Here is a 96,587-nt window from a genome sequence, read left to right as displayed (position 1 = left end):
GGAGCGTGGCTTCTTGCCAGTGGGGCAGATCAAGCTGGGCATGCACGTCTTGCGGGCCAATGGCACCTATGGGGTCGTGACGGGGTGGAAGAGTGTGCCGGGGGTCAGGGTGATGTATAATCTGGAGGTGGCCCAGGATCACACCTTCACGGTGGGGATGGGGCAGTGGGTGGTCCATAATACTTGTGGAGGTAATGATCCTTCATCTCCTGGCGGACAGCCAAATCCGCCTGAACATCCAGCAGGCATGACTCGGAATCAGTTTGGCAAGGATGTTATGAAGTGGGGTACTGGGAATGATGCGGCCAGGGCGAGAATTGGGCAAATAACAGAAGATGAAATGCGACAAGCTGGAGTTACACCAGAGATGGCACAAGATTGGGCCGATTTCTATCGCGAAGTAATGCAGGCCAATCCTTCAAACCCGAGTGCTGCTGGTCGAGCTGACCTGATGCAATGGGTCGCTGACCTCCTGAGAGGAAAGTGAGAGCGTATGCAAGAGTACGAAGTTTCAGTGACGGTTTCCAACTCACGAGAGAGAACAATTACGTTCGTACTGGAGCCATGGGGAGAAATCTATGCCATGGGACCCCATACAAATTTTACACTGCTCTTACACAGTCCCATGCAAGGAGTTGTCGAGATCGATGATTCGGAGACAAGCATTACCGTCTATGCCTGGGAGGGCTGCACCGCTTCTCTTTTCCACAACGGCAAAGAAGTGAATGTTGGGGTGAGACCGCGGGTTCCTAAAACGCCGAAATACAGAACCTGACAGAGATAAACGTATGGATCAGCAACAGAGGCATCTGAATTGATCAACCTTGATATTGGATTTGTTCGTAGGGATTGATGGCTCACTCAAATGAAGTGAATGGCTATGAACTACCAGGGCATTTCCCAGGAGAGTATACACCATGAGAGAGAGAAGGAGTTTCAGTAAGTAGATAAGATTGCCTCCACCATTTAGTATCCCCACCGTTACTCAGCAATAGCAAAACAAGTTTCAAGCAAGTAGAGGATGAATCACTTCCGATTTCCGGCTAACTCATATCCGCGACCTGTTTCTGGCAATATCTTTCGCGCCATTCACGCATAACAATATATTTTCGGAATAGTAGAAGAGGAGGACAACAAGAGCTATGCATTGCAGGCGAATACCGGTGCAGTTCGATGGCATTATCAGACCACGGTAACGAACCTCTCACTAACGGAAAGTAATCGGATTATCTATGCCGCCGGTTCGAACCTGACTTCAGGTTCAGGTATCGTTTACGCGCTGAAGGCAAGTGATGGCTCTGTACTCTGGCATACGGATACCGAAAGTGCCGGTCTTGCTGAGCCTGTTGTGAGTAATGGGATCGTGTATGTTGTAAGTACGCTGACCGGTTCCATTTACACACTAGGAGCAAATAATGGTTCCAAGATGTGGAAGTTGGATATCAACAACGCGAAAGTAGGAGTGCCCAACTTGCAGGTTGTTAATGATACACTCTATGCAGCTGGCATTGATGATCACGTCGTCTACGCCTTGAGCGCCACTCAAGGGACACCGCGATGGATGTACTATGCGAGCCAGCCTGTTTTGACTTCATTGCATGTATATGGCGATAGTGTGTATGTGGTCGGATCGAGCGTCGATGGCTCTGAGAGTACGCTCTACGCTTTGAACGCGATTACCGGCCGTATACGCTGGCGCTATTCTCCAGGTAAGAATAGGCTGTCCGCACCGACTTTTGTCGATGGAAATCTCTACATGAGTGCTTCCAATGGAAGCATTTACTCTTTGCGAGCCAGTGATGGGTCTGTCGCCTGGCATACCAGTATTGGAAGTTCAGGAATCATTGGAGCGCCTGTCGTTGACGGAGATAATCTATATATAGCGAACGCTGACACCGGAACCGTCTACGCGCTGGCAGGTCGCGATGGAACACAGACCTGGCATGCTTCCAGCGGAGAAATCGATCCATACGTAGCCACAGTAGCAAACAATACAGTGTATATAGTAGCTCTGGCGTCCGGTAAAATCGAGGCATTACAGGCAAGCGACGGCTCTAAGCGCTGGCAGGCCGATGTCAGTGGTGGCAGTATCGGGAGCCAGGCGTCCTCACCCCTGGTTGCCGGTGGAATGGTCTATGTAGAGGACAATGGCGCTGTCTATGCTCTGCAGGACAGCAACGGCGCGCAACGTTGGCACTATACGACCAACGCCTCCAACCCTGGGATCAATTTTCCAATGATTGTGGGTTAGCACCTTCAGGCGGGCGGCATCTCTAACACGCATCCTGCCGCCCGGATTTCATTCCTCAAATTGCGGATGCGGCGGCGATAGGCATCTTCCGGTTGGATATAGCCCAGCTTGGGTTTATCGCCCATGTGGACATGCCACTTGCGGAAAGCCAGCCCTATTTCCGTTTGGTAGAGGGCCTTCACGCGCATCCATTGCCGCATGCCACACTTCCACATCACGCGGCGCTCCTCTTTTGTGCGATTGAAAGAGTTCTGGAGCAGGGCATATTCGCCTACAGTTACTACGCCATCGCTCACTTCAGAGGCCAGAAACTCACGGATAATCGCCGCCTCATGCGCCAGCGACTTGATCAAGATGTAGAGTAGCCCCAGCTGCGCCAGGAAGGGGGGGATGTAATTGCCGATGATGGCGATCAGCGCATAGGTCACGACCGTGCTATCATATGGCGCGGAGCGAATGGCAGCGCTGGCCTGAAAATCCACAAAATCGAAAAAGCTGTGCAACCCCACAGCTACCAGAAAGCCAAGCAGTGGGATCAATATCTGCTTCCAGCGCACTCTCGTATGGCGGACATAGCCAAGCGCGGCACCGAAGCAGGCAATAAAGGTTGAATGTCCCAGCCAGCCAAGGATAATCCTTCCGACTATAAGAAATACCAGGAAGTTTTTCGAGTTGAGGGCAAAATAGCTGAAGTTTTCGACCATGGCAAAACCCGCGCCAATTAACGCCCCATAGACGATGCCATCGGTGACATTGTCAAATTCGTCGCGCAGGATGATGAAGAGCAGTAGCAGGCCTAATCCTTTGATCGTCTCCTCTGTTACTCCGACATTCAATTCCTGCAAGGCTGTATGCAGCACCTCGCTTGAACTCACCTGATTGAGGAGATTTTGTAGCAGCGGGTCCACCTTCTGTTCAATGAAAAAGGCCGGGGGAATGGCAATAATGGCTCCCCATAAGAACGCGGCCAGTCGCAGGAACCAGGGTTCGCGTTCGTAACGGTCCATGAAGTTGACCAGCAAGAAGATACCGATTGCCGGTATGATTGGAATGGTGAGCGCGGCTATGATGCTTGCCACCCCATTTTGTTCGAGGGCTGACAGGCCGATCACACTATTGAGTATGACGGTGATCATGGCACTGGTGAGGAGAATTGCCAGGCCGATTCCGGCGATCAGCCAGCGTGTTCGTATGCCCATACGCTGCGGTAAGGCAAATTGCATGGTAATGCCGGCTCCCAATATACTCTCGGCCTCCTCATCTTCCCACACCTGTTGTTCGGCCTGAGCATCAGATCGTTCGGGCACGGTCGAGAGATTGGGCGGTGTAAAAGCCCTGGCGTGATTTTCGTCAAGGCTCCTGGCTCGATCTCGCGTGTCGAAAGGCGCAGGGTCCTGTCTCCAGGCGGTTGCCGGCTCCTGTTGCAAAGGCATCGACGATGTAAGGAGCGGTCGTTCCTTTTCGAGGGTCATGCTGCCGGACGGCGCCGGGTACGATAGCTGTGGCCGGGGCAGTATATCAGTTTTACTGTCCAGGTAGGAATCCGCACCGGCGCCAGAAACCGCGAGCCGGGATGTAGAGGGAGCGATCAACTGGAGCATCGTGTTGCCCAGGACGATAATATCCTGTGTCTGCACGCGCAGGCTACGGCCTCCCGGAACCGGTCTCCCATTGACACGCACCACGTTCTGCTCTGTCAGATTGACAATATGCCAGCCGGATTGGTCGAGTATTAATCTCGCATGTTCGCGCGAGACGGTCGGGTCCATCAAGATCACGTCGTTGTGTAATGCACGCCCAATAGCGGTAGTGCGGCGCGTAAGTACATGGACCAGCCCCTCTTCCGGCAACCAGCCCGTGGGATGTTTCGCCTGGGAATGCTGGGCATCCGGCATCCCGCTAGAAGAGCGAGCAGACATCACACGCACGACGCGTAGCACACCATAGTTCTGATTCATGCAGCATTCCTGGCACTCAAAAATTGACCGCGCTGTGTCCGCATCACTTCCCTGAAATACGGATCAGGCCACAAATGTCAGCCTTTCTCATATCTAGTAATATACCAGTTTGTTTTGTTCACTGCTAGTGCCATAACCAGAAAGGATTAGTTTTGCATTTCTTGCGTCGTAATTGCTGCATCCAGGGCTAACTCTCCATGATATTCCTCTACCAGGCGTGCCACCTGCTCCCAATGCATCATAATTGAAGCATAACGCTCCCAATAATCCGGGCCTTCCTCCTCAACCTGCCGCCAATTTGTATACGCTTCGTAATTAGTAAACCTCGTGGTTAAAATATAACGCCCGTCAAATGCATCTCCCAGGCGTACCAGCGAAACATGTTTCACTCCCGGTATCCAGCGCTGCATCTCCAGCAGGCCCGACGCGGCCAACGCCTCCAGCTCTCCGGCAGTACTTCCTGGTTTGAGTTGCCAGATGCGAATTGAACAGTAATCAGGCATATATACTCCTAACTTTTGTCTCATTTCAATGCTGAACGCATAACATATATTGCGTTCAGTAAAAGGATAATTTGTAGCATAAAAAAGCAAGGACCTACTCTCCAAGTCCTTGCTCGAAGACTTTGATGCCTGATTAATCTATTTCATCTAGCAACCCCAACCGCTCAAGTTTTTTTGCAAGTGCATATACATCGGCCTTATCCCCTTCTTTGCGCATGCCCACAGTTACTACCAATACCACAACCTGCTCTGCCTCTAACTTATACAAGATTCGATAACGCTGGCCCACAGCTCGTATACTCCGGTAACCTGTAAGCTCATCCTTCAAGGGTTTGCCTTGCTTTTCTGGATCATTTTCCAATGCGTCTATGCGTCTACCAATGCTCTCTCTCACACGTATATCTTTGATCGCTTCTAGCTGCCTTAGAGCAGGTTGTGTCAATTTAATGCGCCATTTCACGATAATCCTAACTCCCGCTTAGCATCTTCCCAATCCACGGTCTCTCCCCCTTGCAGCGCCCTGACACTTTCGCGAAATGCCGCCATTAGTTCTTCGTCCTGCAAGATTTCGAGGGTCTCAATCAACGAATCAATTGTTTCAAGTAACGACTTGTACGTTTTGAATGGGAGAATTGCCATGACAGGCTTGCCATAGCGAGTTACCGTCACAGCTTCTAATTCTTCTTCAAACTGATCCGGTATACGTGTAAGTTCTTTTTGAGCCTCCGAAATGGATAATGTCTGCTCCTTCACGAGCTACCTCCTTTATGTAAGAAAACTCTATACAGGTTATATAACAACTTAAGTAATTTGTCAATAAAAGCCTTGCTGTTTAAAGTCACAAACCCATAATTTGCAACCGTACCCTCTTCACCAGCCCCTCATAATCCACGGTCGCGAAATCCGTCGTATCAAGCTCGATCACCGTACCGCCGAGGTTCATCACTTCGTCCCTGCCGCGCAACAGCACCGGTTTGAACTCTTCGAGATTCGCGGTTTCTACGTGTCCGGGGTGGCGCTCGCTTGAGGCGGCCCGATCTTTGAAGCGCTGGAAAAGTACTTCACCGCTGGCTACACAGTGTATTTGCAAGGGTTCAAAATCGTACTTTGCCTTCAGGTTCAGAAATCTTTCCGTGTCAAAGTCGGCGTGGAAGTTGCTCTCCACGATGCATGAGCGACCGGCGCTTAGCTGCGTCTCGAGAAAATAGAAGAGCAGGGCATAGGTGGCCATCCCTAATTTCTTTGACCACGCGCGATCGCTCCAGCCGAGCTTGTCGAAGAGAAGCTCTTTAATGCCATCTTTGTGGATGAATGGAAGACTCAGCTCTTTCGCCAGGCGTTTCCCCAGCGTTGTTTTGCCGGTGCCGGGCGGTCCCGAAATAATGATAAGTGGTGTTTCAGGCATGTTTAAATCATCGACGCACTAATTGTAACAGTAATTCGGCAATCAGCAGGAAAAGCAGGTCTAATACGAGCAGCACACCCAACGCCAGGTCGATATGCAGCGCTATTGCCGAGACCTGCTGGAGAAGTGCATTGTTAAAGACAAGATATTTCAGTAGATAGAGGAACGCCACCGCCGCAAGTAGCAGACTTGCCAGGCCCATCAGGAACCAGCGCGCTCCTCGCCAATCCTGGTGGCTGGGCCAGAATTCAGACGTGACGGTCAGGATGAGATAAGGGGCGAAGACCAGCGTCCACCATGGCCAGCCGGGGCGAAGCAATTGGAAGTGCTGGATACTCAGGTCCCAGAGGCTATAGCCCGTCGCCACCCAGTAGAGCAGGAGCAGCATTCCGATGCCGCCAAACAGGGGTGCAATCGCGCTCATGCCATCGCCAACGTAGCTCATGAAGCGCCCGGACGGTCGAATATATTGTACTTCGCCCAGTTGCAACGATTGCCGCCTGCCGCTTTTGACTACGCGACCACCAGGCCCTCTTTGTTGCTGCGGTTGAATGTGAAAGAACGAGATGCTGGTGATGCGAAAACCAAAAGGGCGGAAAAGCAAAACGACAAGCGCGTGACTCAGTTCGTGAACGATGACCCCTGGCGCGTTCAACCAGAACCAGAACAGCAGGCCGCGCTCGCCACGCAGCCGGTAGCCTATTTCATCAATACGCCGTCGTAAAGCTTTGCGCGTGAAGCGCAATAGAATAAAGCAAACGAAGACGCCGGCAATGATGAACCATGGCTCATATATTTTCAACTGCGCTGCTGAAGTCGGATCCATCTCTCTTCTCTCACTGTAGGAACAGCGGCCTGTCCCTGTCCTCATGGGGTCACAGAACAGGCACCAGGCGCTGTCCCTACAGTCGAATCTTGTCAGGTTCGCGCTGCTCCCCTGGCACCTCTATCATCTCATCTTCTTTTCTGGAACGACGCGGTTTATGCTCGTAGTACCGGCCCCAGAGTCCGAAGCCGGCAATCAACGCGCTTATAAGATAAATTACTTTGGCGAGTCCGAACAGGTCGGCAATTGCTCCGATAAACAGGATTACAGGAATTGAACAGGCATTGTAAAACATCAACTGCAAGGCAAGGACGCGGCCCTTGATCCAATCAGGAGTCAGTTCCTGGATGGCAGTTTGCGCCGGTACGTTGATGAGATCGATAGCAAAGCCGGCGGTGAACATGACAAGCGCCACAAATATGAGCAGAAGAGGATTGGTGTTCCAGCCGTGGGGTTCTAAGAACCGCGCGACAAAGGTAGAGAACGGCAAAAAGAGAATGTCCACAGCCAGGATGATTGTGCCGGTGAAGACCGCGCGCGTTTTACCCAATCGACGCGTAATTTCAGGCATCAAGACTGAACCGACTACGAGACCGATCCCGGCAGGCGCAAAAATAAATGCCATGGCGCTGGGCGGCAGTTCGAACAATTTGGTGACTAGCGGTGTGGCAAGCTCACCAATGACGAGCAACAATACACCGGCAAACGACAACTGGATCACCGCCAGGAAAAGCAGGTGGTTTCTCCGAATGAAGTGCCATCCCTGCTTCGTTTCGCTCCATACATTGCCGATCACGCTTAACGAACGCGTACCCAGATTTTCTTTATCCTCAACACGAGCCGGCGCGAAAAGCCCGGACGGAATGAGCGCAACCAGTAGCGCGCAAACGCCGTAGAGTACTCCCATGATTGCGTAGAGCGTCACTACCGGACCAATGGCGATGCCGAGCAGCGTAAAGGTCGGCAAAAAGCTCAAGACGAGGGGAGCTAGCAGGATGAAACCAAGGGCCTGCGCAAGCATGAAAGTGATGTTGAAAAGGGATAGCGCGGGCAAAAGCTCTTCCTCGTTGACGAGCATCGGAATAGTGGAACCTTCAGCGGGCGTGAAGAACTGGCCAATGCCCGATATCAGGAAAGTCAGCAGGTAGATAGTAACGAGTTCGTGACGGTTGAGTAGCAATGAGACGACGAATCCAAACGTGGCAATGGCACGCAGGCAATTGCTGCTCCAGAGCACGCGGCGTTTATTCAGGTGATCAACGAATACGCCCGCCGGAGCGCCAAAAAGGACGGCAGGCAGGCTGAAGCTGATGATAGCCAGACCGACCAGCGTGGTTGAGCCGGTAATTTCCTCAATCAGGACGAGTATCGCATAGTTGGACGCGTTGAGGACCGTCATGGAGATGAGCTGCGCCATCCAAAGCAGCACAAAATTCCTCTTCCTGAGGAGAGTGCGAAACCCGCTTTGTGGCGCGGCCACAGCCATAACATATGCTCCTTACCAGGGCGACCAGCAGGTGCCAGATAATGGAGTTGAACAAAATAGTGTTGCAAAAGGCCGATAAATCGGCGGTGCCCACGATAAATCGGGGCCTACGGCTTCGCCGTGGCCATGGAATGCATATCCTACCGCTTCACCGCGGCAATTGAATACATCCCCCACGACGAAGCCATGGCATGGAATGCATTCCCCTCGGCGAAGCCGTAGGGGCCGATTGATCGCGCCCAGCGCCGATTTATCGGCCCCTCGGGGATTACCACAGTATTTTGTTCAAGTCTATTATCGTGCTCTAGTACGTCCTTACATATCGCCGTCGATTAGTGTACCGGCATCGGCGGCGCGAGAAAGAATCTGCTTTGTACGCCGCTCAACCTCGGCGCGAGGCAACAAGACACGACGACCGCACTTCTCACAGCGCAGGCCAATATCGGCCCCCAGCCGCACTACTTGCCAATCGTAGCTTCCGCAGGGATGCGGCTTACGCAAACGCAGCCGATCCCCTACGTTAAGTTGCATCGGTGCCATGCGCTCTCTCCGTGTGCGGGTGACCGTCGTGATCATCCTGGCGATTTAGCTCTCTGTTCTTACAATACAATCCATGCTGCATGATGTACTGTTCGACAGCTTCCGGCACTTGATACTTGATGGGACGGCCATCCGCAACACGCTGTCGCAACTCTGTGGCCGAGATTTCCAACTGCGGCGCCGGTAAGGTAATTAAACGCTGTTTTATTCCCGGTAAACGCTCTTCTAACCGGTTGATGTAATCCTCGCCATCTTTGTAGCCAGGCCGGTGAACCGCAACCAGATAATCCAACTGCTCAAGTATACCTGCCGGGTCGTACCAATGCAACAAATCCTCCAGGCTATCCCAACCGATCACGAAATAGATGGCCGTTTGCTCTCCCCATTGCTCGCGCAGCAGCCGCAGTGTCTCAACTGTATACGACGGCCCCGGACGGTCCAGGTCAACCCTGGAGATGGTGAAATGCGGGTTCGACGCAATGGCCAGCTCCAGCATCGCCAGGCGCTGCTCTGGCGGCGTTATCCCGCGATCCGGCTTATGCGGCGGCTGACCGGCAGGCACGAATACCATTTCAGCAAGATGCAGTGTCGCAAACACTTCCTCGGCTATGACAAGATGACCAAAGTGGATCGGATCAAAGGTTCCGCCGACGACACCGATACGCCGCTCCTTTGTCATTGGCCAGATCTCTTTCCTGTTGTTGGAATCTCTACCCTGATAAGGATTGGTTTACCTGTATACTGCAACGTTTAACCCCTTCGAAAAGAAACAACCGGTACTAAGGAGACCCCTATACATCCCCGGCCGATTCACGCACAACGAGATCGGCATTCGGCAAGGCATCGCGCAGGCGACATATTACCTCGGTCACCGTCGTAAGCTGCCCGCTTGCGATCCAGAAACGCACCGTGAGCGACACAACCTTTCCTGTGTAGCCACTCGCCGAGCCTGTATAGCCGCTCACCATGCCGGTCATACTGCTCACAGTCACGCGCGGCTCCGGTTTGGCCATGACGTCAGCGATTTCCTTGAGCGTCTTCAAAATCAATGCCGGCGTCTCGTCCTGCACGAACTCTTCCTGTGCGAGCGTCACACTGATCGTGGCTCGCCTTTCATCGTAGAATGTGTTATTGATAACGACGCCACCAAAGACCAGTGAATTGGGGATCGTCACCTCTTCTCCGCTCACTATACGCAATTTGGTTGCTCGTAGTTGCACATCTTCGACTCTGCCTGTGTAATTGGCCGTGCTGATCTGGTCGCCGATGCGGAAAGGGTGTTCGATGAGGATGTAAAAGCCGGCCACCAGGTCTTTGACGATATCCTGGATGGCTATCGAAATGGCAACCGTAATGATACCAACGACGGTAACGGGCACGGTTAACGCGGGCTCCCATAGTGAGAGGATCCAGAAAAAGGCCAGAATCAGTACGAGAATGGCGCTGATGCGGCCCAACAGGATGCGCATATTAATATCGAGGCGGCTCTCGGCAAGCCTGCGCACGATGATGCGCATGAACGTGCGGGCAAGTCCAAGGGCCAGCAGGACGATCAGTAGCGTCCAGAAGAGATTGAGGGCGAAGTTCTTGATATCTTGCGAGGTAGCTCCGGGGAAGACCTTCTGCAAGACGTTGGTGAGTTGATTGATATCCCAGGTGATAATGATGGGCGAGGCGAGAGCGGCTACGAGCAGCAACGGCAGGATAACCAGCGCACCCAGCGTCTGGATGAGCCAGTCATCCAGCTCGCTATCTTTGAGCCTGTGTACAACGGCGCGGCGCAGCAGCAAGCCAATGCCCAGGGCAACAACTATGGTTAAAACGGTCAGGCCAATACGGGCCACGATATTCAGCATGTAGTAATTCTCAAGCTTCTGTATGAAAGGAGCGGGATGCTCTTGAACCCTGAGATTCTTCGCTGCGCTCAGAATGACACGCCCCAAGGCATGTCATTCTGAGCGCAGCGAAGAATCTCAGGACTTTTGAACTGCATTAACTTCGAGCGCATTATATCATATCCTTTTTCCTTATAGCGATTCAACAGTTCAGCCGCGCTGATCTGCTCGCCCTCCTCTAGCAGCCCACACGAGGCGGCGAGCGCTCCCACGACCTGCGCCGGTGATGCGCCTGCCGCGCGTAACGGCTCCAGACCGGCGCTCTGCTCACGCTTAGACAGGCGCTTGCCCTGTTCGTCAAGCACAAGTGGGACATGGGCGAAGGTTGGCACAGGAAACCCCAGCGCTTCATATAGAAGAATCTGGCGAGCCGTCGACGCCAGTAGATCGGCTCCCCGCAGCACCTGGTTGATACCCATCAGAGCATCGTCCACCACGACGGCAAATTGATAGGCGAAGATGCCGTCGGAGCGGCAGATAATGAAATCTCCCACGGCCTGTTGTACATGTTGTTCTACCTGACCCGCCAGCAGATCAGCAAAGGAGACGATGCGTTCATCATCGACTCGAAAACGCAGCGAGGGACGGCGATTATTCGCTTCATACTGGCTTCGTTGTTGCGGGGTCAGATTCCGGCAGGCGCCGGGATAGCGCGGGCCTTCTTCGCCATGTGGCGCGCTGGCGATGCGGGCAATCTCCGCCCGCGTGCAATAGCATTGATAAACCAGGCCGCGATCAATTAGACGTTGCAGGTAGAAGGCGTAGATATCTTGCCGCTCGCTCTGTATATATGGCGCATAAGGGCCGCCGGTATCCGGCCCTTCGTCCCAGTCCAATCCCAGCCAGCGCAGGTCGTCAAGCATACGCTGCGTTGCGCCCGGTCGCACACGAGGGCGATCCAGGTCCTCTATGCGCATCACAAATTGGCCACCGGCGCAGCGAGCAAAAAGCCAGGCCAGCAGGGCAGTGCGCAGGTTGCCCAGGTGTAGATCACCCGTCGGGCTGGGCGCGTATCGACCGCGTATGCGTTCGAATTTCGTTAGAAGCGGCATTTTTCAGACCAGGGACAACCCGCCGCCGGTGGCAGCGGCACAACAGGATAGACGTTGAATTCGGCGAGCAGGTCGACCAGCACGCAGAGCGGCAATCCAACGACGTTCAAATAACAGCCATTAATGCTGCCGGTGGGCGAAAATGATGGGTGTTGGATGCCATACGCGCCGGCTTTGTCCATGGGGTCGCCGGTGGCAATATAAGCGGCAATTTCGACTTCGCTGTACGCGCGCATGCGTACCGGTGTGATGCAACTGGCGCTACGCATGGCAAAGCTGCCGTTCATGGTCCCGCTAACGGCGACACCGGTAACGACATGGTGCTGGCGATTGCGCAAGGTGAGCAGCAATTCGCGGGCATGGGCGACATCGCGCGGCTTGCCAAGAATTGTGTCGTTAAGCAGGACGGTCGTATCGGCGGTAATTACGAGCCGCCCCTCGGCTTCTGGCAATGTGAGCGCGGCAGAAGCCTTATGCTTGGCCAGCCATTCCGCCAGGCCCTCGAGCGGCCCTCGATAGCGTGCCTGGGCTGCGTCTTCGTCCACGGGCGCAACGCCTGTGATAAAGGGCAGACCCAGCAGGCTCAGAATTTGCCTGCGCCGGGGTGAGGCAGAGGCGAGAAACAATGGTTCAATCATGTTTATAGACACTCCAGGACGGCTACACATTCAATATGCGCCGTCTGCGGAAACATATCCAACGGTTGCACCGAGCGCAAGCGGTACGCGGGATGCGTATGACAGAGGATGCCCAGATCACGAGCCAGGGTCGCCGGATCGCATGAGACGTAGACCATCCTGGCGACGGGATGCCGGATGAGCGCTTCTAATACAACCGGCTGGCAACCGGCGCGCGGTGGATCAATCACCAGTCCCTGAACCTGGGAAGCTAAGTCTGGCAGCAAATCCTCTACCTTGCCCTTGCGAATCTCCACGTTATGCACGTCGCGCAAGTTTTCCCTGGCATCCTTAATGGCGCTGGCCGATTCCTCTATCGCGATCACCTGATCAAAGTGCTTCGCCAGCAAAAGGGCAAATGTGCCGACGCCACAATAGGCATCGATGACGGTTATTGCATGGTCGATTAATCCATCCAGCACCATCTGTACCATCTTTTCCGCCTGCCGCGTGTTGGTCTGGAAAAATGAACTGGGGCGAATGCGAAATGTCTCGCCGGCCAGCACCTCCTCCATGGTCTCGGTGCGCACTTCGAGACCGGCTTCACGCAGGCGCTGCGCGATTTCTGGGGTCGGAGCGGGTTGCAAAAGCACTTGATTTGTCGCAGTCCCACAACGAATCAAGACCTGCGGGCGCGGATTGGGCTGCGTACACAATACTTCCAGGGCACGATTGATATACTGGTGCGCGATAGGACAGGCGCTGAGCGGCAAGACACGATGCGTACCGCGTGCGGTGAGCCCAGCCTGCCCCTGGCGATTGACGGAGAAACGCATATGATTGCGGTAATGCCAGGGATCGTCACAGGGCACAGGCTCCAGCACCGGCGGATCGTCAAAGCCCCCAATATCGCGCAGCAGATCGCATACAATAGAACGTTTCCACTCCAACTGAGCGCTATACCGCATGTGTTGCAGTTGGCAGCCTCCACAGGTGCCAAACACGGGACAGGGAGCGGAAACGCGCAAGGGAGAAGTTTCATGAATTTCGCTGATCCAGACGCGCGGTGGGCACGGCTTCCAGCGCCGTTTGCGTTTTCCTGCAGGCGGCGGGGCCAGCTCCTCTACAGCGATGGTGACACGCTCACCCGGCAGGCCGGCGGGTACTTGTAGCGTGCGCGTTCCCGGCGTAGATGATGCGATATCGTCATCGATGATTTCGGCCAGGGTATTGCCCTCGCGAGTCATTGCGCCGAGGGTGACGGTATGATAGCTGATGATGCGCTCTTCCTGTGTCATTTTTTCTTGCGTTTGCGGGCTTTCTTTCTAGAGAATTTTGTTGGGGGCTTAATGCCGCTTAGTGGGCGGGCAACCACAGAAGGTGCCCCTACGGGCGTGATTGTGCTTTCGGCGGGAGCTTGCTCGTCCGGTTTAACGGCGGGCAATTTTCTTGTTTTAAAGGCGTTGAGCATCATATCAATCATGAAGGCCATCTCGGATTGTGGATCAATTTTCTGCGCTTCCTCCAACAGCTTTTGCGCGCGCCGAAATTCGCCTTGCTCGGCCAGGGTCATGGCGAGATAATAACGACAGCCGGCAGAGTCAGGATTGGCACGTAATGCCTCTTCCCACAGCTCGCGAGACCGGTCCATCTCGTCGTTTGCTATGTAGATTGTGCTCAGGTCAACATAGAGGTTGATATCATCCGGTTTCAGTTCAATAGCATGCTTATAGTTCGCTTCCGCCTCATCAAATTGCTCCATCGCATTGAAGGCATCCCCAATATCCGCCCAGGCCCTGGAATTATCTGGATGAATTTCAGCGACCCGCCGGTAATGCTCAAGCGCCTGTTCATAGTCCTCGCGCATCATGGCAAGCTGACCCAATTCATGCTCGGCCATAGCCACTATGCCCTCGTCCTGGGCTAATGCCCTGGCCTGTTGCAGTTGCTCTTCCACTTCATCCAGGCGTTCATCGTCTTCCTGCAACAATTGGGCCAGAAACAAATGGCCCAAAGAGTCATCTTTCAAGGATATCGACTCGCGCAGATTAGCCTCCGCAAGTTCGCGCATACGGCCAATAAACTCTTCCTCATAATCGAAGATATCCAAATCACCTTGCAGGTACTGCATGTAGCGCATCTGCATGCCACTCAGCACTAATAAGGTGTCGCTGCGCCTCTCAGGAAAACGGTCCAACATGAGATCAAAGTAGACCAGGCAGCGTTCAATTTCATTTAGTGCCAGCGCGCGGGCGGCTGCAAGTTCATAGTGTCGCAGTTCTTGCGGCTCCTGCTCGATCAGCGCGTCTAAATAAGCGAGAACATGGCCGGTACGCGCGCGCGCTTCTTGCAGGGCCTCGATTTCAGCAGGATCATCCGAATCCTCTTCCAGGTCAGATAGAGTGTGCTGCTTTGAAAATTCCTCCATATATGGAATATGCTGTGAAATTCGTTCCTGCAATTCCGCACTTGACAGGTTTCGCGCCCCGGCTACCTCATCGATCATGCTCTGCACGCGCCAGTTGCCGCGCTCTTTTACCAGCGTATAGAGCGCCCAGAACCAGCGCCGCCCCGTTACCTGATTGATCGCGGTTGGCTGTGAGAGTTCGCAGATGGAAGCATTAAGCGGCGTATCATTTATACCCATTGACCAGCCAATCTCTATTTTCGCAAGATTGGCCTCATCCTCTTCGTTCGATGGGGTTGGAAGATCAGTATCGGTATACTCGGGTTTCAGTATTCGACCAAAATCCATCCTGTACCCTCTCGGATTGGCCTGTTCCTCCCAGGTTTTGTGCAGTTCTATCCATTCGTCTTTTGTAAGACCGCCGCGCAATCTGCTATCGCTTGCAAGCAAATCATAGGAGAGTGCATACGCTCCGACTGTCAGATTTTCGAGAAAGGTTATAAGAACTTCCTGCTTTTGCTCTTTTTTTCGTGCCATCATGAACCTACCAATCCTGTAGGGACAGCGGCTGTCCCTACCTTTTCTTCTTCTCATCAAGCACCTGGCGCATCGCCTGGACAATTGGCAGGTCGGGGTTTATGCGTTCCGCCTCTTCCAGGGTGATGCGGGCGCGCCGGTGCTGGCCCATCTCATCCAGGATTCCGGCCAGCAGGGCCTTCAGATGCGCGGATGAGGGGTTGGCCTGTATTCCCTGTTCCACGATGTGATAAGCATCGGAGAGGCGGCGCGTGTCCAGGTAGATAGAACCAAGCTCAGAATAGGGCCGTATATCATCAGGTTGCTGCGCAATGGCCCGCCTGAAGTAGGTTTCTGCCTCGGCATAGTTTTTCTGCAGGCGATAAACATGACCGATATTGAACCAGATACCAGCGTAATCAGGGTTAATTTCCGCGACCCGCTGCATATGAGCTGCTGCCTCGCTATAGCGCTCGAGTTCAATTTGACAGCTGGCGATATCAAATTCAAGTTGAGCTTCCTCGTCTCGATTTTGCACCAGGGGCCGGGCAAGCTCGAACTCGGCCAGCGCGTCTTCGTATTCATTTTGTTGCATATGCAGTTCGCCCAACAGCAAATGTCCCATCGAGCTATCTTCGACCTCGAGTGAGTCGCGCATCGTTTTTTCGGCTATAGTAAAGAACTCATCGGCGCGCTCATCCATGCCAAATTGCACAAACTGATCCGCGAGCGCTACCTGCAGCGCACCCAATCGCCTCAAATCTTCTCCATGCTTTGAGGTTGCGACAAAGCGGCGCACCAGTTCTCCGGCATAGACGAGCGCGCGCTCCACCATGCGTATACCCATAGCACGGCTTAAAGCATCTTCATAGATTGCCCGGTCAAATGGCAGCTTCACCAGCAGAGCATCATCAAGGTGCATTGTCACTACCATGCGCCAGACGATCTCTTCATAATATTGTCCAGCATTCGGGTCGGTCGGGGCATGCTCCTTCAGAATCGCCTGCATACGGTCCTCATGGTCTTTCACCTGCTGTTGCAAATCCGCAATCGGCAACCCCTGTGCCCTTGCTCCCTCGTCTGTCATACGAGAAATGCGCCATTGGTCATTTTCCTGGGTAAGGACATACGAAGTCCAGAACCAGTGCCGGTGCGTCTCTTTATAAACAGCTGTTCCCATAGGCATCTCCGGCAGCGTGCCGCTAAGAGGCGTATTCAACAGTTCAAGCGACCAGCCCATCTCGACCTCGCGCCGCGCCGATGCGCGGCTGCTAATGACCGAACCGGGCAACCAGAGCGATTGCTGGTTTTGCTCGCGCTCGCGTATAAATGACGGTGACATACGGGCAGGATGCGCTTCATTCGCCCATTTGCGGCGTAAATCCACCCATTCTTCGCGCGAACGTCCCTCAAGCAGGTCGCTCGTACTGGCCAGCAGATCATAGCACAATCCGTAATCACCTAACGACCACGCTCCTACGAAATTGCCCACAACATCATCAGGAAGCAGATCTGGCCGAATAAAGGTGCGGCCGCTATCCTCGCCCGCATTTTTCGCGTTCAGCACCAACTGCTGTACGGTCGGCAGGTAGTGACGGTAATCTTTGTGCTGTGTCGAGCCACGCCAGTTATTCACGTCGAGGGCGTCCAGGATCAGGCGGCGTCCTTCGGCCAGCGTGCATTCAACAACCTCAACCTCTCCATCTTCTGAGGTTGCGAACAGGTTTTTCATCTCCTGCACGCGCGATTCGATGCGCCGCCTGCTGCTATTTTCGTTAAAAAAGTCCTTGATGCCGTAGCGCCAGTAATCGAGCAAGAAGCCCATCATACGGGCCTGACTATATTCAAAACCCTGTTCCCAGCACAAAATGAGCTGTACCTGGCCCGTCTCACGTGAAAGCGTTGCATAGCCTCTCCAGAAGCGCGGTGGATGCTCAACCGGCCCGGGTGTTACCTCTTCCGGCGCGGGCGTCCAGCTGGGATAGACCTTCGCGCCCGCCAGTTGTATCAATGCCCGGCGCGACTCCTTGCGCACTGCCTTGTTCGTCGTCAATTCGTTGATTGCCAGCAAGACATCCGCCGCATCAGTATCGCCTTGCTTGACCAGGGCTTTAAGCAAAGCCATCTGAGTCGCCTCATCCGCGCTGCTTATTTCCGCCAGTGCATGTTCCGCCTGTTGCCTGCTGCTGCTATGATGCAATTCTTCCGCGATCTGGTGGCGAAGTTCAAGTAGTTGCTGTACCTGCGGGGTATCTCCTTGTGGAGCAAGAGCATCCGTATTCTTTTTTGATGCCATAACCTATCTATCTTCTCTCTTTAGTTTTATGAATGCGTTGCGTACCATGCACACAATGCCCCAATATGGGTAGGTATTTTACTTCTCTTGATTGTATCATGAAAGGGGTAATATCATGAAAAAAACCGTTGCCAATTGCTATCATAGCACACTTGCAGGCCCACTACAAGCCAATGTCTGCTTGCACTGCATGCTTGCTTGCACTGCTGAAGAGTCCATGTTAAACTCTGTTTTGCAGGCTCTATCATAATTCACCCGTTCATCTCAGATAGGAGAACCTTTTTGCCAGCATATCATCATACCGGAGATCGATTTGCAGGACGCCGCGTCGTTACCATAGGCGGCGGCTCAGGAACCTTCTCTTTTCTCTCGCATCTGAAAAAATACCCTTTCAATATCACTGCCATTGTCACCATGTCCGACAGCGGTGGCAGTTCCCGCAGGTTGATGGACGAATTTCGTCGCCAGTTGCCCCTCGGTGATTTGCGCATGTCACTGGTCGCGCTGGCCCGTAATGGAGCCTTATGGCGCGAAGTATTTATGCACCGCTTCCAGCAATCAGAAGATAACGATGAACACGAAACCGTTCGTGGTGTAGCCGGTCACAGCCTCGGCAACCTTATCCTCAAGGGGCTACAGGACATCAACAACGGCGATCTCCTGCTAGCCATCGAAGACGCCCAGGAACTGCTCAATACAGCCGGGCGCGTGCTGCCGGTTACCCTCTCACAAACCAGCATTTGCGCGGAACTCGCGGATGGCACAACCATCTGCGGCGAGACGGATATTGATACCAGGGGGAAGAAGAATCTTGGCCCGCTCTCACCCATTGCGTGCCTGCGTTTGCAACCCGAAGACGCTCCCGGCTGCGCCCAGGCTATACGGGCCATCAAGCGAGCGGATACAATTATTATCGGCCCCGGCGATCTCTATACCAGCCTGCTACCCAATCTGCTCGTAAAAGATATCGCCTGTGCCGTGCGCGAATCCGATGCTGAGAAAGTCTATGTCTGCAATCTAATGACCAAACATGGCGAAACGGATGGCTTCAAGGCCTCCGATTTTGTCAAGGAGCTTCATAAATACCTGGGCGGGCATGTAGATCGCGTTCTTGTCAATAATGGCCCATTTCCACCCGATGTGCTGACAACCTATGCCCAGGAAGTCAGTGAACCGGTCATAGCCGACCGCGCACAATTATTACGCCTTGTGCCTCATGTCGTGATCGAACCCCTGAATCTGGAGAACGACCGGCTTGCGCGTCATGATCCTGAACGCCTCGTTCGCGCCATCTTTCCCAACGATGAATAGTGACGACTTCGCCGTAGGGACCAATTGATCGCGCCCACCGCCGATTCATCGGCCTCCTACTAATGCACGCCTCGCGCGATTTCCTCGAATTCTTCACGTGGAAATGCGCGCATGGTCTGGGTGCGCACACTGCCCTGTGCAATAGTACCAAGGATCAGGCGAGCAGCCGTCTGGTCATCGGGAACCTCGGTGATGATCACATAATCAAACGAACCCATTACCAGGTAGAAACCGACCAGCCGCCCCCCGGCCTCTTTTACCGCTGCATCTAACGACTGCAACCGCTGTGGCGCATTCTTGATATCTTTGAAGCCCTGCTCGGTGAGATTGACCAGGCTAATGTAGGTTGGCATAGCTGTTCCTCCATATGCTGACAAGAACCCTGAATAGCATCCACGATACATTCAACTCTACTGCTGATTGTACCTATTATAATGATTATATACAAGCTCATCATTATGGGGCATTCCGTAGGGACAGTGCCTATCCCTACGGAATCGCGGCACGGGCACTGTCCCTACGGGGCGGATATTTTTCGAAAGTACACCCATCCCTCACAAAACCCGGCCAGCGCGCCTACCAGCGCATTCAATGCGTAATGCTGTCCGGCATTGCCACCAATCACAACAAGACCACTATTGAGCAAGAGATACGCCAGGGCCGCCAGTATCAGGCCGATATACGGGCGCGCGAACCATGTCATCACCACGAACCCCGGCAGGCCAACCGCAGTCTGCTTTCTCAGCGTAAGAATCCCGCTCACACATGCTCCCAATAAACCATACACCAGCACATACCAGGGCACACCGAGTACCGCAAAGCTGACGGCGAACATAGTATTCCCATATCCAATTGCCTGCAAGCACGCCAGCGTAAGCGTCGCCAGCAACAACACAACCAGGTAAAGCGCAAAAGCCGTTAACCAGCGAACCGGATAGCGTGCCAGCAGAGCGTCCTGCCCATGCTCATTCGACTTCTCTTTCATGCTATCGGCATCGGCTGCGCCTTTTACTATGGGCAATGGCTCGGTATTGCGCTCAACCGGCCCGGCAGCAGTTCTCTTCCGCGTCTCAATTCCTGCTGCGAATCGTTTCAACTCCATCAGATAATCACCGGGCAATTGCTGCCGCGTGGCGCATGCAAGCAGTTGCTGAGCATATGCTAACCGCGTTTCCTCATGTACGGATGGCGGCCAGAGCGACTGTCGCTGGCGCGTAACGGGGGCAATATAGGTCAGGCAACGTACTTCGCGGTTGCGATAGATCTCATGCACGGTAACTTCTAACGGTGCGAATACGGTCGCTCCGTGAATCTTATCAAGGAGAGAAAGCTCTTCACCATTTCGCTCGGCCAGGCGGCGCGGCACACGATACAATATGCCCCATACTCCGGCATCCGCTTGCTGCGCAGGGACGATAGTAGCCGCTACCTGGCCCGAACCCATCTCGACGCCATCCGGCACAATGCGGTACCCCCTCAATATGGCCGCTCCATACGTCAGAGCCAGGCCATTCAGTCGCTCAGGGCTGTTCAAATAAGCCGCATCCATCGCCAGGCCATATTCAAAAAGCCACATGAACTCCCATTGTTCCTGGCCAGAAGATTCTTGTTTGCTCCTTGACTGTGAAGGAGCCTTTGAAGCAGCAGCTTCCCCATCGTCGTAATCTTCTGGCAATGGGGGAGCCTCTGGAGCCGCCGCTGGAAATTCCGCCATAGCATTCTGTGATGCTTGCCCGGATAAACGCAACTGATCTGCTCTGGCAGCCCTTAGCCCGGGTGTACGCGGGGGTGGCGTGTTGCCGCGCACAATCGTCACACCTGGCACGACGAAATGCTCTGTGGTCGCTGTTTCTAGCCCGTTCGGCCCTTCAACCAGGCCTTCCGGTTGATTGTTCTGTTCATTGCTGGTACCCATGAAAATCCCTTTCCCTTCCCACTTTGCGATCAGATACTTGCTATCCCTACCACCAGGATACCGCTTTGCTCGCCTTTCACCAAATCGATAGGACTCTTGTGACCTTTTAAACCACGCCCTTTAATGAGGTTGCAATCTCAGCGATCTTCTGCTTGCTCAATATCCCTTGTTCGCTAAAGATCGCCGTAACAAGATGCGCCGGAGTCCGATCAAAATAGAAATTGCGTACCGTCACACCGGGAATAGGTTCAGCCAGCACTTCCGACGCCTCTTTCTCCTCTAATTGCGCCAGGTCACCAGACCAACCACGTGGGGAAACCTTCAACGTCTCGCACAGCACATAAAAGGGAATAGAATGACCCTGGGCCGCCCATCCCAGCAACGCCGTTCCCGCTTTATTCAGCACATCCCCGTTCGCCAGCACCGAATCTGCTCCCACCACCACCGCCTGGCATTGCGGCAGAAAAATATCCGCCTGCGCATCCGTAATCAACGTCACCGCCATATGATGCTGGCTCAATGCCTTCGCCATATCGCGTCCTTCGTAGCGTGGGCGGCCCTCCAGCACAATAACGCCTCGAATCTGCTCGCGGCAGGAGACCAGCACATCCAGCACCGTGCCTGAGATACTATCCGTCATTAACGTGCCATGCAAGAAAGGACGAGCATAGCGCGCAATATGCTCTGTAGCCGTATCGTATTCTTTCAGCAGGCGCTCTGCCTCGCGCGCCATGCCCTCTACTCCATCCGGCGCGGAGAGAATGCGCCCCACTGCTCCGGCCAGTGCCGCCATAGCCGGGCGGGCATGCGCCAGTTCCGACCCGGCCTGCTGCAATTGCTGCAACCGTTCGTCAGCGGAACTATTCGCCTGGATTGCTATGTCGTGCAAGATCGAGATCGTCTCACGTACCAGCCAGCGCGAGCCATGCTCGCGATCATTGCGCACCTGGTCAATGCGCTGCTCGAAATTACTCATTTCACACCTCTCATTGTATGGGAATATGAATTATTCGCCGTGAACCATCTACTCGCAACACCACTATCTTTAATACTATAATGCACAAAGGCCCTGTCATTCTGAGTGCAACGAAGAATCCTTGTCCGGGGCCTGTCATTCTGAGTGCAACGAAGAACCCTTGTCCCCACTTATAGGTAATCACCGATCTATCTTCATACCTTTATCCAGAATTGGCCCACTTCTTATGAGCCAATTGGCCTTGTAATTGGCCGAAAAGATACGTTACACTACTATTGGTAGGTACCAATCAGGAGAAAACCATGCGACAGCACTCAAATCAGTACTCGCCAAGACCATTATTTACAGCACCGATCCATACGCTCATCCAGCTTGAACGCAACAGTGGTTTGCCGTTATACCGGCAGATTTGCCAGAAACTGCGCGAAGCCATCCTCTCAGGTGAGCTGGCCGAGGGCACGCGCCTGCCTACCGAGCGTATGCTGGCGAGCGAACTGGGCGTCAATCGAACCACCGTCATGAACGCCTATAACGAACTCGCCAGCGAAGGTCTGATTGAGGGGCATGTCGGACGCGGCACACTGGTAAAACGCAATCATTTCCTGCATGATAGCGATGGATTCGAGGACGAGGCCGCCTCCTGGCTCTTAGGCTTGCCCGCCGGCGAACGCGAAATTCTTGGCCCGGATGCTGGAATGCTGAGCGAACTCGCCTCAGCAGGTGAGCGGCGAGAAATCCTCTCCCTTGCGCCCGGTTCGCCTGCTCCCAACCTGCTGCCCGCACAGATGCTGCGCTCAGTCTTCACCGATGGTCTCCTCGCCGCCAGCCAATCCGCGCTGGGCTACTGCCCGGTTGAGGGACTGCACAGCCTGCGCAAGGGCATCGCGGCACGTATGCGCCGGCGCGGCGTCAGCGTCGACGCGCAGCATATCCTCATCCTCTCCGGCTCAACCCAGGGCGTTGGACTGATCGGACGCTTTCTGCTCAATCCAGGCGATGAAGTCGTCGTCGAAGTCCCTACCTACCTGGGGGCGATCCAGGCTTTCCGCTCTCTGAATGCGCGCGTTATCGGTGTGCCCATGGATAGCGATGGGATTCGTGTCGATTTGCTGGAATCCATCCTGGCGCGTCGTCGCCCGCGCTTTATCTATATCCAGCCCGTCTTTCAAAATCCAACGGGTGTCGTGATGTCGCAGGAACGCCGGCGCCGCCTGCTAGTTCTGGCGAAGCGCTATCAAACCCCGATACTTGAAGATGATCCTTATGGAGAAATTTACTTTGATGGTAAAGCGCCGCAGCCATTGAAGGCGCTGGATACGAATGGGCAGGTGCTTTACCTGAGCACCTTTTCCAAAATACTGGCCCCCGGCCTGCGCGTGGCCTGGATGGCGGCGCCGGAACTGATCATTGAGCGTCTGGCATTGCATAAGCAAATCTTTGATCTGACCACAAACTCTCTGGGACAATGGGTCGTTTCAGAAGTGATACGCCGCAATATGCTGGACGACCACCTGGCGATGCTGCGCGAACAGTACCGGCACAAGCGCGACCTGATGTTGCAGGCAATCGGCAGGTACTGGCCAGCCGAGGTGCGTGTCAATTCGCCCAACGGCGGCTTTCATCTCTGGTGTCGCCTGCCCGGAGATTTGCGCGCCCGCACCCTGCTGCGCGAAGCCGCCAACGAGCAGGTTGCTTTCCTGATCGGCGAGCCATTCCACGTCGATGGAGGTGGTCAACAGCACTTTCGCCTGAGCTACGCCTTCCCCGTTGAAGAAGACATCGAGGAGGGTGTCAAGCGCATAGGCAAGGCCATCAAACGCCTGCTTGAACGTCGCTCCTCGCGCGAGGAGCAGAGGCAGGTTGAACATATACCGATGGTGTAGCTCATTGCCCCTGCTCGCTCTTTATGGATCGACCGGCGCCAGGAAAAAGGTAGAGCAGGCTCATCTTCTTTTCCTCTTATATGCTGCCATGTCTACATCTATCTCTCGCGCAATATTGCCTCTGGCGGCTCCAAGCGAAGCCTGCAACAGGTGGCGCTCCTTCTCATCATCCGGCCATTCATAGCCCGTATCCAGGCCATGCGCTTCACAGGCGTTCAAAAATTGATCCAGGTCATCCACCCGATCCCTGACCGTACAAAACGCAACATGCCTCTGCCGGGCATGGAGCTGTGCTATAGCCCTGGTTATGTTTGATAAAAGCTCCGCTTCCGCCTCGTTTTGCTCCACAATATGTTCTGGTGAGTCCAGTTCTTCGCAGAACGTCTCCAGCATGAAGTCAGCAGAAAGTTCCCCATCTATGTCCGTCCGCAAAGAGATATGCTCCCTCAATTGACGCAGTATATTCACGACCTCGTTATGGACAATCCTTCGAAGATACGCCCTGGGATTATCGATATCTTTCTTTTGCAGCGCCTGCCAGAGCTTGATGCGAGACACCTGCGCCAGATCATCTATGTCGAAATCCACGTGCGTGAACATACTGCTGCTAACAGGCAGTGCTTTCCGGGCCAGAAGCTGAATATACCAATCGATCTCTTCTAATACACGCTCAATATCAGGATCAGCATCGGAAATGGATGGACCAGGTAAACCAATTGTACCCATGATGACCTCCTCCTGGCTTGCCGCTCTGAATATTTACGTAATTATTATATACGATATTCTTACGATAATTACAATATGTAAAAATTAGAAACATAAGTGCTGAGTTATGCAAAATAAGCTACTGTAGGGGCTGCGGTTTGTCCCTGTCCTGATATGAGCAAGGAAAATGCCTTAAAACCCGATTAAAGCCGGTATAAATAGCCTATATTTCAGGTCAAAAACATATCGAAAATATACATATTATTACTTCTTATAACTATTATAGAACGTTAGGAAATTACATTTTGGCCTTGACAAACCTGCTATGCTAGGGATATGCTGGAGATTGGGTAGTGTGATTAGTAAAAAAGAGTTATCATTCCTTTACGGATAGGGAGAGAATAATTATGGTTCTATTACATTCACACTCTGACCTTACAGTCTGGAAACCGGAGCCAACTGTCCTACCTGAAAAGTGGGTAGAGTTAGCAAATAAGTTGGCGGCTCAGGGCAAGGGCTCGCTGCATCGCTACGTCCTGAATGTACGCTACGATTCGCAAGCAGTGGGTGATACGCTGCGCTGCTGGGGTTTACCCTGGCCTGTTGTCATGGCCGGTTATCTCTGGGAATATGACAAAGAACAAATCCGCTCCAGCAACCTGGATGATACAGACGACATCCTTAGCCTGATAGATGAAGCGAACTTCTACGCCAGCAATATCGAAGATGACAACCTGCTCGTCCTGCTCAAGCCTCCTTACCGTGACCTGGGAGCATTGCTCATAGCGGTTGCTATTTATTACCACGCCTTGAAGGCGCACCAGGAACTCAGTAATGAACATCCATTGACAAGTTTAATGCAGCCACGCATCGAGCGTATTGGGGAGACATTGCTCAATATTTCGACGATTCTTGGTATGTGGCACTTCAAACACCAGATCGAGGACTTGAACGAACAGCTGTATGATTCACAGAAATTTGTAGAGGATGCGCAAGAGTTAGCGCGTATTGTGGCAGAAGACGAAGCAAAACTGCGTAATGTATGCGAGCTTTTCGCGGATTTTTACCTGCAAACCACGCGGCGGACTATCCACACCTTCTACTCGATATGTAACATACGGGGAATGAGGCGCCGCTACCAGGATGCCCATACCACCATTACATCGCTAAAAAGACAGCTCACCGGTTTTGACCTGGCTACTTTCGAGATTCTTGCGCCTACTATTCAAGAATGTTATGCCATCCTCGGAGTTTTAAGCCAGCTCGGTCAAATTCAGGATCGTGTTACCGATTTGATCGCCACGCCTAAGCTGAATGGTCTTAGTCATCTCGCGTTCGGACTCATCCTTAAACTTCCGGATACGTATGAAAACCTGCTAGCAGCAGATCAGCAGCCTCCCATCTGCCAGATACAAATCTCAACGCCCATTATGCACGCGGTCGCCTGGTACGGGTGCCTTTTCCCTCGTTGCTATCAGATGTACATACGGAAAACACACCAGGATGAGGACATCCAGCTCTTACCTGAGGAGCTATGGAACAGCGCGGAAGGCAAAATTTTTTCTGCTATCAAGCAAAATCTCACCTCTGTGCAGATACAGAATAGCGATGCTCCCCTGATTGTCTATGACAAGAATAACAGGCCAATCGGGCTGAAAAAAGGAGCGACGGCGCTCGATTTTGCCTATGAACTCGATAACGCCATCGGCGAACACGCGGTCGATGCCATCGTAAATAACCGCAAAACGGTCCTCTATCAGAGGCTGAATGCCGCTGATATCGTTGAGATAAGGACATCGGAAGAGATTCAGGTACGGGACTACTGGGCGCACTTTACCACAACAGCGGAAACGCAAAGGAAAATTACTGAGACACTGAACCGCCGGTCTTCTGATCGTAGAGATAGGGGATATAGTTTGCTTTACCAGGAGTTAGCCCGGCATCATTTTTTCCTCTCGCAAGAAATCTTGCACGAAGAATTAAACCTGCTGGTAGAACAGAATAATCTTGGGACGCCGCAGGCATACCTGGAACAACTCGACGATCAAGCAGAACAGCGCTTTACCCCGAAATGGGCCGCCTCCGAAATCATGCAGCAGATCATGGAACACAACACTGTTCACCTTACAGGAAGGCATCACTGGATTCCCGCTCCTGATAGACAGGCAATCGCGAATAAGAAGCTTTCTCATCAACACCTGTGTAATTTCTGCCAGCCAACGTACCCTCGTGATATGAAAATTATGGGCCGCCTGCACAAACACAGCGGTAAACTCGTTGTGCATAGAGATAGTTGCCCCTATTTGATCGATCGCACAGGTCATACTGCTTCGATGCTTATACCTATGATCTGGGAACTTCAACCACCAGCATTCCAGGTTGCGTTCTTTCTCCTCGCCCAGGACCGTAGAGGACTGATTCTCGACATCGCCAGGCAAATACGTAAATATCAATGCGATTTGATCTCTATTCATGCGCAAGGGGAAATTGACCAATCCAATCAAGCAACGGTTCGCTTCACCATAGAAACGCATAACAACAAAGAAGTAGTAGATCTCTGGCAGAGGCTTCGCAAAATCGACCAGGTTTTGCTCGTCGAAATCGATCTCGCTGAAACCCCGATTCAAGTATATGATCGGTTGCAGAAACAATACAAACAACAGGTTTCGACATCAGACCAGGCAGCAGCGAAAAGTTCCTGGCCGGAGCCAGCCCCAGCCATCCCGATTCAAGAACAACGCAGTATCATCCTACACAATCCTTTTGACATTTCCCGACCTGCCACCGCCACAATGTTTTTCGGCCGCACTCACGAAACGGAAACGATGCGGCGCGAGCTATGCGATAGCAAAAATGGCAAGGCGCTTATCCTCTATGGGCCTTTAAGGTCCGGCAAATCATCTATTTGCCGGAACTTTCTTGATCTCTACATACAACCACCCTCCTGGGGCGTACTCTTTTCGTTACAAAACGCCACCGGGCAAACAGAAGAAACAATCCTGCAACAATTAGCAGGAAAAATAAGCGAAGAATTTAGCAAACAGTTATGGCAGCCGGGACCCGACTGGCAAGACTATCATGATACTGATCCCGAAATACGCTTCCGCCATCTGCTGGAAAACTGCTTCTCACGGGCACCCGATGCTCGCCTGGTGCTGGTATTAGATGAATTCGGTGGCGTTCTCGAATCTTATCAGAAGGACATTCCCGAGTACCGCTTCTTTACCTACTGGAAAGAATTGATAGCCGAGTTCCCACAACTCAGCCTGGTGATTGTCTTACCGATGAGTTCGCATAGGCTTTTAACCTCGAAAAAATTCGTCAATGTGTTTAGCTTTACGCAGCAATTGCCGATTTCATTTCTCGACAACGAGAGCGCGCAACAACTGCTGGTCGATCCCCTACGCGATCAAGCGATAGAGATTCATGCCAGCACACTTACCCTGGCACTCAAACTGACCGGAGGTAATCCCTATTACATGACCCTGATTGGCCAGCAGTTGATCCATTACTTGAATCGAGAAATTCACCAGCAAGAGGTGACGGATGCAGACCTGCGCGTGATTGTCGATCAACTGATCGAGGTAGGTTCAAGCCAGAACTTCGATTTTCTGGCCAGGGAACTGCAAAACCGGGAAGAATTCCTGCTGCTAGAAAAGATCGTTGATCTAACAGAGCATACGAAACAGGCGAAAGTGCAGTTGAGACGAATTGCGGAAGGTCTGCAATTGCCGCTCTCTTCAGTGCGCAGGCACCTTGATCGCCTGCGTATCGGGCTTATTCTCGACGAAAATGGACCGCAGGTTAACCCATATTACTCATTCAAAATTGACCTGGTGCGCAGCTGGCTCACACGCAATCGCTGGCTCTTTGCCAATCACCTATAAAACCATCTATTGAGGAGTACTTGTATGTTGTACTGGTCAGCGCTACCCAATCCTTTCAGCAGGCTTGCAACACAAAGCCTGCTGGAATCTCCCACTGAGAAAACCACCGATACCTCTGAAATCATTACCGGGCATGTTTCTGGCCGAAGGAGTGATATCATAGATATTGTAACAGGCGTGCAGAGCGCCATTCTCATGACGGGAGCATCGCAAATCGGCAAATCCACCCTGCTGCGCTATTTAGCGCGTCCACCTCAAAGTGAATGGTCCTGGCGCGATGAATTGGCAGACCTGCGTGACCAATGGAAGTTTGACGATTTCCATTTCATCCCTGTTGAACTGTCACCTCTCGAAGAGATCGAGCGCAAAGATGACCTGCTTCTGGCTTTTGCCAGGCAGTGTGCCATTGGACTACTAGCGGTCAATGCTCCATGTGAAGCGGATGGCAAAAAGTTTTCCGAGCTTTTGCGGGGTATCAATCAGTTTTTACGCGACAAACGCCAGGAGACCCCTTTCGCACGTTTCTTCCTCGTAATCGATACCCTCGAATATGTGGGCAAACACGATCTGGAACTATCTGGAGAGGGTGTGCGAGCGCACCAGAACCGCGGGCTGACCCTACTTGATCAGTGCGGGGCGCTGCGCATGCTCGTTGACCTGATCGATGAATTCAACAATTTTGGCGTGCTTCTCTCAACCCAGAGCCTTCCACGTCCAAGTCTGGAAGATCAATTCAAACAAGTATCAGCGGACCTGGCCCGTTTTGCCACCACCACCTTACAAATTTTTACCTGGGAAGATGCGCAAAAGCTGGTCGCACAACATCCGGAGTCTTTTGGAACGAACTGGGCAAAAACGTTTCGCGCGGCAGGTGAAAGCTGCATTTTCACAGATGCGGAGCAACAATGGATACTTGAACAGGCCGGGACGCATCCGTATCTCCTTCACCAGTATTGCTTGCGTACATTTCGTTACAAACAACAATATGCCTCCCAATATGGCAAATGGACAGAGTTGAAAAGCAGGGATCAGGACACAATTAACGAATACACCCGGGAGCGGTTGAGCATCTTTCTTGCTCACTTCTGGCAAAGGCTGCAGGAGGCATTAGACAAAAGCACCCCGGAAACACGACGCGACTTTTATGACTTTATCCATAGGGCAGCCCAGAAGCAGGCTGATGAAACAATGAGTCTTGATGAGTGGCATCAACATAGTCAACAACTCCGCTATATACTTTATAACGAGGGAGTTGTTCGCTCCGGTCTGTTCCAACCCGTCCACTTTCCGGGCGCTATCTTAAGCAATTATCTGCTGCAAAAGGTCAAAGAACGGGCCCTGACCTCAACTTCAGCTCCTGTTCAACCCTCATTACCGGCGCGTGGGAGCGGACTTATTATCAGGCAATCTCATGAGAGCGAGAAACATCTCCCGCTCACCGAAACGGAGTTTCGCTTAATGAAAACCCTGCTTGAACATGCTCAACACTGCACAGAAGAGCAACTTATCACGAATGTCTGGGGCAAGCCTATTGGACATACAACGTTTACCCAGCGTCTCTTTCACCTGCGAAAGAAGTTAAAAGAATGCGCAGGCGAAGAAATCATTGAAAATCACTATGGGGGAATCTATACCCTCAATCATCCAGATTGGTTCACGTTGGAGTGAGAGACACATAACGAAGGCGATTTACTATAGGGACGGTAACTACTTGCCCAATTTCACATCTTCGAGACGTCTTTCTGCCACCCTCAAATAAGCCAACCCTAAGTCTGGCTTCTCGTCATAGAGGATATTCACGATGGCGCCGATAAAGGCTTTTTCCACGATGTAATAGTTCAAGACAAAGCGTGCCAGCACGCTTTTCTGATTCGTCAGGTGCAGGTAATCCTCAAGCATGCTGTTCGCCACTTCTGCGTTGGAACGCACATCGACATCAACGACGAGCATGGCAAAATCGCTAAGAATATCTATCGTGCTGTACATCGGATTAAAATCTACAGCATCTAAGGCTTTCACCCTCTCCCAGGGCTGCTCATTGCGCTGTGCCTCATAAGGCATAATCCAGATATTACGCGCTTTCAGATCTCCATGACAACGTCGGATACGCCCCTCATTCACCCGGCCATCAAAATATTTTTGATACTTGTCTTCTGCGAAGACTGGCAGCAATCTGGCCTTGAGAACACCGTTAAAATCTCGAAGAGCTTTAAAGGCGACGCTCTGCAAAATGGCCTTATCATCCGTTGGTGGCGAATCAACGAAAGCAAAGTTATGTTGTAGCTTTTCCCTCAGTTGTTCGACACTCCCCCACTTTCCTCTTCCACCAGCACCAGGCACTACTTTCTCATCTTTATCATCAATGCGGTGTATGGCTGCCATATAGCGGGCAAGAACCGATGCATAATATTTACTAGATAATATATTGTCTCGCCTCAGTAGAGTATCCAGGCGTCTCCCTCTTGGCAACTCCTTCATCAGTAAAGCGTATTCAGCACCTGGCTCAAGCTCTTCTAGAGTTGGATCCTCGAGAATTTCTCCAGCACAAATGAGTTTTCTTTCTTTAGGGTCTGCGACTTGAGCCAATCCAAGATAGACATCTTTCGTGAATTTTTTGTTCCACCGTAAGGCATCAAGTTGACAACGTTGGCGTTTCTCGGCAGTCTCAAGGCTATAGCGAATATCTTTGTAGTTGTTCAGTATTTTCATCACTACGTGATTGTTTTCAGGATCACGTGTGAAAAATAAAGTAGCGTTTTCTGCTTTTCGCACATTATCAATTTTGTAATAGGTAGGGTTAGCTGGGAGTCCAGAGGTAGAAGGCACTGTAGAGGATTTAAGTGCCGACGTAATACGTGAAGGACTGTATGCATGCAAAATGCCCATATTATTCTCCCCTGCCCAGAAATATCACCCTATTATGACGCCAAAAAATAGATTATTCCAAAAACCCATGCGAAGATCGAAAGCCCTGCTATGTATTTGTTGAGTTCCATCCAGAGCCAATCAGGAGCTTCCCCCGAAGCAACCCGTAATCTCTTTCCTTCTGCCCATATAACCAGGATTACAGCTATAGCCCTCTCAAATATAGCTTCATCCTTTACAACGGTCAGGTAGATTCATAGTAACCCTGCAATGAGAACTTATCCTATATAACTATTCTATCTTGATTCTAACACTAACTAACAAGCACAGGAATTAATCTAATATATAAATCAATGAATATATATGAAAAATGGCTGTGTATTGCCTGAAGCACCCAGAAACCAGTGCGAAATACAAAGCGCTCTGCCATTAGTACGGCAGAGCGCGCTACCAACGTAGCGTCACGAGTGCCACACAAAGCTGACGCCGGGTCCAGGATAGAAGGTATAGTACGACAAAATATCCCAACCACCGCCATTGTACCAGTTATAATTACTGGTGTAGACGCTGCCATCCGGGTTAATCTTCTCCACGACGGCCACGTGCCCGAGATAGCCCGCGCCCTGCACGCCTGGCTGCAATACGATGATCGAGGGAACTTTGGGCGTCGACGAAACAACCCAACCATACGCCCTGGCGCCATTGGCCCACGCCCAGGCATCGCCCGACCATGGCACCCAGTAACCGGTTAGCGCGTGATAGCGCATATTGGCCCAATATGTACACTCACCAAAGCCAAAGCGGTTGGGACCACCAGACCCTCCACCACCAAAATACTGGCCGCCACCTTGTGGGGGATTATAACTACCGCCCTGCTTTGTAATGGCTGTGGCAGTTGCTGCTTGCTGCGCTACCAGGCTTGGATTGCTGCTGTTGCCCCCAAACATATTGCCTACAATCTGGATCGGGTTAAAGCCGCGGGCGCCTTCATTACCGGCAGGGGATACGGCCATGGCTGTTCCCAGCGTAATCATCAGCATGAGAAATGAGACGGCGGCGCTGATTACCCAGCGGCGGGCCTTTGGCGGGTGAGCAGGTTTGCTTTTTTTGGTATCGCCGCGAATGACAACCGGCTGGCGTAACGACGTGGTGGTGCTGCGAGGAAATGGAGTGGGCAATGCACCCGTCTGGACTTCCGGTAATACTCCTGTCACGCCAGGAGAAGACGTAGAGGCCCCCAACGGGCCTGTCGTTGTGGGAGGAGGCGTGAAATCCAGGAGCCGTGTCTTTCTCACAGTAAACGGGCTACTATTGGGAAAAGGCAACTGCTCCACGGGAGGGTCCTGGCTTACCTGCCCCAGAAACGGCAATTCGTTGGTAACGCTACTTTGACGATCTTCAAAAGACGACATACAAAGTCCCCAATCCATCAGGTTGCATCGAAATAATATGACCCGCGCCTATCCGTCCACAGACGATAAGGAGCATGTCGAATGTCCATAACACTTAATAGAACTTTACTCGCTCGATTTTTCTCGGTCAACGCTCTTAGTTCAGGCGTAGGACTATGGTACCAGCACAAAACACAACCTTAACCGGGGCAGCGTATCTGATGATTACTCATACTGTGGTGAGGGATTCTTCGCTGCGCTCAGAATGACATGGTGCGAGCATGTCATTCTGAGCGCAGCGAAGAATCCCTCGCCAACTTCTGGAGAATCGCCAGCAACGTATACATAGTAGCCCATCCCAGAACAAGATATAATACGCACATACATGCGCACAAAACAAAAGGAGAAACAGCACATGGCAATATCAACATACGACGCAATCATCATCGGCGCGGGACAGGCAGGCGGCCCGCTTTCCACTGCGCTGGCAAAAGCCGGGTGGAAAACGGCCATCATCGAGCGTACCCACGTAGGCGGCACCTGTATCAACGAGGGATGCACGCCCACCAAAACCATGGTCGCCAGCGCTCGAGTAGCATATTTAGCGCGTAGAGGCGCCGATTATGGCGTCCATACCGGCCCCATTACCATCGACATGGCTAAAGTACGCCAGCGCAAGCGTGACATCGTTAATAGCTTCCGTTCCGGCAGCGAGCGCCGTATCGAAAGCACCGCAGGCGATGACCTCTTAATGGGTGAGGCACATTTTACCGGCCCCAAAGAGTTGGAAGTGCGCCTGAACAGCGGAGAAGTGCGGCAATTGAGCGCCGGTACCATCTTCATCAATGCCGGTGATAGGCCGGCAGAGCCGGACATCAAGGGCGTGGAAAACGTGCCAACACTCAATTCGACGACGATTATGGAGCTTGACACGGTCCCCGAACACCTGCTCATCATCGGCGGCGGCTACGTCGGACTGGAATTTGGGCAAATGTTCCGCCGCTTCGGCAGCGCGGTAACTATCGTGCAGCGTGGCGCGAACCTGCTCACGCGCGAGGACCCCGACGTGGCCGAGGCAGTCGCGAACATCCTGCGCGAGGACGGCCTGGGAATCCTGCTGCAAACGAAGCCGGTGAGCGTAGAAAAAACCTCTGATGGGCACATTGCATTGACCGTGCAGGGACCCGAAGGCGAGCGCGTCCTCAACGGCTCTCACCTGCTCATGGCCGCCGGGCGCGTCCCCAACACCGACTGGCTCAACCTGCCCGCCACCGGCATTCAGGTTGATAAACGCGGCTACATCCTGACAAACGACCGCCTGGAGACCAGCGTCCCCGGCATCTACGCCCTGGGCGATATCAAAGGCGGACCGGCCTTCACGCACATCTCCTACGACGATTTCCGCATCATCCGCACCAACCTGCTTGAACACGGTAACGCCAGCATTCGCGACCGCCTGGTACCCTACACCGTCTTCATCGATCCCCAGCTTGGGCGTGTCGGCCTGAGCGAGACCGAGGCCAGAGCGTCCGGTCGCAACATCAAAGTAGCAAAGATGCCTATGGACTACGTAGCCCGCGCCCTGGAAGTAGACGAATCCCGTGGCTTCATGAAGGCCATCGTAGACGCTGACAACAACCAGATTCTCGGCTGCGCCATCCTCGGCATCGAGGGCGGCGAGATCATGGCCATGCTAGAAATCGCCATGCTGGGCAAAGTTCCCTACACCACCCTGCGCGAGGCCATCTTCGCCCATCCAACGCTGGCGGAGTCGTTGAATAATTTGTTTGGGATGATCGAGTAAGGGAACTACTGCCTATGGCTCATCCACGACCTGAATCGTCTCCTCCTGGGGAACGCCGGGATTGAGCAGCATATTCACTACCTCCCAGCGCGAGCGTTCTCCCTCGCGCCAGAAGTGCAGGGTGAAGGTACAGGGACCAACGACCAGGCGCTGCAATTGCAGTTCGGAGAGCCATGGCGGCAGCGTCGGTTTGACATAGAGTCGCTTGTGTGGCGCATCGGCACGCAGGCCCAGGATGGTGCGCAACATCTCGAAAATGCTGCCCGATGCCCATGCCTGTGGGATATTCGCGCCTGGGGGATAGAGCGCGGGAAAATCCTCAGCACCTTTACGCCGGATGCCCGCGAAAATTTCCGGCAGGCGATAGGACTCGAAACGCCGCGCCGCGTCGAAGATGCCGCGAATGACAAAGTTTGCCTCGTCCGCCAGCCCGTAACGTTTAAAGCCGGCGGCGATGATGCTGTTATCGTGCGGCCAGACCGAGCCGAGATGGTAAGAAAAGGGATTGTAGGCGGGATTCCTGCTGGAGATCGTGCGAATGCCCCAGCCGCTCCACATATCTTCTTGCAGAAGCCGCCGCGCCGTGCGTTCCCCCTTGTCCTGGTCGGCGATGCCGCTCCACAGGCAGTGACCCACGTTGGAAGCGATAGAGGTAATCAGTTTCTTCTCTGGATCGAGTCCATAGGCGTAACAGCCTTGATCCTCCATCCAGAATACCTCATTAAATTTTTGCTTCAGGGTTGCGGCCTGGGTAAGCAGCGCCTGGGCCTGCTCGTGATCGCCGAGTACGTCGAAGATTTCGGCCATGCGCACTTTGGCATCATAGACGTAGCCTTGTAGTTCGCACAATCCCTTTGGCTGCTTCACCTGCGTGCCATCAGCATAGACAACTGAGTCCCAGGCATCCTTCCAACCAACATTTTCGTAACCAAGCGGCGAATAGGTTTTGTATTCCTGGAAGCCGTCTCCGTCTAAATCGCCGTAGCGGTCGATCCAGTCCAGGCAGCCCTCGGCCACTTTGCGAAACTGCTTGAGTAGTTGGACATCGCCCGTCCAGCGATAGGTTTCCGAAAGCGCGATCAGGTAGAGGATGGTTGCATCGGCAGTGCCATAGTAGGGTGTATGAGGAATACGATGGAAGTGCGCCAGTTCGCCAAAGCGGATTTCATGTAGTATCTTGCCCGGCTGCGCATCGCGATAATCATCGCGGTCGCTGGCCTGGTACTCCGACAGCCGCTCGAGCGCACCCCGCGCAAAGCCCGTTGAGACACTCATGGTTTGCAGCGAAACGATCAAACTATCGCGCCCGAAAAGCGTGACAAACCAGGGCACGCCTGCCGCCGGTACCCATTCCTCCTGAGAAACATCCAGGTCATAGATGCGCAAGGCGCCCATGTCTTCGACCGCCTGGCGATACATGCGGTACACATGATCATTGGGCGTTTCCAGTCCTGGACTGGTCGTTAACCAGTGCATCTGGCGCTGGTCGAGAAAGCTCAGCATTTCTGTCGCCGGCTCGGGATTATCTACCGAAAGCGGGGCATTGTGCCGGCGGTGAGCGTGGGCTGGTGTACGCACGTGCTGACCATGTTCAAGGATAATGTCGCCGCATGTATGCCATTCCTGGTTGGGTTCCAGTTCAATTTCGAAGATGATGCGCCCGTTGGCATACTCAATCGGCACGCTGGGCGTGGGGATTGAATAGATCACGGCGCGATGGAAATCCTCATGATCGTAGGAAGTAGACAACCGGTAATTGTGCTGATTCCAGTGCGTGCGGATTCTGCCGCGTTCTATGATACGTTTTGACTTGACCTCAAAAATATCCGCAAAGTCCGCGAGCAGTTCCATCTGGAAGAAGAGGCGCAGCCGCTTGCCCGCGTAATTCACGATATAAAAATCTTCATGGATGCCCTCTTCAACCGTGCGATCAATCGTTAAACCGATGGTATTCGCCTCGATATCGCCATCTTCGAAACTGAGCTTCGGATTCGTCAGGTAGACGCGTGAGGCGTAGAAAGCCTGCTGACCAGAGTTCACCAGCACCCATGGTTGCCGGTTAATATAGAGGTGATACCCGCATATGAAGCGCGTATCAATGGCATAAACGCCAGCGTCGGTCTCTGGATCGATCTCGCCACGCTGATCGGTCACCATGAAGATGCGACCCTGGCTGATGGTAATTCCGGGGGGTGCTACTTTGATCTCGGCAGGCATGAAATACTCCTTATATAGTGCTATGGGCAAGCCGGTTGCTGTCCTTTCCATTTTCCGAACCCACCCAGGCTAGCAAACAACGATTGTCTACTCATTTTAACGGATGAGCAAGGGGCGAGGCTAGTATTTTGCTTGACGACCTGATCAAATCTCATTATACTTCTCTCCGGCACCGGTGATGGAGTTTGACAAAATAATCTAGCGATGCACAGAGGCCGATGAATCGGCCCCCGTAATCATATAATTTCGTAAAAATCGTAAAGAGAAAGGCTAGCTATGAGTATCTCCCCATTGCAACCTCGTCATGATGGCACGTATCGTACTGATGTCGTAGTGATCGGAGCGGGTCTGGCAGGCCTCTCAGCTGCGCGTACACTCGTTGCAGCCGGTATCGATGTCGTGATACTCGAAGCGCGCGATCGCGTGGGAGGCCGGGTTTATAGCCGACCTGCCAGCGATGGCACTATGCTGGACCTGGGCGCGCAGTGGATCGGGCCAAACCAGGACCGTCTCGCAGCCCTGGCCGCAGAGGTCGGCGTATCTACATTCCGCACATATGATTCCGGCGAAAACATCGAATATCGCAACGGACAGCGCACCATCTATTCGGGAGTCATTCCCACCACTGATCCCCTTGTCACAATGGAAACCGTCGAAAAGATGCTCGATCTCAACCTGATGGCGGCTGAAGTGCCATTGGATGCGCCCTGGATGGCGCCGGATGCCGCTTCATTAGACGCACAAACGGTTGCTACCTGGATGGAGGCCAATATTGCGTCCGAGGGAGCACGCAGCCTGCTAAGGCTGGCAATACAGGCCGTTTTCTCGGCAGAACCGCGTGACCTCTCCCTGCTGCACTTCCTCTTCTATGTTCATTCGGGCGGCAGCCTCAATGCGCTGGTAAGCGTGGCAAGAGGAGCCCAGGAAAGCCGCTTTTCGGGCGGGGCGCAGTTGATAGCCAATCGGGTCGCGGAAGCTTTCGGCCCGCGCCTCGTATTGGAAACGCCTGTATCTGCTATTTACCATAGTGATGATGGAGTGTGCGTCGAAAGCCATCTCATGACGGTAGAGGCACAGCACGCAATCGTGGCTATTCCGCCAACCCTGGCCGGTCGCCTGCGCTACAGTCCGCCGCTTCCGGCTCTACGCGATCAACTGACGCAGCGCATGCCCATGGGAACGGTGATCAAGGTACATTGCCTCTATGAGACTCCTTTCTGGCGCGATGAGGGACTGACCGGGCAGGTTACCAGCGATAGCGGCATCATCCGTATTACCTTTGATAACTCGCCGGAAAGTGGCACCCCTGGCGTGCTTTTGGGCTTTATTGAGGGCGATGAGGGCCGCATCTGGGGACAAAAGAGCCTGGAGGAGCGCCGGAATGCGGTGTTGGAATGCCTTGTACGCTACTTCGGCGAGAAGGCGGGCCAACCATATGAGTATGTCGAGCAGAACTGGGCTGAGGAAGAGTATACGCGGGGCTGCTATGCCGGGTATATGCCAACCGGGGTCTGGTCGTTATACGGGCAGGCCCTGCGATTGCCTATCGGGCGGCTGCACTGGGCCGGGACGGAGACGGCAACGGCCTGGAATGGCTACATGGACGGCGCGATACAATCGGGTCAGCGGGCCGCCGCCGAAGTGCTTGCCGCATTGGGCAAGCAATAAAAAAGGATCAGGAGGAATAGCGATGGCAACACGAGAAGAGATGCGCGAAGCCCTGGATGATTACGTCGCCGAGGCCGGCAAAAGCGAGCGCGTGCTGAAGGCGCTGCGCAACTGGAATTGTGTGATCTATTTTGAGGCAACCGATATCGATGCAGCCCTCACCATGATCATTAAAGACGGGCAGGTCAGCGTCTATGATGCCCCGCACGAGCAGGCGGACCTGATCGTGCGGGGCAGCAGCGAGGATTTGACCAATATCTTCTGGGGGGAAGCAAACCCGGCCTCCAACTACATGCAAGGCGCGATCAAAGTCCAGGGGTCGCAGGAAAATGTGATGCGATTGGATGCGATGGCAATGATGATATATTTGGGGGGATGATTATCGTATACTATGGTTGCCTGATTTAGCCTGGCTCAATTGCTCAGGCTCGACAATGGCTCCAATCAGAACAATCCAGGAGAAATCGGCGCCACTCAGGCTGGCTCCCGTGAAATCGAGGCGGGCGCGGCCAGGGTCGGCATCGCTGAAGTCGCAGCCACTGATGTCTGAAGCAAAGAGACGGGTCCCACTCAGGTAAGCCTTTTGTTCGCTTCATTATAGAAGCCAGGAGAAAGTACTGCAAGTAGCATGTCCTATCTTGAAAAAGTTGATGCCCTTACTCTCTGCGTAAAGAATCCCCTGCACAGTTGAGGGAGCTTTGCCAGTGTACGCAGCGACGGCCAGAGCAAGGCGAGGAAAGGGATGAGCCATATCCAGAGGCCACGCAGGTCTACCCAGAAAAAACCGGACAGGTCAGGGATGGAAACATGAGCAGGCGCCCACGCGTAAAAACTATACAAACTGAGCGAGCTAAAAGCGAGCAGCCCCACGGCCAATGGAATGTTTAAGCCACCCCAATACTTCTCACGCGTACATGATGCGACCAGAGCATACAGTCCAAAAAATGTCACCAGGTACCACGGCCAGAACCAGGGTGAGCCTATGGCACAGTACAGCAGCCATACCAGCGCCATCCAACGAATGAGGCCGGGGATAGTATTGATACGCCATGCGCGACCCGTCGCGCGCCGGCAAAGGATAGCATAAACAGGCACAAAGATGAGGACGCTCAACATGTGCATCAGGCGTTCAACCGGTGTAGCAACGGCTTCACCGGCGGCGTTCAGGTGAATCGGAACATGCATGAGCGCGTTATAAAGCTGGCTCAGAAAATCATAGGGAGAGTTGATGACACGCGAGGTAGACGGGTTGACGCTCAGAACGTGCAGCACTGCTCCATGTTGCCAGAATGGCATGTAAAGAAGGACAATCACTCCGCAATAGACCGCGGAGATGAAAAGCAGGCGGAAGACTTTGCGCGGACGCTGCATCCATAGGAAAAGCAGCAGGCCGGGAACAAAGATCAGTATGTTGATTTTGAGACAGGTAGCTAAAGCTAAGACTACTGCTGCCGGAAGCAGCCACTTCAACGATAACTGAGGGCCGTGCAGGAGAAACCAGAATGTAAGCAGGATCAGGAACAGGAGAACAGCGTCATTATGCGCGTTGACACAGGCTTCGAAGAGCAACAACGGATTCCAGGCAAAAGCCAGAACGACCCGCATGCGTTTTTCCGGCGCAATGTCCCCGGTGATACGCTGTAACTGGCCGCTGATTGACCATATCAGCAGCGTGGAACCTATATGCGCGCTTAGTCCCAACACGCGCAACGTAAATAACATGCGCAAGATGCCATCAGAGCCGGTTAGGCCAAGCAGCCATTGTAAAAAGCCTGTTATGACGACCCACGTTGGCCCATAGGCCGAAGGCTGATCTTTCCAATACACATATTTGAGGATAAGATCTCCATGAAGAACACTGGGAGCCGTAATGAGTGGATTGAGATGATAAATGACCTCCATATGCGCATAAGCAATGTAAGAGAATGCATCGGATGAGGTTACGACGGGGAAAAACAAACACACGATTCCCAGCAGTAATGTCGAGTATATCAGGTAGCGAAGATGTATGATCCTGGGAAGAGTATACAGCGCCAACGCGTAGAGCAGAAACATTAAGAGAATTATACCCGGCAATAATGTAGCTTCCCACCAGCTCAGCGAGATCCCTAACGGATGCGGCAACGGTCCTGCGGTTAGCGGGCCGCTCGTGGGCAGGTGCGGAAAGAGCAGGTGTGTAGGCAGAAGTACCCAGCTACTCAAGTGTGATAAAAGCGCACTTTCAAAAGAGAGACCTTTTAGAGGAAGAATGGCATCAAGCAGTAGCAGGCCGCTAAGCATCATGACAAGAATGACACGCGGTAACAGGCGCACATGCGTCGCAGACGCTAGAAAATGAGGCCGCATCGCTACCAATCGATCTGTAGATTGCTCTTCAATAGGGATGGTTGATTTAGACATAGTGATTCGCGACTATCTAGAGAAGTCCTTCCTTCGAGACATGAAAACGCTGTTGGAAAATTTCTGAACTGGAGCCGGGATGTGCCAGAAATCTTCCATGGGGATTCTTCACTGCGCTCAGAATGACATGCCCCGGAGCGTGTGCGGGGCATGTCATTCTGAGCGCAGTGAAGAATCTGCTATCCGTTGTACGTAGCAGGTGGGGGAAAAAGTTACAGCATTTTTGGTATAATTCGAACTTTTTCACTTATTGTACAGATAAAATCAAGCTGGCAATGATTTATTATCGACTACTACGATTAATATGTTTTTCCATATAGCTCAACAATTTAATAATTTGCATGATTCTACTCTTGACTTTTATCTTAATTCCTGTTATTAAACTAGCAGGGGGAATTTGATTCTAGTCATCTTCTCACATGACCGAATGTTTCTATTGATTCAGGTGGAGAGCCGCCCACCGGGATCTCTAAACTGCACAGCGCCTAAGTACGATTGCTTCCATGAAGAGGAGTGATTAGTTGACTATTTCTCCATTGATGTTGTCCATGTACCAGGTTCAACATGAGATTTCTTTTGAGGAGATCAATGGCCATGCCACAAAAACAGCGCGTCGTCTTTTCCTCGTTTCTCGTGCTCGCGGCACTCCTTATCAGCACGATGAGCGCGGGAATAGCCTTTGCTCGAGGACAAAACTCGAATGAGGCCCATGCAAGTCCATCTATTTCTGCCAAACCCGCTACATCAAAAGTAGTGGCCATGCATACCGTCAATATGCATAAGGCGCCGGCAGAATCACCCGGATCGGCAAGTCACCATACAGCATTACCATTTTTGACGGGCGTCAGTCCGGCGGTTTATGCGCAGCGCAAGGCGGCAGCAGCGCACACGAAAAATGCTCCTACCCTGACCTATGGCAACGCGCCTACAGATTCGAGCAGCAGCGACCCCAACACGCCACCTACGATCACCAGTTTTCAGGGGATGGCTAACTCGCCGAGTATCTGTCCTTATTTTGGCGGCTGCCAGCCGCCCGATATGGCAATCGCTGCCTCTACGCAATGGGTCTTCCAGGGAGTAAACACTTCCTTCGCCGTCTACGATACTTCCGGCCACGTTCAGGCGGGATGGCCCAAGAACTCCCAGGTGTTCTTTAACGTTTCTAACCCTCCGCATAATTGTGATCCTAAAGGGCCTTTCTTGAGTGACCCACGCGCGCTCTATGATCCCAATGATGGGCGATTCTGGGCGGCAACGCTACAGATTGAAGGAGCCTTTGGCATCGCACCCAATTGCCCTTTCCAGACACTTTACTGGATTGCGGTGAGCCAGACGGGCGATCCCAACGGCATGTGGAACGTGTATGCTTTCGACATGTCGCTGGGCACAACGAACGCTGCCGACTACACCCAGGTTGGCTTCGACGCCAAGGCTTTCTACTTCGGCGGCAACATGTTCAACCAGCCAGGTTCTGCCTATGAGTACGATGAGATCTTTGGCGCGAATAAGCAGGCCATGGAAGCCGGCAAGAAAGTGACTGCTTACGGCTTCTCGCAGTTGAGCGTCGGCGGCGTTCTCGTAGATACGGTACAGCCGGTTCAGAGCGAAACGCCCTCCTATGCCGGGCCTCCCGATGGGCTGTTTGTGAACACGTTTAACATAAACGGGGATCCTAATGGGAATGACTGCTTCTCGTCTGCCTGCAGCGGGATCGTGGTATGGGCGATGAGACATCCTGGCATGCCAGATACAAAATTGGCGGGCACAGAAGTCTCAACGACAACCTACATTTCCCCTCCCAATGCTGACGAGCCGGGTTGCTCGCAATGTATCGAGACCATTGATACGCGCATCACCGCCACTCCGGTCTTTGCCAACGGGACTATCTCGTGGTCCATCGATACAGCAGTAGCTAACAAGAGCCAGATCGTTCCGGCGATTTTCTGGGGACAGGTGACACCTCAAATTGCCAACGGGATTCTGAAAGGAGCCGTCCTCTATCAGAGCGGCTACTTCGGGTTCCAGGGCGACCAGGATGCCTCCTTCGGCGCGATGATGCCCGATCAAAACGGCAATCTGATCATGATCTACGATACGATGAGCAGCTCATTGAATCCCAGTACTGCTTATACGGGCCGGCGATCTACCTTCCCATTGGGGCGCTTCCATGATGCCGGCAAGTTCCTCCAGAAAGGCCTGGCTCCAACCGGTGATTCGCGTTGGGGAGATTATGAGTCGACCTCTTATGATGGGTTCAGTTCCGATCATATCTGGATGGCTTCACAGTATTCAGGCAGTAACGGTGATTGGGCTACTGTGATCGGTGAAACACAGTTCGTCAAGGTGTAAGACTTTAATGGTAGCCGGAGGAATTTGAGGGCGATCTCAAGGGTCACCCCTACAGTTCGCGAGGGATGGATAACGGCCACAAGAGTCGTTATCCATCCCTCACATCTTTTGCCTGAAGCATTCTCTGAAAGGCAGTCGCAAAAGCCGCCGCCTGCCCTGATCGAAATGCACCGAAGATATAGCGATCAGGGCGCACCAGGAGGAAGAGATCAGGGTTATGCCTGAGAAAAATACTCAAGGGATCCGAACGAATAAGGATTATCTGGGTGGAAACAGGCGATAATGATACAGATGCGGGTTCGGATGATCTGGCCGGCAATACGCCAATGCGCCGGATAGCGAGTTCTGTCCAGATTTCCTGGTCAGGGAAAGCATTTAACGCATCTTCCTGCAATGCATCGAGATAACGCAAGAGAGCAAATCCTGGTCCAAGCACCTCGTCTAGCAGTACTTTGTCGCCTTGCAGGGTAGTAACTTCGGGTTGGGGCAGCATAAGACCTGCCATGGGCCGATGAATCGGCGCTGCCCGCGATAAATCGGGGCCTACGGCGGCCACACGGCGTGTGGCCCGATTGATCGCGCCCACCGCCGATTCATCGGCCATACCGCGTAGGGGCTGGTTCACCATGCCCACCGCCGATTCATCAGCCCTGGTCAGAAAAAAGCCCTTTTTATATCGTGGCTGCGGCTTAATACGCATTTCTGTAAGATATTCGCGGATGGCGGGTATAGTGTTGAGAGCGAGAAATAGGATATCGCGTAAGAAAGCGACCGGCCTGGAGATTGGCATGACGATACTACCCGCGAATCTGGAGAGCCTGATCATCTGCGCGGCATGCTCCCGGCGCTCGACGTTGTAGGTATCCAGCAGGGAAGGATTTGCCAGGCCCTGTAAAACAAGGGAGAGTTTCCAGCTCAAATTATGGGCATCGCGCAATCCACTGTTCATAGCCTGGCCGCCGAATGGTGGCATCTGGTGCGCGGCATCCCCCAGCAGAAAGACGCGCCCTTTCGAGAAGGTTTTAGCGAGCAGGGCATGGAAGGTGTAGATTGCCTGGCGAGTAATCTGCGGATTGTGAGTTCCCATTACGGATAGGCACAAGGATTCCTTCCCCTCATCCGCCATAGGGGAGATGGAGGGCGACCTCAAAGGTACCTTCCCCTCATCCACGGCCGCTCCCACCCCTACAATGAGCTTTCGAATTGTTTCCGGCTGCAACAGTTTCGCCTCTTGTTCGCCTGGCAGTAGCATGAACTCCCAACGCCTGCGCTGCTGCGGAGCAGGTACGGTGACCGCCGGACGCCGCGGGTTGCAGAAAAACGTAATCGTCGTGGAGGGTTGCTCATCCTGAATGGAATCGATGACCAGCCATTTCTGTGAGTACGTTGAGCCTTGCATGGGGATACCGAGCGCCTTGCGTATCGAACTCTTGCCGCCATCGCAAGCCAGAAGATAGGCACAGCGCATTGTTTTCAGGCTTCCATCAGGGGCGCGAACGGTCACAGCAACGTTTTGCGTGCTCTGCTCGAAAGTTTCAACGGTATGTTGAAAGGCAATATCGACGCAGGTGAAGCGTTTAAGGCCCGCGAGCAGGATAGCTTCGAACTCCGGCTGGTGGAAGGTCGAGATGAGCGGGAAGCCATTCCTGTTGGCTGTGGGAGCGACCCGGGCGAACAGGCGTTTGCCTGAGACATAGTGCGCGCTGACATTCAACAGTATGTGTCGTAGCATAGGTTCAAGCAGTCCTGCCGCCTGTAAAACACGCAGGCCCTCATCATCAATGGCGATGGCCCTGGGAAAGTCATTCAGAGCAGGATTGCGTTCGAGAATCAGGGTATCGACGCCCTGCAGGCCAAGCAAATTGCCCAGAGTGAGTCCGGTCGGTCCCGCACCAACGATGATTACGGAAACATATTGCTTTATGTCGATCATTTCCTGATGCATCATGTAGGATTGTATCACCTCAACTCGCATCAACTATTGGACGAGGGCCAATTACGAACTTTTCCGGCAACACCTAAAGGCGTTTCAGGGCCAGAACGACATTGACGCCTGTGAGACTACGCCCACCAACGAGAGCGGCTGTCCCGGTCAATGTACGAGGTTCATCACGTACAAGGTCTAAACCATAGCTGGGATCTAATTCCTCACAGTTGATGGTCGGTGGAACAATACCGTGTTGAAGCACAAGTATGGCAGTGATGGTATCCAGCGCGCCTGCTGCGGCGAAGCTATGACCGAGCATCGTCCGCGGAACACTGAGGGCTATGTTTGCAATCTCGGAACCAAATACCGAGTGCAGGGCTTCTGCTTCGCTTGCGTCGAATATGGGCAAAGCGCGCCCATCAAGGCTGAAGTAGCCAATTTCATGTGGCGACAATTGCGCATCTCGCATGGCAAGGCTCAGTGCGCGCGCGTATTGCCTGCTACTTGTAGGAGCCTGTTCCAATGCGTGCGGATCATTGGTTTGCCCAAAGCCGGCGATTTCCGCGTAGATTGATGCGCCACGTCGTTGTGCATGCTCGTACTCTTCCAGGATACACATACCGGCTCCTTCGGCGAGCAGGAAACCGGCGGCGCGTCGATCAAACGGGCGATAGGCTTGTGGATCATCTCCCCTGGCACAGAAGTTGCTATGAGAGAGGACGAGTAACATGTATGGTTGTAGCGGGGCCTCAGCTCCCCCGGCGATGATTACATCCGCTTCACCGCGTCGAATGGCCATATACGCAAGCCCCAATGCGTCCAGGCCCCCAACAGTATTATTCAATGTCACCTTAGAGTATCCTCGAATATTGTAGCGGATGGATACCTGGCCAACATTGGCGACCGGGAGCCACGCGATGGAGGTAAAGGCGCTCATCGTGCGCGGCCCGCGTGTATATAAGTTATTCACCTGCTCCACGGCATATTCCGTACCACCAAAAGTATTCGCGATCACCGCTCCTACGCGGTAGGGGTCCTCGCGCGTCATTTCAATAGCTGCATCCTGGAGCGCCTCCTGCGCAGAAACCAGGGCAAAATGCGTCATACGGTCGGTACGGTCCGCCAGTTTGTGTTCAATGTAATCCTCAGGGGCAAAATTCGAGACTTCCCCGCCCACTTGAATTGACAAATCAGCGTCAGAAAAACGCTGGAAACGCTTGATGCCAGAAATACCGTTGCTGGTAGCCTGCCAGAAAGCCTGCTTACCAATGCTGTTGGGGGCTATGACGCCCAGTCCTGTAACAACCACGCGCCGAGTTGTATGATGTTCCATACCTGTCATCTCTGCTCATCAAGCCAGCCTGGTTTCGCCAGGATAAGCGCACTATTCACGCCCCCGAAGCCGCTGGAATGGGTCAGCGCGACATTCACAACAGCCTCTCTTGCTACATTGGGCACATAATCCAGGTCGCAACGTGGATCGCTGTACTCAAGATTGATGGTTGGCGGTATCTTCTGCCATTCTAGCACAAGGGCTGTAATAATCGCTTCAATAGCGCTCGCGGCGCCTTGCGCGTGCCCAATGAGCGATTTGGTGGAACTGATCGGTATGCGATACGCCCGCTCGCCAAAGACCGTCTTATATGCGGCCGTCTCAACTACATCATTCAAGGGTGTTGAGCTGCCGTGCGAATTGATATAGTCGAGCTGTTCCGGGGAAATCTGGGCTTCTTGCAGCGCCTGCCGGATCAACTGTTGCAAGGGTACGCCATCCTCGGGAAGAGCGGTCATATGATAGGCACAGCTATTGGAGGTGAACGTCACCAGTTCAGCATAGATGTGCGCATTACGCGCCAGGGCCAGTTCTCGCTCTTCTAAAACCAGTACCCCGGCTCCCTCCGCCATTACAAAACCATCCCGCTTCACATCATACGGACGCGAAGCCCGTTCCGGTTCATCATTGCGCGTGCTCAATGCTTTGATGATGCAAAAGGCGTTCATTCCGGTGAGACAGATTCCGGCATCGCTGCCACCTGCCAGCATGCGGTCGACCTGCCCCTCTTGAATGGCCCGGAAAGCCTGTCCAATAGCATCCGAGCCTGATGAGCAGCCTGTAGAGATGACGGTGCATGGGCCATAGAGTCGATGGTGGATAGCAATGGCAGAGGCGGGCAAAAATGACATGATGAACATGTTGGAATGCGCATCCTGCACGAGGTCAAGAGGAGCATGGCCGCCGGAATCCGTCACCTCCCTCCATATTTTTTCTCCCTCTTCCGCCGGCGACATTCCCGAACCGATATAGACGCCGGTAGTATCACGTTCCTCTTCGCTCAATTGCCCATACAGGCCGCTATCGTGGAGCGCCAGGTTGGCGGCGGCAACCGCAAACTGCGTACCGCGATCATAAGAAAGGCTCTCTTCCTGTGTCAGTCCAAGCGCTTGCGGGTTGAAGTTCGGCACCTCACCCGCTATCTGCGTTGTTAGTATCCCCGGATCAAAGCGTGTAATACGCCGGATACCGGATTGACCGGCAAGGCAGGCCTGCCAGAAATCAGCCTTGCCTATGCCGTTGGAAGCCAGGACACCCAGGCCCGTGATGACTACGCGTCGTTTTGCGCGCGGGCGTCCAGGGATAGAATACGGATTTATGGAGAATCGATTTATCGCATTCATCATCTGATCACCCCTACAATGATAGATACGCCAGGCCATAGAACTCTCGCCAGGATTTACATTCAAACTCACCAGGCCGGAGGGCCACCTCCAGGATCGCCCTTACATTCATACGCTTTTGTGTCTCATTTGGATTCTTTTACAGTGATGAGAAACCCTTCTATGAGCCGGTTAACGAGCTCGGATTCCGCGTACATAAAGAACCGCTCTCCTCCTGAAATGACGTGATAGCCGGCACAGTTGGGTAAGTTCTCGGCGAGCCAGCGCGTTTTCGCTTCGGGAGAAAGCGCGTCGTTGGCGCGATTGATCAAAAATACAGGCATGGTGAGGGATGCCAGGCGTTCCCGCATATCAAAATTGTGGATGATAGGAAGAACTGAGAACTTGTACACAAATGGCCAGAGCGCTATCTTGCGAAATTGCTCCTCGATCAGGTGCTGGGGAAGCATGCGAGGGACGCCATCATGAGAATGTGGTACCGGGGCCGATAATGAGTTTTCACCAACAAATTCGGTAATCCGAGTGGCCCCAATCGTGTCATTCTGAGCACAGCGAAGAATCCTGGTTTCCCTGGGCACAGATTCTTCGCTGCGCTCAGAATGACACGACTCACTGCTGCTTCCCAATTTTGATGGTGAAAGTTCATTATCGGCCCCCACCGGACGATTGGACACGATATAATTGATCACGATACGCCGGAGGAACCAGGCAGGCAAAAAATGTTCAACCGGCAGGCGCAGAAACAGTTCGTGCAGCAACCAGATGAAAGGATGCGGAGCGATCTGGTAATCTGCCCCCTGGGCAATGATGATCAATGAGCGACAGCGGGCCGGATAGCGCGCGGCGAACTCAAAAAGCACCATAGCTCCGTCGCCATGCCCAATAAAATCGGCTCGTTGCAGTTCCAGACTATCAAGCACACGCTTCAATTCTTCAGCACGCTCTGCCAGCCCAACGAAGCGCGTCCGGCTCTCTTGCCTGCGATATGTAATGACGCGCCGGCCAGCGCTCAAAGCGGAAATTTGTCGCGCATACACATATTCGAGATGTTCGAGGATAGAAACAAATACAAGCGGCTCTCCCTGCCCGATATCTATGAGTGGCATATCGAGATCGCCAATAGGGGCGCGTTGCCACAGCGCTTCGATAGAGGCTACATCGCCATGGAATGTGGCCTCGTCGATAAAGCGATCTTGTTGTTCGTTCTCAATAACATCTTCGGTCTGCATCTTGTGCATAGTATATAATAGGTCAGGGCTTGAGCGAAAGGCAAAAGAGCATGAGAACCCCTGTAGGGGCCGATTATGAAGTTTTACGACTAAAACCGGCAATATTCCATGTCATTCTGAGCGCAGCGAAGAATCTGCGCCGGGATGCCGGGATTCTTCGCTGCGCTCAGAATGATACGGCCAGGGAGCGCTTCCCAATTAGGAGTGATTATGGCAATTGCAGACAGAGAGACGTTTCGCTTGCTGGTAAATAGCTGGATCAGCGCCTTTAATGCTCATGATGTGGCGGCCATTGTTGCTCTCTATGCCGGTGACGCGGAACTATTTGATTCTGGTATGAAACGACCGCGCACCGGACATAGTGAGATCAAGCAGTGGTTCAGCAAGCGCTTTCAGGATATGCCATCGATTCGATACGAACCCTTAAACCTTTTTTTCGCCGAAGAGCAGGCTGTCGTGCAGTGGACAGCCTCGGGCCGACCGTCCTTACTGGGCCAGCACTGGCTAACGCGGCCATTTCGCGTCGAGGGCGTGAGCATTTTTACCTTTCGCGATGGCCGCATACAGAAGCAGCGCGGCTATTATGACCACTACGCCGCCGTCGCGCAGGCGTTTCCGCCTTTAAAGTGGCTATTGCCCCCCCGCTTGTGATGAGGCCGTTTTACCCCAACAGCAAATGATAAAACTTCCACTGTCGCTCGGCCCCCTGCTTATAGATGGCGTGACGTTCGGGGTCAGGAAGAACTGGCGCCGCCACGTCCAATGGCACCTGTGCCACATCGGATATAACGCCGAGAGCTTCCAGCGCCAGTAACGCCGCTCCCCGTGCCGAGGCTTCGTGGCTCAACGAGGGATAGATGGGCGCGTTCAACGTGTCGGCGATGATGCTCTGGAACGTGGGAGAATTCAGCAGCGCGCCTCCACTGCCAAGGATAGTGGGAGCCACTTCGCTTCTATCCAACGCCGTAATCAGCTCTTCGTAGACCGCCCCAAGCTGGTAGGCTAACGCCTCCATGCCCGCGCGCAGGAAGTCTACAGCCGTTGTATCCGTCTGGATGCCCAGCACAGACGCCCGCGCCTCCGCGTGCCAGCCCAGGCTGCGTTCGCCAGAAATAAATGGCAGGATCGTCAGGCCATGCCCATCGGGCTGTAGAGCGGCAACCTTCGGCTCCGCCTCCTCCAACGAGGGGATACACAGCGTCTCTTTCATCCAGGCAAACACGTTGCCACCCTCGCTTAAAGCCCCTCCGAGCAGGCCGCGGTTTTTATCCAACAAATAGAGCCACAGCCCCATCGGAATGTTCGTCATATCCGGCGAAACAACCACACGCATCGCGCTGGAGGTGCCAACCGTGAGCGCCCAGCGATCACCGGTCGCCGCGCCCGAACCGACGTTAGCAGCTGCCCCATCGCCCATTGCCGGGAACCAGGGGACATTGTTTAGCGTCTTCCAGCGCGACGCATACTCACCGGCCAGCCCTTTCACGCTATCCTTCAGATCGCCCAGTGAGGGCAGTTGCTCGCGCCGCACGTGCAGGAAGTCGAGCAATTCCTGGTCCCAATCGCGCTGGCGAATATTGAGCAACCCGGTACCCGATGCCATAGAGAGGCTGCAGACCGAATGCCCCAGGAACTGGCGGTGCAGGTATTCGCCGAAAGAAATCCATTGCGTTACTTTCAAGAACAGGTCCGGCTGTGTTGTTGCCAGCCAGCGCAGTTTCGCGGGCCAGTAACTCGCGTGCAACCTGGCGCCGGTGCGAGCATGAATCTCCTCGTTGTTCAACTGCTGGCGAAGTTCCGCGGCGACCTGCCCGGGGCGCGTATCTTCCCAGGTGATGAGCGGTGTGAGGGCCTTATTGCTGGCATCGACGCCCACCAGGCTATGCCAGAACGTATCAATCGCCACCGCGCCTATTGACGCGGCCAGCGGGCCGGCCATGTGCAATGCCTCGTCAATCGTCTGCGCAACGGTTGAAACGAGCATATCCGGGTCCACCGAGACCTCACCGTCAGCGGACAGTGTGAGTTGATACGTGTGTTGGGACTGAACACCTCGCACGGCCTCACCGGCGGCATCGAACAATAGCGAGCGCGTCGAAGAGGTGCCGACATCCAGCGCAAGGACAAATGGCTCGCGCATCCCTTGCCCATGAAGGACTGGCTGTTGTGTCATACAATCACTCCCTTCTCATTTTTATATACAGCTATTATAGTGCAGGCAGGCTGCATTTTGTTATGGGCAACAGGCACTTTGATAAATTTTGACGACCGAATCTGCTGCTGTAGGGACAATGCCCGGTGCTTGTCCGGCGCGGGAGATGAGGACAGACAGGGACCAGCCACTGTCCCTACTGAATGTGCCACTTGTTCTCTCGACTTTTGAATCACCCTGATCCTGGCTGGAATACCGTTCTCTTATTCGAGATTTTCTGTTATATTTTAAGTTAGCAAGCAGGCGAAACGAGTGGTGGATTCGTGGAAGGTGACCTCAAGGGTCTCCGCACCACCTCAACTCCACTCCCGCCCTTACAACGCTCAGACTTCTGCTGTCCAAAAATTATGTGTTAGAGGGGGCTTCAAACAAATGAAGGAACACAAACAGGCAAAGCAGGGCTTTCCGCATTCCATCTTTATTTCCAAAAACATGCTACTTGCCCTTTTAATGTTAGTCGTGGTGATGATGCTCTCATATTCCAGCATCAGTAGCCTTGCCGGTCAGCAGAACTCATCTGCTGCGCCACTTGAGAGCAAAACGCTGGCGACGAATGGTGCTGACAACTGGGTTGGAGATACAGAGGTCACAGCACCTGACTTTCAATTCGCGCCGGGGACATCTCAGAAAGTGGGCATTTCCACCCTCTTTAAGCCTTACTATGACAGTCATAACGGGAAGCAAAACCTGGGGAATGCGCTGACGGTTGCTTTCCCAACCGATCGGGGTTGGATTCAGTTCTTTGAGTCGGGCGCGTTGTTCTTGCCGGTACCCCAGAAGGAACATGTTCATGATGCGAATGATCCGCTGGTCGATTTGATCGTCAATGGCGCAGGCGACCCTGAAAGCGGGATTATACGCCTGCCATTGCTCCAATCGCTGCTGACCGTGGGCAGCCAGGTGCCGGTTGGCGGGCTGGGCAGTCCGCTCACCTATGTTGACCTGCGCGCGGCAACCAACCCCAATCTTATGCAGCCGGCCCCTACCGCCGGTCACACGGCCACTCCTTCTCTCGCTACGAGCCAGGGCATCTTTGTCAGTGGGGGCACGCGCGGCGGAAAGGATGTTGGTCATCTTGTCCCGCAGGCATTCTGGAATTATATCAATCGTCCTGACGTCTCACCCGATGGGTGGCAAACGGATTTCGGCCCTCCACTTACCGCGGCGCTTGCCTTTACCATAACGCAGAACGGCGGTACGCATCACATGATGGTACAGCTCTTCTGGCGCGACGGTCTATTGCTCGATCAAGATACGCTCGATAACAATGGCCAGCCCCTGATCCGGCAGCTGGATACCGGCATTGACTACCTGAATACGCTCGGCCCTCCCATCGTCGCCCTGGCAGCCGGGCAGCAAATCTGGGCGCAAGGCAATGTCACCTTGCTCAACACGCCGGATACCGGTCAGGCCATCGCGCATATGGGACAGCATTATCCCCTGACAACGTCCGGCGACAGCGCCTGGATCAATGGGACGCTCTGGTACCATGTCCAGTGGGCTATTCACAAACAAACGCGCAGCGGCTGGGCGCAGGCCTCCACAATAACCTTCGCCTCGCCGGGAAACGCCCCTGGTTGGGCCTCTTTCGACGCGCTCTCGCCAGACCTGGCCGCCTACCTCGCCAGCTTTGGCGATAACGTGGGAGCAGCAGTCTACGATGTAACGAACAACCGTTATTACACCTACAACGCCGATACCCAGTTCATCACCGGCAGTTCGATTAAAGTACCGATTATGCTCACTTTCCTGAATTTGACCGAGCAGCAGGGCCGCCAGCCGGATGCGAATGAAATGAACCTGCTCACGACGATGATCGAGAACTCCAACAACGACTCGGCGGAGGCACTTTATACGAATGAAGACGGCAACGCGGCCGGAGTTGCCAGCTATATGCAGCAAATAGGTATCAGCGGCCTGAGTCCCTATCCCGGTGCTTTCGGCTGGAGCCTCATTACGCCTTTGACCATGGTCAACTTGCTTACACGGCTCCAGAACGGCACGATCTTGACGGCACAAGACCGCCAGCTGGCGCTCTACCTGATGGAGAACATCGAATCCGACCAGCAGATTGGGGTGGGGGACACCGCGCCTGCGGGAGCCACAGTAGCGATGAAAGATGGCTGGGTTCCCGCGCCCGACGGGTTGTGGGCCATGAATACTTCCGGCATCGTGACAATGGGCCGGCAGACCTACATCATATCCGTCTACACGCGCGACCAGAACTCGCTTGACGACGAGTACGCCATTGTGCAGCATGTTTGCGGCGCCGTGGCCAAACTGCTGCTTTAGATTTATTAAGGCAATCCGCCCACATTGACCTTAATCAAGCCGCTCGATGGATAGGTCCAGCCGAGGGCCTTATCGACGCCAGGACTCAGATCAATACTCGACTGGTTGGTAATGCCCTGATCATATGTCCCATCGCGCAACCAACCACCGTTGTTCGCATTATAGCCACTCGGCCCGCCTCCACAGGTGATCCCGTCATTATTGAGTGAAGCTACGACGGTCTCAGCACAGCCTTGAGGAAGCGCAGTCGGCCAGTTGGTGCCATCGGCGAAATTTCCTGTCGGCGAATAGCTGGGGGCCGAATAGAATGGCAGGCCGGCATGCATGTAGAGCAGGTAATAATACATCCTGCGGCGGTTCTTGCTATCGGGGCAGATGCCGTTGACGAGTGGATTGCTCGTGGCGTCTTTTGCGATCAGGTTTGAAGAGACGGGGCAGCCAGGCGGGGGCGTCGAGCTGACACCGTTCGGGTCCCACCAGTTGTCGTCTTCGTTCCACGGTCCTACATCGGTGATACGCACCTTGCCGATATGCTTTGAGCCGTCCGGCAGGGAAATATTGACCGACCACTTCGTTTTTGTGCCATTTGGCACGTAAAACGGCTGGTAAATCGATGGGATATTCGAGATTTCTCCCAGATTCGCGAACTTGATATAGGCATCGGGCATGGCCACGTACTGGCCGGTCTTCGCATTGATACTATCTAGCGACGATTGCCGTGTGAAAGAAGTCGCCCAGACGGTATAGCTCGTACTGCCTGCCGATTGCGCTTGACCATTTGCCGCCTGTAGAGCAACTTCCAGTTGCCGCAAGGTCTGTTGCGTTTGAGCGAGCAATAGAGGCTCCTGGCCGTGTGTCAGCGCAGAGAGTTGGCCCGCAAGCCTGGTGTATACCCGCGTGCTACCGGCCGGATTCGCTCGCGCGCCGATTCTTCCAAGAGATGCCGGGTCTGCCTGCATCAAATCCAGCCAGGAGCCGCGTACAGCCGCGCTGATGGCCGCGCAATTCTGAGCTGAGATGGTTTCGGAGCGGCAAATTTGTGATGCCTGCTGCTGGATCGTAGTCGTGCCACTGGCCCAGATGAAAATAAGATTTTGCATATCCTCCGCTTTAAGCGCGCGCACAGCCGGTTGTGTCGCAGCCACCGCGCCAGGAGCTACCCCGAACAATATGCCTGCGAATATGCTGAGTATGGCACCTAAAGAGATGGCATATTTGCCAGGACTGAAGTGTCCCCCATGTAAATGCATAACGTAAACTTCCTTTTCTACCGTTTTTATTTTCTTGCGCACTCATCGCACACTTTAATAGAACAATTGTAACATATTTCCGCTTTTTGGCCGGTAAAGTAGTACCTGGTAAGATCATTATAACCGGCATAGCCACAGGCGGCTTTACAATTTTTTTACATATTTCTGAAATCCATTTGATACACATCGCTTACACTATATTCATGTTTATGGATGGTGATGAAGGATGATCTTTTCATGTTACAATTGAGAATAATCAGGTTGGCAGCTAGTATGTGTCTGTGTGAGGGTGTATAGCGGTGAAAAAAATCATTGTTTCGGTCGTTATTATTGGAGTCTTTGTTGTATATTGTTTTCTCTATGGTCGCGCCGGTCTGATTGCGCAGGTGCCGACCTCTACTGTAGACTCTCGTCCTGCGAGTTCCGCCACGGCCCCCGCTTCAACCTCTACTCCTCCGGCAGGCGGGACAGGGGGAACCACTTCGACGCCGGCGCCAGGAGCGCTCTACAAAGACGGTTCCTACACGGGCAGCGTCGCCGATGCTCAGTGGGGCAATGTGCAGGTCAAAGCCGTCATTCAGAACGGCAAGATTACCGACGTGCAGTTCTTGCAGTATCCCAATGATCGCAGCCGCTCCGTCTACATCAATAGTATCGCCGACCCGGAACTGACGAGCGAGGCGATCCAGGCCCAGAGCGCCAATGTCGATATTATTACAGGCGCCACCGATACCAGCATGGCCTTCATTCAATCTCTCTCCGACGCGCTTGCGCAGGCGAAAGCATAAGCGATGAGACAACTGCAGCTACTCATGGGTATGCCCATCACAGTCGAGATTGATGATGCTCGCGTCACGCAAGCCGACATTGCCAGCGTGTTTGACTATTTTCGCGTCATCGATGCTACCTTCAGCACTTACAAGGAAAACAGCGAGATTTCTCAAATCAACCGCGGCGAGTTGCGCCCCGAAGAGTATAGCAATGATATGCGGACCATCCTGGCGTTAAGCGAGCAGACGCGGCAGGAAACCGGCGGCTACTTCGACATCCAGCATAACGGCATCCTCGATCCGTCCGGCATCGTCAAGGGCTGGGCCATCCTGCAAGCCGCGACGATGCTGAGAGAAGCAGCATTTCAGCATTTCTACATCGATGCCGGCGGCGATATGCAAGTGTCGGGCTACAAAGATGGGAAACCTGGGAGACTGTGGCGCATCGGCATCCGCAATCCGTTCAATCGCAACGAAATCGTCAAAGTGCTGGCGCTCACAAATAAGGGCATTGCCACGTCTGGCACGGCCATTCGCGGGCAGCACATTTACAATCCGCATCATCCAGGACAACAACTGCTGGACGTTGCCAGCCTGACGGTTATAGGCCCCAATGTCTATGAAGCCGACCGCTTTGCCACGGCTGCTTTCGCGATGGGAAAGAAGGGCATCTATTTTATCGAAGAGTTGCCAGGGTTTGAGGGATATATGATCGATGCCTCCGCACGCGCAACCTATACCACCGGTTTTGAAAGGTATGTACTGCAAGATGATAACACGCGTTGATGATCTGCTGGATCGCATCACTATGTACCGCCTGGTGCTATATGTGCTGATCGCCTACCTTGCTGTGGCGGAAGTACTTTCGTTTTTTCACCTGCTGCCCTTCTCGCCACTCGCGCTGCTGGTATCAACCGCCTTCCTCGTTCTGATGTGCTGGGCCACGAATACGATCCTGGCGCGCATCTTCGCCGTTCCAACCAACGTCGAATCGGCCTATATCACGGCCCTGATCCTGGCGCTGATCATTGACCCCATCTCGTCGGCGGGTGGCCTGGCCTTTCTCGGCTGGGCCGCCATCCTGGCCATGTCTTCCAAATATATTCTCTCTCTTCGCAACAAGCACATCTTTAACCCCGCCGCGATTGCGGTCGTGATTACCTCGTTTGCGCTGGGCGATTCCGCCAGCTGGTGGGTGGGAACCGCAAGTATGCTGCCCGTGGTATTGATTGGTGGAGCGCTGCTGGTGCGCAAGCTGCGCGCGGGCGAAATGGTCTTGTTCTTTATTGGCGCTTCCCTGCTCACCGTGTGTTTCGTCAGCATCACGCAGGGGCTTGCTTTGACCAAAGAACTGCCGCTGCTGCTGCTCGAATCGCCCCTCTTTTTCTTCGCGGCGATCATGCTGACGGAGCCGCTCACAGCGCCGCCGACACAATTGCTGAAAGATATCTATGCCGTTATCGTAGGTATCCTGTTCATACCGCAAATTCATATCGGGCCTGTCTATTCCACGCCCGAAGTGGCTCTGGTGATCGGCAACCTTTACTCCTACATCGTGAGTCCCAAGTTCAGGGTTTCGCTCAAGTTGCGCAAAAAAAGCAAGATCGCACCGGAAATCGTCGAATTCGTCTTCAAACCATCACAAAAACTGGCCTACCGGCCAGGGCAGTATATGGAGTTCACTCTTGGGCACCCAAAACCGGATAGCAGGGGCAACCGGCGTTATTTTACGCTTGCATCTTCTCCGACCGAGGAAAATCTGCGTCTGGGAGTGCGCTTCTACGAAAACAGCAGCACATTCAAGCAGGCCCTGTATCGCATCGATGCCCGCGCAACCATCCTGGCCGGACAGATTGCCGGGGATTTTACGCTGCCACCTGACCCAGAAGAAAAGCTCGCCTTCATCGCCGGTGGCATCGGCATTACGCCCTACCGCAGCATGTTGAAATACCTGCTCGACACCGGCCAGCGGCGCGATATCGTGCTGTTTTATGTCAGCCGCACGGCGGACGAGATCGCCTACAGGGACATTTTAAGCGAGGCACAGGCGAAACTCGGCATCAAGGTATTCTGCACGCTGACTAACATACAAGCGATCCCGCGCAACTGGACCGGCCTGACAGGGCGCTTGAACGAGCAGATGATTCTGAGAGCCGTTCCAGACTACGAGGAGCGCACATTTTACCTGTCCGGCCCTCCAGCAATGGTGCGAGCATATGAACACGTCCTCAGGAATATGCGTGTTGGGCGCGAACAGATAAAAAAGGATTTTTTTCCCGGGCTGGTGTAGTGTTATTGGTAACCTCTCAAAAGTTGGGGCAGAGCATCATATTTGCAATAAGCATACAGGACCCGGGCTTTTACGGATTTCTCAACCAGGGGAAACGTCTCCAGCACGTGACAAAATTCTTCCTCGCTCAGGCCATAGAGATGAGCAATAAGCCCATCCATTTCGGCCCGTAACGTTGCTCTTTCCTTCGCCTCAATAGCGACCAGCGCGGACGACCAGGTTGAACATGGCATGACTATTTCCCATAACGCGTCATATTCAGGCGTGATGCAGATGAGCCGCGCGGCACGCTCCACGATCATTCTGAACCTGGCATCCTCTCTCGGCAGACGAGGCACCGGCAACTGGTAGATGTAAAACATATTCAAATTGGCCGAGATTTTCTGCCCGGTGAAATAATCCGCGACAAAGCTGTTCAGGATGGCGACAAGATAGAGCAGTTCGCAATCGTCTATCAGCAATGATCCCGCGACATCGTCACCCTCGAAACGCTCCCGTAGGGGCCGATTCATCGCGCCCACCGCCGATTGATCGGCCTCCGTAGGTTGCCTATTGCCTGGATCAAGCCGTCGCGAAACGAACAACGAATTTCCCGCGAAGACATTCCGGGGCAAGATGGTGGCAATCAAAGCACGGCGGTCGGTTTTGCGCCCGATGCTACGATATGCCAGGCGGTAGTACTGGTAATCCAGCTGCTGGCCGCTATCGCTTTTGTGACCAGGCAGCGCGCGTCGTCCTTCTTGTTCAAGCACCCAATAACGAGGCCGCGCCAGCGAGGTCAGCGAACGGTATGTGGCGAACTGGTGAATCATTTTGCCCTCGTAGAGCGGCAGGCTGCCCGGTGCAGGTTCTGTGCGAAAGAGGGAACTATCGTTGGTCATATGCAATTCGTTCGCCAGCACCAGGTTCCATGTTTTCGCAAGTCTTTCACCCAGCAGTGGATACTCCAGCATCTTACGAGCGATCCGTCTATCCATGTCATGCTTGAACTCCATAATCGAAAGCGAGCCAGGCGCGAGGCGGCGAATAAGAGCGACGGGTATCTCCACTGCGCCATTCTCGGGAAATGATTGCAGTTCAGCAATATCCTGGCGCATAAAGGCTGCCGGAAACGCCTGTGTCTGCCCACCTTTTTCGAAGGTCAGCACAACGAACTTGTAGCTGCGATGCACCTGCGCGAAGATGGTCTTTGTATTCTCGAAACAGCACATGCCCGTGATTCGCGCCTGCTCAAACAGCATCTCGCGCAATTTCTTCGCTCCCAGGTCGGTATAGATGCCGCTTGGAATGACCAGGCCACAGAATCCTCCCTCGCGCAGTAGATTGTAGCATTGTTCGGTGAAGAGCTTATAGAGATTGATGTCGCTGCCGTGTTTTTTGCCGTTGATGATGGAAAGCTGGCACCTGTATTGCGCCGCCGAGCGAAAATAAGCGCTTTGATAGGCAAAACGGCTCGCGTAATCCAACCAGGCGGCGCGAATTTCCGGGTCCTGTAGCAGTCTGGCCTGTTCCAGCGCAAAGTCCTCGATGCGCATGCTATTTTTGCGTACCAGTTCAGAGTGGGTGGCAAGGAACTCTTTGGCCTGCGGCTTGTATATTTCCCAGGGTGGATTGGTAATGATGATATCGAATCCGCCACGTTCGCGCATGATCTGAGGAAATTCGTAGCTCCAATGGAAAGGCTGCAGCGCTTCAATATCCGCGATGGTTAGCGCTCGCGCTATGGGTTTTCCTGCCCGCTGCTCCTGAGCATTCCAGGTCGCTTGCTGATATGTAATACCCAATCCCTTGAACTCGGCGAGTAATAACCGGTTGAGACAGGCAGCATCGGCATCCCACGCATCCTTATCCGACTGCAGCAGGCCGATTAGCGCATTGCCGGTGCGAATATTGAAATGGAGTTCAGACCCCATCGCGGGCGACCGCAAGGGTTCCATCCCCTCATCCACACTGCTCCCGCCTTTACAGTGATAAACGAGGGCTTCATAGAGGCGCTGCCTGGTTGTTTCAACCGCTTCCTGCATGATATCTACGCCGAAGAGGTTTTCGCGGATGATCTTCTTTTTGATGAAATACGCCAGATTACCATGCTCCGCGCGCGCCTGTTCGAGCCAGTGCATCAGGTCTGGGTCGCGCAGGCTTGCAATCCTGCTCATTATGGCTTCGTATATGCCGGTCAGTGTTTCCAGCGCCGCGACGAGAAACGCGCCATCGCCGCAAGCAGGGTCAAGAATGGAGATGGTGGGTAGGATAGCGAGCAATTTCCGGCAAAGATCAGCTTCGAGGTTTGCCAGCAACTCTTCCATTGAAGAGAAAGGCGGATTCTTCCCCTTCGCTGCACTCAGAGCTTCGGTTTCTTCCGCGTTCGCTCTGCCCAGGGCTAAAGACTCAGCAATGACTTGAGGCTTGATTTTTTGCAGGATACAGCTATGAATGGTCCGCTTGCTCAAGTAGGTAGTGATTTCGGGGCGCGTATAGTAGGCTCCCAGGCTTTTTTGTTGGAAATTTTTTCGCAAGCAGGCTACTCCATCAATGTTCGCATCGCGTGTCGTCCGCTTAACGGAAGTATATCACAGGCGGCTTATACAAAAGAGACGATATATCTCACAGCGGCGTTATACTACTAGATGTAAGGGAATCATACAGCCTCTTCAAGGGCCTGATCCAGTGCTGGACGGGAATCATATGTCACAGGTGTATCAGGTCTGGTTGCTGCAACGTATTACCTGTAGGGTATTGAAATAGCGCATCGCCACGGGTCTATCCTGGGGGCCTGGAAATTATCTCATGTCAGTCACACCTGCCGGCCACCATACCGCCAACACGGAGTTTTTCGCCTTATTAAGCAGGCATCCAGAGTTGGAACAATGGCTCATCACGCATAGCCAGCAGGAGCCAGCTGTAGATACGGAAGATCTTCACGGCCTCTTTTTGCAGGAATGCTCGCGTAGTGGTATTTCAGAGCATGAGTACCCATTCGCGGTTGATGACCGTGGCAAGTCCGATCTGCTGGACTTTTACGAGCAATTACCACAACGCCCCATGCAGTTATCCCCCGATATGTTAGCAGAGGATACCATGGCGACTGTAATGACGCACCCTGGCGAGACTGGCCCAATAGAAACCCCGCCAGAAAAGAAGACCAGGCCCTTGCCCCTTTTAGAGCCTGGTGCCATCGAGGCCGATGAATCGGCGGTGAGTACGGTAAACCGGCCCCTACGGGAAGATACGGCCGGTGATTTAACGGCCTCACCTGGAGCACAGGATAATCGGCCCGTAGATCGCTCGTCAAAAAAGCGCCGTATCCCCCACATGGTACTGCTCGCTATCATCCTGCTGGGTATTTTTGTTCCCATTGGTTTTGCCGCCGGTGTGGGCATCGACGCCTACCGAACCTACAGTGATCTGCGCAACGAGGCACACGATGGCGTTCAGCACCTGCTCAACGTCAAAACCATCTTTACCGGCGCCAAAACCCATCCCGGTGGTCTTTTTGATACCAACAGGCTGCATAGCGCGCAAAAGGAACTGCACGCCGCCAACAGCGATTTCCAGCAGCTCCAGCAGACGCTGGATCATTCTTCGCTCATCCACAACGTTGCTACCTTTCTGCCGCAGTATCTCCCTCAAATCAGATCGGCACGCGCCGCCAGCCAGATCGGTATCGACGCCTGCGCTATCGGGCAAGAGGTAATCAATACAGCGCTGATCCTTGCGCCTTCATTGCATGGCTCGCTGCTGACAAGCACCGGCAAACCGCTGGTGACACAGAATACCTTGAATCTGCTTGGCACAACGATTGATGAAGTGTTACCCGAGCTACGCGATATTATGGCGCAATCGCAGCAGATCACGCTCAGCGCTTTGCCTGTCAGCGCGCAGGAACGCGACGAATTCGCGCAGTTGCTACAAGCTTTGCCGCAGGTAACGACTGATTTGACGCAGGCACATGATCTGCTCGGCGCGGCAGGCTGGATTCTTGGCGTCGACCAGCCGCGTACTTTTCTGGTGCAGACAATGGATCGCGCCGAATTACGACCAACGGGCGGATTTACGGGTCAGTATGGCGAACTGACCATCAGCGGCGGGCGAGTCGCGCCGTTCGCGCTCAAAGATATTTCGTTGATCGAGTATGCCGATAACAGCCCCACGCTGGGCAACCTGGCGCCATCGCAGTACCGCTCCTGGTGGCCTTTCGCAAACTGGGGGTTGCGCGACTCGAATCTCTCCGCCGACTTTCCAACCTCGGCGCAAATCGCCATTACCCAATACCGGCAGGAAACCGGTCACGTCGTCGATGGAGATATCCTGTTCACCCCCATGCTGATTGAACACATCCTCACTATCATCGGCCCTATTCCAGTTTCTGCCTACAACGAGGTCATTACAGCGCAAAACCTTGAAAATCGCCTGCATTATTATCAGCAGGACAATGCAGGCATCGCTAAACAGGCCGTAGTACAGCCAGATAATAAAGTTACCTCAAACCGCAAGCGCTTCACTTCGCTGCTGGCTCAACTGCTGGTACAGAAAATTCGCCAGGCGCCCCCTGATGAACTACTCGCTATTGCACGCGAAGCGCTGTATGACCTGAAAACGCGCGACCTGCAGGTATACTTTACCAACCCGCAGATCGAGGGATTATTGATGCAGTACGGCGATGCCGGGCAAATGGATCGCTCAACCACACATGATGGACTCTACATTGTGCAGGCCAACGTCAGCGCCAGCAAGGCCTCTCAGTATGTGCAGACCAGCCTGAATGATACGGTTACGCTCAATGCCGAGGGTGGAGCTACTCATGTGCTGCGAATGCGGCTCATGTATACCCAGATTGGGCCGGTCTACGGCTATGATACCTATCGTGATTACGTGCGTATCTATGTGCCGCCAACCAGCAAATTCTTATGGGGTGATGGTTTCGATACCGGTACACCTCTCTGTGGTGGCCCCTACGCGCCATGCCCTGCCAGCGGCGTCTACCGTGGAAATGAACTCGTCTGTCCCAGCGGCCAGTACGAGCCGGGAGCAGCCGCCCCGTCCAACATCGACCCGAGTGGTGGAGACTTCCTGCCACTTGACACCATAGGACCACCAACCACCCTCACCAGCGACGAGCCAGGCCGCGCCATGTTCGGCGGCTACGTCGTCGTCCCTAAAAACTGCGCCATGACTATCACCGTATCCTGGTACGTCCCCCCCATGGGCAACCATCCCTATGCTTTACTCGTGCAGCGTCAGGCTGGTACTTTTCCCGCATTGAACCTCACAATTTTGCCAACTCCCGCCAACTGTACTATACTCGGAACATCAGGCCTGTATTTCAATGGCATCCTGAGTGATGACAGGTCTTTTACAGTGCCGCAGAACAGAGCAACCGCAAAAGACGGGCGACCACAAAAGGCTCAGGACGCTACAGGCTGCTATCCCCAAAACGGGATATAGTTCGAAGGGCGGCCACAAGGGTATGTCCCTATGCCGAACCGGTTTATGGAATTGGAAGTAAAAGGCTGCGATCATGAGATTCTTCGCTTCGCTCAGAATGACATGATGGCGCTCAGGGGTGATTGTAATGAATGACTTTCCCGGAAATCCACATAGAAATCGCAATCTGATCATCTTTTTCGCATTGCTTGCTTTAGCCGTCCTTGTCGTCACCTTTTCCTTATCGTACATATTTCTGAGCAGGTCCAACTCGTCACCGGTGGGTTCGACCACTCCTACACCTGGCACGGGTTCGGCCACGTGCAATGGCCAGGGCGTGACAAAAAATCCCGATGGCTCCTATACCTTTTCCTGGCTGCACGTCAATGCTGCCGGCCAGATCGTCGATTCGCATAATTGCCTGGTTCACCTGCTGGGCATGAATATGGGCGGTCTGTTCCTCAGTTCAGCCGGGCATCAACCATTATCCTCTATCAGCTGGTATAAGCAGCATATACCCATGAATGTAGTACGCGAAGCGATTAACACCTACTGGTGGGATACCAACGTCTACGTCCCCAACGCACATATGCACTTCCAGCAGTGGCTCGAAACGGTGATCAACTGGCAAAAGCAGAACGGCAACTACGTGATTATCGACGCCGCCACCGAATTTCATAACCCGCCCTGCGGCACAGGAGTCACTGTTCCCTGCCCCTCACAGAACCAGGCCAACAAGAATACTCCGCCCAATCCAGAAGAGCAATCGACCTACCAGCCCACGCCATTACAGGCCCTCACCGACCTGGCCAAAATGTACAGTAATGACCCACAGATCATCTTTGACGTGTGGAACGAACCCTCGCCCAAAGAAGTCAGTGGTATCAGCACGCAGACCTACTTCCAGTACATGAATCAGCGCATCGACACGGTGCGGCAATACGCGCCTAATTCCATCGTCATGGTCTACGAAAACGGCCTGCAGCAGATCATGTCCGGTCAATATCCCATGTACACGCAAAAAAATCTCATGTTTGATACGCATATTTACGCGGCGCACTGGACCCCGAGCAATACCACCTCTCTCGTCTCCTTCGTCCACACTCATGGTGACGCCTTTATCGTCGGCGAATGGGGTGGCAAACCCGGCAAACCTGATCCCAGCGTAATGATCCCATTCTTGCAACAAAACGACGTCGAAGCCTGTTACTTTGGCGCAAACGACCTCGTCCCAGGTGGCGGAGCAGCTCCCACCCAGCTTAACAGCATCGGCCAGGCTGTCGCCAGCGGCTATGGCTCGATCCTGGGTTCGTAGCTATCCGCGATTGCTCCAGGAGCAACAGATCATGCCGGACTGCGGCGCCACCTATCAATGGATGCCGCTGCCAGCCTCACTACGCGAATTTGCCCGCTAGAAACGGCTGGGATGCTATCAGAAGATGTGGCTATCTGCTTATAGACTGTGAGCGTGCCACCGCTATAGTCGAGGGTAAACTTGCCAAAGCGGCTCCATATATCAGAGCCAAGCAGCCCGACAAAACCGCTTCCACGCTCATGAGGAATGGAGGCCGACACAATGACTGCTGATGGCAAATGGATAGAACCGGTACTCCAATTGGATATGGACACCGGCGTCGCCTGCTGCACGCCGCCAATCCCGCTGATTGACTGGCTGGAACCTGCTGCTTGCAGCCCAAACCGTCTGACAAGCGAAGGAGCAATTAAAGAGATGCTGGCGCCGGTATCAAGCGCGAACGTAAACGGCCCGTGACCATGTATCATGACGGGCAGCAGTACAACCGTCGCATTATCCTGGCCTTTCACCACCTTCACATTTACCGTATAGGTCTGGCTGCTCGAAGTGGTCGTAGGCCCGCTACATGCCGCCAGGAATAGCGCGATGACCACCACACAGCACAACGCATAGGATATTCTCAAGCTATTTTTGCTCTCATTCATCGTTTACCTCACCGGTTAAAAGCTCTTCCGGGATGCCCTGATTGCTTCCTCAATTGAGACATCGGCCTTCCGGTCTCCTGATGCTCCTAAAGTAGAATACGATAGAAGCGCTATTAAGGCGTCATGGGCAGGATTCGAAAACTCAAAACCGAGGAACCAGGCAGCGATTGTATGTATGCTATAATGCCAGCGGCATGAGCAAGTGCGGGTAGAGATTCTTCGCTTCGCTCAGAATGACATGCCCCGCACCATGTCATTCTGAGCGCAAGAAGCCGAAGCCCTGAGCAACGAAGGGGAAGGAGCTCGGCTCACATACAGGAAGAAAGCGAGAAAGAAAAACCATGCTAGCAAGCGTATGGCATCCAGATATTCAGAGCGCCATGGAGAGCGCGCGAACGCGAACTCGCAGGCAAATTATGCTGGATAGGCGCAGCATCGAAATTGCACCGGCGTTTCCTTCGCCCCAGGACTGGCGTGACTCCTGGATTTATTTTCTCATGCTCGACCGCTTCAACAATCCCACCGCCCCGCCGCGCCAGATGCCCTATGATAGTATCTACGGACAATTCCAGGGCGGCACCTTCAATGGCGTGCGAGAGCAGCTTCCCTATTTGAAGAACCTGGGCGTGGGAGCGATCTGGCTCTCCCCGGTTCTCAAAAACTGCCAGTACTCGCAGGGCAGCTATCACGGCTACGGGATCCAGGATTTTCTGCGCATCGAGCCACGCTTCGCCTCAAGCCCCGATGTGGCCGAGCAGGAACTGCGGGCGCTGGTTGACGCGGCCCATGCCCTGAATATTTATGTCATCTTCGATATTGTACTCAATCATAGCGGTGATGTGTTTGCTTACCAGTGTCGTCCCGGCGATGCCACGTGTTCCTCGTCTGAAGGGTCGGAGGCCGAATATAGCGCGACAACCTACCCCATTCTGTGGCGTGACGAACATGGCAATCCTCGCCAGGACTGGCCTGTTGCTGAAGAAATCCAGAATCCATCTCTCGATGCAGCCGTCTGGCCGGCAGAACTGCGCTTCAATGCCTATTTCCGGCGGCAGGGCCTGCCCGACCCGAATGGGGATCAAACCATCGGCGACTTCGCCTCTCTTAAACAAATGCTGACCGGCGATCCCAATCTACAGGTTGCCTTGATCCGCGCTTACCAGTACCTGATCGCGCGCTTCGACATCGATGGATTCCGCATTGATACCTTAAAGTACATTGACCGCAGCTTTGCCCGCCTCTTTGGAGACGAAATGCGCGAATTCGCGCTCAGCATCGGCAAGAAAAACTTCTTCACCTTTGGCGAAGTCTATGACAGCGAGGACAAAATCGCCGCTTTCATTGGCCGCAATACGATGGACACGGAGGCAGGCGATTTAATCGGCGTGGATGCGGCCCTTGATTATCCGCTTTTCTACAAACTTCCTGGGGTCTGCAAGGGCGAACTGGCTCCGAGCGAAGTTGTGGGCATGTACGAGTATCGCAGGCAGGCGGAGCATAACATTCTGAGTACGCATGGCGATGCGAGCAACTTTTTCGTAACGTTTCTGGATAATCACGATCAGACGCATCGTTTCTACTACTGTCCCGCCGGCAACCCGGATCAATACGACGACCAGGTCACACTGGCACTGGCCTGCTTATTTTCCTTGCAGGGCATTCCCTGCGTCTATTATGGTACCGAGCAAGGCCTGCATGGTAGCGGCAACGCGCCGGAGGCAGTCCGCGAGGCGCTATGGGGCAAACCGGATGCCTTCGATACCGGTTCAAAGTTTTACGCAGCCATCAAGGAAATCGCGAGCGTGCGGGCAGGCCAGCCTGCTTTACGCTATGGGCGGCAGTACTTCCGGCCCCTTTCCGGCGATCACACGGTTTTCAGTATCTCCACCCTGGCACCCGGCGTGCTGGCATTCTCTCGCCTCTTGAGCGATCAGGAAGTGATTATCGTCGCCAACACCAGTACGCAGGATACCATCTCGCTTGCCATCATTGTCGACGGCACTATCAACACTATAGGCGCGCCTTACCAGGTGCTGTATAGCAACAAATCCAACTATACGCCTCCCGGCCCCGTGACACAAAGCAGCGAGGAAGTGGTTGTTTACGAGGTCGATGGCACAGTTGGGCAAGGGCCGGTAAAGTTCATCACTGTTACGCTGCAGCCGATGGAGGTGCAGATTCTGGGGCAAAGCACGACCGCGGGCCTCACGCCACTTCACCTGTAGCGCGCCACCTGCCGGTTCGAAGATCTCATTGGTATGGCTGCAGGACAGGTACCAGGCGCTATCCCTACAGGCCGCCATATCGCCTGACCAGTTCCTTCCTCGACATCCATACCTCCTGTGGATATGTTCCGTAGGTTGTCCCGCGCAGGAGCCTGCCAAGTCCGCTCTCGTTGTAGAGGACCAGCAAACCTGTCATAAAGAAGCGGTCTAGCCAGGCGAGCAGATTTCTGGGACGTTCGCGCACCGTAAAGCCCAGTCGCGGTGCTACACGGCTCAGCAGGGTGATTCCCAAAAAAGCACGCAGTGCAGGGGGAAAATCGGGTTCTTGCGTCCAGGCTGCCAGCGCCTGTAAATCTTGCTCCACCATGCGCAGGATATCCCAGGGACCGGCATGCCGCGCTTTCTGGAGCAGCATGCGATTGCGAAAGTGTAATTCGCCAATCACGTCTCCCTTTTGCACATGCACTCCATCCGGCAGATCTATCGGGCGACCATGATAACGGGTGATATGCAGTTGAAACAGGCCATGAGGCGAGCCAGGCACCGGTTTCACATGCCATATGAAGAGGGTAAAACGCTCCCAGAGAGGCCAGAAACGCAGAAAACCGCGCGCTTTGCCTGCTCGTGTCTGGAATGCCAATCTCCACCAGAAGCCCGGTTTGCGACGAGATGCGCGCGGTTTGCGACGAATAGAAGTTCCTTCTTCCCCCACATGTTGCTGAGGTTCCTTTACATCCATAGAGTTGCCCTGAGTTCTTCCCACTAAGAGGCTGTTAAAGCAAGTAACCAAATGATACAACATGCTTCTGGAAAGTGGAAAGACGACGCAGGAATAGCATGTCAATAACAGGCAAGGGAATGTGTGGGCTTCACTTCAAGCCATAGGGCCACTCAAAATAGCCTCCTTAACCACCCTATCAACATCTTCTCCCATACTTACTCCATCAGCACGCAGATAGCGCAAGAAACGCTCGATAGCAACGCGCAGCGCATCCAGCAGGTAGGCATCTAATTGCACATCCGGTTCCCACCACCAGCGCGAAATTGTCCAGATGCCCTTTTCCAGGCGCGAATCGACACGCGCGATAAAGCGGTCACCGTAGAAGACGGGCAGCACATAATAGCCCCATTTGCGCACGTTCTCAGGCTTGTACACTTCCCAGACATAATCGAAATCAAAGATCTGGCGAACGGCCTTGCGGTCCCACAGCAGGCTATCGAGCGGCCCCAAAAAGATGACGCGAGGCTCCGGCAGAGGAGCATCCAGCAACTCCAGCAAACGGGTTGGCATGTAATAGGGCCACTTCTTTTCTCCCACCAGTACAGGTGTAAGCACGCCGGATTCTACCAGTTGCAGCCGCGCCCGGTTACCATCCGCGCTGCTGCCATATGAACCCCTGATAGATGGGTCGGCTACCTCGTGCAACAGGCCTGCCGAGTAATGGCGCTGCTCCACAATCCAGCGATGGTAGGCTTCAACATCCAATAACGGCGCGGCGCGAAAATGCTCCGGCGGGATAACGCGCTCTGGCCGGTCATAGTAATGGCGCCCGGCCTGACGGTGATGCGTGACCAGCAGACCGGACACCCACATCGCGCGAATGGCACGTTTCGTCCTGGTCAGCCCCGACCACGAGCCGGCAGGCGCGATACGCACGCGGTCCTCGAATTCCAATGAAGAAAGCGGCCCCTGAGCGTCAATCGCGGCCAGGATGGAGGCCGCGACCTCGGTATCCTTCTCCAGGATTTCATCATCGTGATATGGGCGATACCTCTCGCGTATCAAAGCCCGCTTTGGCCAATCGCTCACCGGTACGAGACAGGCCATCTTGTCCCAGGCATCATAGACAAGGCGATCACTATATGCCGCCTTCTGCCAATCATCGACCTGGTAGCCAGGAACACGCGCCTGAAAAACCAGATCGGGATTGCGCCCAACGGGATTGAGCGGGTCGTACTGCACTGTGCGTAACCGGTCAATTACCCCCGCGATATCCGTGGGCCGGAAATGATATGTAGCCAGAAAACGGCGCGCCTGTTCGCGAGAGATATGTATTGTACTCGTTAACTCTCCTGAGCGAGAAAGTAATTTCACCATGATTTTCCTGACATTTATTAGATGCTTCTGAGATGCTTCGCTGCACTCAGCATGACATGCCCCGGGGTATGTCATGCTGAGCGCAGCGAAGCATCTCTTTAAATCTTACCTGGCCTTGCTCAACCACTCCTGTATTGATTGCAGGTGTTCCTGGTAATGCTCATAGGTATTGCCGGCAACCAGTTCCCACAGCGCATTGCCTTTCATCCAGGCGAATCGCTGCGGGTCAAACAGGTCTTCGTCGCTTAATGCCTGAACCGCTTCTACAACCTGCCGGTACGTGGCACGAAAATCGGCCTGCACATCATCCAATGAACGTATTTTATTTTGTTCGTAGAAACGCGCATTCATGGTATCCGTGTCCCCACCGCCAGTAAACCCTTTATCCGCAGGTTCTTCGTTGCGCATGGCGGCTTGCAGGTGAATAAGCAGGTAACGATGCCAGGCAGCAAGGTGCGCGAGAATATCTTTAATCGACCAGTCACCGGTTACGACGGGCGTTGTCATTTGCTCCTGCTTTAGTGATGCCAGGGCTGTTTCCAGAGTCGCGTAATTGCTGTTGATTTCGTCGAGCAACCTGGCTTTGTTCATTGTTGTCGCCATCTGCATTTCTCCTTTCACACCGAAGATAGAACATCAAAATACTATCTCATCTGCCGGCTTGACTCTGATGCGGTGCCCACCTGTGCCGAAGCCGTCCAGAATCTGGTTATGGTAGTCTATTCTCTGGGCAGCTGTAAGCACCGCTCCATCATAATCCTCTGTAGTATGGGCATCTTTGACCAGTGTCACATCGTATCCCATGATAGTTGCGCGCCGGACGGTCGTATCGACACAATATTCTGTCTGCCCGCCGACAACGATAAGGTGTTTGATGCCGCGCGCTTCCAGTTCTTGCTGCAAGGTGGTGTCATAGAACGAATCCGATGCGCGTTTATGCACAACCGGCTCGCCTTCCTGAGGTGCAATGGCTGGATGAATCTCCCAGGCCGGTGTATTCACTTCGAGCGGATATCCCTCCGGCTCATCATGTTGCACGTAGATCACCGGCATGCCGCTGGCCCTCGCCCCGGCAAGCAATGTCACGATATTATCCAGCACTTCCTGACCTCGGTATCCTGGTTCAATAATCCCTACTTGCGTATCGATGATGACTAATGCCGTATCTTCTCTCATTCGTATGCTCCTCAAATATCTTCTTCTGCTGACCATATCCATTGGACTCGCTATCTTGAGTCTAACATAGAAAGAGGTTATAATCGGCCCTGATTTCCTGGAAATTATTGGTCTTAATAAACAGGCTTGTAGATGAGCTATATAGCAGTTATAATTAGAGGGCAAAAGGTAATTCATTGAGATGCTAATGAGCTTTCTGCAAGCTGATTTGCTCTATACTTAGCAATAATTTGCCTTCGTGCAAAAAAGCATGTATATTTAGGATGGGGATAGGGATTCGTGGGTCTTATCATCAGGGAGTAGCACATGAATGAGCAGAAAATTGGCGAAACTATAGACCAGATGCCCAAGCCAATCAAATGGGTAGTTCCTGATTCTATCAGAACGGATCATGCGACCCATCTTGTTGTCCAACAACAAGGTTCTGAATTTACATTAATGTTTTTTGAAATACAACAACCATTATTAACAGGTACGCCAGACGAACAAATCTCACAATATAAAGCTGCCTCCCAGATAGCTTCTATTGTTGAGCCTTTTGCAACAGCCCAAAGATACGAGGAACATATGCCCGCAAAATCTTCGAGGGAAGTGATCATCAATGTAACTCATGGCGGAAAACCAAAACCTAAAGCTCATCTAGACTAGTTTGCTCCTGATAGTATGAGGATGAACGGGGGATTCAGGTCGATAAAACAAATAGCAAAATCAAGCGGTAAAAGATTGCGCTTGCTCTCTCCTTACAAGGAAAAGTTGGCACAGTCTTTCGCCTATTATTATATGCGTATAGCATTACCCCACGACATACCGAGATTTGAGAGAAGGAAAGAAGCGAGATAGCTTCTTCTAAGAAACTGAACATATGTACTTCCCAGCCACTCGCGTACTCACCATACTGGAACTACTGCAATCGCGGCAGGCACTGAGCGGCCCGGAGCTGGCCGAGCGCCTGGAAGTCAATACGCGCACGGTACGCCGCTATATTACGATGTTGCAGGACCTGGGCATTCCTGTCGAAGCCGAACGCGGGCGCTATGGCGCTTACCACCTGCGGCCCGGTTTCAAGTTGCCACCGCTGATGTTTACTGAGGACGAAGCGCTTGCTCTTACCCTGGGACTGCTCGCGGCCCGTCGACTTGGATTGACCGCTGCTGCTCCAGCCGTCGAGGGTGCGCTTGCCAAAATTGAGCGCGTGCTGCCTCTCACCTTGCGCCAGCGCGTACAGGCCATCCAGGAAACACTGATCCTGGATTTCCCTCAAACGGGAGCAACGCCCAGAAGCGAAGTGCTGCTGGCGTTAAGCGCCGCCGCTCAACAATGCCACCGCGCCTGGTTGCGCTATCTCTCCTGGCAAGGCGAGGAAACGGAACGTGCCGTCGACCTCTATGGCCTGGTCTATCGAGGCGGGTACTGGTACGCGGTTGGGTACTGTCACCTGCGCCAGGGATTGCGCGTGTTCCGGCTAGATCGCATTTTACACGCCGAGATGCGCGATGAAACCTATACGCGCCCAGGCGATTTCGATGCCCTGGATTATGTGATGCGCTCGATTGTACAGGTACCTGCTACCTGGTCCATCGAGGTGCTGCTGGAAACAACGTTAGAAGAGGCGCGTCAACGTGTGCCACCGGTCATCGCTACTTTAGAACAGGCACCCGAAGGAGTACTACTGCAATGTTCCGTTGGCAATCTTGGCTGGATCGCGCACTTTCTGGCCGGCCTGGATTGTTCCTTCGTTGTGCGCAATCCACCTGAGTTGCGTGATGAACTGCGGAAACTTGCCGAAAAGTTAACACGGATTGTCGAACGTACATAGTAGGGGCGCGAGCTTGCTCCGCCCTCGGACATCTAGCTATACCTGGGCGGAGCAAGCTCGCGTCCCTACTAGTGGAAAGCTTTCCAGGCCCTGCGCTTTACCCATTCCTGGCTATCAATTTCATCCCTGCTATCGCTTCCCCATCTCAGGGCCGCGAGAGCGGTGACAATCATCATCACACACAGAACAATAATCTCCATCATAGTCTCCTCTCAATGATGTGGCGAGGCGGGCCATAGAGAAGCTGGCTGCCCGCACTTGCCGAAATGCTCCAACTGCCTGCCCCATCTCACCATCTGACTTCCCAGCCAATGCGCGAATCTTTGACGGAAGCCTCTCCTTATGCGATCCTTGACCTTCGCCAGGCGAGCCATCCTCTCCAGTTCCGCTTGCCTTAAAAGCTCTTCGCGTCCCCTACGGAGCGTCTCATACTCAAACATGGGATGCATAGATCTGCTCCTTTCCAGGCTTGCCAGGATGAGCTTTTTCTTCCATACTCACTCACCCGGCCCATTCATTCCACGCTGTCCCTTGACAGGAATATGCTTAACCATCTATATTGTTATTACTGGTTAGATTATAATAGAGAAATGCTAACCTGTCAAGTGCATTTTGATAGTTATTTCGCGATGTGATAGAGTATAGGGAGTGAGAAGAGGAGGAGAGTTTACATGGTTGAGTATAAGATACAAACGCCGACATTTGATTTAACCGGTGGAGATTTGAGCCTGGATTTTGTCAACACCGTTGATGACCGCCCTACTACTTCGCCCCAGGAAAACCTCAACAGCTACAATGACCTGGTGGCCTTTAGCGAGCAGGCGCAAATCATGACGACAGAGGAGGCCCAGCAGCTACGCGAGCAGGCTAAAAAACATCCGGCAAGAGCATCAGAGGTATTTGAAAGGGCTATCGTTTTGCGTGAAGCCCTGTTTCGCATTTTCAAGGCGGTCACACAGGACGAATCGCCGGCAACTGAAGACCTCAAGCTACTGAATGCCGCGCTATCTGAAGCTATGAGCCACGCCTGTCTCGTGCCACAAACAGAGGGGTTTCAGTGGAATTGGGCTGCCGGACCAGAAAACCTGGATCGCGTCCTCTGGCCGGTAATTCGCGCTGCCGCTGACCTGCTGACCTCAGACGAGTTGGACGATGTGCGAATCTGTGCCGCTGAAACATGTGACTGGTTGTTTCTGGATACCAGCAAAAATCACACCAGGCGCTGGTGCAACATGAAAACCTGTGGGAATCGCGCGAAGGCTAAGCGGCACTATGAGCGAACTCGCTAAGGGGAAGAAAATTTGCTAAGGTTCTCGCGAAAGGGTTGATCACGTTGAGAAACTCCGGGCAGAAGTTGCCTGATTCCTACAAGCAAAAAGAGGGCGGAGTTCAGAATACGACCTTTTTACTGCTGCGACGTTGCCTGGCAGAATTTTTGGGGACATTCGCCTATGTCTTTTTTGGCGCCGGAACAAGAATACTGCTGGGGAGAAGTGGCGCAGCAGGCTATTTGATGATCTACCTGGTTTTCGGGCTCACCCTATTGATTATGACCTATGCCCTCAGGCATATCTCAGGCGCGCCCTTCAATCCGGCCATTACTTTAGGCCTGGCGCTGGCGCGTCGTTTCCCATGGGGGCATCTTGTTCCATACTGGATAGCCCAGTTTGCAGGCGCGCTATGCGCGAGCGCTCTTCATTTAATCTTATTCTCCAAACAGGCTACAGCGGCACAGTTCGGTGCAACTATTCCGACCGTCGGATTGATCCAGGCGGTGGTGATAGAAGCCATCAGTACATTCTTCCTCATGCTGGTCGCCATGTCTACCGCGACAGACCGGCGCGTTTCTCGTGCCGCCGTAGGGCTTGCGGTTGGATTCACCATCACGCTGTGTGGTATATTCGCCGGTGCACTGACCGGAGGCAGCATGAATCCGGCGCGCAGCCTGGCTCCTGCGGTGTTTGCCGGCGGAAGCGCGCTTGCCGAAGCCTGGGTCTATCTCTTAGGCCCTGCATTGGGAGCGATTCTGGGCGCGCTGGTCTACGAGTATATGCGCGGCGGGCCAGAATACGTAAGAGATATCATTGAGGATATCGTGCCAGGTTTAGATGATGACAAGAAGCGCGCGCAGTGATGTTCTCCTAAGAGGCCTGGCTGGGCATTTTTTACCGGACATCGCCGGCGCACGCTTCCTTACTCCTGTTAACCGGGGATATGTGATTGTTAGAGCATTATTTTATGACAGAGCTTCTGCCAACTCTCTTAAAAACAGCTCCGCGTCCGTAATCAGTCCTGCCGCCTGGAAGCTGCCCCTATCGGCCAGTTTGGTCACGACCGAGGGGTTGATATCAACCACCACCGTGCGCACCGTTGCGGGTAGCAGGTTGCCTGTAGCGATGGCATGCAGCATCGAGGCCACGATAATTGCCATCTCAACACCTTTCAGTGCCTCGCGCATGCGTTTCTGCGCCTCTTGCATATCATTGATGACGCCGGGCATGGGGCCGTCGTCGCGAATTGAACCCGCCAGCACCATCGTGACATGATGTTTTTTTACTTCGTAGGTAATGCCTTCTTTCAACAGGCCCGTCTCAATGGCCTCCTCCACAGAGCCAAGCGCGCGTATGGCATTGATCGCCCTTAAGTGGTTGCGGTGCCCACCTTCCACCTGCTCGCCGGTGCGTAGATCGACACCCAGCGAGGTGCCGAACAGTGCAGATTCGATATCATGTGTGATAATGGCATTACCGCCGAAGATGACCTGTACATACCCACGACGAATCAGGTCTGCGATATAACGACCGGCTCCCGTATGGATGACGGCAGGGCCAAGCACGAATAGAATCTTGCCACCACGGGCACGCGTCTCTTGCATCTGGCGAGCAATTTCGTGAATGGCGAGTACTTTGGCCTTTTCGGAAGAAACGGTGCTTTGCATGAAGGCGAATGATTCGCGCTCGCGAGCGCGCTCGAATGGATGCACGCGAATGCCATTATGCCCAACCACTACCTCATCGCCCACGCGCACTTCATGCATTGGCCGCGTAAATGCCCGGCCATGCTCGCGGTCAATGACGATGGCGACATCCATCTCGATATCCTCAACATCGACCCATTGGCCGTTCAAACGCACCTGCGTGGGCAGATTGGTGGTTGAGTAGAATCCGGCAGGCAGCACGCCGTTTTGCTCAACGATAGCGGTTAACGCATCATCGCCATGCAGCAGCGTTGCGCCAAATTGCTGCAATTCTGACAGGATCAGCTCCAGCGTCTCGTCGTCGGGTGCCTCTACCTTCAGGCGCGCGTAACTCGGCTCCGTCTTGCTGGTGCCGACACGCATCTCTTCGACGACAAAGTTGCCACCTCGATCCATGATGACATCCCATGCGCGGGGCAAGGTCCACGAGTCGATAATATGACCATGGAGTTCTATTACTTCATCTGACATATGTTTCCACTTTCTACTATTATTTGCCCCGTCCCACCGGACAGATTGGTTGAAATGTGCAGGAGCGGCATTTCGTTGCTTTCTGCTTTGTGAGAGGCGGCGGTTCCTTCTCACTGCATTTTGCCATTTCAGAGAGCAAACGGATCACTTTTTTTTTGAGCGCCGGTGTATATTCAATGGTGAATTCGCGGTCGGCGTATTTCAGGATACCGTGCGTGGGTGGCTGCTCGAAATAATCTTCCAGAATCAGGCAATAGGCGGCTAGCTGTATGATGTGGTTGCTGTAAGGCGCTGTTACATCATGCACGCCTGGTTTGAGTTCAATGGGAACCGGGCGACCATTGGGCAGCTTCACCACGTAGTCCGGTTTACCTGCTAATGGGTAGGCGCTGGACGATAATGGCTCACCCTGGCCATCGGCATCTTCATAGACGAGTTCGCCTTCGGGTAAACCGAGCATACGGTGCTTTTCGCGAATGAGGCGTTCTCGCCGGACGCGACGTTCGTTCAGAATCAGTATGAATAATGCCAGGGCAGCCAGTAATAGCCCAAGTCCTATCGTAAGCAAAAGGCTGTTCAGCATACTTCACCGTAGCAGTATGGACGCAACTATAAGCGCCAGTCCTATCAATACTATCACTATAGCGGCCAGAGCCATGATGCGCATTCTACCTGTGGCTCTCGAACTGGCCCGTACTTGCTCCTCGATCTCCTCTACAGCTTCGGCGTGTTCGCTATGTTGCTGCACACCCTGATCAAAAGCGCCCCGGCGCAATAACAGCTGCTCGACCACCTGGTAATCGGGCAGCGCTGTAGCCTGCGGCCCATGCTCATGTTCGAGTTCCACCAATCGGGCAAACAATTCCTCGGTATCGGATTGCGCCATTGGCTCGAAATGTTCATACCACCAGGCCAGCGGGCAGTATTCAAATTCCGCAACCTCGCTGGCGGTAAAAAGGCGGCGTTTTGCTTGTGGTCGCTGCTGTTGTTGCATAGTGCCGTTCCACTTGATTTTTTCGGGTTCGATAGTATACTGCTCCTACCGCAAGCGGTAGGAGCCAGGCCCTTTCTCGACCTCCCGTTTGGAAATTGGGATTGAAACTATCCTAAAGGGGCCGATTCCTGGATGCCGGCCAGCCCAAGCTGATCCGCTATCTTCGACATCGCCGAAATTACGTTGGCGATATGTTCGTCGAGATCGATGCCTAGTTCCTCGGCTCCCTTGACAAGGTCATCGCGGTTCACACCGGCGGCGAAGCCTTTCGTTTTCATTTTCTTGCGCACCGAACTGACTTCGAGGCCAATCAGGCTTTTATTGGGGCGCACCAGGGCTGTTGCGCCTAGGTTCAAATCCCCATCAAATAGACTTGCCAAATCTTCCACCTTTTCAGATAAGAGCCATAGCGCGTACAGTGGCGCTTCCACTCTGGCCGTGTTGTCGCAGGCTATTTTAACATATTGAAGCGTCGTCTCATAGTCCCTGAACAGGTACTGGCCGTCCAGTTTCGGCATGAAGTCCAGAAAACAGGCAAACTGGGGAACCTCATCTTTGTTTGAATGTAGGCGATAGAGATGGTTGACGCTGGCATGGCGCTGTAAGCCACGCCAGGTTCGGGTTGGCAGCAGTTTCAGTATTTCTAGCCGCTTGGCATGAGGCCAGTACTCTCGCAAGATTGCTGTTTCCTCGTCACTTAACACGTCGCCGCGCGTCGGCGTGACTTTCCAGAGATAGGCAATGTCAATACGAGGACAAACGGCATCCAGCCAGTCAATGGAGAGCCTAAGCCAATGAGGTGAGACCACCTCGACTTCTATGCGATTAATGAGCAAACTAAAAGCTCGCTGCCGCTGTTCTAGGTCGAACGTCGGCCAAACGGCCTCAAAGTTACCGAGCAGTGAATGGAGTTTGGCGATTTCCTCGGGGCTGTCAATGATACCTAACTTATCCTTTTTCGCTTCCAACTGTTCTTTGGTCTGTAGCAGCTCGTCCGCCTGCGCTTGCAGCCTAGCGTAGAGCGGGTCTTTGCTGCTGGTGGCGAGCCGCTTTTCCGCATTCTCAAGTAGCTGCAACTCCAGCCCCTTTAACTGCTCGTGAATACTGACAAAATCCTCCGATTGCTGGTCATAGACCTGTTCCAGGGCGGTCTTCACGCGATCCTTCAGATTCTTATCCGCGGCCTCAAGCTCTTTCAAGCGTTCGATCACCACGTTATCAAAATGGACTACCGGAATCCGAAAGAGCTTATCCGTCAGAATGCCGCTGGCTCGCTGGCTGCGGGCTACATAGCAGCCGTCATCGACGGTGGTGAAGGCTGTCCTATCAGGAGAAGGAGGGGTTGCGAGTAGTCTGCCGTGGAAGAGGGCGTCCGGTGGCGTATCACGGGTATTTCTAATGCGCGTGACTCCCCGGTTACTCTCAACCACTTCGCCTTCGAGCGTATAGCCTTTAATCCTGGCGTACCCTTCGGCAAACAGCGCATAGTCCAAAATAGCCGGATGATGATCGACGATCGTGTCAGGTTTATCCGCATCCGGCATCCACCACCCGATATACATCTCATTGGTCAGCCAGCGCTTAATGACCTGCGGTCCGCGCGGTTTATAGCCCACGCCTGGTATATGCCGCAGGTTTGTTCGGAACATAAACCGCTCTCTATCCTCTCCAGGTATTTCTGGAAACAGGAAGACCATCCGTGCGACTTCCTTATTGAGCTTGCCCATGTCCCAATCCAGCGCTTGCGCCCTCAAAGCCAGCTTGCGTATTTCTTTGGCCCATGGTTCATAGACAACGATCATCTGGTTCTGTTTTTTCCCTTTGACGACCAAACCGGGCGGCAAGCCTCTGCCGTCGTATCCCCCTTTATCCGCCTTGTTCTGCTTGCACTGGTTGGCGTGCTTGATCGGCCCCTCAATATAGGCGTATGCCTCTCTCATCTTGTCCTGAAAGGCACGCAGGTCCTGGTAATCGGTAAAGTCATAGACCCTGGTCTCATCGTAACGCGCCACCGATGAAATAGGCGGCACGATCAGCTTAATCCGCTTTTCTTCGGCCAGTTTGGTAAAGACGCCCACCTGGTCCATGTGCTTGTTGCGAAACAGCCTGTCTTCTCTGGCCAGGACGATGGTGCCGATAATTCCCTTGTTGATGTCCTGATAGAGACGGTCGAGTACCTTTCTCTGGTCAATGCGTTTTTGCCCCGATACTCCCGACCCTTCATCATACAAACGAACGTCCGGCTCGTCGTCGCCATACAGCAACCTGCCGTAATCTTGTAGCCCCAACTGAGTTTCTCGGCTTTCTGCTTGTGCCGTGTCAGCCCCGTCTTTTGATTGCCTCACTAATACGGCAACTGCCCGTGTCTTATCTATCTCAGGCAATGCTCCGATGTCGTAACTCGGACGGTTTTCTGCTTGGCGAAGTTTGAATGCTCTGGGTTCCGGCATTCTCTTGTTTCCTTTCTTGGCTCAAGCACAATCTCTACAGAATTATACAACTTTCATAGGGCGCAGTCAGAAGCGACTGTTGCAGCAATCCTGCGTACGGAAATCCCTATGACGGTTCTGACCATTTCCCGGCAGATTTCCTTACTCCCCTCTGAAACGGCCTGGGACAGACTACGAAGACAACCTGAGAGTATCAGTCCCTTCTGTTCGCCCTGCCCCTTAGGCAACATGTCCTTAGAACTTCTCTGCTTCTCTATTCTGATCAGCACCGAACGAGGCGGAAGTTGTGCCGCTTTCCCGCCGACCGGTTGTATCATACCAGTAGGGGCTCATGAGGCCTTCACGTAAATTCACGATAACCTCACGGGCTGGTCCGCGCCGCGAGGGATGCGCCATGCAGCCGTCAGAGGGCCACGTCTGAAGAAAGATCAGCCAATCATTGAAGAGCCGAAGGACACACCGGTGGCTTGCAAAAATGTCGGGGTGAAAGGTTCTTACCTCTCCAGCCCTGGGCCGTGGATCCACAGCCGTTTTAGGCGTCCTCATCGGCACTCTCCTCTCAGCGGTCGAGCATGCGGAGGAACACCGCCCCGTTGGATTGCTTCTCGTTGTTCATGTACCACCGCTTCTCACTCTCCTCCTTTTTGTGCAGCTGCTTTCCATCGACGCAGGCAGTGTAACCCTGCGCTTCGGTCAAAAGCCGATGTTCCCCCAGGTATCGGGCGCGTTGCACCTGGGAAAAAGGTGGGCTGCACCTGGGAAAAAAAGAATAGTAAGGGATGGACAGAAGGCCTTGTATTTGTGAAGCTCGGTTTGAACCAAAATTATTCAGCAGTAGCGCAGCAATCATTGCAGATCGCCTGACGAGGAGATATCCGCTGCCCCTTGGCAGGCATACGCGCCAGTCAGAGAGAGCAAATGGGTAGGGCCGAGCCAACAGCCGGCTCGGGAAGGAATAGACCAACCCTCTTCAGAGGTGGCCTCGCCCAGGCAGCCACCAAAAACAGTTATCAGTATTCGCCGTTTATCTGATTGCGCGCGGCTATTCCAACACCCTTTGCTGGTCAGCCAGATAATCAGGCCTTTGCCTCGGGACCTTTCGCCGGCCGAACATTCACCGCAATTTTGCTCGCTTTACCTCGCTTCTGATCGAAGGAGTCTTCCGTCTCAAACTCTACCCACATGTTCAGTTCGGGCTTGCCTCTGAAAGTGTTGAACTTAAAATGAAATCTGCCTTCGTCATTTGTCACGAAACCAAAGCGTTTCTCCTCATCAAGAAAGGAGATGCGCCCACGCTGGGTGGGTTGCGCTGACTTGATTGTCTTTTGCCATGTCACACGGCATGGTTTGAGCGCAGATGATAGAGTTGGTATTCCATCTTCGGAGACGATTCGCAGTTGGTCCGCGTGCAGTCTTTGGAACTCATGAAGATGCTGCTCGGTCCTTTCTGCATAGCGTTTGCTGCCCAGCTCCAATTCAATAATCCAGATAAGCCGCAAGTGTTCATAGACGGCTTGCCAGTTTGCAAGTCGCTGCAGCACCTCACACATCGACTTGAGTATGAGGATACGACCGTGGGGATCGCCGGGCATCATCGCTGCTCTGCTAAACCACAGCAGGGCATCTTCGTCCTGGCCAAGTCGAACATGAGCATTGGCGATATCGCTTTGTATATACCATTGTTTGGGAAAACGCATATTGAGATACTCGAGTTGCTTTAATCCATCTTCTACCTGTCCCATGCGTATTTTCGCTAGCGCTTCCCAACGCTGGAAATGAAAACTCTCTTGAGGGAACTTCTCACTGGCCTCGCGAGCATGTGTGATACATTCGTCGTATCGCTCCAATTCAAGCAAGGCACGTGTAATGGCAAACGCCCATCTCTGATAATCAGAAAGTAAACGCCTTCCATTGAGCTCTTTCTGCTCAAGCGATAGCATCTGTGGGTCAAGTTGTTGCGCGAACTCGAGCACCAAATCCCACTTTTTAAGTAACTTCGCCTCTTTACAAATAGCAAATGCAGCTTGCTTTCTTGCAAAAAGATCGGTAGTCAGCCGAAAGATAGTTCTGCCTGCTTTTACCTTTGTAGTAAGGTCAGCCGAGGGTGCTATTTGCTCTGGCGCTTGATCGTCAATATTTTCGGCTTCTTCTATCTCATCTCCTTCAGCGTCTTTAAGATAGCCATAGTAGAGCGCCCAGGCCCATTCTTTTTTGATATACTGGTCGTCTGAAAATTGCTGCTCAGCTTGCCGGGCAAATTTTGCAGCCACGCGAGCAGCCTCGTCTCCAGTTCTGCATAAGCAATGGATATACTTGGAGGCTGCATAACTATCATGGCACAGTTCAAAGGCTTTCTTGAAGAGTTCGGCTGCTTCACTAAACCGCTGCGCCTTGCGCAGTTGTTCACCTTCATCTTTTAGTTGACGGCATTGTTGATATTGCAGAGAGTCAGACATCGAGTGAGATACTCCTTCGCTTGGTGATAATCAGCGGTGTCGGGTGTATCAAGCGCAGCCAAAAGTGCTTTGCAATTAAGAGAAGGGCATGCCGGGTCGTCCAGAACCATCCGTATAGATTCCCTGGTGCGTTGGCAAATGATGGAGAAATCTATATTATCATTGGCAAAAGGTGTGAGCAGTGCGAGGCATGCCAGTGCATTGGCGAAATATGCTTGCAATCTTTGCTCTTGAGTTGGCGCAGACGATATTTCTGCTAATGTTTGAGATGTTTGTCTAGACGGCTGCCCGAACAACGGCTGAAGCACTGGCAGAATAGCCTGCTTGAGCCACTCTGTATTAGCAACCGGCTTCCAGCTTTGCTGCTTCGCCTTGTAGTAGAGGGTAAGGGTATGATCCTTGCCCTCGTGCTGCCAGGAGAAGTTGATAGAGTACTCACTCGTCATGCGGTAGAACGGCTGCGATATACCTGCTGCACTACACTTCGCACAGACCTGGGCAGCCTTTTCCCGTAACAGTTCCTGGTAGCTCATCTGATACGTTCTCCCTGCTCCTGCAACTCCAGCAGTTCTCGGATAAAGCGGTTATGCGCCTGCGTGTAGTAGAGAAAAACTTCTCGTATGGCTCTGGTCAGCGCGACAAAAACCTTGATACGGCTCCTGCGCGCTTCATGTTCCAGCGTTTCTGCTGTTTGGAACATCGAGGCGCTATTGAGACTACCGTCAGCCAAACGATCTATGTCGAGGATGTAAACATATTCACGCTCCAGTCCCTTCGACATAGTAAATTCCGCGAGGATGACTTTGCGCTCATCAGTGCTGATTTCGTTTGCCCAACAAACAGGAACAGCGCGAGCGGCCAGCATGGAATGCAGGGCTTTGAGGGTATCCGGCAGGGCGATGCATAACACTTGTTCGGGTCTGGTGCGATTTGCAACACATTCTGCAATGTACTCGCAAACGGTGTTCAGCAACTCCTCTGATGTCGCACCCCATTTAAAGACAGGTCGCGTCATCATCTCGTTCTTCGGCTTGATTTTTTCTTCGTATCCCTGTTGCTGGAGTTCGTAAGCGATAAAAGGGTCCCGCCGCAAAAATGACCAGGCCAGCCGCGCGATATATTTAGGGCTGCGGTACATCTGGTAACTGGCCGGTATACGAATGCGATCTTCTGCCAGTTGCAGCTCACTCAAGTTGTGGCTGCGATCAAACAACTTTTGCCCGATGTCCCCAACCATAAAGACGTTCTCTCGCTTCTTCAGGAGGCACAGCGCCACGTCCAGAAAGAAATCGCTAAAATCCTGAACCTCATCGACCAGTAAATAGTCATACAAGCGGAAGCGTTCGCCTTGCTCATAAAGGACATCCTGGCACTTCTCTGGGAGTTTGATCTCAAGGTATTCGTCTGGGGTACTCAGTTGGCTTTTTACCTGTGTGTGCCATGCTTCTGCTCCTGGCGCTCCTAAATACGCTACTAGAATATTTTCCATGAGTTCAGTTATATGCCTGATCTCAATAGTTTGTTTATACCGAGGGGCGTCGGGCGAGCTTTGATTCTTGATCTTGAGGTCTAGCAAGCGGCGCAGGTCTAGTGCCAGAGGCTCGCTATAGGTCAGCACCAGCACGCGAAAGCCAGGAGAGCCGAAATGCTTGTTGACGAGATGCATAGCGCGCGACAGGAGGATATTGGTCTTGCCACTGCCTGCCACCTCGAGCATATAGTTCTTGCCCATGATCTGGTCGCTGAACGCCCACTTTTGCTGTTGTTCATCCATGAGCAACAACTTATCGTAGCCGCGAGCGTTTGTGGAGAGATCTCCTACGCGCAGCTTAGGAGGAATGAGCGCACTGACGGTTTGGACGATCTCAGCTTCTGTATAAAGTTCCTTCCTATTGCGTCTGGCAAGTCGCTTCAGTAGCTCTAGTGGATTATCCCAATAGCGATCCAGCATATCGCCGAAGATGGTTTGCTCTACATCGAGAAGGAATCGCTCCTGAACATGCCTCCTTGTACCTCCCTCACCCCGCACAAAGGTATTTTCAAATTCTGCTCGCGTCAGCTTTGGAAAGGCAACAAAACCATGAACGTACACTGCCTGTTGCCCCAGTTCAGACTTCAGTAACTCGAGAATGGCATGGTGGTATTCTGCAACCTGGGCATAGGGGTTGCGTATCTGCACTTCATGGCCGAACTCGTCAATTTTAATGATATTGTATTGATCGAAGTTTGGCCAGTTAAAGGTATTGCGGCGTATGCTCCAATCTTTGACTTCCAAGACCACTAAACCTATTTCCGGACCAATAACGACAAAATCGGGGCGATCTTCGACAGCACCGATTCGTCTTCTTTCCTCGCTGGGAAGTGTTCGCAATTCGCGTAACACATAGTAGTTCTCAGGTAGTGCTTTTAAGAAGTTCAACATCTTTTGTTCTGCTTCTGCTCCCGCACCTGTGGGCGGAAGCCCGTAAAGCGGTAGTATGACCGGTGGCATTATTTCCCCCTTTCTGCTATCGAAGTCCAGTTCTCCCAGGTGCGCAGGGTTAGCATTACCTGGAAAAATGCTTCTTGCCCTTTTGTGACCTTCGCCTTCCCCTGCAACTGGTCATGAATATAGGAAGGATTGCATAGTATCTTTACGCTGCGCGCTCCAGTAGTAGCCTCTCCAAGAAGCGCATTATGGATCGTCTTGTAGATAGCTGTGTTCTGATCCTGTACACCCTTTTCGGAAACGTACATCCTGGTCGTCCCGGTGAGTCGATTCTCAGCCTGTACTTCGCTCCTACCGCGCCAATTCACTTTGAGGAGGAGGTCCATCTGCGCTGGAGTAGGAGTATTTAGAGGAAGGTAAGGGGGCAGCAAGGACATTCCCAAATAGGCGCGTAGAAATGATGCGGCCTGCTGGCGAGAGAGCGTTCCGGTGAGATATTGGGAGTTAAAGCTCAAGAGGCAATGGTAACATCCATTGTCGTCACACAAACAGCTTTCCAGCACCTGCAAGTGCCACTTCAAGAATTCCGACAAATGCTCAAAGATGCGTTCGAAGGGTATCAACCCGCCCTCATCCTGTCCATACAGGAAGATATATTTTTGACTACTATCGCTGACTCGAGTATCAGGCGAAAAAAGCTCGACATTTGAGGCAACGCGCAACTCGCCGTCATCCAGATTAAAGTAATCAGGAATGCTGCGCAGGAGTATCGCCAGAAAGTTTGCACGGGTATCAGGTGGAAGTATCTGCTCAGCAAGGGATAGCAGAAGTCCATCGCGCGTCAGGGCCGCTCCTACGCGATAATCACCATCCTGGTCATGAAATGGAACAGCGATTGGAAACCCTGTTTCGCTTTCTCTAAAGTCGAGCATCCCCTCGTTGATAAAATAAAGCGCTCCCTTGCGGATCAGGTGGATACGGCAATATCCAGGCCCTTGCGTTTGTAGCTCTGCAACAGGCTCTCTCACGAGCAGTTCTCGCCTGACAAGATAAAGCGCATCTACATCGCGCCTGGCATAGACGTACTGCTCATCTCTTTCTTCTGCGATGAAGTGCCTAAAAGCTCGAAACTTCTGTCCTTCGGGATCTATCGCCTTATCATCATAGGCGTCGCCGCGAGGCTGATTCTGCTTAACGCGTACAGGACGCCCCCCACAGTAGACGATGCGTCCTGGGACCAGTTTTCGCACAGCCTCTTCCGGCTCGCGTCTGGTGAGAATCCCCGCCTCTCTGTCTTCTTTCTCGGAAACAAGCTGAGCAGGGTCGAGTAGCGGAACGCCATCTTTTCTGAAGCCGTAGTCGGGGAAAAGACCGCGCCTGTAGCCCTGCTCATGGTCTGAGATTTGATCTGCCAATCGGTGCATATCTTCGCGCAGGAAGTCGACCATCTCCTTGTACTCGTCGCCAAGTTCAGAACGAAGGTCGAGTTCATCGTTTGCGATCAACCGATCAACGCGATAACTGAATTTCTCACGGCTTTTGAATAGACCCAATTGCTTCCCTGCCAACAGATATGCATAAATATGAGCCACGAGTAATTTAGTATTGGCTAGGGAAAATTGTGGTGGTGAAATGGTGCCATCGATCATCTTGCGTGGGTCGGCTGCATAATAGGCATCGTAACTGCTACCCGAAGAAGAGAGCACAATGATGGTGGCCGAGCGAAGCATGCTGTTGCGTCCAGCGCGTCCTGCACGTTGCGCATAGTTCGCGGGACTTGGGGGGAAGCCAATCATAGCTACACAGCTAAGGCCGCCGATATCGACTCCCATCTCCAGGGTAGGGGTGCAGATCAGGGCGTGAATCTTCCCCTGAGAAAATCTCTGTTCATAATCTGCTCGCTCTTTACTCGTATGATCGGCTGTATGGCATTCGATGTGAGCCAGGGGCAGGTCAGAAGCAGCAGGCAGAGCCTGCTGAGAAGAGCAGGCGAGTGTGAGGTGTGCTGGGTTCAACTGGTAGAATTGCATCCCGCCCGGGGTTTGCTTGCAAACCAGTATGCCCTGAGTACGCAAACTTAGAAGCAAATCCTCGATATGTGCGGCACCAAGTTGCTCGATCACATGCCGGTAGATCTGCCCCTGTTCCCCCAGGGAGGTAACGTCATATCCTATCTCTTTTGCGCTCGCCAATCCCAGACCGTACTCTGTTGATACACGATATTTTTCCAGGTAAAAATGTTTAAGCTTCTCGGAACCCGTCGTGAGATTAAAAGCGCTTCTGTCTATCGCACCATGAGGAAAAAATACCTCTCTCAACAAAAGTCTTTCCTCCGCTGACAGGCTTTTTTCTCTGCCCTCATGTAGCCTGATCTGCCAAGAGTCGTATTCGTCTGGCCGGGTAAGCATTCGAGCAAACCAGAACGGCATTTCTCGCAAAATCTCGCCAAGAAGATCATCAGTCTCTTCTATGGTCTGTAGATATTGCTGGGCCTGCCCTGCCAAACGACGATACGCCGTGAGAAGAGGAAGCGGACCCGATGCTTCCCATTGCACAGCGGCCCAGATGGTAAGTGTTCGCTCAGCAATTTCATCACGCAGGCGAAAACGTATACCCGATGCCTTCTCCCGGTTATCGATGAAAGCCAGCATTTTTGAGTCGATCTTTGTATCGGGCTTGATAATTACCGCGTCCACGACACGCTGCACATTTTGCCAGTAAAGGCGGCGTGGCTCCAGTTCTAGTTCATGCAGCCAATCATCCTCGGCCAATCCAAGTATTGTTACCCCTTCAGAGTCGTCGCGAAGAGTGCGCAGCAGATAGCTCTCGTCATCTTCTTCAGCTTCTAGATCGGGTTCTATAGCAAAACGCTGAGCTGCCCCGCTGGAAGGAGACTCAATGAGAGATTGTACCAGGACAGTGTAGGTATGACGGGTATCACTATCCTGACGATGCAGGTGTGGCCAGAGCTTGTAACTATTGCACCTGGCAAGGCAGAGATCAGGTTGTCTCTTGCTCACTGAAAAGAGCAGACCATTGCAGGAGACACAATGCTTGCGCTGCCCATCGTGATAGCGCCCACAACGCAGGCAGCGAGTAAGATTCCCCTCAAGATTGCTAAGAATGAGGTGAAGACGGTAGTCAAGTAGCGCCTCTGGTACTGAAGGAGCGCCAGAACTGTGACGGAAGTTCAGATAATTCACCAGCCTCAAATAGGCGTAGACCATCTGTTTGGGCTGTCGCGGTTCCCGGCGATGATTGTCGTAGTACACGCGCCTGAATAACTCTGTCAACTCGTCGATTGTACAGGCTTTCTTTTGCAATTCTTCGCGCATCTTATTAAGGAGCAGGTTGCGTTTCGCGAACTGAAAGAGAGGATCAAGTTGCTTTCTTCCTGGAAAATAAGGTGGGAGCGGCATTCCGGCCAGATGATTCGCAAGTTTTCTGATAGCGGCTGAATCGGTCTGCGTTTCTGAGAAATCTTCTGGAGGCTGGTCTGTCCCGGGGACGGGATCAACTGCTCCTTCTTCAGGATGGAAGTCATCATAGATAGGGGTAATAAACTTGAAACGTTGCGTCGCTTCCTGGCCAAACAGCGATCGAGCGAATGTTTCGATTTGCTCCTGGTCGTTATCGCTGTAGTAGCCTCCGCCCTGGCGGAGTGTTGCGCTGGCGCCAATTTGAACTAACTGTCCCTTGTCTGCACAAAGTGTGCGTAATCTGCGCAATAGCAGGCACAGATTTGCCCCTTTTGTGCCTCGATAATAGTGTATCTCATCAACGACCAGAAATCGTAATGTGTGCGTTGATCGCTCAAACATGGAACGTGGGTGTTCCTTTGTAAGGAGCCGGTCTAGCATAACATAGTTGGTAATGAGAATATCGGGCGGGTTGTTTATCAAACGATCCCGCTCGCCCTGAGGTGTTGAGCCGACGAAGCTACCTACCGTTATACCGCGCTGCCCGGTTGCTTTTTTGATTCGCTGCAACTGATCGGCTGCCAGGGCATTGATGGGATAGAGAATAACTGCTTTGACTCCGCGTATTCCCCGCTGCTTCAGGCAATAATCGAAGATCGGGATAAGAAAGGATTCCGTTTTGCCGCTACCCGTACCAGTTGAGATAATGGTCGTATACGCATCCAAAATGCTCTCTATAGCCCGAACCTGGTGTACATAGAGATGGCTCTTTTCAAATTGAGGGAGCATCTCTTTTAGCTGATCATGGAGATTGCATCTAGCACAGAAATCCGCAAAAGTGCCAGATTCCCGTTTGTACGGTCGGTTGATCGAAAGGTAGACCTCATCGGTCGCGTAGAGGTCGCTAAGTATCTTTCGTTGCAGCTCTCCTGGACAACCAGAGGCTACTAGGGTACCCCTTAAGGGCTTCTGGTACTCTTCCAGAATGTTGAACGCCATCGCAATGGGATTAGTTGATCGCGAGGGCATAGGATACCTCACATTTCCACATCTCAAGCTCGGGAGGCAGGATTTTTTGTTTTACCGGGATACATCTTCAAATGATTTATATGATAAAATGCGGATTTACTATAGCATAGTAGAGGTGATATCACAAGCATTTGGATAGAGGTAAGCTGAGATTCGTCCTTTTGACTACAGGGCAGCCGGTGTCAATTCGGACCAGAGACGGTCTTGACCTGAATACTTGACGGGAAATGACGGAAAGACCTGGGTCGAAGACAGGATCAATGGTGCAAGGCTTTTGAGCGAAGAGGACAGACCTGTTCCAGCACTGAGAGGATGCTCACTAGCGCAGGTAATGCCGAAGCACCACATCCAGCCGATTATGTCCCAGGGCCCAGGAAACCTGTTGCGCTGCGACGGGGTCGTAGTCATCGCGCCTCAGTCGTCCTTCAACCGGAGGTAACGCCTGCCCTGGCGCCTGCTGCAGGTAGCGCCGTTGTGCCGAGTCGCGCCGGTAGCTATGCACATCCATGTGCCTGGGGATGTGGTCAAAGACTTTTTCGTTGGGAGCCCGTCCCTGGATGACGGCGAGTACATCCTCTTCATGACCGGACAGTACGGGAACCTCACGCGCTTTCCCTCCCTTGCCACTCTTCACATGGACGAAGAGCTTCCCATCGTCAGCCGTATACACATCGCGCACCCGTAGATCGCGCAGTTCTGCACGGCGCAGCCCACACGCTTGTGCGAATCGGATATGCGTTTGCCAATGCGTCGGCTGGAAGTGCCGATCATGGCTGGCCGGACCGCGGGAGCGGGTGATAGTGGCACGGGTACGCCTCGGGATGCTCACTGCTGCTGCCAGGCTCCAGTCGCCAAAGAACAGGCGCAGCGCGGCACGTTCTGTCTGCAGAGTATAGGGGCTTCTGTCAGTAGCAACATGTGCCGCGAGATACTGGGTGGCCAGGTCGTCGGCACGTTCGTCCAGCCAGGCCAAGCGAGTGATCCCGTGGGTCGTTCGCGCCCAGTTGATAAAGGCCAGCACATGCTGCTGGTAGACTTTACGGGTGGTGTGCGAGTGTATCTTGCCGGTGGAAGCGGTCCACTCTGTATCAGCAGAGGCGGCACGCTTTGCCTGCTTGGCCTGAAACCGACTCTCCCCAATCGCCATCAGGCGGTCGAGCCGCTCAATTGCCTCACGGATAATGCTCTTGCGAGAGCCCATACACTTGCCCTTCCTTACTTATACAGAAAGAACACACTCCAGTAGACGACAATCATGGTAAGGACATTCCTGCGAAGACTGGACTCGCTCCATTCGACTGAAAGCCTGCGCTCCGAGACAGCACTTTCAGCAGCTACGCTGTTTATACCTCCACGATGGGGGTGATGACGACGTAGCCTGTCCCTCGCTGAAAGGACAGAGAGTACGACGCTACGAAGACGCACTTCGAGAACGCACGACACGGACAACCTACGAGGACGACAGGTTGGTGCCCTCTTGTGGGGGAGCGGCTCAACCAACGATCTCCAGCCCGGTAAAGTAGGCAGGAGAGCGGGAGCGGCTCAACCAGCTTCCAAGGGGAGGCGGCCCTGATCCTTTGTAGCGGTTAGACCACTAGAGCAGGGATCACGCGCTTTGTTGTCCCTGGAATCTCCCTCAAGGGAGTGCTTCCAGCTCTAAACACCTTCAGTCTACCTGATCGAGACGGATCGCACCTGGGAAAGAAACTGGCTGCACCTGGGTGAAAGATGGAAGGAATGATCAGCTTATCCTATTCCATCTTTTTCTGCGCTTTTCCCAGGTACGTACCGCCTTTCGTCTCCCAGCAGCCCGTCCTTCTCGTAGGTCCTTACCGCCTTCACCTGCTACAGTGGAAGCGTGCAATGGTACCAGAGCACATCGCGGAGAAGGTCTGCCGTTCCTCTGTTGATCATGTCGGAGACCAACCTGAGAGGGGAGCGCAAAGGAAAGGTAAACATTGTAAGCATGAACGACCCGTTATCGCAGTTACGCAGGAATCAGACAACCTGGACAACGGCAAACGACAACAAGGCCAGCAAAACCGGCACGGGAAAGAAACCTTACGAAGCATTTGATAGCACAGGCAAGCCATCCCTCTATACCGAAATCCGTTGTGTGCTACAGTCTTCGCAATCGCCGCAAGCCCGATTTTTCCTGGCGGCGGTATTCAGCGCGGACTTTGACGATGCATTTACTTTGCTCTACAGCTTCATGGCCGTGGAGGTCAAGGGCAAGAACTTGAAAGAAGTTCGGCAGGCCATCCAGAATGGCCGCTGCGAATTCATCCAGGAATACCACGAAAACGAATTTCTTCCGCCTGCCAAAAGCGAGCCGGTCATTGAAAGCATACGCTTTATTGCTGGGGAGAAGCTGGGAGATATTCTCTCCACCTATAAAGAGGGGAAGTAATTGCCTTTGAGGGAGGCCGCATGTTCGATGATATGTTTGCTTTCATCGACCCGATCTTCGAGCTGAACGAAGAGGGCACCAGCTTCGTTATTCAGGCAGAGACCTTTTTTGAATTCCTAGAGAAAGCAGGCCTTGACAAGGTGGCAGATATGCCAGGGGGAGCAAAAATAGAAGTGCCTTTGGATATTGTCATGTCACTGCTCAGGCCCGATGAGCTGGAAAAGCTGCAAAAGTATATTACCGCTTATCTCTCCAGGCATGGGCAGCAGTGAAGCCTCGGCCTACTCCTGTCATACTCCGTGGAGCTGATGAAAGGCGGAACAGCTGGGGCAAGTGACAGGATATGCTATACTGGCAAAATGAAGTTAAATTCACTCGATGTTTTCTGGAATGGAGATACGGCAACCTATGCCTGGACGAGAAGATGCGTACCGTTTAATGACCGAACATGTAAAAAATGAAAACCTGCGCAAACATATGCTTTCAGTTGAAGCCGCCATGCGCTTTTATGCCCGCAAGTATAGCGAGGATGAAGAACTATGGGGCATGACGGGTTTGCTGCACGATGCCGATTATGAAGAGTATCCCGATCTGCATGAACATACACAGGTGCTGGCACAATGGCTGCGCAACGGTGGCTATGATGAACGGATTATCTATGCAATTCTAGCGCATAACGAGCTTAATACAAATCAACCGCGCAAGTCATTGATGGATCACGCCCTGTATGCCTGCGACGAGGTCACCGGGATAATTACGGCAACTGCATTGGTTCGGCAGAAGACGCTCCCAGGATTACCTGTCGCCTCAGTGCGCAAGAAGATGAAAACCAAAGGCTTTGCTGCCGGAGTAAACCGAGAGGATTTGGTAAAAGGCGCTGCCGAGTTAGGAGTGGACTTGGATGAGCATATTGCCAATGTGATTGAGGCCATGAGCAGCATTGCGGATCAGCTGGGACTGGCAGGTGTACCAGAAGCGGTCGCTGAGTAGCGCTTACTGGCGAAGAGCAAGAGAATACGCGGAGCATCGTGTGATTTTACCCATAAAATCAGAACTTTCCGTGAAGTATATCATGGCTTCATGCTTCGATTAGAAGCAGTTCTACCGTTTGCTTGCTTGAGAAAATATAAACAATATCCCAACCGCGAGTCTGATCTGTGTAGCGTAAGCCGTCCATAAGTTTTCCCTCCATCTCTGTGAGAGCAATAAAAGGGGTTGCCGACTTTCTGCCTCAGATTTCGTACAAAACGGCCACTTAATGCTTCACGGCCAGCTCACTGATTCTGAGCGTACTTCCTACCAACTCTCTCTTCACGTCACCATTATGTGTTGTAAGTGGAGGCCTTGCTTAGAAGTAGTCTTTGATATGTCTCGTTCGCAAATCCTGAGCTTTGATAAGCAGTAACTCAGCTTGCCGTTCTAAAGCCGGTCTCACAATGGCTTGCTCTAAGACTTTGACGAGGTTCGAAGGCGTATCGTAGCGGAGCGTATCCAGGACCCAGTCGTGATACCTATTCTGCAAATCGGTAAACATGGCAAAGGGCTGCTCACCTTCTTGAATGATCGGCACGAAGGGGATCATGTAATTCGGGACGGTGGCCTGTAACTCTAGCGGACTGGACTTGGGATTGGTGATATCGGCAATGATAAAGCAGGATAAGCCAGCAAGCGTGAGAATCGTTTCGGTAAAGTCACGGGCTGTGGGACGCTCAAAGTCAAAGACAATGGGCAGAAAATTGAGGGTGCGTAGTTTCTCCCGAATTGCATCCAGGACGGCTTTGCGCTCGGGCGTAAAGCGTCCAAGGATCAGAACGCCCTTTTGCCCAATGGTATTAATCACCTCACGAATTTTGTGAGTGCTGAGTAGCAGATAGATGAATTGAGCTACTTCAAGATTATCTACGGTGACCTTTGGTTGACCAAAGGGTGTAATTCTGAGATCAAGCTGTTTCGCCCCCTCTAGCTGCACATCCCAAGCAGATATTCCATGAATCCGGCAGTCTTCAATAACTGCTCGTGTTAAATTGGTCCTGTAAAGCTTTGCATATTCAAGACCAACACCAATGAGAGTCGCTTCGCTCAAGTTGGCAACGCTTAAATCAGCTTCCTTTAAGTTAGCAGGACCAATAGTTGCTTCGCTAAGATTAGCACCTGAGAGGTCAGCTCGTTCGAGGTCAACATAACGAAGATCGGCACCATTCAAGTGTGCGCCTGATAGTTTAGCGCCGCGCAAGTCAGCACCATAGAGGTTAGCCTTCTCCAAATTAGCACCACAGAGATTAGTTTGGACAAGACTAGCTCGGCTAAGATCAGCATCCTTGAGGTAGGCATCGCCGAAGATCGCCCCACTAAGATAGGTATTGCTGAAGTTGGCTGCGTAAAAATAGGTATTGTCTATACTGTAGAGGTTGATCTTACCAAGATCAGGTTTTATCTCTGAGTGTATTTTTCTCCATATATTCCAATCCTCTACGCCTTGCCTAAGAATAGCAACATGCTCTTGATTTGCCATGTAGTATCCTCCCCTGCATCATTCTTCCTGTTGTGTTCTCTCTTCAAGATTGATACAATTATATTCCATCCTCGTGACAGACGCGGCAAAAAGTAGATTACGTACTCTCTAACTTCTGAACAAAACAGGTGACAATGCAACGTCGAATAAATGCTACTTGAAGACTACTTGTGAAGTATAAAATGCCGATCGCTGAGTGAAGCACAAGCTGGCCTTGGTGGCCATGAAATCCTGCAAATCACACACCGTTTAGTGGAGCGTGGCGTATTCTTTTTGTTGTGCGGCCATGCCAAAAAGGGCGATGAGTTCGGGCAGGATGGTGGATAATTTTCTTGAGTGGCATTTGGTGGTGGGCGCGGTAGCCGTTATCATCCCCGTTACTTCGTCACAGGCATAGAGCGCGTGCGAAAGCAGATTATTACGTGGATTGGTAGCGGCATTAAGATCGTTGTGCGCCAGGATAGCATAAATAATGCGTTCGTCATAGCCACCCGCGCGCAACCAGTCCGTCGATACATGTGTGTGCTCGCGCAGGTCGGGGTATTCTTCGTAATCGCAATCGTGTAGCAGGCCTGTCATGCCCCAGAGTTCCTCGTCCTCGCCATATTTACGAGCGTAGAAACGCATGGCTGCTTCGACCGCGAGCATATGCTTCCGTAAATTTTCATTTTTTACATGGCTGGTCATTAACTGATAAGCGTCATTCCGTGTTGGCATCGTTGAATATTCTCCACTCCAGAAAGAATAGTAAGCAGGTTAATATGCCCATTATAACATAAGAGCCAAGATGCCTCTGCCACCGATGATGGCGGTTAGATCAGCTTGCGCGCCGTATCGAATTTTTCGGCGGTATGAGAAATATGTTTTAGATTCGTGCTTTTTTGGGGAAAATGTGATATACTCGTTAAACGTTGTATAGCGCATAGTTGCTCGGAATAGGGAGTCTGTCTGTTGCAAGTAATGCCATACACGAAGGATTGTTTACATTTAGACCCAGAAGTCAGGAAAGAAACATGGCATTGAGTGATCAGACCCTCTATTGTCGCGACTGCAATTCAGAATTCGTTTTTACCGTTGGCGAGCAGGAATTTTTTGCGAGCCATAATTTGACCAACGCCCCCACGCGTTGTCCGTCCTGCCGCGCTGCACGCCGCTCACAGGCCAGCGGCGGATATAGTGGCAGCCGGGGCGGCTCACACGAACCCCGCCAGATGTATACCGCCATTTGTTCCAGCTGTGGTAACGAGGCGCTGGTACCTTTCCAGCCACGCGGAGATAAGCCCGTCTATTGTAGCGATTGCTACCAGCCACAAAGGTCGGGCCGCAGTAGTGACCGTAGATCGCGCTGGTGATCGCTATGAGTGAAGTTAAAGTAAATCCAGGCGATTCGTTTGAGCAGGCGCTTAAACGCTTCAATCGTAAGGTTCAACAGGATGGAGTTCTCTCCGAGGCGCGCCGTCGCACCCATTACGAGAGTCCACAGGCACGCCGTAAGCGTAAAGCCGCAGCCCAGCGCCGCAAACAACGGCGCACTCGCCAACCAGGCTAATCAGAACCGCTATTAAAATTTCATAAGTGCGGGTATCCCGAATCGGGCAGGCACCAGGCGCTGTCCCTACAAGGGCAATCTTGCTATGACACGTTCGATCATTATCTATTGTCATAGTGTAGATGCCCTTTTTAGATTCTTGAGATGGACAATTACCGATCAGTTCAGGCCAGAACCGACAACAGCGATGATGCGAGCATAATGTCCAGGGGCCGCTATTTTGGTAAGAGCACCGGTTTGTATATCGAAGGCGTAGAGGATTCCATCACCATAGAAGGTAATAATGTGGCTGTTGAACCAGCTTCCTAGTTCGAGCAATCGATCTGTCGTAGTAGCCACAAGCACTGGCTTGCTGGCGGTGAGATGCGTACCCGAGCCACTGATCTGTACAGTGTAAATGGCGCTATGCCGGTCATAAGGCGGCTGTGAGTCGCTCGAGAACTCTACATATGCCAATGTATGCGCGTCAGGAGAAAATACCGGTGTGGTGACCCAACGATAGTCAGCGCTATTGCTCAGGCTATTCTGGGCTGGCAAAACCACATCTGTTTGCCCTAAAACTAAAGGCGAACCGCTTAATATTGCCAGGTCCAGGCTGTTGGCATAGGAAAGCGTCGCAACATCGGAAGGCACACTGTTATCGGCGGGGACAGGAGCTGCCCCTTCATTGGTCGAAAACAGCAGCACATTGCCATATGGCTCGAGGGCCAGCGGTCCCTGTTCGGAGTCCTCATCTAAAAGTGATTGTGGCTGGGCAGGCGTCGAATCGAGGTCGAGCGACCATAGGCCATATTGTACGGCTTCATGACTTCCTCGATCGTCGGTAAGCAATAGCGTGCTATCGGCATGAGAGCCTGAGCCATTCAGGAACGAGAAAATGCGGAAACAAGGACAATTCAAAGCGGATTGCCCATACACCAGCGTTGGACTCGCTATTGGGCCTGCATAGAGATCGATGGGGCCTGTGCCGTCGGTAGATTCGGTCGTCCAGGCAACCATCTTTCCATCGCTGCTGAGGGCCATCGAGGTGATGAGCTGGCCGGAAGCAATGCCGGCAATTTTCGTCGGAGTCCCACCAAAAATATCTGTCATCCACAGACCGTCTCCGGCATAGAGTATTTGACCATTGGGCGTCAGAATTGGAGGCACCGCCTCGTTATAGACGAATCCGGTTGCCGGTATCCGTTCAGAGAAATTACTACTGGTTGAGACTAAATAGAGGCCGTTTTGTTGCTCATAGATAACATAATGATCACCTGGCAACTGCAGGACAGGCAAAACAGAATTGCTCGGTGAAAAGATAGGCGCCGAAATAGTAGGTGTTATCTGCGGGCTTTGCGTTGGTACAGGTGTAGTGCCCGGTGTCTTTTTCCCGGTCGCGGTTTGGCTTGCCTGTGGCGTGGGCGAAGTGGCAGTGGCCGATTG

At 53.1% G+C, this 96,587-nt stretch carries 78 protein-coding genes (1 of these 78 only partly in view); 28 read left to right on the top strand and 50 right to left on the bottom strand.

The window, feature by feature from the left end; all coding sequences use genetic code 11:
• The 3 genes from VFA09_02395 to VFA09_02385 all read left to right on the top strand — a co-directional run.
• Window positions 1–487: DUF4951 domain-containing protein (locus tag VFA09_02395; GenBank protein ID HZU66103.1), on the top strand; the 487-nt coding region annotated here is incomplete at its 5' end.
• 6 nt (window positions 488–493) lie between these two features.
• A complete protein-coding gene (locus VFA09_02390; protein ID HZU66102.1) occupies window positions 494–775 on the top strand; it encodes a hypothetical protein in 282 nt (93 codons plus the stop codon).
• 372 nt (window positions 776–1,147) lie between these two features.
• Complete coding sequence (locus VFA09_02385) at window positions 1,148–2,251, top strand: PQQ-binding-like beta-propeller repeat protein (GenBank protein ID HZU66101.1); 1,104 nt, start codon at window positions 1,148–1,150, stop codon at window positions 2,249–2,251.
• A gap of 5 nt (window positions 2,252–2,256) precedes the next feature.
• On the opposite strand, the gene VFA09_02380 is transcribed toward VFA09_02385, so the two are convergent.
• The 15 genes from VFA09_02380 to VFA09_02310 form a co-directional block, all read right to left on the bottom strand.
• Window positions 2,257–4,209 carry a PrsW family glutamic-type intramembrane protease gene (locus tag VFA09_02380; GenBank protein ID HZU66100.1) on the bottom strand — a complete coding sequence of 651 codons (1,953 nt, stop codon included), beginning with the start codon at window positions 4,207–4,209 and terminating at the stop codon, window positions 2,257–2,259.
• Window positions 4,210–4,355: 146 nt separating this feature from the next.
• Entirely contained in the window at window positions 4,356–4,712 is a 357-nt protein-coding gene (locus tag VFA09_02375) for a hypothetical protein (GenBank protein ID HZU66099.1), read from the bottom strand.
• Window positions 4,713–4,845: 133 nt separating this feature from the next.
• Window positions 4,846–5,172, bottom strand: coding sequence for a type II toxin-antitoxin system RelE/ParE family toxin (locus VFA09_02370; GenBank protein ID HZU66098.1), 327 nt, complete (start codon window positions 5,170–5,172; stop codon window positions 4,846–4,848).
• Window positions 5,169–5,465 carry a type II toxin-antitoxin system Phd/YefM family antitoxin gene (locus VFA09_02365; protein ID HZU66097.1) on the bottom strand — a complete coding sequence of 99 codons (297 nt, stop codon included), beginning with the start codon at window positions 5,463–5,465 and terminating at the stop codon, window positions 5,169–5,171. Before VFA09_02365 ends, VFA09_02370 begins: the two co-directional genes overlap by 4 nt.
• An 85-nt stretch (window positions 5,466–5,550) precedes the next feature.
• A complete protein-coding gene (locus tag VFA09_02360; protein ID HZU66096.1) occupies window positions 5,551–6,117 on the bottom strand; it encodes an ATP-binding protein in 567 nt (188 codons plus the stop codon).
• 7 nt (window positions 6,118–6,124) lie between these two features.
• On the bottom strand, window positions 6,125–6,943 hold the full coding sequence (locus tag VFA09_02355) for a hypothetical protein (protein ID HZU66095.1): 819 nt from the start codon (window positions 6,941–6,943) through the stop codon (window positions 6,125–6,127).
• A 76-nt stretch (window positions 6,944–7,019) separates the two neighbouring features.
• Window positions 7,020–8,429, bottom strand: a complete 1,410-nt coding sequence (locus VFA09_02350) for an MFS transporter (GenBank protein ID HZU66094.1) — start codon at window positions 8,427–8,429, stop codon at window positions 7,020–7,022.
• A 315-nt stretch (window positions 8,430–8,744) separates the two neighbouring features.
• Window positions 8,745–8,969, bottom strand: coding sequence for a DUF951 domain-containing protein (locus VFA09_02345; GenBank protein ID HZU66093.1), 225 nt, complete (start codon window positions 8,967–8,969; stop codon window positions 8,745–8,747).
• Window positions 8,950–9,648, bottom strand: coding sequence for a nicotinate-nucleotide adenylyltransferase (gene nadD, locus VFA09_02340; GenBank protein HZU66092.1), 699 nt, complete (start codon window positions 9,646–9,648; stop codon window positions 8,950–8,952). Before nadD ends, VFA09_02345 begins: the two co-directional genes overlap by 20 nt.
• Before the next feature lie 112 nt (window positions 9,649–9,760).
• Window positions 9,761–10,825, bottom strand: coding sequence for a mechanosensitive ion channel domain-containing protein (locus tag VFA09_02335; GenBank protein ID HZU66091.1), 1,065 nt, complete (start codon window positions 10,823–10,825; stop codon window positions 9,761–9,763).
• 68 nt (window positions 10,826–10,893) lie between these two features.
• Window positions 10,894–11,916 (bottom strand): tRNA glutamyl-Q(34) synthetase GluQRS, encoded by a 1,023-nt coding sequence (gene gluQRS, locus VFA09_02330; protein ID HZU66090.1) that lies wholly within the window; start codon window positions 11,914–11,916, stop codon window positions 10,894–10,896.
• Window positions 11,904–12,554, bottom strand: coding sequence for a Maf family protein (locus VFA09_02325; GenBank protein ID HZU66089.1), 651 nt, complete (start codon window positions 12,552–12,554; stop codon window positions 11,904–11,906). Before VFA09_02325 ends, gluQRS begins: the two co-directional genes overlap by 13 nt.
• Window positions 12,555–12,556: 2 nt before the next feature.
• On the bottom strand, window positions 12,557–13,831 hold the full coding sequence (locus VFA09_02320; GenBank protein HZU66088.1) for a class I SAM-dependent RNA methyltransferase: 1,275 nt from the start codon (window positions 13,829–13,831) through the stop codon (window positions 12,557–12,559).
• Complete coding sequence (locus tag VFA09_02315) at window positions 13,828–15,480, bottom strand: tetratricopeptide repeat protein (protein ID HZU66087.1); 1,653 nt, start codon at window positions 15,478–15,480, stop codon at window positions 13,828–13,830. Before VFA09_02315 ends, VFA09_02320 begins: the two co-directional genes overlap by 4 nt.
• A 34-nt stretch (window positions 15,481–15,514) precedes the next feature.
• Window positions 15,515–17,752: a tetratricopeptide repeat protein gene (locus VFA09_02310; protein HZU66086.1), complete on the bottom strand. Its 2,238-nt coding sequence runs from the start codon at window positions 17,750–17,752 to the stop codon at window positions 15,515–15,517.
• A gap of 282 nt (window positions 17,753–18,034) precedes the next feature.
• On the opposite strand from VFA09_02310, the gene VFA09_02305 reads away from it, so the two are divergent.
• Complete coding sequence (locus VFA09_02305) at window positions 18,035–19,063, top strand: gluconeogenesis factor YvcK family protein (protein ID HZU66085.1); 1,029 nt, start codon at window positions 18,035–18,037, stop codon at window positions 19,061–19,063.
• A 59-nt stretch (window positions 19,064–19,122) separates the two neighbouring features.
• Here the strand turns inward: VFA09_02305 and VFA09_02300 are convergent, their stop codons facing one another.
• From VFA09_02300 to VFA09_02290, 3 genes are all read right to left on the bottom strand, one after another.
• A complete protein-coding gene (locus tag VFA09_02300) occupies window positions 19,123–19,416 on the bottom strand; it encodes a GYD domain-containing protein (protein HZU66084.1) in 294 nt (97 codons plus the stop codon).
• A 164-nt stretch (window positions 19,417–19,580) separates the two neighbouring features.
• Window positions 19,581–20,978 carry a gamma-glutamylcyclotransferase family protein gene (locus VFA09_02295; GenBank protein HZU66083.1) on the bottom strand — a complete coding sequence of 466 codons (1,398 nt, stop codon included), beginning with the start codon at window positions 20,976–20,978 and terminating at the stop codon, window positions 19,581–19,583.
• Between the two features lie 106 nt (window positions 20,979–21,084).
• Entirely contained in the window at window positions 21,085–21,954 is an 870-nt protein-coding gene (locus VFA09_02290; protein HZU66082.1) for a translation initiation factor eIF-2B, read from the bottom strand.
• Between the two features lie 302 nt (window positions 21,955–22,256).
• Here VFA09_02290 and VFA09_02285 point away from each other — a divergent pair, with 302 nt between their 5' ends.
• Window positions 22,257–23,837, top strand: coding sequence for a PLP-dependent aminotransferase family protein (locus VFA09_02285; GenBank protein ID HZU66081.1), 1,581 nt, complete (start codon window positions 22,257–22,259; stop codon window positions 23,835–23,837).
• Window positions 23,838–23,897: 60 nt separating this feature from the next.
• On the opposite strand, the gene VFA09_02280 is transcribed toward VFA09_02285, so the two are convergent.
• Window positions 23,898–24,563 carry a sigma-70 family RNA polymerase sigma factor gene (locus tag VFA09_02280; GenBank protein HZU66080.1) on the bottom strand — a complete coding sequence of 222 codons (666 nt, stop codon included), beginning with the start codon at window positions 24,561–24,563 and terminating at the stop codon, window positions 23,898–23,900.
• A gap of 386 nt (window positions 24,564–24,949) precedes the next feature.
• Here VFA09_02280 and VFA09_02275 point away from each other — a divergent pair, with 386 nt between their 5' ends.
• Both VFA09_02275 and VFA09_02270 read left to right on the top strand, forming a co-directional pair.
• Window positions 24,950–28,429 (top strand): ACT domain-containing protein, encoded by a 3,480-nt coding sequence (locus tag VFA09_02275; GenBank protein HZU66079.1) that lies wholly within the window; start codon window positions 24,950–24,952, stop codon window positions 28,427–28,429.
• A 24-nt stretch (window positions 28,430–28,453) separates the two neighbouring features.
• On the top strand, window positions 28,454–30,097 hold the full coding sequence (locus VFA09_02270; protein HZU66078.1) for a winged helix-turn-helix domain-containing protein: 1,644 nt from the start codon (window positions 28,454–28,456) through the stop codon (window positions 30,095–30,097).
• Between the two features lie 39 nt (window positions 30,098–30,136).
• Here VFA09_02270 and VFA09_02265 read toward each other — a convergent pair whose 3' ends face one another.
• Window positions 30,137–31,315: a hypothetical protein gene (locus VFA09_02265; GenBank protein HZU66077.1), complete on the bottom strand. Its 1,179-nt coding sequence runs from the start codon at window positions 31,313–31,315 to the stop codon at window positions 30,137–30,139.
• A 440-nt stretch (window positions 31,316–31,755) separates the two neighbouring features.
• The gene (locus tag VFA09_02260) at window positions 31,756–32,706 is read right to left on the bottom strand and encodes a CHAP domain-containing protein (protein HZU66076.1); all 951 of its coding nucleotides are present in this window, start codon (window positions 32,704–32,706) and stop codon (window positions 31,756–31,758) included.
• Window positions 32,707–33,100: 394 nt separating this feature from the next.
• Here VFA09_02260 and VFA09_02255 point away from each other — a divergent pair, with 394 nt between their 5' ends.
• Window positions 33,101–34,489: a mercuric reductase gene (locus VFA09_02255; protein ID HZU66075.1), complete on the top strand. Its 1,389-nt coding sequence runs from the start codon at window positions 33,101–33,103 to the stop codon at window positions 34,487–34,489.
• Between the two features lie 12 nt (window positions 34,490–34,501).
• On the opposite strand, the gene VFA09_02250 is transcribed toward VFA09_02255, so the two are convergent.
• Complete coding sequence (locus VFA09_02250; protein HZU66074.1) at window positions 34,502–36,706, bottom strand: glycogen debranching N-terminal domain-containing protein; 2,205 nt, start codon at window positions 36,704–36,706, stop codon at window positions 34,502–34,504.
• A gap of 276 nt (window positions 36,707–36,982) precedes the next feature.
• Here VFA09_02250 and VFA09_02245 point away from each other — a divergent pair, with 276 nt between their 5' ends.
• Both VFA09_02245 and VFA09_02240 read left to right on the top strand, forming a co-directional pair.
• The gene (locus tag VFA09_02245; protein ID HZU66073.1) at window positions 36,983–38,374 is read left to right on the top strand and encodes a flavin monoamine oxidase family protein; all 1,392 of its coding nucleotides are present in this window, start codon (window positions 36,983–36,985) and stop codon (window positions 38,372–38,374) included.
• A 22-nt stretch (window positions 38,375–38,396) separates the two neighbouring features.
• The gene (locus VFA09_02240) at window positions 38,397–38,753 is read left to right on the top strand and encodes an SCP2 sterol-binding domain-containing protein (protein HZU66072.1); all 357 of its coding nucleotides are present in this window, start codon (window positions 38,397–38,399) and stop codon (window positions 38,751–38,753) included.
• Window positions 38,754–39,007: 254 nt separating this feature from the next.
• Here the strand turns inward: VFA09_02240 and VFA09_02235 are convergent, their stop codons facing one another.
• Entirely contained in the window at window positions 39,008–40,774 is a 1,767-nt protein-coding gene (locus VFA09_02235) for a hypothetical protein (protein ID HZU66071.1), read from the bottom strand.
• 594 nt (window positions 40,775–41,368) lie between these two features.
• On the opposite strand from VFA09_02235, the gene VFA09_02230 reads away from it, so the two are divergent.
• Window positions 41,369–43,123 carry a hypothetical protein gene (locus VFA09_02230; protein HZU66070.1) on the top strand — a complete coding sequence of 585 codons (1,755 nt, stop codon included), beginning with the start codon at window positions 41,369–41,371 and terminating at the stop codon, window positions 43,121–43,123.
• An 88-nt stretch (window positions 43,124–43,211) separates the two neighbouring features.
• Here the strand turns inward: VFA09_02230 and VFA09_02225 are convergent, their stop codons facing one another.
• From VFA09_02225 to VFA09_02210, 4 genes are all read right to left on the bottom strand, one after another.
• The gene (locus tag VFA09_02225) at window positions 43,212–45,071 is read right to left on the bottom strand and encodes an FAD-dependent monooxygenase (GenBank protein HZU66069.1); all 1,860 of its coding nucleotides are present in this window, start codon (window positions 45,069–45,071) and stop codon (window positions 43,212–43,214) included.
• Window positions 45,072–45,141: 70 nt separating this feature from the next.
• Entirely contained in the window at window positions 45,142–46,383 is a 1,242-nt protein-coding gene (locus VFA09_02220; GenBank protein ID HZU66068.1) for a beta-ketoacyl synthase N-terminal-like domain-containing protein, read from the bottom strand.
• A 5-nt stretch (window positions 46,384–46,388) separates the two neighbouring features.
• Window positions 46,389–47,729: a beta-ketoacyl-[acyl-carrier-protein] synthase family protein gene (locus tag VFA09_02215; protein HZU66067.1), complete on the bottom strand. Its 1,341-nt coding sequence runs from the start codon at window positions 47,727–47,729 to the stop codon at window positions 46,389–46,391.
• Between the two features lie 122 nt (window positions 47,730–47,851).
• On the bottom strand, window positions 47,852–48,955 hold the full coding sequence (locus VFA09_02210; protein ID HZU66066.1) for an alpha/beta hydrolase: 1,104 nt from the start codon (window positions 48,953–48,955) through the stop codon (window positions 47,852–47,854).
• A gap of 210 nt (window positions 48,956–49,165) precedes the next feature.
• Here VFA09_02210 and VFA09_02205 point away from each other — a divergent pair, with 210 nt between their 5' ends.
• On the top strand, window positions 49,166–49,606 hold the full coding sequence (locus tag VFA09_02205; GenBank protein HZU66065.1) for a nuclear transport factor 2 family protein: 441 nt from the start codon (window positions 49,166–49,168) through the stop codon (window positions 49,604–49,606).
• Window positions 49,607–49,616: 10 nt separating this feature from the next.
• Here the strand turns inward: VFA09_02205 and VFA09_02200 are convergent, their stop codons facing one another.
• Window positions 49,617–51,128 carry a gluconokinase gene (locus VFA09_02200; protein ID HZU66064.1) on the bottom strand — a complete coding sequence of 504 codons (1,512 nt, stop codon included), beginning with the start codon at window positions 51,126–51,128 and terminating at the stop codon, window positions 49,617–49,619.
• A 411-nt stretch (window positions 51,129–51,539) separates the two neighbouring features.
• On the opposite strand from VFA09_02200, the gene VFA09_02195 reads away from it, so the two are divergent.
• Window positions 51,540–53,459 carry a serine hydrolase gene (locus tag VFA09_02195; GenBank protein HZU66063.1) on the top strand — a complete coding sequence of 640 codons (1,920 nt, stop codon included), beginning with the start codon at window positions 51,540–51,542 and terminating at the stop codon, window positions 53,457–53,459.
• A gap of 5 nt (window positions 53,460–53,464) precedes the next feature.
• Here VFA09_02195 and VFA09_02190 read toward each other — a convergent pair whose 3' ends face one another.
• Window positions 53,465–54,709: a hypothetical protein gene (locus tag VFA09_02190; GenBank protein ID HZU66062.1), complete on the bottom strand. Its 1,245-nt coding sequence runs from the start codon at window positions 54,707–54,709 to the stop codon at window positions 53,465–53,467.
• Window positions 54,710–55,008: 299 nt separating this feature from the next.
• On the opposite strand from VFA09_02190, the gene VFA09_02185 reads away from it, so the two are divergent.
• Genes VFA09_02185 through VFA09_02175 form a run of 3 tightly spaced genes read left to right on the top strand, consistent with a single transcriptional unit; the run spans window position 55,009 to window position 57,769 of the window.
• Window positions 55,009–55,497 (top strand): FMN-binding protein, encoded by a 489-nt coding sequence (locus tag VFA09_02185; protein ID HZU66061.1) that lies wholly within the window; start codon window positions 55,009–55,011, stop codon window positions 55,495–55,497.
• Between the two features lie 3 nt (window positions 55,498–55,500).
• Complete coding sequence (locus tag VFA09_02180; GenBank protein HZU66060.1) at window positions 55,501–56,265, top strand: FAD:protein FMN transferase; 765 nt, start codon at window positions 55,501–55,503, stop codon at window positions 56,263–56,265.
• On the top strand, window positions 56,249–57,769 hold the full coding sequence (locus VFA09_02175) for an oxidoreductase (GenBank protein HZU66059.1): 1,521 nt from the start codon (window positions 56,249–56,251) through the stop codon (window positions 57,767–57,769). Before VFA09_02180 ends, VFA09_02175 begins: the two co-directional genes overlap by 17 nt.
• 2 nt (window positions 57,770–57,771) lie before the next feature.
• On the opposite strand, the gene VFA09_02170 is transcribed toward VFA09_02175, so the two are convergent.
• Window positions 57,772–60,285, bottom strand: coding sequence for a hypothetical protein (locus VFA09_02170; GenBank protein HZU66058.1), 2,514 nt, complete (start codon window positions 60,283–60,285; stop codon window positions 57,772–57,774).
• Between the two features lie 271 nt (window positions 60,286–60,556).
• Between VFA09_02170 and VFA09_02165 the strand changes: the two genes are divergently transcribed.
• On the top strand, window positions 60,557–63,214 hold the full coding sequence (locus VFA09_02165; GenBank protein HZU66057.1) for a DUF4012 domain-containing protein: 2,658 nt from the start codon (window positions 60,557–60,559) through the stop codon (window positions 63,212–63,214).
• 127 nt (window positions 63,215–63,341) lie between these two features.
• Window positions 63,342–64,508 carry a cellulase family glycosylhydrolase gene (locus VFA09_02160; protein HZU66056.1) on the top strand — a complete coding sequence of 389 codons (1,167 nt, stop codon included), beginning with the start codon at window positions 63,342–63,344 and terminating at the stop codon, window positions 64,506–64,508.
• Between the two features lie 29 nt (window positions 64,509–64,537).
• Here VFA09_02160 and VFA09_02155 read toward each other — a convergent pair whose 3' ends face one another.
• Window positions 64,538–65,152, bottom strand: coding sequence for a retropepsin-like aspartic protease (locus VFA09_02155; protein HZU66055.1), 615 nt, complete (start codon window positions 65,150–65,152; stop codon window positions 64,538–64,540).
• Window positions 65,153–65,493: 341 nt separating this feature from the next.
• Between VFA09_02155 and VFA09_02150 the strand changes: the two genes are divergently transcribed.
• Window positions 65,494–67,377 carry an alpha-amylase family glycosyl hydrolase gene (locus tag VFA09_02150; GenBank protein ID HZU66054.1) on the top strand — a complete coding sequence of 628 codons (1,884 nt, stop codon included), beginning with the start codon at window positions 65,494–65,496 and terminating at the stop codon, window positions 67,375–67,377.
• Between the two features lie 64 nt (window positions 67,378–67,441).
• On the opposite strand, the gene VFA09_02145 is transcribed toward VFA09_02150, so the two are convergent.
• The 4 genes from VFA09_02145 to VFA09_02130 form a co-directional block, all read right to left on the bottom strand.
• Window positions 67,442–68,089 carry a hypothetical protein gene (locus VFA09_02145; GenBank protein ID HZU66053.1) on the bottom strand — a complete coding sequence of 216 codons (648 nt, stop codon included), beginning with the start codon at window positions 68,087–68,089 and terminating at the stop codon, window positions 67,442–67,444.
• 162 nt (window positions 68,090–68,251) lie between these two features.
• A complete protein-coding gene (locus VFA09_02140) occupies window positions 68,252–69,475 on the bottom strand; it encodes a crosslink repair DNA glycosylase YcaQ family protein (protein ID HZU66052.1) in 1,224 nt (407 codons plus the stop codon).
• Window positions 69,476–69,580: 105 nt separating this feature from the next.
• Window positions 69,581–70,078 carry a ClbS/DfsB family four-helix bundle protein gene (locus VFA09_02135; GenBank protein ID HZU66051.1) on the bottom strand — a complete coding sequence of 166 codons (498 nt, stop codon included), beginning with the start codon at window positions 70,076–70,078 and terminating at the stop codon, window positions 69,581–69,583.
• 33 nt (window positions 70,079–70,111) lie between these two features.
• Window positions 70,112–70,651 (bottom strand): cysteine hydrolase family protein, encoded by a 540-nt coding sequence (locus VFA09_02130; protein HZU66050.1) that lies wholly within the window; start codon window positions 70,649–70,651, stop codon window positions 70,112–70,114.
• A 306-nt stretch (window positions 70,652–70,957) separates the two neighbouring features.
• Here VFA09_02130 and VFA09_02125 point away from each other — a divergent pair, with 306 nt between their 5' ends.
• Entirely contained in the window at window positions 70,958–71,299 is a 342-nt protein-coding gene (locus VFA09_02125; GenBank protein HZU66049.1) for a hypothetical protein, read from the top strand.
• A gap of 214 nt (window positions 71,300–71,513) precedes the next feature.
• Window positions 71,514–72,467 (top strand): YafY family protein, encoded by a 954-nt coding sequence (locus VFA09_02120; GenBank protein ID HZU66048.1) that lies wholly within the window; start codon window positions 71,514–71,516, stop codon window positions 72,465–72,467.
• A gap of 68 nt (window positions 72,468–72,535) precedes the next feature.
• On the opposite strand, the gene VFA09_02115 is transcribed toward VFA09_02120, so the two are convergent.
• A complete protein-coding gene (locus VFA09_02115; protein ID HZU66047.1) occupies window positions 72,536–72,670 on the bottom strand; it encodes a hypothetical protein in 135 nt (44 codons plus the stop codon).
• Between the two features lie 9 nt (window positions 72,671–72,679).
• Window positions 72,680–72,916, bottom strand: coding sequence for a hypothetical protein (locus VFA09_02110; GenBank protein HZU66046.1), 237 nt, complete (start codon window positions 72,914–72,916; stop codon window positions 72,680–72,682).
• Window positions 72,917–73,138: 222 nt separating this feature from the next.
• Between VFA09_02110 and VFA09_02105 the strand changes: the two genes are divergently transcribed.
• The gene (locus tag VFA09_02105) at window positions 73,139–73,756 is read left to right on the top strand and encodes an ABATE domain-containing protein (protein ID HZU66045.1); all 618 of its coding nucleotides are present in this window, start codon (window positions 73,139–73,141) and stop codon (window positions 73,754–73,756) included.
• 44 nt (window positions 73,757–73,800) lie between these two features.
• Complete coding sequence (locus VFA09_02100) at window positions 73,801–74,601, top strand: MIP/aquaporin family protein (GenBank protein HZU66044.1); 801 nt, start codon at window positions 73,801–73,803, stop codon at window positions 74,599–74,601.
• Window positions 74,602–74,703: 102 nt separating this feature from the next.
• On the opposite strand, the gene VFA09_02095 is transcribed toward VFA09_02100, so the two are convergent.
• From VFA09_02095 to VFA09_02050, 10 genes are all read right to left on the bottom strand, one after another.
• The gene (locus tag VFA09_02095) at window positions 74,704–75,915 is read right to left on the bottom strand and encodes a TIGR00300 family protein (protein ID HZU66043.1); all 1,212 of its coding nucleotides are present in this window, start codon (window positions 75,913–75,915) and stop codon (window positions 74,704–74,706) included.
• A gap of 19 nt (window positions 75,916–75,934) precedes the next feature.
• On the bottom strand, window positions 75,935–76,498 hold the full coding sequence (gene cas4 / locus VFA09_02090) for a CRISPR-associated protein Cas4 (GenBank protein ID HZU66042.1): 564 nt from the start codon (window positions 76,496–76,498) through the stop codon (window positions 75,935–75,937).
• Between the two features lie 3 nt (window positions 76,499–76,501).
• Window positions 76,502–76,909 carry a hypothetical protein gene (locus VFA09_02085; GenBank protein ID HZU66041.1) on the bottom strand — a complete coding sequence of 136 codons (408 nt, stop codon included), beginning with the start codon at window positions 76,907–76,909 and terminating at the stop codon, window positions 76,502–76,504.
• Window positions 76,910–77,016: 107 nt separating this feature from the next.
• A complete protein-coding gene (locus VFA09_02080; GenBank protein HZU66040.1) occupies window positions 77,017–79,359 on the bottom strand; it encodes a hypothetical protein in 2,343 nt (780 codons plus the stop codon).
• A gap of 559 nt (window positions 79,360–79,918) precedes the next feature.
• Window positions 79,919–80,056: a hypothetical protein gene (locus VFA09_02075; GenBank protein HZU66039.1), complete on the bottom strand. Its 138-nt coding sequence runs from the start codon at window positions 80,054–80,056 to the stop codon at window positions 79,919–79,921.
• Window positions 80,057–80,435: 379 nt separating this feature from the next.
• Entirely contained in the window at window positions 80,436–81,815 is a 1,380-nt protein-coding gene (locus tag VFA09_02070) for a hypothetical protein (protein HZU66038.1), read from the bottom strand.
• On the bottom strand, window positions 81,776–82,348 hold the full coding sequence (locus VFA09_02065; GenBank protein HZU66037.1) for a hypothetical protein: 573 nt from the start codon (window positions 82,346–82,348) through the stop codon (window positions 81,776–81,778). The genes VFA09_02070 and VFA09_02065 overlap by 40 nt, the downstream gene beginning before the upstream one ends.
• Window positions 82,345–84,306, bottom strand: a complete 1,962-nt coding sequence (locus tag VFA09_02060) for an NERD domain-containing protein (protein ID HZU66036.1) — start codon at window positions 84,304–84,306, stop codon at window positions 82,345–82,347. Before VFA09_02060 ends, VFA09_02065 begins: the two co-directional genes overlap by 4 nt.
• On the bottom strand, window positions 84,306–88,451 hold the full coding sequence (locus VFA09_02055; protein ID HZU66035.1) for a DEAD/DEAH box helicase: 4,146 nt from the start codon (window positions 88,449–88,451) through the stop codon (window positions 84,306–84,308). Before VFA09_02055 ends, VFA09_02060 begins: the two co-directional genes overlap by 1 nt.
• A 559-nt stretch (window positions 88,452–89,010) precedes the next feature.
• Window positions 89,011–89,892 (bottom strand): integrase, encoded by an 882-nt coding sequence (locus VFA09_02050; protein HZU66034.1) that lies wholly within the window; start codon window positions 89,890–89,892, stop codon window positions 89,011–89,013.
• Window positions 89,893–90,657: 765 nt separating this feature from the next.
• Between VFA09_02050 and VFA09_02045 the strand changes: the two genes are divergently transcribed.
• From VFA09_02045 to VFA09_02035, 3 genes are all read left to right on the top strand, one after another.
• Window positions 90,658–91,101: a hypothetical protein gene (locus VFA09_02045; protein HZU66033.1), complete on the top strand. Its 444-nt coding sequence runs from the start codon at window positions 90,658–90,660 to the stop codon at window positions 91,099–91,101.
• A gap of 20 nt (window positions 91,102–91,121) precedes the next feature.
• On the top strand, window positions 91,122–91,373 hold the full coding sequence (locus tag VFA09_02040) for a hypothetical protein (protein ID HZU66032.1): 252 nt from the start codon (window positions 91,122–91,124) through the stop codon (window positions 91,371–91,373).
• A gap of 136 nt (window positions 91,374–91,509) precedes the next feature.
• Window positions 91,510–92,091, top strand: coding sequence for an HDIG domain-containing protein (locus VFA09_02035; protein HZU66031.1), 582 nt, complete (start codon window positions 91,510–91,512; stop codon window positions 92,089–92,091).
• A 358-nt stretch (window positions 92,092–92,449) separates the two neighbouring features.
• Here the strand turns inward: VFA09_02035 and VFA09_02030 are convergent, their stop codons facing one another.
• Together VFA09_02030 and VFA09_02025 are read right to left on the bottom strand one after the other, a co-directional pair.
• Complete coding sequence (locus VFA09_02030; GenBank protein HZU66030.1) at window positions 92,450–93,613, bottom strand: pentapeptide repeat-containing protein; 1,164 nt, start codon at window positions 93,611–93,613, stop codon at window positions 92,450–92,452.
• Window positions 93,614–93,862: 249 nt separating this feature from the next.
• Window positions 93,863–94,330 carry an HDIG domain-containing protein gene (locus VFA09_02025; GenBank protein HZU66029.1) on the bottom strand — a complete coding sequence of 156 codons (468 nt, stop codon included), beginning with the start codon at window positions 94,328–94,330 and terminating at the stop codon, window positions 93,863–93,865.
• 296 nt (window positions 94,331–94,626) lie between these two features.
• Here VFA09_02025 and VFA09_02020 point away from each other — a divergent pair, with 296 nt between their 5' ends.
• Together VFA09_02020 and rpsU are read left to right on the top strand one after the other, a co-directional pair.
• Complete coding sequence (locus VFA09_02020) at window positions 94,627–94,965, top strand: zinc-ribbon domain containing protein (GenBank protein HZU66028.1); 339 nt, start codon at window positions 94,627–94,629, stop codon at window positions 94,963–94,965.
• Window positions 94,966–94,970: 5 nt separating this feature from the next.
• Entirely contained in the window at window positions 94,971–95,162 is a 192-nt protein-coding gene (rpsU, locus tag VFA09_02015) for a 30S ribosomal protein S21 (protein ID HZU66027.1), read from the top strand.
• Window positions 95,163–95,321: 159 nt separating this feature from the next.
• Here the strand turns inward: rpsU and VFA09_02010 are convergent, their stop codons facing one another.
• Window positions 95,322–96,587 carry the 3' portion of a hypothetical protein gene (locus VFA09_02010; GenBank protein ID HZU66026.1) on the bottom strand. 186 nt of this gene lie beyond the right edge of the window, so 1,266 of the gene's 1,452 nt are visible here — the last part of the coding sequence; its start codon lies beyond the right edge, outside the window; the stop codon is at window positions 95,322–95,324.

Source organism: Ktedonobacteraceae bacterium, from assembly GCA_035653615.1.
GTDB lineage: Bacteria > Chloroflexota > Ktedonobacteria > Ktedonobacterales > Ktedonobacteraceae > DASRBN01.
The sequence above is the reverse complement of the archived record's forward strand: the minus strand, read 5'-3'. Positions and strand labels throughout refer to the sequence as shown.

What these genes read in the sequence shown, in the direction of transcription:
- VFA09_02390 (HZU66102.1), top strand. Translation starts at nt 494, where the DNA reads ATGCAAGAGTACGAAGTTTCAGTGACGGTTTCCAACTCACGAGAGAGA.
- VFA09_02380 (HZU66100.1), bottom strand. Translation starts at nt 4,209, where the DNA reads ATGAATCAGAACTATGGTGTGCTACGCGTCGTGCGTGTGATGTCTGCT.
- VFA09_02375 (HZU66099.1), bottom strand. Translation starts at nt 4,712, where the DNA reads ATGCCTGATTACTGTTCAATTCGCATCTGGCAACTCAAACCAGGAAGT.
- VFA09_02360 (HZU66096.1), bottom strand. Translation starts at nt 6,117, where the DNA reads ATGCCTGAAACACCACTTATCATTATTTCGGGACCGCCCGGCACCGGC.
- VFA09_02355 (HZU66095.1), bottom strand. Translation starts at nt 6,943, where the DNA reads ATGGATCCGACTTCAGCAGCGCAGTTGAAAATATATGAGCCATGGTTC.
- VFA09_02350 (HZU66094.1), bottom strand. Translation starts at nt 8,429, where the DNA reads ATGGCTGTGGCCGCGCCACAAAGCGGGTTTCGCACTCTCCTCAGGAAG.
- VFA09_02345 (HZU66093.1), bottom strand. Translation starts at nt 8,969, where the DNA reads ATGGCACCGATGCAACTTAACGTAGGGGATCGGCTGCGTTTGCGTAAG.
- nadD (HZU66092.1), bottom strand. Translation starts at nt 9,648, where the DNA reads ATGACAAAGGAGCGGCGTATCGGTGTCGTCGGCGGAACCTTTGATCCG.
- VFA09_02335 (HZU66091.1), bottom strand. Translation starts at nt 10,825, where the DNA reads ATGCTGAATATCGTGGCCCGTATTGGCCTGACCGTTTTAACCATAGTT.
- gluQRS (HZU66090.1), bottom strand. Translation starts at nt 11,916, where the DNA reads ATGCCGCTTCTAACGAAATTCGAACGCATACGCGGTCGATACGCGCCC.
- VFA09_02325 (HZU66089.1), bottom strand. Translation starts at nt 12,554, where the DNA reads ATGATTGAACCATTGTTTCTCGCCTCTGCCTCACCCCGGCGCAGGCAA.
- VFA09_02320 (HZU66088.1), bottom strand. Translation starts at nt 13,831, where the DNA reads ATGACACAGGAAGAGCGCATCATCAGCTATCATACCGTCACCCTCGGC.
- VFA09_02315 (HZU66087.1), bottom strand. Translation starts at nt 15,480, where the DNA reads ATGATGGCACGAAAAAAAGAGCAAAAGCAGGAAGTTCTTATAACCTTT.
- VFA09_02310 (HZU66086.1), bottom strand. Translation starts at nt 17,752, where the DNA reads ATGGCATCAAAAAAGAATACGGATGCTCTTGCTCCACAAGGAGATACC.
- VFA09_02300 (HZU66084.1), bottom strand. Translation starts at nt 19,416, where the DNA reads ATGCCAACCTACATTAGCCTGGTCAATCTCACCGAGCAGGGCTTCAAA.
- VFA09_02295 (HZU66083.1), bottom strand. Translation starts at nt 20,978, where the DNA reads ATGGGTACCAGCAATGAACAGAACAATCAACCGGAAGGCCTGGTTGAA.
- VFA09_02290 (HZU66082.1), bottom strand. Translation starts at nt 21,954, where the DNA reads ATGAGTAATTTCGAGCAGCGCATTGACCAGGTGCGCAATGATCGCGAG.
- VFA09_02285 (HZU66081.1), top strand. Translation starts at nt 22,257, where the DNA reads ATGCGACAGCACTCAAATCAGTACTCGCCAAGACCATTATTTACAGCA.
- VFA09_02280 (HZU66080.1), bottom strand. Translation starts at nt 24,563, where the DNA reads ATGGGTACAATTGGTTTACCTGGTCCATCCATTTCCGATGCTGATCCT.
- VFA09_02275 (HZU66079.1), top strand. Translation starts at nt 24,950, where the DNA reads ATGGTTCTATTACATTCACACTCTGACCTTACAGTCTGGAAACCGGAG.
- VFA09_02270 (HZU66078.1), top strand. Translation starts at nt 28,454, where the DNA reads ATGTTGTACTGGTCAGCGCTACCCAATCCTTTCAGCAGGCTTGCAACA.
- VFA09_02265 (HZU66077.1), bottom strand. Translation starts at nt 31,315, where the DNA reads ATGGGCATTTTGCATGCATACAGTCCTTCACGTATTACGTCGGCACTT.
- VFA09_02260 (HZU66076.1), bottom strand. Translation starts at nt 32,706, where the DNA reads ATGTCGTCTTTTGAAGATCGTCAAAGTAGCGTTACCAACGAATTGCCG.
- VFA09_02255 (HZU66075.1), top strand. Translation starts at nt 33,101, where the DNA reads ATGGCAATATCAACATACGACGCAATCATCATCGGCGCGGGACAGGCA.
- VFA09_02250 (HZU66074.1), bottom strand. Translation starts at nt 36,706, where the DNA reads ATGCCTGCCGAGATCAAAGTAGCACCCCCCGGAATTACCATCAGCCAG.
- VFA09_02245 (HZU66073.1), top strand. Translation starts at nt 36,983, where the DNA reads ATGAGTATCTCCCCATTGCAACCTCGTCATGATGGCACGTATCGTACT.
- VFA09_02240 (HZU66072.1), top strand. Translation starts at nt 38,397, where the DNA reads ATGGCAACACGAGAAGAGATGCGCGAAGCCCTGGATGATTACGTCGCC.
- VFA09_02235 (HZU66071.1), bottom strand. Translation starts at nt 40,774, where the DNA reads ATGTCTAAATCAACCATCCCTATTGAAGAGCAATCTACAGATCGATTG.
- VFA09_02230 (HZU66070.1), top strand. Translation starts at nt 41,369, where the DNA reads ATGCCACAAAAACAGCGCGTCGTCTTTTCCTCGTTTCTCGTGCTCGCG.
- VFA09_02225 (HZU66069.1), bottom strand. Translation starts at nt 45,071, where the DNA reads ATGATGCATCAGGAAATGATCGACATAAAGCAATATGTTTCCGTAATC.
- VFA09_02220 (HZU66068.1), bottom strand. Translation starts at nt 46,383, where the DNA reads ATGGAACATCATACAACTCGGCGCGTGGTTGTTACAGGACTGGGCGTC.
- VFA09_02215 (HZU66067.1), bottom strand. Translation starts at nt 47,729, where the DNA reads ATGATGAATGCGATAAATCGATTCTCCATAAATCCGTATTCTATCCCT.
- VFA09_02210 (HZU66066.1), bottom strand. Translation starts at nt 48,955, where the DNA reads ATGCAGACCGAAGATGTTATTGAGAACGAACAACAAGATCGCTTTATC.
- VFA09_02205 (HZU66065.1), top strand. Translation starts at nt 49,166, where the DNA reads ATGGCAATTGCAGACAGAGAGACGTTTCGCTTGCTGGTAAATAGCTGG.
- VFA09_02200 (HZU66064.1), bottom strand. Translation starts at nt 51,128, where the DNA reads ATGACACAACAGCCAGTCCTTCATGGGCAAGGGATGCGCGAGCCATTT.
- VFA09_02195 (HZU66063.1), top strand. Translation starts at nt 51,540, where the DNA reads ATGAAGGAACACAAACAGGCAAAGCAGGGCTTTCCGCATTCCATCTTT.
- VFA09_02190 (HZU66062.1), bottom strand. Translation starts at nt 54,709, where the DNA reads ATGCATTTACATGGGGGACACTTCAGTCCTGGCAAATATGCCATCTCT.
- VFA09_02180 (HZU66060.1), top strand. Translation starts at nt 55,501, where the DNA reads ATGAGACAACTGCAGCTACTCATGGGTATGCCCATCACAGTCGAGATT.
- VFA09_02175 (HZU66059.1), top strand. Translation starts at nt 56,249, where the DNA reads ATGATAACACGCGTTGATGATCTGCTGGATCGCATCACTATGTACCGC.
- VFA09_02165 (HZU66057.1), top strand. Translation starts at nt 60,557, where the DNA reads ATGTCAGTCACACCTGCCGGCCACCATACCGCCAACACGGAGTTTTTC.
- VFA09_02160 (HZU66056.1), top strand. Translation starts at nt 63,342, where the DNA reads ATGAATGACTTTCCCGGAAATCCACATAGAAATCGCAATCTGATCATC.
- VFA09_02155 (HZU66055.1), bottom strand. Translation starts at nt 65,152, where the DNA reads ATGAATGAGAGCAAAAATAGCTTGAGAATATCCTATGCGTTGTGCTGT.
- VFA09_02150 (HZU66054.1), top strand. Translation starts at nt 65,494, where the DNA reads ATGCTAGCAAGCGTATGGCATCCAGATATTCAGAGCGCCATGGAGAGC.
- VFA09_02140 (HZU66052.1), bottom strand. Translation starts at nt 69,475, where the DNA reads ATGGTGAAATTACTTTCTCGCTCAGGAGAGTTAACGAGTACAATACAT.
- VFA09_02135 (HZU66051.1), bottom strand. Translation starts at nt 70,078, where the DNA reads ATGGCGACAACAATGAACAAAGCCAGGTTGCTCGACGAAATCAACAGC.
- VFA09_02130 (HZU66050.1), bottom strand. Translation starts at nt 70,651, where the DNA reads ATGAGAGAAGATACGGCATTAGTCATCATCGATACGCAAGTAGGGATT.
- VFA09_02125 (HZU66049.1), top strand. Translation starts at nt 70,958, where the DNA reads ATGAATGAGCAGAAAATTGGCGAAACTATAGACCAGATGCCCAAGCCA.
- VFA09_02120 (HZU66048.1), top strand. Translation starts at nt 71,514, where the DNA reads ATGTACTTCCCAGCCACTCGCGTACTCACCATACTGGAACTACTGCAA.
- VFA09_02115 (HZU66047.1), bottom strand. Translation starts at nt 72,670, where the DNA reads ATGATGGAGATTATTGTTCTGTGTGTGATGATGATTGTCACCGCTCTC.
- VFA09_02110 (HZU66046.1), bottom strand. Translation starts at nt 72,916, where the DNA reads ATGCATCCCATGTTTGAGTATGAGACGCTCCGTAGGGGACGCGAAGAG.
- VFA09_02105 (HZU66045.1), top strand. Translation starts at nt 73,139, where the DNA reads ATGGTTGAGTATAAGATACAAACGCCGACATTTGATTTAACCGGTGGA.
- VFA09_02095 (HZU66043.1), bottom strand. Translation starts at nt 75,915, where the DNA reads ATGTCAGATGAAGTAATAGAACTCCATGGTCATATTATCGACTCGTGG.
- cas4 (HZU66042.1), bottom strand. Translation starts at nt 76,498, where the DNA reads ATGCTGAACAGCCTTTTGCTTACGATAGGACTTGGGCTATTACTGGCT.
- VFA09_02085 (HZU66041.1), bottom strand. Translation starts at nt 76,909, where the DNA reads ATGCAACAACAGCAGCGACCACAAGCAAAACGCCGCCTTTTTACCGCC.
- VFA09_02080 (HZU66040.1), bottom strand. Translation starts at nt 79,359, where the DNA reads ATGCCGGAACCCAGAGCATTCAAACTTCGCCAAGCAGAAAACCGTCCG.
- VFA09_02070 (HZU66038.1), bottom strand. Translation starts at nt 81,815, where the DNA reads ATGTCTGACTCTCTGCAATATCAACAATGCCGTCAACTAAAAGATGAA.
- VFA09_02065 (HZU66037.1), bottom strand. Translation starts at nt 82,348, where the DNA reads ATGAGCTACCAGGAACTGTTACGGGAAAAGGCTGCCCAGGTCTGTGCG.
- VFA09_02060 (HZU66036.1), bottom strand. Translation starts at nt 84,306, where the DNA reads ATGCCACCGGTCATACTACCGCTTTACGGGCTTCCGCCCACAGGTGCG.
- VFA09_02055 (HZU66035.1), bottom strand. Translation starts at nt 88,451, where the DNA reads ATGCTCCCTCAATTTGAAAAGAGCCATCTCTATGTACACCAGGTTCGG.
- VFA09_02050 (HZU66034.1), bottom strand. Translation starts at nt 89,892, where the DNA reads ATGGGCTCTCGCAAGAGCATTATCCGTGAGGCAATTGAGCGGCTCGAC.
- VFA09_02045 (HZU66033.1), top strand. Translation starts at nt 90,658, where the DNA reads ATGAACGACCCGTTATCGCAGTTACGCAGGAATCAGACAACCTGGACA.
- VFA09_02040 (HZU66032.1), top strand. Translation starts at nt 91,122, where the DNA reads ATGTTCGATGATATGTTTGCTTTCATCGACCCGATCTTCGAGCTGAAC.
- VFA09_02035 (HZU66031.1), top strand. Translation starts at nt 91,510, where the DNA reads ATGCCTGGACGAGAAGATGCGTACCGTTTAATGACCGAACATGTAAAA.
- VFA09_02030 (HZU66030.1), bottom strand. Translation starts at nt 93,613, where the DNA reads ATGGCAAATCAAGAGCATGTTGCTATTCTTAGGCAAGGCGTAGAGGAT.
- VFA09_02025 (HZU66029.1), bottom strand. Translation starts at nt 94,330, where the DNA reads ATGCCAACACGGAATGACGCTTATCAGTTAATGACCAGCCATGTAAAA.
- VFA09_02020 (HZU66028.1), top strand. Translation starts at nt 94,627, where the DNA reads ATGGCATTGAGTGATCAGACCCTCTATTGTCGCGACTGCAATTCAGAA.
- rpsU (HZU66027.1), top strand. Translation starts at nt 94,971, where the DNA reads ATGAGTGAAGTTAAAGTAAATCCAGGCGATTCGTTTGAGCAGGCGCTT.